The 93,786-nt window shown below is 60.4% G+C and carries 81 protein-coding genes, 3 tRNA genes and 1 rRNA gene; 49 read left to right on the top strand and 36 right to left on the bottom strand.

What is annotated here, in order from left to right; translation table 11 throughout:
* Positions 1 to 89 (top strand): 5S ribosomal RNA (rrf, locus tag HNR38_RS16660); the annotation flags it as partial.
* 114 nt (positions 90 to 203) lie between these two features.
* Here rrf and HNR38_RS16655 read toward each other — a convergent pair.
* From HNR38_RS16655 to HNR38_RS16620, 8 genes are all read right to left on the bottom strand, one after another.
* A complete protein-coding gene (locus HNR38_RS16655) occupies positions 204 to 881 on the bottom strand; it encodes a sensor histidine kinase (RefSeq protein WP_183706429.1) in 678 nt (225 codons plus the stop codon).
* Positions 878 to 2,521 carry a tetratricopeptide repeat-containing response regulator gene (locus HNR38_RS16650; RefSeq protein ID WP_183706427.1) on the bottom strand — a complete coding sequence of 548 codons (1,644 nt, stop codon included), beginning with the start codon at positions 2,519 to 2,521 and terminating at the stop codon, positions 878 to 880. The genes HNR38_RS16655 and HNR38_RS16650 overlap by 4 nt, the downstream gene beginning before the upstream one ends.
* Positions 2,518 to 6,036 (bottom strand): hybrid sensor histidine kinase/response regulator, encoded by a 3,519-nt coding sequence (locus HNR38_RS16645; protein ID WP_183706425.1) that lies wholly within the window; start codon positions 6,034 to 6,036, stop codon positions 2,518 to 2,520. The genes HNR38_RS16650 and HNR38_RS16645 overlap by 4 nt, the downstream gene beginning before the upstream one ends.
* Positions 6,037 to 6,062: 26 nt before the next feature.
* Positions 6,063 to 6,569: a hypothetical protein gene (locus tag HNR38_RS16640; RefSeq protein ID WP_183706423.1), complete on the bottom strand. Its 507-nt coding sequence runs from the start codon at positions 6,567 to 6,569 to the stop codon at positions 6,063 to 6,065.
* Positions 6,570 to 6,666: 97 nt separating this feature from the next.
* Complete coding sequence (locus HNR38_RS16635; RefSeq protein WP_183706421.1) at positions 6,667 to 8,433, bottom strand: sodium:solute symporter family protein; 1,767 nt, start codon at positions 8,431 to 8,433, stop codon at positions 6,667 to 6,669.
* Positions 8,434 to 8,439: 6 nt separating this feature from the next.
* Positions 8,440 to 8,703 carry a DUF4212 domain-containing protein gene (locus tag HNR38_RS16630; protein WP_183706419.1) on the bottom strand — a complete coding sequence of 88 codons (264 nt, stop codon included), beginning with the start codon at positions 8,701 to 8,703 and terminating at the stop codon, positions 8,440 to 8,442.
* Between the two features lie 209 nt (positions 8,704 to 8,912).
* Positions 8,913 to 9,620 (bottom strand): 3'-5' exonuclease, encoded by a 708-nt coding sequence (locus tag HNR38_RS16625; RefSeq protein WP_183706417.1) that lies wholly within the window; start codon positions 9,618 to 9,620, stop codon positions 8,913 to 8,915.
* A gap of 15 nt (positions 9,621 to 9,635) precedes the next feature.
* Entirely contained in the window at positions 9,636 to 11,552 is a 1,917-nt protein-coding gene (locus HNR38_RS16620) for a putative nucleotidyltransferase substrate binding domain-containing protein (RefSeq protein ID WP_183706441.1), read from the bottom strand.
* A gap of 200 nt (positions 11,553 to 11,752) precedes the next feature.
* On the opposite strand from HNR38_RS16620, the gene smrA reads away from it, so the two are divergent.
* Together smrA and HNR38_RS16610 are read left to right on the top strand one after the other, a co-directional pair.
* Complete coding sequence (smrA, locus tag HNR38_RS16615; RefSeq protein ID WP_183706415.1) at positions 11,753 to 12,334, top strand: DNA endonuclease SmrA; 582 nt, start codon at positions 11,753 to 11,755, stop codon at positions 12,332 to 12,334.
* A 36-nt stretch (positions 12,335 to 12,370) separates the two neighbouring features.
* On the top strand, positions 12,371 to 13,420 hold the full coding sequence (locus HNR38_RS16610) for a DUF3080 domain-containing protein (protein WP_183706413.1): 1,050 nt from the start codon (positions 12,371 to 12,373) through the stop codon (positions 13,418 to 13,420).
* Between the two features lie 3 nt (positions 13,421 to 13,423).
* Here HNR38_RS16610 and HNR38_RS16605 read toward each other — a convergent pair whose 3' ends face one another.
* A complete protein-coding gene (locus HNR38_RS16605) occupies positions 13,424 to 13,783 on the bottom strand; it encodes a DUF2069 domain-containing protein (RefSeq protein WP_183706411.1) in 360 nt (119 codons plus the stop codon).
* Positions 13,784 to 13,820: 37 nt separating this feature from the next.
* Positions 13,821 to 14,174 carry an arsenate reductase (glutaredoxin) gene (arsC, locus tag HNR38_RS16600; protein ID WP_183706409.1) on the bottom strand — a complete coding sequence of 118 codons (354 nt, stop codon included), beginning with the start codon at positions 14,172 to 14,174 and terminating at the stop codon, positions 13,821 to 13,823.
* 117 nt (positions 14,175 to 14,291) lie between these two features.
* Between arsC and HNR38_RS16595 the strand changes: the two genes are divergently transcribed.
* The 17 genes from HNR38_RS16595 (at position 14,292) to HNR38_RS16515 (ending at position 32,884) form a co-directional block, all read left to right on the top strand.
* On the top strand, positions 14,292 to 14,723 hold the full coding sequence (locus HNR38_RS16595; protein ID WP_183706407.1) for a TlpA family protein disulfide reductase: 432 nt from the start codon (positions 14,292 to 14,294) through the stop codon (positions 14,721 to 14,723).
* 26 nt (positions 14,724 to 14,749) lie between these two features.
* Positions 14,750 to 18,232 carry a DNA polymerase III subunit alpha gene (dnaE, locus tag HNR38_RS16590; RefSeq protein ID WP_183706405.1) on the top strand — a complete coding sequence of 1,161 codons (3,483 nt, stop codon included), beginning with the start codon at positions 14,750 to 14,752 and terminating at the stop codon, positions 18,230 to 18,232.
* A gap of 145 nt (positions 18,233 to 18,377) precedes the next feature.
* A complete protein-coding gene (gene accA, locus HNR38_RS16585; RefSeq protein WP_183706403.1) occupies positions 18,378 to 19,331 on the top strand; it encodes an acetyl-CoA carboxylase carboxyl transferase subunit alpha in 954 nt (317 codons plus the stop codon).
* Positions 19,315 to 20,661, top strand: coding sequence for a tRNA lysidine(34) synthetase TilS (gene tilS, locus HNR38_RS16580; protein ID WP_183706401.1), 1,347 nt, complete (start codon positions 19,315 to 19,317; stop codon positions 20,659 to 20,661). Before accA ends, tilS begins: the two co-directional genes overlap by 17 nt.
* Before the next feature lie 88 nt (positions 20,662 to 20,749).
* Complete coding sequence (pyrG, locus tag HNR38_RS16575) at positions 20,750 to 22,378, top strand: CTP synthase (protein ID WP_183706399.1); 1,629 nt, start codon at positions 20,750 to 20,752, stop codon at positions 22,376 to 22,378.
* Positions 22,379 to 22,380: 2 nt separating this feature from the next.
* Positions 22,381 to 23,226, top strand: a complete 846-nt coding sequence (gene kdsA / locus HNR38_RS16570) for a 3-deoxy-8-phosphooctulonate synthase (RefSeq protein ID WP_183706397.1) — start codon at positions 22,381 to 22,383, stop codon at positions 23,224 to 23,226.
* Between the two features lie 199 nt (positions 23,227 to 23,425).
* Positions 23,426 to 24,721, top strand: coding sequence for a phosphopyruvate hydratase (gene eno, locus HNR38_RS16565; protein ID WP_183706395.1), 1,296 nt, complete (start codon positions 23,426 to 23,428; stop codon positions 24,719 to 24,721).
* Positions 24,722 to 24,910: 189 nt separating this feature from the next.
* On the top strand, positions 24,911 to 25,183 hold the full coding sequence (locus HNR38_RS16560; RefSeq protein WP_183706393.1) for a septum formation initiator family protein: 273 nt from the start codon (positions 24,911 to 24,913) through the stop codon (positions 25,181 to 25,183).
* Positions 25,184 to 25,240: 57 nt separating this feature from the next.
* Positions 25,241 to 25,942, top strand: coding sequence for a 2-C-methyl-D-erythritol 4-phosphate cytidylyltransferase (gene ispD, locus HNR38_RS16555; RefSeq protein ID WP_183706391.1), 702 nt, complete (start codon positions 25,241 to 25,243; stop codon positions 25,940 to 25,942).
* Between the two features lie 38 nt (positions 25,943 to 25,980).
* Positions 25,981 to 26,460 carry a 2-C-methyl-D-erythritol 2,4-cyclodiphosphate synthase gene (gene ispF, locus HNR38_RS16550; protein WP_183706389.1) on the top strand — a complete coding sequence of 160 codons (480 nt, stop codon included), beginning with the start codon at positions 25,981 to 25,983 and terminating at the stop codon, positions 26,458 to 26,460.
* Positions 26,457 to 27,506 carry a tRNA pseudouridine(13) synthase TruD gene (gene truD / locus HNR38_RS16545; RefSeq protein ID WP_183706387.1) on the top strand — a complete coding sequence of 350 codons (1,050 nt, stop codon included), beginning with the start codon at positions 26,457 to 26,459 and terminating at the stop codon, positions 27,504 to 27,506. The genes ispF and truD overlap by 4 nt, the downstream gene beginning before the upstream one ends.
* Before the next feature lie 17 nt (positions 27,507 to 27,523).
* Positions 27,524 to 28,294, top strand: a complete 771-nt coding sequence (gene surE, locus HNR38_RS16540) for a 5'/3'-nucleotidase SurE (RefSeq protein ID WP_183706385.1) — start codon at positions 27,524 to 27,526, stop codon at positions 28,292 to 28,294.
* Positions 28,291 to 28,947: a protein-L-isoaspartate(D-aspartate) O-methyltransferase gene (locus tag HNR38_RS16535; protein WP_183706383.1), complete on the top strand. Its 657-nt coding sequence runs from the start codon at positions 28,291 to 28,293 to the stop codon at positions 28,945 to 28,947. The genes surE and HNR38_RS16535 overlap by 4 nt, the downstream gene beginning before the upstream one ends.
* A 59-nt stretch (positions 28,948 to 29,006) precedes the next feature.
* A complete protein-coding gene (locus tag HNR38_RS16530; protein ID WP_246362778.1) occupies positions 29,007 to 29,915 on the top strand; it encodes a DUF368 domain-containing protein in 909 nt (302 codons plus the stop codon).
* A gap of 305 nt (positions 29,916 to 30,220) precedes the next feature.
* Entirely contained in the window at positions 30,221 to 30,967 is a 747-nt protein-coding gene (locus HNR38_RS16525; RefSeq protein ID WP_183706437.1) for a peptidoglycan DD-metalloendopeptidase family protein, read from the top strand.
* Between the two features lie 179 nt (positions 30,968 to 31,146).
* Entirely contained in the window at positions 31,147 to 32,145 is a 999-nt protein-coding gene (gene rpoS / locus HNR38_RS16520) for an RNA polymerase sigma factor RpoS (RefSeq protein WP_183706381.1), read from the top strand.
* 163 nt (positions 32,146 to 32,308) lie between these two features.
* The gene (locus HNR38_RS16515) at positions 32,309 to 32,884 is read left to right on the top strand and encodes a chalcone isomerase family protein (RefSeq protein ID WP_246362773.1); all 576 of its coding nucleotides are present in this window, start codon (positions 32,309 to 32,311) and stop codon (positions 32,882 to 32,884) included.
* A gap of 57 nt (positions 32,885 to 32,941) precedes the next feature.
* Here HNR38_RS16515 and nth read toward each other — a convergent pair whose 3' ends face one another.
* Genes nth through metG form a run of 8 tightly spaced genes read right to left on the bottom strand, consistent with a single transcriptional unit; the run spans position 32,942 to position 41,136 of the window.
* Positions 32,942 to 33,580, bottom strand: coding sequence for an endonuclease III (nth, locus tag HNR38_RS16510; RefSeq protein WP_183706379.1), 639 nt, complete (start codon positions 33,578 to 33,580; stop codon positions 32,942 to 32,944).
* A 17-nt stretch (positions 33,581 to 33,597) separates the two neighbouring features.
* Complete coding sequence (locus tag HNR38_RS16505) at positions 33,598 to 34,314, bottom strand: electron transport complex subunit E (protein ID WP_183706377.1); 717 nt, start codon at positions 34,312 to 34,314, stop codon at positions 33,598 to 33,600.
* A gap of 2 nt (positions 34,315 to 34,316) precedes the next feature.
* Positions 34,317 to 34,985 carry an electron transport complex subunit RsxG gene (rsxG, locus tag HNR38_RS16500; protein WP_183706375.1) on the bottom strand — a complete coding sequence of 223 codons (669 nt, stop codon included), beginning with the start codon at positions 34,983 to 34,985 and terminating at the stop codon, positions 34,317 to 34,319.
* Between the two features lie 3 nt (positions 34,986 to 34,988).
* Entirely contained in the window at positions 34,989 to 36,044 is a 1,056-nt protein-coding gene (gene rsxD, locus HNR38_RS16495; protein WP_183706373.1) for an electron transport complex subunit RsxD, read from the bottom strand.
* Positions 36,045 to 36,066: 22 nt separating this feature from the next.
* The gene (gene rsxC, locus HNR38_RS16490; protein WP_183706371.1) at positions 36,067 to 37,896 is read right to left on the bottom strand and encodes an electron transport complex subunit RsxC; all 1,830 of its coding nucleotides are present in this window, start codon (positions 37,894 to 37,896) and stop codon (positions 36,067 to 36,069) included.
* The gene (gene rsxB, locus HNR38_RS16485) at positions 37,896 to 38,474 is read right to left on the bottom strand and encodes an electron transport complex subunit RsxB (protein ID WP_183706369.1); all 579 of its coding nucleotides are present in this window, start codon (positions 38,472 to 38,474) and stop codon (positions 37,896 to 37,898) included. Before rsxB ends, rsxC begins: the two co-directional genes overlap by 1 nt.
* 16 nt (positions 38,475 to 38,490) lie before the next feature.
* Complete coding sequence (rsxA, locus tag HNR38_RS16480) at positions 38,491 to 39,072, bottom strand: electron transport complex subunit RsxA (protein WP_183706367.1); 582 nt, start codon at positions 39,070 to 39,072, stop codon at positions 38,491 to 38,493.
* Positions 39,073 to 39,096: 24 nt separating this feature from the next.
* The gene (gene metG / locus HNR38_RS16475) at positions 39,097 to 41,136 is read right to left on the bottom strand and encodes a methionine--tRNA ligase (protein WP_183706365.1); all 2,040 of its coding nucleotides are present in this window, start codon (positions 41,134 to 41,136) and stop codon (positions 39,097 to 39,099) included.
* 182 nt (positions 41,137 to 41,318) lie between these two features.
* On the opposite strand from metG, the gene apbC reads away from it, so the two are divergent.
* The 4 genes from apbC to HNR38_RS16455 all read left to right on the top strand — a co-directional run bounded on the left by apbC (position 41,319) and on the right by HNR38_RS16455 (position 44,984).
* A complete protein-coding gene (apbC, locus tag HNR38_RS16470) occupies positions 41,319 to 42,419 on the top strand; it encodes an iron-sulfur cluster carrier protein ApbC (protein WP_183706363.1) in 1,101 nt (366 codons plus the stop codon).
* A 53-nt stretch (positions 42,420 to 42,472) separates the two neighbouring features.
* Positions 42,473 to 43,039, top strand: a complete 567-nt coding sequence (gene dcd / locus HNR38_RS16465) for a dCTP deaminase (protein ID WP_183706361.1) — start codon at positions 42,473 to 42,475, stop codon at positions 43,037 to 43,039.
* Entirely contained in the window at positions 43,036 to 43,635 is a 600-nt protein-coding gene (locus HNR38_RS16460) for a YjaG family protein (protein WP_183706359.1), read from the top strand. Before dcd ends, HNR38_RS16460 begins: the two co-directional genes overlap by 4 nt.
* Before the next feature lie 71 nt (positions 43,636 to 43,706).
* Positions 43,707 to 44,984: a valine--pyruvate transaminase gene (locus tag HNR38_RS16455; RefSeq protein WP_183706357.1), complete on the top strand. Its 1,278-nt coding sequence runs from the start codon at positions 43,707 to 43,709 to the stop codon at positions 44,982 to 44,984.
* On the opposite strand, the gene HNR38_RS16450 is transcribed toward HNR38_RS16455, so the two are convergent.
* The 3 genes from HNR38_RS16450 to purM all read right to left on the bottom strand — a co-directional run bounded on the left by HNR38_RS16450 (position 44,975) and on the right by purM (position 47,527).
* Positions 44,975 to 45,700 (bottom strand): DUF3108 domain-containing protein, encoded by a 726-nt coding sequence (locus tag HNR38_RS16450; RefSeq protein ID WP_246362771.1) that lies wholly within the window; start codon positions 45,698 to 45,700, stop codon positions 44,975 to 44,977. The genes HNR38_RS16455 and HNR38_RS16450 overlap by 10 nt on opposite strands.
* A gap of 103 nt (positions 45,701 to 45,803) precedes the next feature.
* A complete protein-coding gene (gene purN / locus HNR38_RS16445; RefSeq protein WP_183706355.1) occupies positions 45,804 to 46,466 on the bottom strand; it encodes a phosphoribosylglycinamide formyltransferase in 663 nt (220 codons plus the stop codon).
* Positions 46,463 to 47,527: a phosphoribosylformylglycinamidine cyclo-ligase gene (gene purM / locus HNR38_RS16440; protein ID WP_183706353.1), complete on the bottom strand. Its 1,065-nt coding sequence runs from the start codon at positions 47,525 to 47,527 to the stop codon at positions 46,463 to 46,465. Before purM ends, purN begins: the two co-directional genes overlap by 4 nt.
* Positions 47,528 to 47,651: 124 nt before the next feature.
* Here purM and HNR38_RS16435 point away from each other — a divergent pair, with 124 nt between their 5' ends.
* Genes HNR38_RS16435 through HNR38_RS16420 form a run of 4 tightly spaced genes read left to right on the top strand, consistent with a single transcriptional unit; the run spans position 47,652 to position 50,597 of the window.
* Positions 47,652 to 48,956 (top strand): DUF2066 domain-containing protein, encoded by a 1,305-nt coding sequence (locus tag HNR38_RS16435; RefSeq protein ID WP_183706351.1) that lies wholly within the window; start codon positions 47,652 to 47,654, stop codon positions 48,954 to 48,956.
* Between the two features lie 23 nt (positions 48,957 to 48,979).
* Positions 48,980 to 49,540 (top strand): CDP-alcohol phosphatidyltransferase family protein, encoded by a 561-nt coding sequence (locus tag HNR38_RS16430; protein ID WP_183706348.1) that lies wholly within the window; start codon positions 48,980 to 48,982, stop codon positions 49,538 to 49,540.
* Positions 49,537 to 50,235 (top strand): DnaA regulatory inactivator Hda, encoded by a 699-nt coding sequence (hda, locus tag HNR38_RS16425; protein ID WP_183706346.1) that lies wholly within the window; start codon positions 49,537 to 49,539, stop codon positions 50,233 to 50,235. The genes HNR38_RS16430 and hda overlap by 4 nt, the downstream gene beginning before the upstream one ends.
* Before the next feature lie 26 nt (positions 50,236 to 50,261).
* Positions 50,262 to 50,597 (top strand): YqcC family protein, encoded by a 336-nt coding sequence (locus tag HNR38_RS16420; protein ID WP_183706344.1) that lies wholly within the window; start codon positions 50,262 to 50,264, stop codon positions 50,595 to 50,597.
* Between the two features lie 12 nt (positions 50,598 to 50,609).
* Here the strand turns inward: HNR38_RS16420 and nadC are convergent, their stop codons facing one another.
* Positions 50,610 to 51,449 carry a carboxylating nicotinate-nucleotide diphosphorylase gene (gene nadC / locus HNR38_RS16415; protein WP_183706342.1) on the bottom strand — a complete coding sequence of 280 codons (840 nt, stop codon included), beginning with the start codon at positions 51,447 to 51,449 and terminating at the stop codon, positions 50,610 to 50,612.
* A gap of 219 nt (positions 51,450 to 51,668) precedes the next feature.
* On the opposite strand from nadC, the gene HNR38_RS16410 reads away from it, so the two are divergent.
* The 4 genes from HNR38_RS16410 (at position 51,669) to HNR38_RS16395 (ending at position 57,740) form a co-directional block, all read left to right on the top strand.
* Positions 51,669 to 53,978 (top strand): DUF1631 domain-containing protein, encoded by a 2,310-nt coding sequence (locus HNR38_RS16410; RefSeq protein ID WP_183706339.1) that lies wholly within the window; start codon positions 51,669 to 51,671, stop codon positions 53,976 to 53,978.
* Positions 53,979 to 54,102: 124 nt separating this feature from the next.
* A complete protein-coding gene (gene ampD, locus HNR38_RS16405) occupies positions 54,103 to 54,678 on the top strand; it encodes a 1,6-anhydro-N-acetylmuramyl-L-alanine amidase AmpD (RefSeq protein WP_183706431.1) in 576 nt (191 codons plus the stop codon).
* Positions 54,679 to 55,566 (top strand): regulatory signaling modulator protein AmpE, encoded by an 888-nt coding sequence (gene ampE, locus HNR38_RS16400; RefSeq protein WP_183706337.1) that lies wholly within the window; start codon positions 54,679 to 54,681, stop codon positions 55,564 to 55,566.
* Between the two features lie 143 nt (positions 55,567 to 55,709).
* A complete protein-coding gene (locus tag HNR38_RS16395) occupies positions 55,710 to 57,740 on the top strand; it encodes a methyl-accepting chemotaxis protein (RefSeq protein WP_183706335.1) in 2,031 nt (676 codons plus the stop codon).
* Positions 57,741 to 57,767: 27 nt separating this feature from the next.
* Here HNR38_RS16395 and HNR38_RS16390 read toward each other — a convergent pair whose 3' ends face one another.
* From HNR38_RS16390 to HNR38_RS16370, 5 genes are all read right to left on the bottom strand, one after another.
* The gene (locus tag HNR38_RS16390; RefSeq protein ID WP_183706333.1) at positions 57,768 to 58,325 is read right to left on the bottom strand and encodes a cob(I)yrinic acid a,c-diamide adenosyltransferase; all 558 of its coding nucleotides are present in this window, start codon (positions 58,323 to 58,325) and stop codon (positions 57,768 to 57,770) included.
* A 2-nt stretch (positions 58,326 to 58,327) separates the two neighbouring features.
* Positions 58,328 to 59,233 (bottom strand): ketopantoate reductase family protein, encoded by a 906-nt coding sequence (locus tag HNR38_RS16385; protein ID WP_343068348.1) that lies wholly within the window; start codon positions 59,231 to 59,233, stop codon positions 58,328 to 58,330.
* Positions 59,234 to 59,241: 8 nt separating this feature from the next.
* Positions 59,242 to 62,094: a valine--tRNA ligase gene (locus HNR38_RS16380; protein WP_183706329.1), complete on the bottom strand. Its 2,853-nt coding sequence runs from the start codon at positions 62,092 to 62,094 to the stop codon at positions 59,242 to 59,244.
* A gap of 391 nt (positions 62,095 to 62,485) precedes the next feature.
* Positions 62,486 to 63,001, bottom strand: a complete 516-nt coding sequence (locus HNR38_RS16375) for a DNA polymerase III subunit chi (protein ID WP_183706326.1) — start codon at positions 62,999 to 63,001, stop codon at positions 62,486 to 62,488.
* Positions 62,991 to 64,481 (bottom strand): leucyl aminopeptidase, encoded by a 1,491-nt coding sequence (locus HNR38_RS16370; RefSeq protein WP_183706324.1) that lies wholly within the window; start codon positions 64,479 to 64,481, stop codon positions 62,991 to 62,993. The genes HNR38_RS16375 and HNR38_RS16370 overlap by 11 nt, the downstream gene beginning before the upstream one ends.
* Positions 64,482 to 64,696: 215 nt before the next feature.
* Here HNR38_RS16370 and lptF point away from each other — a divergent pair, with 215 nt between their 5' ends.
* Positions 64,697 to 65,800: an LPS export ABC transporter permease LptF gene (gene lptF, locus HNR38_RS16365; protein WP_183706322.1), complete on the top strand. Its 1,104-nt coding sequence runs from the start codon at positions 64,697 to 64,699 to the stop codon at positions 65,798 to 65,800.
* Complete coding sequence (gene lptG / locus HNR38_RS16360) at positions 65,793 to 66,854, top strand: LPS export ABC transporter permease LptG (protein ID WP_183706320.1); 1,062 nt, start codon at positions 65,793 to 65,795, stop codon at positions 66,852 to 66,854. Before lptF ends, lptG begins: the two co-directional genes overlap by 8 nt.
* A gap of 17 nt (positions 66,855 to 66,871) precedes the next feature.
* Here the strand turns inward: lptG and HNR38_RS16355 are convergent, their stop codons facing one another.
* Positions 66,872 to 67,411, bottom strand: coding sequence for an RDD family protein (locus HNR38_RS16355; RefSeq protein WP_183706318.1), 540 nt, complete (start codon positions 67,409 to 67,411; stop codon positions 66,872 to 66,874).
* Between the two features lie 141 nt (positions 67,412 to 67,552).
* On the opposite strand from HNR38_RS16355, the gene alaS reads away from it, so the two are divergent.
* The 6 genes from alaS (at position 67,553) to HNR38_RS16325 (ending at position 72,508) form a co-directional block, all read left to right on the top strand.
* Positions 67,553 to 70,183 (top strand): alanine--tRNA ligase, encoded by a 2,631-nt coding sequence (alaS, locus tag HNR38_RS16350; protein WP_183706316.1) that lies wholly within the window; start codon positions 67,553 to 67,555, stop codon positions 70,181 to 70,183.
* A 102-nt stretch (positions 70,184 to 70,285) separates the two neighbouring features.
* Positions 70,286 to 71,530 carry an aspartate kinase gene (locus HNR38_RS16345; RefSeq protein ID WP_183706314.1) on the top strand — a complete coding sequence of 415 codons (1,245 nt, stop codon included), beginning with the start codon at positions 70,286 to 70,288 and terminating at the stop codon, positions 71,528 to 71,530.
* A gap of 155 nt (positions 71,531 to 71,685) precedes the next feature.
* The gene (gene csrA / locus HNR38_RS16340) at positions 71,686 to 71,883 is read left to right on the top strand and encodes a carbon storage regulator CsrA (protein WP_183706312.1); all 198 of its coding nucleotides are present in this window, start codon (positions 71,686 to 71,688) and stop codon (positions 71,881 to 71,883) included.
* A gap of 127 nt (positions 71,884 to 72,010) precedes the next feature.
* A tRNA-Ser gene (locus tag HNR38_RS16335) sits at positions 72,011 to 72,100 on the top strand.
* Positions 72,101 to 72,140: 40 nt separating this feature from the next.
* Positions 72,141 to 72,217: transfer RNA gene (locus HNR38_RS16330), tRNA-Arg, on the top strand.
* A gap of 214 nt (positions 72,218 to 72,431) precedes the next feature.
* Positions 72,432 to 72,508, top strand: a tRNA-Arg gene (locus HNR38_RS16325).
* A 331-nt stretch (positions 72,509 to 72,839) separates the two neighbouring features.
* Here the strand turns inward: HNR38_RS16325 and HNR38_RS16320 are convergent.
* Entirely contained in the window at positions 72,840 to 73,379 is a 540-nt protein-coding gene (locus tag HNR38_RS16320; protein WP_183706310.1) for a DUF2058 domain-containing protein, read from the bottom strand.
* A gap of 106 nt (positions 73,380 to 73,485) precedes the next feature.
* On the opposite strand from HNR38_RS16320, the gene dbpA reads away from it, so the two are divergent.
* From dbpA to HNR38_RS16300, 4 genes are all read left to right on the top strand, one after another.
* Positions 73,486 to 74,856, top strand: a complete 1,371-nt coding sequence (gene dbpA / locus HNR38_RS16315; RefSeq protein WP_183706308.1) for an ATP-dependent RNA helicase DbpA — start codon at positions 73,486 to 73,488, stop codon at positions 74,854 to 74,856.
* Between the two features lie 214 nt (positions 74,857 to 75,070).
* Positions 75,071 to 75,322 (top strand): OadG family protein, encoded by a 252-nt coding sequence (locus tag HNR38_RS16310; RefSeq protein WP_183706306.1) that lies wholly within the window; start codon positions 75,071 to 75,073, stop codon positions 75,320 to 75,322.
* 43 nt (positions 75,323 to 75,365) lie between these two features.
* The gene (gene oadA / locus HNR38_RS16305; RefSeq protein ID WP_183706304.1) at positions 75,366 to 77,147 is read left to right on the top strand and encodes a sodium-extruding oxaloacetate decarboxylase subunit alpha; all 1,782 of its coding nucleotides are present in this window, start codon (positions 75,366 to 75,368) and stop codon (positions 77,145 to 77,147) included.
* 13 nt (positions 77,148 to 77,160) lie between these two features.
* Positions 77,161 to 78,483, top strand: a complete 1,323-nt coding sequence (locus tag HNR38_RS16300; protein ID WP_246362769.1) for a sodium ion-translocating decarboxylase subunit beta — start codon at positions 77,161 to 77,163, stop codon at positions 78,481 to 78,483.
* A 49-nt stretch (positions 78,484 to 78,532) separates the two neighbouring features.
* On the opposite strand, the gene HNR38_RS17590 is transcribed toward HNR38_RS16300, so the two are convergent.
* Positions 78,533 to 79,522, bottom strand: coding sequence for a helix-turn-helix domain-containing protein (locus HNR38_RS17590; protein ID WP_183706299.1), 990 nt, complete (start codon positions 79,520 to 79,522; stop codon positions 78,533 to 78,535).
* A gap of 192 nt (positions 79,523 to 79,714) precedes the next feature.
* On the opposite strand from HNR38_RS17590, the gene HNR38_RS16290 reads away from it, so the two are divergent.
* Entirely contained in the window at positions 79,715 to 81,889 is a 2,175-nt protein-coding gene (locus HNR38_RS16290) for a TonB-dependent siderophore receptor (RefSeq protein WP_183706297.1), read from the top strand.
* Positions 81,879 to 82,793 (top strand): alpha/beta hydrolase, encoded by a 915-nt coding sequence (locus tag HNR38_RS16285; protein ID WP_183706295.1) that lies wholly within the window; start codon positions 81,879 to 81,881, stop codon positions 82,791 to 82,793. The genes HNR38_RS16290 and HNR38_RS16285 overlap by 11 nt, the downstream gene beginning before the upstream one ends.
* 52 nt (positions 82,794 to 82,845) lie before the next feature.
* Here the strand turns inward: HNR38_RS16285 and HNR38_RS16280 are convergent, their stop codons facing one another.
* Together HNR38_RS16280 and cynS are read right to left on the bottom strand one after the other, a co-directional pair.
* Positions 82,846 to 83,658 carry a formate/nitrite transporter family protein gene (locus tag HNR38_RS16280; RefSeq protein WP_183706293.1) on the bottom strand — a complete coding sequence of 271 codons (813 nt, stop codon included), beginning with the start codon at positions 83,656 to 83,658 and terminating at the stop codon, positions 82,846 to 82,848.
* A gap of 12 nt (positions 83,659 to 83,670) precedes the next feature.
* Positions 83,671 to 84,111 (bottom strand): cyanase, encoded by a 441-nt coding sequence (gene cynS, locus HNR38_RS16275; protein ID WP_379919296.1) that lies wholly within the window; start codon positions 84,109 to 84,111, stop codon positions 83,671 to 83,673.
* A gap of 325 nt (positions 84,112 to 84,436) precedes the next feature.
* Between cynS and HNR38_RS16270 the strand changes: the two genes are divergently transcribed.
* The gene (locus HNR38_RS16270; protein WP_379919294.1) at positions 84,437 to 86,407 is read left to right on the top strand and encodes a sigma 54-interacting transcriptional regulator; all 1,971 of its coding nucleotides are present in this window, start codon (positions 84,437 to 84,439) and stop codon (positions 86,405 to 86,407) included.
* Here the strand turns inward: HNR38_RS16270 and HNR38_RS16265 are convergent.
* The 3 genes from HNR38_RS16265 to imuA are packed head-to-tail and all read right to left on the bottom strand — an operon-like array spanning position 86,401 to position 91,631.
* Complete coding sequence (locus HNR38_RS16265; RefSeq protein ID WP_183706287.1) at positions 86,401 to 89,511, bottom strand: error-prone DNA polymerase; 3,111 nt, start codon at positions 89,509 to 89,511, stop codon at positions 86,401 to 86,403. The genes HNR38_RS16270 and HNR38_RS16265 overlap by 7 nt on opposite strands.
* Positions 89,512 to 89,514: 3 nt before the next feature.
* Entirely contained in the window at positions 89,515 to 90,933 is a 1,419-nt protein-coding gene (locus HNR38_RS16260) for a Y-family DNA polymerase (protein WP_183706285.1), read from the bottom strand.
* 5 nt (positions 90,934 to 90,938) lie between these two features.
* Positions 90,939 to 91,631: a translesion DNA synthesis-associated protein ImuA gene (gene imuA / locus HNR38_RS16255; RefSeq protein ID WP_183706283.1), complete on the bottom strand. Its 693-nt coding sequence runs from the start codon at positions 91,629 to 91,631 to the stop codon at positions 90,939 to 90,941.
* Between the two features lie 122 nt (positions 91,632 to 91,753).
* Here imuA and HNR38_RS16250 point away from each other — a divergent pair, with 122 nt between their 5' ends.
* A complete protein-coding gene (locus tag HNR38_RS16250) occupies positions 91,754 to 92,101 on the top strand; it encodes a 4a-hydroxytetrahydrobiopterin dehydratase (RefSeq protein WP_183706281.1) in 348 nt (115 codons plus the stop codon).
* Positions 92,102 to 92,148: 47 nt separating this feature from the next.
* Positions 92,149 to 92,424 carry a YrhK family protein gene (locus HNR38_RS16245; protein ID WP_183706279.1) on the top strand — a complete coding sequence of 92 codons (276 nt, stop codon included), beginning with the start codon at positions 92,149 to 92,151 and terminating at the stop codon, positions 92,422 to 92,424.
* Here the strand turns inward: HNR38_RS16245 and HNR38_RS16240 are convergent.
* Positions 92,421 to 93,356, bottom strand: coding sequence for an integron integrase (locus HNR38_RS16240; RefSeq protein WP_183706277.1), 936 nt, complete (start codon positions 93,354 to 93,356; stop codon positions 92,421 to 92,423). The genes HNR38_RS16245 and HNR38_RS16240 overlap by 4 nt on opposite strands.
* Positions 93,357 to 93,786 lie beyond the last annotated feature (430 nt).

The raw sequence follows: 93,786 nt of genomic DNA, 5'->3' as shown, positions 1-93,786 counted from the left end.
ACCTGATCCCATCCCGAACTCAGAAGTGAAACAGATCTGCGCCGATGGTAGTGTGGCATGGCCCATGCGAGAGTAGGTCATCGTCAGGCTCCTAAACCAAAAACCCCAGCGACTTGTCGTTGGGGTTTTTTATTTTGGATACACAAAAAAAGCCCCGACAGTCAGCCTGCCGGGGCTTTTAGATTTCAGGCCTGAAAAAGGGTCTATGGCAACCAGATCTCAAACACGCCACCGCCGTATTCCCCGCCATTGTGCAGGCGAATGTACCCGCTGCGGTCTCCGTCGGTGTGCATCTGTGCCACTGACGAGGTGAAGAACAGTCCGAGGCTGGTGCTGCCACCCTTGAAATCCAGCGAATGGAAGGAGAGGGTGCCGGTGTGCTGCATGCTCTCGGGGTAACCCTGGCCGTCGTCTTCGACAGCAATCACCAGATAGCCATTTTCCTCTCTGGCCGTCAGCCGGATACGGCTCTTGGTGTAACGGATAGCATTATTGATGGTGTTGTTGAGCACACCGGTCAGCAGATGCTCGTCGAAGAAACCATTAATATCGTCGGTTTCCACGGTGCACTCGATGCTCAGGCCATCCAGCAATGGCAGGTGACGGGCCAACTGCTCCGAGAGGAAGTCCGGCACAAAGTGCTCGTCCACGTCCACCGACAGGTTATCCTGTCCCATGCGGTAGATCCCCAGCAACTGGATGAGATCGTTATGCATGCGTTCGGCTTCGTACTGAAGCATATTGAACTTGTGGTCCGCGGAGAGGGCCTGGCCGTGCTCTGAGCGGAGTTCGTCAATGCTGTTGATGAGCATGCCCAGGGAGTTCTTCATGTCGTGCACAGCGGACGCCAGCACGGTCGAGAAGTCGATGTTGTCGGTCATGTCATCAGTCCTTTCAGTTTCCGGCTCAGAGCCTGATACCTGCGGTATTGACGGTGCTGCTCCGGCAGGGATTCCAGGCGTGCCAGGCGCTTCTGGCAGGTATCGAGCAGCGAGCGGTTCTCCGGTTGCTGCTCATACTGTTTGAGCAATACCTGGACAAGGTTGAGGTTCAGGGCCGCGTGGTCCGGGACAATGTTCAGGGCCTGGTTAAAGGCAGTAACCGCTGCGTGCAGGTCGCCGGCTTCGAAAGCCTTGATGCCTTCCTGGTTGAATCCACGGGCTTCGATTTTCTGGCGGAAGCCGACGGGTTCATCAAGAAGCCCCTCAATTTTCTGCAGGATGCTGTTGTCATCCTCATACTGGGATGCCAACTGGCCGAGCAGTTCCTTGGCCTGTTGGTCCCGCCCCATCCGGAACAGGGTCTTGGCATAATCAAGGCCGAGATCGGCACCCAGTTCCGGCAGTTCGTCTATCTCGGAGGAGAGCTCATTCAAAAGCTTTTCGGCTTTTGCCTGATGGCCCTGGCCGGCATGAAGACGGCATTGAACAATCCGGCTTTTCAACGGCAGCTGCTCATCGTCGGGAAAGCGTTTTTCCATTTTTGAGAGAATGTTGAACGCTTCGTTCGCTTTGCTGGCGCCTTGATCGCCGGTATCGCCCTCACTGAGGTCTGAAAGGCTTTGAGCCAGTGCCAGATAGTGATCCTGGTGGTCGTGGACTGAATAACTGCCCAGGGAGACCGTCTGCCGCCAGGCTTCCGAGGCGGTGTCGATATCCTGATTGGCGTCGGCCAGCTCGGCCAGATGCTTATGGCGAAGCAGGGCATTCGGTGAATGTCGTGAGGCACGCTCCAGCACCTGCTGGGCTGGCTGGGTTTTGCCCTGTGTTTCCATTACCTGAGCCAGGAGATCGTAGGCCTCCATGTAATCAGGGTGCTTTTCGATCAGTGTTTTCAGCTCTGCGATCGCCTGGTCTTCTTTCTGATTGGCTGCCAGTACCCGGCAGCGACCGAGACGTGCCCAGGAAAGCTCCCGCTGGCCAAGAACTTCATCGTACACCTTCTGGGCATGAGCCATGTCTCCGACCTGATAATAGAGCTCACCGAGGGTCTTCATCAGCCAGGTTTTGTAACGTGGCTGCTTCGGAAGCATATCCAGGCAAAGGGAAATGGCCTCGGGGTAGTTTTCCCGGTCGATTTCCCGGGTGATTGGAAGCAGGGCGTTACGCTGGCGAATCAGGGCGCCCAGGCGCTTTTCCAGAACGGCCCTGTTGATGGGCTTGGTCAGGTAGGCGTCCGGTTGATACTCGCGGGCGCCCATAACCATTTCCTTGGAAGTTTCCGCGGTGACCATCAGGAACAGCGAGGAGTGTTTCAACAGCTTCCGGTAACGGAGTTCTTCGAGAATATTCTGTCCGTTTTTGCCTTCTCCCAGATTGTAGTCGCAGAGAACAACGTCAACATGGTTGTAGGCGCAGTACTGGATGGCCGGCGTTGCGTGGGCGACCAGTTCAATTTTGTCGGCACCACAGCTCCTGAGCATCTGGCGCATGGACAGACGGAAGTTCTCGAAGTCGTCCACTACCAGAAAGTTGAGCTTTCGGAACGGATTGGCCAGTTCTTTCTGATCGGATTGATTCATGAGCGCGTCTGTTTCAGTTGTTTATTGACCAGAGCCCGCAGAGCGGCGGGTTTTACCGGTTTATAGAGTATCTGGTAGCCACGGTCGATGGCGTCTTCCCGGACTTCCGGTGCCATATACCCGGTAATGAGTATGCCGGGAATCCCGGTACCCAGAGTGTTGCGGATACTGTCCATGGCGTCCAGTCCGTTGCGGTTATCATCCAGTTGATAGTCTGCCAGGATGATGTCCGGTGGTTCCCCATCGAGCTTTTCCAGGGCATCCTCCAGGCTTTCCGCTGCGGTGACGTCGCACTTCCAGTTGCCCAGAAGCGCCACCATGCCCTGCAGTATCGCTGCATCGTTATCGATGCACAGTACCTTCAAACCGCCAAGGCTGGAAACCCGCCGGGATGCTGCGGTCGTCTGCGACGAGGCGGACGGGATTTTGCTGGCCTGGGCAATGGGGACGGTGATGCCGAACGTGCTGCCTTTGCCCTGGGCGGAGTGGACGCTGACCGGGTGGTTGAGCATGCCGCTGATCCGTTCAACGATGGCAAGGCCAAGGCCCAGGCCTTTGTTGTCCTTGCCGTGCTGGAATCGCCGGAACTCTTCAAAGATATGCGCCAGTTGGTCTTCTGACATGCCTGGCCCGGTATCCCAGACCTCAATGCGGATATACCCCTTCAGGCGGCGGCATCCCATCAGAATCCGGCCACTTTCGGTATACCGGATGGCGTTGGACAGAAAGTTCTGGATGACCCGGCGGAGCAGCTTGGCGTCGGAGCTGACCCAGGCCGAGCAGGGCACCACATGGAGCTCAAGGTTCTGGTCCTTGGCAATTGCCGAGAATTCTGTGGCCAGGTGCCGGAGCAGGTCGTTGATGGCGAAGGCGCTGATGTCCGCCTCCAGAGCCCCTGCGTCCAGTTTCGATATATCCAGCAGGGTGCTGATGATTTCCTCGGCGGCGCCCAGGGAGCTATCGATGTGTTCAACCAGTTCCCGGGTTTCGCCTTCTGCGACCTTGCCGGTCAGGGCGGAAGTAAACAGTCGTGCCGCGTTCAACGGTTGCAGCAGGTCATGGCTGGCTGAGGCGAGAAAGCGGGTCTTGCTCTGGTTCGCCTGTTCAGCCACGGACTTGGCCTTGAGCATCTGCTCGTTGATGACCTGTAACTCCTGGGTCCGCTCCCTGACTCGCTGCTCCAGGTAGGTGTTGGTCTCCTTCAGCGCCTGCTCGGTCCGTCGCATGGCGGTGATGTCCTGATAGGTGGTGACATAGCCGCCTCCGGGGATCGGGCTGCCGTCCACCCGCACAACGGTGCCGTCCGGCCGTTGGCGCTCGTAGGACATGGGCTCACCCTGGCGCATTTTGTCGCAGCGGTCCTGGATGATTTCATCAATTCTCCGGGCCGCCACGTTGGCGCTGGTGAGGTTGTAGCGCATCAGGTCCTGAACGGGCCGTCCAACCCGGACGTAGCCCTTCGGGTAATTGAACAGTTCCAGATACCGGTGGTTCCAGACCACCAGCTGCTGTTGCGGGTTCACCACGGAGACGCCGAGGCTGATGTTTTCAATGGCGGACTGCAGTAACTCCCGGCTGAAGGTCATGGCCTGGGAGGCTTCGTCAACGATGCTGACGACGTCCTCGATCTGCATGTCCCGGCCGGTGAGTGTGGACTCCAGAACCACCCGTGCTGTGGAGGCGCCGATCACCGAAGCCAGTTGGCGTTCCACATACTTCATCAGATGGGTGGAAGCTGGCCGATGTGGATAGACCCGGGTGGCATTGCGTCGTTCGTAGTTTCGAAACACACTCTTGGACCGCTCGTCGCCCATGAAGCGGTCCGTCAGAGCCTGCAGGTCAGACGTCAGGACCTGGCCCTGCCATCCCTGGTGCTGGGTGTTGTCTCCCCTGGGATGAGTGTCGTGGAAAAACGCCGCGACCTGGATCTTTTCGCGAATCCGCTGACGTGTCACCAGGGAGAGAAGAATATAGGCGGCGGTGTTCACGCCGAGGCTCCAGAGAATGCCATGGCTGACCTGATCCAGCTCGGAGCCGAACAGCGCTGTGGGGCGGGTCCATGTCCAGCCAAACAGTCCCTGTTCGATCAGGGTGTCCGGAATCCACCCGGTTGAGACCAGTGCCGGCAGTAACAGGGTGTAGCACCACATCAGGAAGCCGAGGCCCAGCCCCCAGACGGCGCCCATGAAGTTGCCGTCGCGCCAGAGGATGCCACCGACCAGAGCCGGGCCGAACTGGGCTGCCGCAGCAAAGGACAACAGGCCGAAGGCGGTCAGGCTGTAGTCGGCGCCTGCCATCCGATAAAAGCCATAGGCGGTCAGCAGCACCACGAAGATGGCGCCCCGGCGGATGGTTAGCAGCAGGAAGCTCAGGTTGCCCCGCCGGTTCATGCCGGGGCGGAAAAAGCGCAGCAGGCCAGGCATGATGATTTCGTTACTGATCATTGTGGCAATGGCCACGGCGCAGACAATCACCATCGCGGCAGCGGCTGAGCCGCCACCCAGGAAGGCCAGGACCGCAAGCCACTGTTCGCCGGCCTGTATCGGCAACTGAAGGATGATGATGTCCGGATCCGTGTCCGCCAGTTCCGGCGTCAACAGGCCGGCGGCAGCGATAGGGATAACGAAGGCACTGGCAATGACCAGGTAGATGGGCATGGCCCAGCGGGCCACCTGGAAATCCCGGTGGTCGCTGTTCTCGACCACCATAACGTGGAACTGTCGTGGCAGGCAGACAATGGCGAGCATGGCGATCAGTGTCTGTGTAATGAATGCCGGCGCCTCCAGGGAACCGGTCGTCAGTGTGCCCAGAAGGTCCGCTTCAACCGCACGGGAAAACAGGTCGCCAAAGCCGTTGAACAGGCCGTAGCCGACAAACAGGCCAACGGCGACAAAGGCGATCAGTTTGATCAGTGATTCAAAGGCGACGGCCTGGATCATGCCCCGGTGATGTTCGGTGGACTCCAGGTGGCGGGTGCCAAAAAGCACCGTGAACGCCGCCAGGGCGAGGGTGATATACCAGGCGGAATCGTTCCAGGCCGCGCTGCTCAGTTCCTGATAGCTGTCGCCGGTACTGGAGAGCACGTTGAAGCCCAGCGCGATGGCCTTCAACTGAAGCGCGATGTAGGGGACGCTGCCGATAAGGGCGAAAACCGCCACCATGGCCGCCAGCAACTGGGATTTGCCATAGCGCGAGGCAATGAAATCCGCGATGGATGTGCTGTTGTTGCGCTTGCTGATGTAAATGATTCGCCGGAGCAGGGGCGCGAAAAACAGAAACGCCAGTAGCGGGCCGAGATAGATCGGCAGAAAGGCAAAACCCTCCTGGGAGGCCCGCCCGACGGCGCCATAAAAGGTCCAGGAGGTGAAGTAGACGGCCAGTGACAGGCCGTAGATGTGAGTTCGGGCGATTCTTCGGCGGTAGAGCCCGGGGTGGCGATCGCCCGCCCAAGCTATGAAGAACAACAGTGAAATGTAGGTGATCGAGATTAATACCAGCAGCCAGGCGCTAATCATGTCTCGCGGTTATCCGTCTCGCCGTTTCAGGATTGGCAGACAGTCTTGAACAGTGGGTCAGCACTGTCCAGCACTTTCATGTTGTCGACGCGCGGTGTGCCTTCGGAATCCAGGGGCACAAGCTGTCGCTTCGGGCAATTGATGATGTGCACCCGATGTGAGACCGAATCGGTCACCGTCTGTTCAAAGCGATAGAGCGTGAAGCGGGCGACATCCGGGTTGTCCGGGTTCCAGTTGACGCTGTTGACGTCCACAGCCGAGAAAGCCGTTACGTATGGGAAGACGAAGGTCCAAGGGCGGAAAAAGATCTTTTCCTGCTCGGTGCTGACAATGACCGCTTCCTCGGGCAGTAGCGACTGCTTGTGTTCAAACCAGGTGTATTCGCCATACACCAGATAGCCCAGCATGCCAGCGCCGGCGAAGACTGGAATGATCCATCTCGGGGCCTTTTTGGCAGTGGCGGTGCGGATGCCCAGTGCGATTCCGGCGGCACCCAGGCCGCAGAAAACAGTGGCAACAAAAGTCCAGAACATACAGCGGTTTCCTTAAAAAAGAACGGGCTCCCTCGAGGAGGAAGCCCGTCCGGTTCAACCTTTCATTGCTGAGCAATGAATCAGGCGTTCTCTCAGGTTAATGGTCGGACGCAGATCCGGCACCGCGCGGGTAACGGACGCTTTCAACCAGCTCCTGGATTTCTGCGGGCGGCTCTGCAGTCGACTTGGACACTGCAAAGGCTACCGCAAAGTTCACGACAGCACCAACGGCACCGATGGACAGCGGGGAAATACCCAGTACCCAGTTTTCCGGGGTGTCCGCCAGGTTGTTGGTACCCGGGATGAACAGCCAGCCCTTGTACACGAAAATGTACACCAGGGTGAAGGTCAGACCGGCCAGCATGCCGCTGATGGCGCCCACATTATTAACCCGCTTCGAGAAGATACCCATCATCAGAACCGGGAACAGGGACGCGGCAGCGATACCGAAGGCCAGTGCCACCACCTGGGCTGCGAAACCTGGAGGGTTGGCGCCCAGATAGGTCGCGACCACGATGGCAACCGCCATGGAGATCCGGGCAGCCAGCAGCTCGCCCTTATCCGAGATGTTGGGGTTGATGCGCCCCTTGATAAGGTCGTGACTGACCGCCGAGGAGATCGCCAGCAACAGACCCGCTGCAGTCGACAGGGCTGCAGCCAGACCACCCGCGGCGATCAGACCGATAACCCAGCCGGGCAGGTTGGCGATTTCCGGGTTGGCCAGCACCAGGATGTCCCGGTTAACAACCAGCTCGTTGCCTTCCCAGCCGCGCGCCTGAGCTTCAGACTGGAACGCCTCGGAGTCGTTGTACAGCTGGATGCGACCATCGCTGTTTTTGTCCTCATACTGGATAAGGCCAGTGATTTCCCATTCCTTGACCCAGTTCGGACGATCTTCATAGAGGATCGGCGCTGCGTCGGTACCGTCCGGGTAGATGGTGGTCATCAGGTTCAGACGGGCCATGGAAGCAACAGCCGGAGCGGTCAGGTACAGCAGGGCGATGAAGACCAGAGCCCAGCCGCCGGACCAGCGTGCGTCAGCCACCTTGGGAACGGTGAAGAAGCGGATGATTACGTGCGGCAGGCCTGCCGTACCGATCATCAGGGACAGGGTAAACAGAACCATGTTCAGTTTATTGTCCACGTCCGCGGTGTACTCGTTAAAGCCGAGATCGGTGATGACCTGGTTCAGCTTGGTCAGCAGCGGCATGCCGGACTCGGTGTGAGTGGAGAACATGCCCAGGCCCGGGATCGGGTTGCCGGTCAGTTGCAGGGAGATGAACACCGCCGGAATGGTGTAGGCAACGATCAGTACGCAGTACTGGGCCACCTGGGTGTAGGTGATGCCCTTCATGCCCCCGAGAACGGCGTACAGGAATACCACAACTGCAGCGATCATCAGGCCCATGGTGGAATCCACTTCCAGGAAGCGGGAGAAGGCAACACCGGCACCAGCCATCTGGCCGATAACGTAGGTGACAGAGGCCACAATCAGGCAGATAACCGCCACCAGCCGGGCGTTGTCACTGTAGTAGCGGTCCCCGATGAACTCGGGCACCGTGAACTTGCCGAACTTCCGCAGATACGGAGCCAGCAGCATGGCCAGCAGTACGTAACCGCCTGTCCACCCCATGAGGAAGGTAGAGTTGGAATAGCCACCGGCGGCAATCAGACCCGCCATGGAGATAAACGACGCCGCTGACATCCAGTCGGCACCGATAGCCGCGCCGTTGGTGATCGGGTGAACACCACCGCCGGCCACGTAGAAATCGCTGGTGCTACCGGCTTTCGCCCAGATAGCAATCACGATATAGAGGAGGAACGAGCCCCCTACAAATAGGATGTTAATCGCAAATTGGCTCATCGGTTCTTACTCCTCGTGCACGCCGAATTTTTCGTCGATCTTGTTCATGCGCCACGCGTAGTGGAAGATCAGAACAATGAACGTCAGGATGGAGCCTTGCTGGGCAAACCAGAAGCCCAGATCAGTGCCACCAACCGGAATTCCCGCGAGCATGGGGCGGAGCAGAATCGCAAAGCCATAGGAAACCAGGGCCCATACGATCAGGCTACCGAAGATAAGGCGTAGATTCGCCTTCCAGTAGTTTTCAGCGTCGTAGCTATGACCTGACATACAATCACTCCTGTGTTGTTGTTGTGGAGGTTGGGTGAATTTTGGGTGAGGTACTGCGGATAGAGAATTTATTATTCATGTAGTTCTTCTCCGACTAGTTGTCTCCTCTGACTTTACTGGTGGGTGAATTTATAGATATTGGCAAATGGTCTAAGTGTCAGTCACTTGCCGCCGAAAATATCAATAAGAGGTAACCGAGACAAACATGCTCAGTATCGGTGCATGCTTTGTAAGCGGCGCTGGTAATGCAGCTTTTCGGTAAGTTCCCGGAGAGTGTTGACGCCGGTTTTCCTGGCCTTGTTCAGGGCGATCAGCGTCAGTTCTGCGGTGACCAGGGCGTCGGCGGCGGCGTGGTGGCGCTCGCTCACTTCCAGTGCGAAGTAATCCGCCCAGTGGTCCAGGCTCTTGCCCTTGGTGTTGGCATCCGGGAAAAACGCCGGCATCAGCTCGGCCACATCCATCCACAGATGGCCGGTGGTGTAACCCAACTGGGTTTTCAGCGCTTTTTCCAGAAATTTCTGGTCGAACGCCGAGTGATAGGCCAGTACCGGGTCCCCGTTCATCCAGTCCAGCAGGTGCAGTAGGGCATCCTCGGTTTCGTGACCCTGGGTCAGGGCCTCGGGGCCGATGCCATGGATCAGTACCGTTTCCCGGATGTCCAGGTCGGGCCGGCGCAGGATAAGGTCGAACTGGTCGTCCAGATGAATCACCCCGGACTCAATGGCCACAGCGCCGATGGCAATGACCTGATCCTTGGCCGGATTGAGTCCGGTGGTTTCAAGGTCAAGAACAATCAGGCGGGAGCTGGATAGCAACTGGTCGCCGGCCGTCTTGGGTGTCGGCAGGTTCGAGGTGTCGTGATCGCCAACGGCTGTTCCTTTGCGCTCTGCAAGCCACTGTTTAATAGAGTCGAACATGGTGCGTTAGTCAGCCTAGAGTTGGTAAGTCACTTCGAGCTTTTGCTGAAGTCGCTGCGCCTGGCGGAAAGATTCCCGGAGAATTCGCTTGTCCAGGGGGTTCAGGTCGTCGGGGTCAATGTAATTGGTCAGTTCCTCGCCCCGGTTAAGCATCTCCTGGTGGGCCCGCATGCGAATTGCCTGGATCAGGCTGTAGGCTTCTTTCCAGGCGTTGGCATCTTTGGCATCGAACACGCCTTTCCGGGCCAGCGCGTCCATCCGCTCCAGCGTATTGGCCTGTTCCACGCCATTGGCCAGCGCAAACACCCGCACTGACTCGACAAAGGGGGCAAGCCCCTGGCGTTTGAGGTCCAGTGCGTGCTTCTTCTCGTCGTTGAGATAGCGGAAACCGTTGAACATGGTCAGTGGCGGTTTGCGCTGAAACGCGTTGCCCGCCAGCATCTTCTGGAAGAGCGCGTTTTTCCGGATTCGCTCCAGCACATGCTCGAGCAAACGGTGCAAGGGTTCGGTGGGGCCGAACACCGCGCGCATATCCAGGAAAATCGAAGAGTACACGAGATTCTGGGGGGTCGACGCGTCGATAAAGCGCACGAACCAGTCGTCCCATTCGCGTACGCTCAGGCAGAGTTTGGGGTTGCTGGCCATGATATTGCCCTTGCACAGGGTAAACCCGCATTCGGCAAGGTCGTCATTGACCTTGCGGGCAAAGGGCAGGAGTTTTTCCCGGACCTGTTCCTCGGTCATGCCTTCGGGCGTTTCAAACAGGATGCCGTTGTCCTGGTCGGTCAACAGTGTCTGTTCCTGACGGCCTTCGCTGCCAAACGTCAGCCAGGTAAAGGGAATGCCCGGGTCGTTTTTCCTGAGGTTGAGTTCCAGTACCCGGCGGACGGTGACATCGTTCAGGGTGGTGATGATCTTGACCACCTGGCCGGAGTCGGCACCGTGGGCGAGCATGGTGTCCACCAGCCGGGATACGTTGGTCCGCAGGCTGACCAGGGTGCGAAGATGTGTGGCGGTACCGATGGTGCGTGCCAGGTTGACCAGGTCCACCCGCTGCAGGGAGAACAGGTCGCTCTCCGAGATCACCCCGATCAGTTTGTCATCGTCATCCACCACGCAGATGTGGGCGAAGTGGTGTTCCGCCATGAGCATGGCTGCCTCGAAGGCATCCGCAGTGGCAGGTAGGCGCATCGGGTCTGGGGTCATGATCTGCCGGATTGGTGTGTCCAGGGGGCCTTTGCCCTCGGCAATCATGGTGCGCAGGTCCCGCAGGGTGAAAATGCCGGTGGGGCGGCGATTGTCATCGGTGATAATCATGCTGCCCACGTCGTTCTCGTGCATGCGGGCCACGGCCTTGCGCACCGGCAGGTCCGGGGAGCAGACGATGGGATTGCGCAGAGCATATCGTTCCAGCGGCGTGTCCAGTCGGTTGTTGGAGCCGATGGACGCCATGGCATTGGACTGGATGCGCTGGTTGACCTGATCCAGCAGGCTGCTGACCCCGCGCAGGCAGAAATCCCGGAAGGTGTCGCTTTCGGAAAACAGGGTAACAAAAGCCTCATGCTCGATACTCAGGCAGAAGGTGTCTCCAGAGGCCCTGTGCAGGGTCCGGGTGGGGCGTTCGCTGATCAGTGCGGCCAGGGGGAAGCACTCACCCTGGGTGATCGAGAACGTGGTCTCGGCCCGGTCTTCTTTTTCGTTATGGCGCTCGCCCTTGATCCGTCCCTGTTTGACCACGTAAAACCGTTTGACGGGCCCGTCGTCGGGTTTCAGTACCTCATCGCCATCGGCGTAAAAACGCAGCGTTGCATGCTCGGCAAAGTGAGCAAGGTGATTGTCATCCATGTTGGAGAAGGGCGCGTGCTCGCGCAGGAATGACATGATGGCACGGGTATTCTGCGGGCGGGTGCTGTCCTGGGATGCTGCGGCCATAACGAAGTCCATGCTGTCGGGGGAGCGGGGCGGTACTTGCCGGCGCTCTTTCATTATTGTTATCCGGTCGGAGTTTAGTCCACCGGACGCGAGCTTGGCCCTACGATTTTGGTCGCAGGGCCGGGCGGTTGCCCGCCTTTATGGTAATCTCGGGCGGTGTTAGAGTTCTGATACCTGTCAATCCGGAATCAATTTGTGTCATGACCAGTAAAGACGAGCGCCTGGCGTTTCTGGAAGAGATGAAGGACGTCCGGCGCATCCGCAAAGCCAATCGGGCCGAAACCACGACGCCAAAAGAACTGACACCTGGTCACCTGGAGCGTCAGCGGGCGGCTGTTGATATGCCGGTTCGTGACAATAACCCGCTGACCTCCAGCATGGTTGAGCCGCTGACCGCCCGGGACGTCCTGAGCTGGCAGCGGCCGGGCGTGCAGCACGGTGTCTTCAAGAAGCTGCGCTTGGGGCATTATGCCATCGAGGCCCGTCTGGACCTGCACCGGATGACGGTCGAGGAGGCCCGGCGGGAGGTCTTCAGTTTCATCAATGACTGTGTGCGTTATGGCCTGCGGTCCGTCATTATTCTGCATGGCAAGGGCGAACGGAACCCCGATGGCATCGCCCAGATCAAAAGCCATCTTGCCAAGTGGCTGCCGGAACTGGACAGCGTGCTGGCCTTTCATTCCGCCCAGAAGCACCACGGTGGAACCGGCGCGGTGTACGTCATGGTGCGCAAAGGGGATCGTGACAAGCAGCGTAACCGGGAGATCCACGGCGGTCACTAGTGTCTGGCCCGATAGCGACGGCAGCGAGGTGAAGCCATGATCGGTCGGTTGCTGTTGGTGGTTTGTGTGCTGGTACTTCCTGCCGGGTGCGAACCCTTTGCCAGCACCGATTCCCTGTCCGATGAGTATCTTGAGCGTCTGGCCCGGGTGCTGGAAGTCGACAGCCCCGACAGGGTGGCGCCGCCGTCTGCCTCGGCTTTGCCTCGTCGACGGGAGCGGGTTCTGGCGATGCCCGAACTGCAGATGGGCATGCTCGATTTCCTGTCCCTTTATGGTTGTGAGCTTCAGTACGTGGTTGGCGAAAAAGCGTCGATCATGGGCCGGGTGATGCAGCCGATCAACCGGCTCAGGTATGAGGTCCGCTTCATCCAGGCTGGCGAGGACTGCCTGCCGGAAATAGAGGATGAGGAGCTGTCGGAAACGCTCCGGGCCGCCATTGACAGCAAGCGGCAGAGCCTGCCTCTTGCGGTGTGGAATGCCACCTGGGGGACCGAAGAGGTGGAAACCCTGCTGACGCTTTCCAAGGGCGATTACCCGGTGGGCGCCGGGCCGGCGGCTGTCTCCGATCTGTCCCTGGATCTGGATCAGTTGAACCGTATTACCGCACAACTCAATCAACAGAGACTGGATGTTCCTCTGCAGTCGCTGGGCAAGATCCAGCAGCGCTGGCAGGCGGAGTTCCGGGGCGGACAGTTGATCAACAGCGCCCGATTGCTCATCGCCACACTGCGGTCAGGCACGGCGATCATTGAAACCCGTCTGGACGACCGGCCGCTGTGCCTGAACGGGCAGCGTAACAATCAGTCCGACATCGTTCACAGCTTCTTTCTCAAGGTCTACATCGGCCAGATCCAGCCTTACATGAGTGATGTCAGCCGTGCCCGGCAGATGCTGATTGAGCCGCTTGCGGAGCTGGCCGCACAGCAGTCCGGGGTGATGCCAGAGACCTTTCTGAGTTGGTATCAGCGACACCTGGCAAGCAGAGGGGAAAACAGTCTCTGGCAACAACTGGATGAAGCCATGGCCCGGCATACCCGGGCCTGGCAGCAACTTCTGGGGCAGTGCGGGCTGCGCCCGGGCGCCTGAGGCTCAGGCCGCGGGCGCGCGGTTCACCTTCAGGTGAGCCATGGCGAAGGTAAACAGCAGGAAGGTGAAAATGGTCAGCAACACCGGGCCGGTGGCGCCCTGGCTCAGCCAGGCCGACACCACCGCCTGAGTGAAGTAGAAAATCACCACAAAGGCCAGCCAGATGTAGCCCTTGTTGTTACCCCGGAAGACCGGCAGGGCGAAGGCCAGCAGCGGTATCAGTTTGACGCTCAGCATGAGGGGGATGGAAACGCCCTCAATCGGCGCAGGCAGAAAGGTGGTGGCCACCAGGGTGACCACCACCGCCAGGTAAGCGGCAATGGTCAGTCGGGCGGTCATCCGGGCTTTGTCGTTGCGTAGCATTGGGGATCTGTCCTGTTGTTATCGGCTGGCGTGGGCTTCAGAGGATGGCCAGTACGTTTTCCGGTGGCCGGCCCACGGCGGCTCTGCCATTGTTGACGACAATCGGACGCTCGATCAGCTTGGGTGTGGCCACCATGGCCCGGATCAGTTCCTCGCGGCCCAACTCGGGGTTGTCGAGCCCCTGCTCCCGGTATTCTTTTTCCTTTATGCGCATCAGTTCCCGGGGCTGGCAACCAAGCATCTCCAGAATTTCACTGAGCTGCTGCTCTGTCGGTGGGGTTTCCAGGTAGCGTATAATCTCCGGATCAATTCCCCGGTCGGTCAGCAGTTCCAGGGTCTGGCGGGATTTTGAGCAGCGCGGGTTGTGGTAAATGCGAGTGGCTTCCGTCATCGTTGGGTCTGTTAGCCTCTGTTGTGTGGCTCGGTTTTAAAAGACGGTAGTCTAACAGGAGGTGGCATTGTGCAGTACCCTGTCTCCCCGGGTCGAATAGCCGGCCGGAGTGTCATCATGGCGGTACTTGCCGGCCTGCTTTCCGCCTGCGAGCCCCAGACGTTTGAACGTGCTGGCGGGCAGGAACTGGAATGGCAGAGCCTGCGCGGGCAGTGGGTGCTGGTCAACTACTGGGCCGAATGGTGTAAGCCCTGCCTGGAAGAGATTCCCGAGCTTAATCGTGTGGATCAGGCAAGTGATATTACGGTCCTTGGCGTCAATTTTGACGGCATCTCCGATGAGGCCCTTGCGCAGTTGGGGGACCGGATGGGCATTGAGTTTGATCTGTTAGCCCAGGATCCGGCGGGGGAACTGGGTTGGCAATCGCCGGACGGGCTGCCCACCACCTATGTTGTGACCCCGGAGGGTGAGTTGCAGGAGGTCCGTCTCGGGCCGCAAACCGAAGAAGGTATCCGGACACTGATTCGCGGATCGGATAGCAAGAACTGAAGACAAACAGGAATCAGCCTCGACTTATGGCGCAAACCTTCGTACATCTACGCGTGCACTCCGAGTATTCCATGGTGGATGGGCTGGTCAGGGTGAAGCCCCTGATCGGTCGCGTTGCCGAGCTGGGCATGCCCGCTGTTGGCCTGACCGAGCAATCCAATATGTGCTCGTTGGTCCGTTTCTATAAGGCGGCGCTGGGTGCCGGCGTCAAACCCATTATTGGTGCCGATATCTGGCTGGAAAATCCGGACGAACCGGATAATCCGTTCCGGCTGACGCTGCTGGCCCGCAACAACGATGGTTATCTGAACCTCACGGAAATCATCTCGTTGGGTTACACCGACGGCCAGGAGCACGGCCTGCCCATTATCCAGCGTTCGTGGCTGGAATCCCGCGCCCAGGGGCTGGTGGTGCTGTCGGGTGCCAAGCAGGGCGATGTCGGCAAGGCGTTGCTGGCGGGCAAGACAGAGCTGGCTCGGGAACGGGCGGAGTACTGGCGGTCGCTCTATCCCGACAGCTTTTATCTGGAACTCCAGCGTACGGGGCGGCCCGGAGACGAAGACTGTCTGCATCTGAGTGTGGAGCTGGCTGGCGAGCTTGGGCTGCCGGTCGTTGCCACCAACGATGTCCACTTCCTGGAGGCGGAGGATTTTGAGGCCCATGAGGCCCGGGTCTGTATCGGCGAAAGCCGGACCCTGGACGATCCCCGTCGTGAGCGCCGGTTCAGTGACCAGCAATACCTGCGCAGCCCAGAGGAGATGATCGAACTCTTCTCCGACATCCCGGAAGCGGTCGAGAACACCGTCGAGATCGCGCGTCGTTGTTCGGTCAAGGTGCGCATGGGCGAGTACTTCCTGCCCAATTACCCGATTCCCGAAGGCATGACCATGGATGAATACTTCCGTCATGCCTCGGAGGAAGGGCTCGAAGAGCGCCTGAAAAAGATACTGAGCAAGGACGATCCAGAGTACGAGGAGAAGCGGGCGGCCTATTACAAACGGCTCAACTTCGAGCTGGATATCATCATCCAGATGGGGTTCCCCGGTTACTTCCTGATCGTGATGGACTTCATCAAGTGGGCCAAGAACAACGGCGTCCCGGTGGGGCCGGGCCGGGGGTCCGGTGCCGGGTCCCTGGTAGCCTACGCACTGCTGATTACCGATCTGGACCCGCTCGGCTATGACCTGCTGTTCGAGCGCTTCCTGAACCCGGAGCGGGTATCCATGCCCGACTTCGACGTGGACTTCTGCATGGAAGGCCGGGACCGGGTCATTGAATACACGGCCGAGAAGTATGGCCGGGCTGCGGTGTCCCAGATCATTACCTTCGGCACCATGGCCGCCAAGGCGGTGGTGCGGGATGTAGCCCGGGTGCAGGGCAAGTCCTACGGGCTGGCGGACAAGCTGTCCAAGCTAATCCCGTTTGAACCGGGCATGACCCTGGACAAAGCCATCGAACAGGAGCCCCAGCTCAAGGACTTTCTGGACCAGGACGAGGAAGCCCAGGAAATCTGGGAAATGGCGCTCAAGCTGGAAGGTGTCTGCCGGAACGCCGGCAAGCACGCCGGGGGTGTGGTAATAGCCCCCACCAAGATCACCGACTTCTCGCCGCTGTACTGCGACGACGAAGGCGGCAGCCTGGTGACCCAGTTCGACAAGGGTGATGTGGAAGACGCTGGCCTGGTGAAGTTCGACTTTCTGGGCCTGCGGACCCTGACCATCATCAAGTGGGCCCTGAACATGATCAATCCCCGCCGACAGAAACGCGGGGAAGACGAACTGGACATCAACACCATCCCGCTGGATGACAAGCCGTCCTTCGACATGCTCAAGAAAGCGGAAACCACCGCCGTATTCCAGCTTGAATCCCGGGGCATGAAAGACCTGATTCGCCGCCTGCAGCCGGACTCCCTGGAAGACATGATCGCTCTGGTGGCCCTGTTCCGTCCCGGTCCGCTGCAGTCGGGCATGGTGGACGACTTCATTGACCGGAAACATGGCCGGCAACCCATGTCGTTCCCGCACCCGGATTATCAGTACGAAGGCCTGAAGCCGGTTCTGGAGCCCACCTACGGGGTTATCCTTTACCAGGAGCAGGTCATGCAGATCGCCCAGGTGATGGCCGGTTATACCCTCGGTGGTGCGGACATGCTGCGCCGGGCCATGGGTAAGAAAAAACCGGAGGAAATGGCCAAGCAGAAAGCCATCTTCCTGGACGGTTGTGAGAACAACGGCATCGACAAAACGCTGGCGGAAAACATCTTCGACCTGGTGGAGAAATTCGCCGGTTACGGCTTCAACAAATCCCACTCGGCGGCCTATGCCCTGGTGTCCTACCAGACCCTCTGGCTGAAGGCCCATTACCCGGCGGAGTTCATGGCCGCGGTGCTGACCGCCGATATGCAGAACACCGACAAGGTGGTCACCCTGGTGGAAGAGTGCCGGAGCATGGGGCTGGAGTTGCTGGTACCGGACGTCAGCCGTTCCGATTACACCTTTACCGTCAACGACGAAGGCCAGATCGTCTATGGCCTCGGGGCCATCAAGGGCCTTGGGGAAGGTCCCATTGACAGTGTGGTGGCCGCCGCGAAGGACGGCCCCTTCGAGGATATCTTCGATTTCTGCCGTCGGGTGGACCTGAAGAAAGTCAACAAGCGGGCGATGGAAGCCCTGATACGGTCCGGCGCCCTGGACAAGCTTGGTGCCGGTCGGGCCCAACTGATGGCCAGCATAGACAAGGCCATTCAGCAGGCGGACCAGCAGTCCCGGAACGACGCCGCCGGCATGGTGGACATGTTCGGGGAAATGCTCGCCGGTGGTGGCGAGGGTGAAGACCCCTACGCGGATGTGGCCAATGTCCGGGAGTGGCCCGAGAAAATGCGCCTGAAAGGGGAGAAGGACACCCTGGGTCTGTACCTCACCGGCCATCCTTTCGACGAGTACGAAAAGGAAGTGCGCCGCTTCGTGCGCTCCTCCATCGCGGACCTCAAACCATCCCGGTCGCCCCAGCGGGTTGCCGGGCTGGTGGTGGCCCAGCGCACGATGAAAACCCGGACCGGCTCCACCATGTGTTTTATTACACTGGACGACCGAAGTGCCCGTATTGAGGCGACCCTGTTCTCGGAGACGTTTTTCGAAAACCGTGAACTGCTGCAGTCCGATCAGGTCATTGTGGTGGAAGGGCAGGTCAGTCATGACGACTACTCGGGCCAGATGAAAATGCGGGTGAATTCGGTAATGGATGTGGCGACAGCACGCCAGCAGTTCAGCCGCGGTATCCGGCTGGCGCTTCAGAGTGACCAGTTGCAGAACGGCCTGCTGGACAAGTTGGGCGACACCCTGCAGCCGTTCCGTTGCGAGGGCAGCCCGGTCTGGATCGACTACCGAAGCGCCGATGCCAGTACAAGGATCGAACTGGGGCCGTCATGGCGTGTGCAGCCGGATGACAGTCTGCTGTTTGAGCTTCGTCATCTGGTAGGCGACCAGTCCGTGGAACTGGTCTATGATTAGGTGGCTTGTGAGCCATTTCAGGATGGATGGGCGGAAAACTTATACCATTGTCCGCTTTAGCTGCGGTGGCAGCGCTGTTATCTTTGATTCAAATTCTGTATGTGGTGGGCTATGTGCCTGCCTTGCAATGAAATGATGGAACATCATGAACCCTAATTACCTGGATTTCGAACAGCCGATCGCTGACCTGGAAGCCAAGATTGAAGAGCTTCGCATGGTTGGCAATGACACCGACATCAACATCACAGATGAAATCAGTCGCCTGAAGAAAAAGAGCGTCAGCCTGACCGAAAGCATCTTCTCGGATCTCAAGCCATGGGATGTGGCGCGGCTGGCCCGGCACCCCCGGCGCCCCTATACTCGGGATTACATCGAGATGATGTTCGAGGACTTTGACGAACTTCATGGTGACCGCCACTACTCTGATGATCTGGCCATCATCGGCGGCACGGCCCGTCTCAACAATAAGCCGGTGATGGTGATTGGCCATCAGAAAGGGCGTGAGGTCAAGGACAAGGTCCGCCGCAATTTCGGCATGCCGCGGCCGGAAGGCTACCGCAAGGCCCTGCGCCTGATGGAAATGGCCGAGCGTTTCAATATGCCCATCTTCACGTTCATCGATACGCCGGGTGCCTACCCGGGTATCGGCGCGGAAGAGCGCGGCCAGAGTGAAGCCATCGCCTTCAACCTGGCGGTCATGTCCCGCCTGAAGACTCCTATCATCTGCAATGTCATCGGTGAGGGCGGTTCCGGTGGGGCGCTGGCCATTGGTGTCGGCGACCGGCTGAACATGCTCCAGTATTCCACCTATGCGGTGATCTCGCCGGAAGGCTGCGCCTCCATTCTCTGGAAAAGCGCCGATTACGCAGCCCAGGCCGCGGAGGCGATGGGTGTGACCGCCGGCCGCCTGAAAGAATTGGGTGTTGCCGATACTGTGGTTGATGAACCTCTGGGTGGCGCTCACCGTGACCCGGACCAGATGGCGGAACGCCTGAAACAAACCCTGGTGAAGGGGCTCGAGGAACTCGAGCAACTGTCCGGGGATGAGCTGCTTGCCCGCCGGTATGAGCGCCTGACCCGGTATGAAGGAGGGCGATAAGCCCTCGCCGGGTTCCGACTGGCCGACGGATCTGTCGGGCCCGGTAACCGCACTGCCCGACCATTCCCGGGTCTGGATCGCCTTTAGCGGTGGTCTGGACTCGACCCTGCTTTTGCGGGTAGCCGCTGCCTGTCACGGCAGTGTCACTGCACTCCATATCAATCACCAGTTGCAGCCGGACCACGAACAGACCGAGCAGTTCTGTCGTGCCGTCTGTCAGGCTCTGGGCGTTCGTCTTGTTATCGAGCGGGTGGATGTGCCGGTTGGCTGTTCTGCCTCTGGTGGGCTGGAGCAGGCTGCCCGTGACGCCCGTTATCGAGTGTTCCGTTCTCACCTGCAGGCCGGTGATCTGCTGCTGATGGCCCACCATGCCGATGATCAGGCGGAAACCGTGCTGTTCCGGTTGCTGCGTGGCTCCGGTGTTGATGGCCTCTCCGGCATGCCGGCTTATCGGCCTCTGGGAGAAGGATCGCTGTTCCGTCCCTGGCTGGATATCAGTCGGGAGCGACTGGAGCAGGTTGCTGCAGACATCGGGCTGGACTGGATCGAGGACGCCAGCAACCGCAGTGAGGTTCACGACCGCAATTATCTGCGCCATTCGGTCATGCCGGGCCTGAAGCAGCGCTGGCCGGAGCTTCTGAAACGCATGTCCCGCAGTGCCGGGGCCTGTGCGGATAGCGCGCGCCTTAATCGTCGGCTGGCGGAACTGCGCTGGCAGGAATGCGGTGATGGTCAGGGCCGCATCCGGCTCGATCGGTTCCGGCAGTTGGACGAAATGGAGCAGCGCAACCTGATCCGATGGTGGATTGAAAACAATGGCTGGCCAGTGCCCTCTATGGCTTCCTGGAGGCAGGTGCTGGCAGAATTGCTGGATGCTGCCGATGACCGTGCACCGGAACTCCGCGGGGAGGGCTTTACCCTGCGACGATATCGTGGGCGGCTGTATCTGGTGCCCGAAGTCACCGTGCCCGGCAGGCCGGCAGAGCTGAGGCCTGGACAACCATTGCGATGGGGGGCGTGGACTCTGCGGCTTGAGCCGATGGAAGACGGTGCTAGCCCGGAAACCCCGGTTTTGCCAATAAGGGTATCTACGAGGCAGGGCGGTGAGCGGGTGAAACCGTCCCCGGGGAGACCTTCCAGAGCGCTTAAAACCTGGCTGCAGGAACAGGGCGTGCCACCGTGGGAGAGGGCACGGTTGCCGCTGGTTTACGAGGGGGCGCCCGGTGCCGGAGAGCTGGTCGCCATTGGTAATTTATGGTGTTCTGAACGATACTCGGGGAGCGCTCCGGCTGCCGGGTGGCGGCTGGTTGTTGAGAGGGAATTTGATTGAGTGGCACCCACCCTTCTGGTAATCTGGTGTCCCATCTTGAGATGAACAATCTCCCTCCTTCACCGAACCAGACAATCACGGAATCTGCATGACGCGTTATATTTTCGTCACCGGCGGTGTCGTGTCCTCTTTGGGTAAAGGTATAGCGTCCGCATCGCTGGCCGCTATCCTGGAGGCGCGCGGCCTGAAGGTCACCATCCTCAAATTGGACCCCTACATCAACGTCGATCCGGGCACCATGAGCCCGTTCCAGCATGGTGAGGTTTTCGTCACCGAAGATGGCGCCGAGACCGACCTGGACCTTGGCCATTATGAGCGTTTCATCCGCACCCGGATGAGCCGCCGCAACAACTTCACCACCGGCCGTGTATACGAAGAAGTGATCCGCAAGGAGCGCCGGGGTGATTACCTGGGCGGTACCGTGCAGGTCATTCCTCACATCACCGACGAGATCAAACGTCGCGTCGTCGAAGGCGCCGCAGGCGTCGATGTCGCCCTGGTGGAAGTCGGTGGTACTGTGGGGGATATTGAATCCCTGCCGTTCCTCGAAGCCTGCCGCCAGCTCAAGGTGGAGGTTGGCCCCCAGCGTGCGCTGTTCATGCACCTCACCCTGGTTCCCTACATCGCCACGGCCGGTGAGATCAAAACCAAGCCGACCCAGCATTCTGTGAAGGAAATGCGCTCCATCGGCCTGCAGCCGGATATCCTGCTGTGCCGTTCCGAGCATGAGGTGGATGCCAGCTCCCGTCGCAAGATCGCTCTGTTTACCAACGTTGAAGAGCGTGCGGTCATTCCGCTGCAGGACGCCAAGTCCATCTATGCCATTCCGCGCATGCTGCACGAGCACGGTCTGGATCAACTGGTGATCGAGCGCTTCAGCCTGGATGCCAATCCGGCGGACCTGAGCGAGTGGGACGACGTGGTCGAAGCGCTGATGAACCCGGGCGACGAAGTCACCATCGCCATGGTCGGCAAATACATGGAGCTGCTCGACGCCTACAAGTCGCTGATCGAGTCGCTGCTGCACGCCGGTATCAAGACCCGTACCAAGGTCAAGATCAATTACATCGATTCCGAAGACATCGAACAGGATGGCGTTGGTGCTCTGGCATCGGCAGACGCCATTCTGGTGCCCGGTGGCTTTGGCGAGCGGGGTGTCGAGGGCAAGATCCGCACCGTTCAGTACGCCCGGGAAAACAACGTGCCTTACTTGGGCATCTGCTTGGGCATGCAGGTGGCGGTTATCGAGTATGCCCGCAACGTGGCGGGTCTGACCGGAGCCCACAGCACCGAGTTCCGTGAACACACGCCGGCGCCGGTTGTGGGGCTGATCACCGAGTGGCTGGATGCCAGCGGTGAGCGTGAGGAGCGTACGGAAGAGTCCGATCTGGGCGGCACCATGCGCCTAGGGGCTCAGGACTGTGTCCTGACGGAAGGCTCCACCATCGCCAACTGCTACGGCCGCAAGACCATTCGCGAGCGTCATCGCCACCGCTACGAAGTGAACAACCATTTCCTGCCGAACCTGAAAGACGCTGGCCTGCAGATTGCGGGTCGTTCTTCGGACGGCAAGCTGGTGGAAGTCGTGGAAGCGCCGGATCATCCCTGGTTCGTTGCCTGTCAGTTCCACCCGGAATTCACCTCGACGCCCCGGGACGGTCATCCGCTGTTCAAGGGATTCGTTGAAGCCGCCCTGGCCAAGAAGAAGGGAGCCTGATCATGGCGCGCAACAAGCTGAACGTGTCCGGTATTGATATCGCCAACGACAGCCCGTTTGTGCTCTTTGGCGGCATGAACGTGCTGGAATCCCGGGATATGGCCTTCGAGGTGGCGGAAAAATACGTGGAGGTCTGTAACCGGCTGGGCATTCCCTACGTGTTCAAGGCTTCCTTCGACAAGGCCAACCGTTCATCGGTTCATTCTTTTCGCGGGCCGGGCCTGGAAAAAGGCCTTCAGATCCTGGCGGACATCAAGAGCCAGTTTGATGTGCCGATCATCTCCGACGTGCACGAGCCGGAACAGGCGGCGCCCGCTGCGGAGGTGTGTGACATCATCCAGTTGCCGGCGTTCCTGAGCCGGCAGACCGATCTGGTGGTCGCCATGGCTCAGACCGGTGCGGTGATCAACATCAAGAAGGCCCAGTTCCTGGCACCCCAGGAAATGAAACACATCATCAAGAAGTGCGAGGAAGCCGGCAATGACAAGGTGATCCTCTGCGAGCGTGGCAGCAGCTTCGGTTACAATAATCTCGTGGTCGACATGCTCGGCTTCGGGATCATGAAGCAGATGGACGTGCCGGTGTTCTTTGATGTGACCCATTCCCTGCAGATGCCGGGCGGCCGGGCGGACTCTGCCGGTGGTCGCCGTGCCCAGGTGACGGACCTGGCCCTGGCGGGTATGTCCCAGGGCCTGGCCGGTCTGTTCCTCGAGGCCCACCCGGACCCGGATCAGGCTAAATGTGACGGACCGTGCGCCCTGCGCCTGAACCAGCTCGAGCCCTTCCTGGAACGGGTGAAGGCCGTGGACGACCTGGTGAAAAGTTTTAAACCCATCGACACCGCCTGATTGGCGGTGTCTGTTTTTGGTTGGGAGTACGAGCAGGTAGGAGAGGGCTTTGCGAAACACGCTCCTGGCGGCACATCCCTGTGACGCCTGGGCTCCACCATCCCTGGCTCTGCACAGTTTCGCAAAGCCCTCTCCTACCTGCTCTATAATCCGCAAAATTAGAAACGATTAGACATCGAACATCTGGAGAATTATTCGCATGACCAAGATTGCCAACATTAAAGGCCGTGAGGTTCTGGATTCCCGCGGTAACCCCACGGTAGAAGCCGACGTTGTCCTGGACGACGGCACCCTCGGCCGGGCCTGTGCCCCGTCCGGCGCCTCCACCGGCTCCCGGGAAGCGCTGGAGCTGCGTGACGGTGACAAATCCCGCTATCTGGGCAAAGGTGTTCGCAAGGCGGTTGATGCGATTAACGGCCAGATCCGTGATGCCCTGCTGGGTAAGGATGCGGCCGATCAGCGCGGCCTGGACCAGCTCATGCTGGAACTGGACGGCACCGACAACAAGGCCAACCTGGGCGCCAACGCCATCCTGGCGGTATCCCTGGCGGCGGCCAAAGCTGCAGCCACGGCGGCGGGCAAGCCACTTTATGAGCACATTGCGGATCTCAATGGCACGTCCGGCCAGTTCTCCATGCCGGTACCGATGATGAACATCCTCAACGGTGGCGAGCACGCTGACAATAACGTTGATATCCAGGAATTCATGGTGCAGCCGGTGGCAACCAGCAGCTTTGCCGAAGCGCTGCGTGTGGGTGCCGAGATTTTCCACAGCCTGAAAAAGGTGCTGAAGGCGCAGGGGCTGAACACCGCCGTGGGTGACGAAGGTGGCTTCGCGCCTAACCTGCCGTCCAACGAAGCGGCGCTTGCGGCCATTCAGGAAGCCGTCGAGCAGGCCGGTTACAAGCTCGGCCAGGACGTGACCCTGGCCCTGGACTGCGCCTCCTCCGAATTCTACAAAGATGGTCAGTACCAGCTGTCCGGCGAAGGTAAGAGCTATGACTCCGAGGGCTTCGCCGATTACCTGGCCGGTCTGTGCGAGCGTTTCCCGATTGTCTCGATCGAAGACGGTATGGATGAAAGTGACTGGGACGGCTGGAAAGTGCTGACCGACAAGCTGGGCAGCAAGGTCCAGCTGGTCGGCGATGACCTGTTCGTGACCAACACCCGCATCCTCAAGGAAGGCATCGAGAAGGGCGTGGGCAACTCCATCCTGATCAAGTTCAACCAGATCGGCAGCCTGACCGAAACCCTGGACGCCATCAAGATGGCCCAGGACGCCGGCTACACGGCGGTTATCTCACACCGTTCCGGTGAAACCGAAGACACCACCATTGCCGACCTGGCGGTTGCTACCTGTGCCGGTCAGATCAAGACCGGTTCCCTGTGCCGCTCTGACCGCGTTGCCAAGTACAACCAGTTGCTGCGTATCGAAGAAGCGCTGGATGGCAAGGCCCTGTATCGCGGTCTGAAGGAGATCAAGGGACAGGGCTGACCCTATACGTCCTGCGGATTTTCATCCCGGAGTGTCCGTGTGAACGTCAAAGGCCATCGCCTCCAACCCTGAATTGGAGGCGATGGCCTTTTTAGACAGTCACTTACACGGTTCTGTTGTTATTCCACATTAACGACTATACTTACCCATCCACGAACCCGTTTATTCGCCAGTGCGCATGGATATGGCATGAAGACGCTTTGGGCCACACTTATTGTATTGATCGTTCTGCTCCAGGTTCGCCTGTGGGTGGGCGAGGGCAGTTTTGCCCAGGCCTGGTCTCTGGAAGAGGCTGTGGCGGAGCAGCGAGCGGAGAACGCCGACCTGGCGGTTCGCAACCAGCGCCTGTATGCGGAGGTGCGCAACCTTCGCAACGAACAGGGCGCCGTGGAGGAGCGTGCCCGGATGAACCTCGGTCTGATTCGCGAGGATGAGACGTTTTTCCTGGTTGTTGATAACTGACTTGGATGCATAGAGAGATAGGGGCATTCGTTCCTTAAGCCTTTTGTAGAGCCCGCTATGGTAAAACCACGTTTCTGGCTAGTCGTTCCCGCTGCCGGTATCGGCCAGCGCATGGGCTCGGAGTGTCCCAAGCAGTACCTGAAAATCCAAAACCGCTATATTCTCGACATCACTCTTTCCCGTCTACTTGATAACGGCCCCTTTGAGGCTTGCATGGTGCCGTTGAATGCCCGCGATCACTGGTGGCCGGGCTGTGAGTCAGCGCAGGATGATCGGGTTCAGACCTGCACCGGTGGCACCGAACGGGCGGATTCGGTGCTGGCGGCGCTGGAGGCCCTGGCGGAACAGGCGACGGACACGGATTGGGTTCTGGTCCATGACGCCGCGCGCCCCTGCCTGCATGCTCACGATCTTTCCAACCTTATTGATTCCTTGTCCGACCACCCGGTCGGTGGTCTGCTGGCGGCCCCCGTGGCCGACACCCTCAAGCAGGCCAGTGGGGACCAGCCCCCGGCCGTGGAAGCCACCATCGACCGTCGCCAACTCTGGCGGGCTCTGACACCGCAGATGTTCCGCTTTGGTGCGTTGCGGTCGGCCCTGAGCCAGTGTCTTGAGAATGACCAGCCGGTCACGGATGAGTCCTCTGCCATGGAGTTTTCCGGTAACATGCCGGTTCTGGTGGAGGGGCGGCCGGACAACCTGAAGATTACAGTGCCCTCGGATCTCGGCCTGGCTGAATTCATTCTTGGCCGTCAGTAGCCGCCGCCACCCAAAGTTATCTCTGTTCGGAGGCGTCCATGCGTATTGGTCAGGGCTTTGATGTCCATGCTTTCTGTGAAGGGGACACCGTGATGCTGGGCGGCGTTCCCATTCCGTACACCCAGGGCCTGAAAGCCCACTCGGATGGCGATGTGCTGCTGCACGCGCTGGCGGATGCCATGCTCGGGGCTGTGGCGCTCGGGGACATTGGTCACCTGTTCCCGGACACCAGCGAAGAGTGGGCCGGAGCCGACAGCCGGGTGATGCTGCGCCATGTGATGCAACGGGTGTTTGAAGAAGGGTATTCCGTTGCCAATGTGGACACCACCATCATCGCCCAGGCCCCGAAGATGGCTCCTCATGTTGAAGGCATGCGCCTGAACATCGCCGAGGATCTGGGCATCCCGGTCAATCACATCAGCATCAAGGCCACAACCACGGAGAAACTCGGATTCACTGGTCGTGGTGAGGGCATCGCCTGTCAGGCGGTCTGCTTGCTCGAGCCGGTGAAGGCATGATAGCGCCTTCTTCCAACTGGCGTCTGCAATGGCCGGTATCCGGCGGTCGTCGGGTGGCATCTGCGGCCCTCAAATCTGACGCGGCGGATTTTCGGGTCACTGAATCTCTCTGGCCGGACCTCGAACATCAGGGCGGGCAGGTGCAGCATCCCGATGGCGGTGGGGAGCACCTCTGCGTCCGTCTGGAGAAAACCGGCGACAACACCGAATTCGTGGCCCGGGAACTGGCTGTCATGGCTGGATGCCGGCAGCACGAAGTCGGTTTCTGCGGACTCAAGGACCGCCACGCCGTGACGGTCCAGTGGTTCAGTCTCTATCTGCCCGGCCGGGAAGCGCAGGACCCGGAATTACTGGCGGCGATTGCTGCCCGCTGGCCAATCCTCGCCAACTGCCGTTACCCCAGAAAGCTTCGTCGTGGTGATCACCTGAACAATCGCTTTGATCTTGTCCTGCGCCAGGTCGAGGGCGACCGGAATGAGCTTGATCAGGCCCTGGATCGCCTTCGGCGGGTGGGGGCACCCAACTACTTCGGGCCACAACGGTTTGGCCATGGTGGTGGCAACCTGGATCAGGCGGTGCGTATGGATCCGGCGTCACTGAACAGAAAACGCGGCCGTGGTGGCAGAAATAACCGGAAAAACGTATTGTTCTTTTCGGCGGCACGTTCGTGGCTTTTCAATGAGGTGCTGGCCGCCAGGGTGTCTGACGGAAACTGGGATACGGTTATGGACGGTGAGCCAGTGCCGCAGGCGGGGGCTCCCACCGGGCCTCTCTGGGGCGATGGCGGGACCACGGCAACCGGAGCCCAGGAAATCCTTGAGCGGGCTGTAGTGGCTGCCACGCCGGAGCTGGCAAGACTGTTTGATGCCACCCGCATGGCGCCGGAACGGCGATCACTGGTGGTACGCCCGGACGACCTGGACTGGCAATGGCTCGATGAACAGACCCTGCGCCTGGCTTTCGTGCTGGCCCCCGGCCAGTACGCCACGACGGTCCTGAGCGATGTGCTGGAACTGGAAGACCTCAGCCTGAAGAATAAGCAGTAAGGGAAGTGGAGAGCATAGTGCGAATTCTGTTGTCCAATGATGATGGCGTGCATTCACCAGGCCTGAGGGCCCTGTATGAGGAACTCGAAGGACTGGGGGAGCTGGATGTTGTCGCCCCGGACCGGGATCACAGCGGCGCGAGCAATGCGTTGACCCTGAACCGGCCGCTGACCGTGGAAAATCACAGCAACGGATTCCGTTCTGTGGATGGCACCCCGACCGACTGTGTCCACCTGGCTGTGAATGGCCTGTTCGATCATCCTTTTGACCGGGTGGTTTCCGGGATCAATACCCATGCCAATCTCGGCGATGACATCATCTATTCAGGCACCGTGGCCGCAGCCCTCGAAGGCCGGCATCTGGGCCTCCCGGCGATTGCGGTCTCACTGGTGAACGAGGGCCATTTTCATTACCAGACGGCTGGGCGTGTGGTGCGGATGCTGCTGGAATGCACAACCCCGCTGGCCCTGGGCCCCCGTTCGATTCTCAATGTGAATGTTCCCGATGTGCCCTGGGAAGACCTGGCCGGGTTCCGGGTCACCCGGCTCGGTCACCGTGAACGCGCCGAAGGCGCCGTGCCGGTGACCTGCCCCCGGGGCAAACAGCGCTACTGGATCGGCGCCGCCGGCAAGGGCGGCGATGCCGGCCCTGGCACTGACTTTCATGCCGTCCGTGAGGGCTTTGTATCCATCACTCCGGTTCATACCGACATGACCCGCCATGAGGCGTTACCGGATCTGGAGACCTGGGTTGATGGCCTGGCCGAGGACGGAGGCCCCCGGCAATGAGCAAGGTGATTGAAGGTATTGGCATGACGTCACGGCGAACCCGCATGCGGCTGGTCAGCCGTCTGCAGGAGGCCGGCATTGAATCCGCCCGGGTGCTGGAGGTTATTGGTCAGGTGCCAAGGCACATTTTTCTGGATGAGGCGCTGTCGCACCGGGCCTATGAAGATACTTCCCTGCCTATCGGGCATGGCCAGACTCTGTCCCAACCCTACATTGTTGCCCGGATGACGGAACTGCTGCTGGCTCACGAACCTGAGCATGTGCTGGAGCTGGGCACCGGGTCGGGTTATCAGACCGCTGTGCTGTCGCGCCTTTTTCCAAAGATCTACAGCGTCGAACGGATCCGGCCATTGCAGGAACGGGCCCGGGAGCGGCTCAGAAAGCTGGACATCCGCAATGTCATGCTCAAGCACGCCGATGGTGGCATGGGCTGGCCTGACCGGGGGCCTTTTGACGGCATCATTGTGACGGCGGCACCGTCCGACGTGCCGGGCGAGTTGCTTGATCAACTGGCGGACGGCGGAGTGCTCATCGCACCGGTCGGCGAAGAAAAACAGGTACTGGTTGAGGTTATCCGGCGCGGTGACAGCTTTGAGCGTCGGGAACTCGAACCGGTCAACTTTGTGCCGTTACTGGCCGGGGTGATCCGTTGACCGGAGATGAGCGGAGCGTGGAACCGAAGCACCATCCGGTTGCGGTATTCCTGCGTGGTATGGCCATGGGAGCGGCGGATGTGGTGCCCGGCGTTTCCGGCGGCACCATCGCGTTTATAACCGGGATCTACTTCCGGCTGCTTGAGGCGATCAATGCGGCCGTCCCGGCGTTTTTCAAACATCTGCTCCGCGGGGATGTCTCCGGATTCTGGCGTGCCATTGATGGCACTTTTCTGATCGCTCTGCTGGCAGGCATCCTGACCAGTATCGCCACCCTGGCATCCGCCATTACCTGGGTTCTGGCAACCCATCCCATTCTGATCTGGAGTTTCTTTTTCGGGCTGATTGTGGCGTCGGTCTGGCATGTGGGGCTGCAGATCCGACGGTTTGTGCCTTCACTGTTGCTGCCACTGGCCGCGGGTATAGCGATCGCCTGGTGGCTGACCCACCTGCCCGCGTCGGAGTTGACCGCATCCAATCTTGCCTTTCTGGGGGCCGGGGCACTGGCCATCTGCGCGATGATTCTGCCCGGTATCTCCGGCAGCTTCCTGTTACTGGTTATCGGCATGTATGCGCCGGTGCTGTCAGCGATCAAATCATTTGAGGTTGGCCACCTTGGCCTGTTTCTGGCAGGTTGTGTCATCAGTCTGTTGTCGGTTGCCCGTCTGATCACGCTGGCGTTCCGGCACGCCCATGACCTTGTGCTGGCGCTCCTGACCGGCTTCATGGTGGGCGCGCTGGGCATGGTCTGGCCCTGGCAGAAGACCCTGAGCTGGCGCACCAACAGTGCCGGTGAGCAGGTGCCGTTGAGTCAGACACCGGTCACTCCGGACACCTGGCAGTCGCTGCAGGGGCAGGATCCCCAGCTCCTGCTGGCGATTCTGATGGCTGTGATTGGCTTCGCTCTGGTGCTTGGGCTGGATTACGCAGGCAACTGGAACCAGCGCCGGAAAGCCTCAGGAAGGTAGGTGGCTAACCAGAAAGTCATCGGGATCAGAGTGTTACCCTGATCGCTGATGGACTGTTTCTGAAAGTAACAGGGCGACCTGCCAGTAACTTGGAATCGTCTATTATTTGTGCAATATATTAGTAAGTTAGTCCTGAAACATGAGAAATTGCATCGAGTCGGGTCGATTTCTTAGATAGATTTAGCATAGTCAGGCAATTTTTATACGTGACTCATTCAAGCGGCCGTAAAATATTTTTGACTCATGGGACCCCATCGGTTTCCGGAGCCGGTTCGCATCGTCACTCGTCCAGGGTACGCACCAGCCTGGCGCTTTTCTGGCCCCTTCTCCTTATTCTGGTGCTTCCAGGCTGTAATACCAGCGCCATATTCAACGACCATCTTTATAACCCACCGGTGCATTGGGGAACGCATGTTGTCAAAAAAGGCGAAACCCTTTACCGCATTGCCTGGCGCTATGGCCGGGATTATCGGGAGCTGGGCCGGGCCAATGGCCTCAGTCCGCCCTGGACCATCAAGCCAGGCCAGGTGATACGGCTTGACCGGCGGGGCTCGGTGCCCACTCAGACCCGTACTGCCTCCCGGAGCCAGAGCTCGGACAGCGTCAGCCGCAGTCGCTCGACCCAGCCGTCCCGGGCCCGTTCCAGTTCCCGGTCGAGCCAGGGTAGCCAGACGGTCGCCAATGTGAACTGGCATTGGCCCCACGGTGGCACCGTAATTGCAGGTTATTCAACATCCGGAAAAGTCAATAAGGGTATTGATATAGCCGGGAGCCCCGGCGACGCTGTCAAGGCAGCCGCCGACGGCAGTGTGGTTTATGCCGGGAACGGGTTGTTGGGTTACGGCAACCTCATTATCGTGAACCACAATGAGCACTATCTCAGTGCTTACGCACATAACCGAAAAATTCTGGTGCAGGAAGGGGAGGACGTAAAAGCCGGACAGGTAATCGCAGAACTCGGGAGTACAGGGACAGACAGACCGGTGTTGCATTTCGAGATCCGTAAAAACGGTAATCCGGTGGATCCATCCCGATATCTTCCGGGGCGATAGAGCACAGGGAAGCCAATGCTTTAACTGATTGCCTGCAGGCTGACTGAAAATCCGCAGAAAGAATAAAAAAGGCTGTATGACAACAGCCGGAAAAACTGTGTCCTGAGACAAAACCGGAACACGCCCGGTCGAATCGAAACCAGCCGGGCGATGCAGGATTATTAGAGGCGGGGTGTACAATGTCAGCAGAGCAAGAAGACCTCATCGTTGATCGCGTTGCAGATCTGGACGACGCAGACGATCAACTGCTAGCGGAGGAACGTACGGAGAAGGCCGCGGCGGACACCGCCCAGGCTGAAACGGAAGACGGCTTTTCCGCCAAGGGAAAATACTACGCCAGCCAGAAACAGCTGGATGCCACTCAGCTTTACCTCAACGAAATCGGGTTCTCCCCACTACTGACGCCGGAAGAGGAAGTCTATTTCGCGCGCCTGGCCCGCAAGGGCGATGATGCCGGTCGCAAGCGGATGATCGAAAGCAACCTCCGGCTGGTTGTCAAAATCGCACGGCGTTACGTTAATCGCGGTCTGACCCTCCTTGACCTGATTGAAGAAGGTAATCTGGGCCTGATCCGTGCGGTCGAGAAGTTTGACCCTGAGCGGGGATTCCGCTTCTCCACCTATGCCACCTGGTGGATCCGTCAGACCATTGAGCGGGCCATCATGAATCAGACGCGCACCATTCGTCTGCCGATTCATGTGGTCAAGGAACTCAATCTCTACCTGCGCGCAGCCCGGGAGCTGACCCAGAAACTGGACCATGAACCCAGCGCCGAGGAAATCGCGCGCATGGTGGACAAGCCGGTTGATGACGTAAAGCGGATGCTGGGGCTGAATGAACGCGTGGCCTCCATGGATACGCCCATCGGCACGGGTGGCGACAAGTCCCTGCTGGATACGGTGGCAGACGAAGGTGCCGCTGATCCGGCGGACCTGCTGCAGGACAATAATATGTCCTCGTGTCTTGCCAAATGGATTGACCAGCTCAGTGAGAAACAGCGGGAGGTTCTGTCGCGCCGCTTTGGTCTTCGGGGCTATCCTGTCAGTACCCTGGAAGAGGTCGGGCAGGAAATCGGTCTGACCCGCGAAAGGGTCCGCCAGATCCAGGTGGAAGCCCTGCGCAGGCTTCGGGAGATCCTCGAAAAGGAGGGGCTTTCGGGTAACCTGCTGTTCAAGTAAGCAGGGGACCCGTTCCGATCCGGAAACCGGCCACGAGGCCGGTTTTTTTGTGTCTGTATGTTGGGAAGCAGGCGGAGGCCTACGACTTTGGTAGAGTTTCGGCGTCGGTTGTTATAGGGTGTCGGACCTCGGCGTTCAATGAATAGGTGGAGGAAAACCAACAATGATGAAACATGCTCTGTCTGCAGGCCTGGCAACGCTGCTGCTGACCACGGTGCTGTCAGCGCCCGCTGCCGCTATGACCGTTGAAGGTGTGGATGTGCCTGAAAGCTACCAGGCGGACACGACGGGTCTGGAACTCAGTGGGGCCGGCACCCGATCCAAGTTTTTCATGGACCTCTATGTGGGCAGCCTGTACCTGACCCCGGAGGGCGCCTCTGGAGAGAGCGTTCTGGCGGCCGATGAACCCCAGGCGATCACCCTGCATATTGTCTCCGGCATGATCACCAGTGAGCGTATGACCGATGCCACACTGGAGGGCTTCGAAGCCTCCACGGATGGCAACGTGGAGCCGGTTCAGGATGAGATTGATCGTTTCATGGCGGTTTTCCAGGATGAGATCACCGAAGGCGATGTGTTCGATCTGGTTTACCTGCCTGGAGAGGGGGTCCGGGTTCTCAAGAACGGTGAACTGAAGGACACCATCGGAGACCTGCAGTTCAAAAAGGCTCTGTTTGGTATCTGGTTGTCTGATGATCCCGCCCAGGATGACCTGAAAGAGGACATGCTCGGGCTGTAATGGCCGTCTTCGACCGTTGATGGCGCCGGCAGGGTGAATGCCCGCCGGCGCTGCAGGTTACTGATAGTCCCGCTTCTGCTTGAACTCGCAGAGATCTTCGATGATACAGGCACCGCACTTCGGCTTGCGGGCCGTGCAGGTGTAGCGGCCATGGAGGATCAGCCAGTGATGGGCGTCCATCAGAAACTCCCTGGGTACCAGCCGCATCAGGCGCTGCTCGACCTCAACCACATTTTTGCCCGGGGCAATCCCTGTCCGGTTTGAGACCCGGAAAATATGCGTATCCACCGCCATGGCGGGCTGGCGGAATGCCGTATTGAGTACCACGTTTGCCGTTTTTCGTCCGACACCGGGCAGGGCTTCCAGGTCCTTGCGATTGTCGGGAACCTCTCCGCCGTGCTTCTCGATCAGCATGCGGCACGTCTTTATCACGTTTTCCGCCTTGCTGTTAAACAGGCCAATGGTCTTGATGTATTCCTTGAGGCCATCGACGCCCAGCGCCAGGACGGCCTCCGGTGTATTGGCCACCGGGAACAGCTTGGCCGTGGCCTTGTTGACGCCTACATCTGTTGCCTGGGCCGAAAGGATCACCGCGATCAGCAGTTCAAACGGCGAGCTGTAGTTAAGCTCGGTGGTGGGCTCCGGATTGGCGTCCCGCAGCCGTGTGAAAATCTCGGTTCGTTTCTGTTTGTTCATGCCGGTCCGTGCGGATGTCAGGAAATGTTGCCGGTGACCCGGACGCGCTTGCTGCCGGTCGCCGCGGGCGCCTGCTCGGCGGATTTCCTGCGCTCTTCCAGCCGGGTATCAATACTGTTCTTCAGGGCGATCAACAGCCCCAGACCGATGAAGGCCCCGGGTGGCAGAACCATGAACAGGACGTTGGGGTAGGCCTCGAAAGGCCGGACGGTCCAGTCCGCTGCCATGGGCCCAAACAGCAGGTGCATGTCGGAAAACAGGGTGCCCTGTCCGATCAGTTCCCGCAGACCGCCCAGGGTGATCAGTACCGCCAGGAAACCGAGCCCCATCATGGCGCCGTCCAGCACCGCGGGAAGTGGGGGATTTTTTGAGGCGAAGGCATCGGCACGCCCGAGAATGGCGCAGTTGGTAACGATCAGCGGGATGAAAATGCCCAGAATCTGGTACAACTCATAGGTGAAGGCCTGCATCAGGAGTTCGGCGCAGGTTACAAACGAGGCGATGATCATCACGAACGCCGGCAGGCGCACCGACTCCCCGACAAAATTACGGATCAGCGAGACTGAAAGGTTAGAACCCACCAGCACCAGCAGGGTTGCCAGGCCCAGCCCGATGGCGTTGACCACCGTACTGGTGACGGCCAGCAGGGGGCACAGGCCCAGCACCTGCACCAGGGCCGGGTTGTTGTTCCACAGACCGTCCTTGATGATTTCGCTGGAGGTTTTGGTCGCCATGATCAGGAGCGCTCCGTCGAGTTGGATGTCTCAGGTCCGGAAGACTGCAGCAGGCGCTGTCGGATTGCCTCCCGGTTGTGACGAAAATAGATCAGGGTTGTCTTCACCGCTTTCACAATTGCCCTTGGCGTGATGGTGGCGCCGGTAAACTGGTCAAAGACACCGCCGTTTTTCTTGACGTTCCACTGCTTGGGCGGTGTGTTGCTCAGTGACCGGTTTTCGAAACCTTCGACCCAGTTCGATTTGCGGGTTTCCACCCGGTCACCCAGTCCCGGTGTTTCCTTGTGCTGGGTCACCCGGACACCGAGTACCGTACCCTGAAGATCCAGGCCAACGAGCAGGCGGATATTGCCCGAGTAACCGTCAGGGGCTACGGTCGGCAGGATCATGCCCACCGGCTGGCCGTTCTTCCGGGCCACCCAGGCCTTCACCGGCCCTGAGGAGGGTAGCCTCTGGCTTGCCGGCAAGGTGACCACGTCCTTCAGCAGGTCGTTGTCATGCATGCTTTGTGGAATGATCTCGAACAGGGCGCTGGCTTCGGCCCGGGCCGCCTGCTCCTGTATCCGGTCCTTGGTTAACGCCTGGGTGACGGCGATGGTACCACCGGTGATGACGGCAAACAGACCCAGGCCGATGGCATTACGACGGATGGAGGTGATCAGTGCGCTCATGGTTCAGCCTCCATTCCTGCCGGGAAGGCCCCGACGGGCCTTGTGATGGCCATAACTTCTGGGGGGCGTGTAGTAGTCGATAAACGGGACAGCGAAGTTCATCAGCAGTACGCTGAAGGCAACCGCGTCCGGGTAATTACCCCAGGTACGGATCAGGTAAATCAGGATGCCGACCCCGGCCCCGTAGATCAGTTTGCCCTGATGGCTGGTCGCTGCCGATACCGGATCGGTGGCAATAAAGAAGGCGCCGAGCATGGTGCCACCGGCCAGCAGGTGCAACTGGAGGGGCGCGTACAGATCAGCATTGCTGCCGAACATCAGGCTCATGGCGGCAATGGCAGCCAGGAAGGCGGCCGGGATGTGCCAGGTGATGATACGCAGCCAGACCAGCAGCAGGCCGCCGGCCAGGAAGCCCAGGTTAACCCATTCCCAGCCCCGGGCTACCAGGTCCCCGAAGGTGGGATGAACCAGCACCTCGCTGGCGGTGTGACTGGCGATCTTGTGCTTGTATTCATCAAGCGGTGTTGCCATGGTCCAGCCATCGACGGCGGTGGCCTGGGCATTGGAAAAGATGCGGGCGAGGGTCTCCCCGAATCCCGGTGTGCCAGTGCCGAGGCCAGCGGCTTCCGCCCAGTTGGTGGTCATGGCCACCGGGAAGGAAATCAGCACCAGGGCATAGCCGACCATCGCCGGGTTGAACGGGTTGGAGCCCAGCCCGCCATAGAGCTGTTTGGCGACGACAATGGCTGAAATCACTGCAATGCCCGAGACCCACCAGGGGGCGAACTGGGGCAGGGAAAGCCCCAGAAGCAGGCCGGTTACCGCCGCGGTGTTGTCCCGGAGAAAAAAGCCGACGGGCTTGCCACGCAGCCGGAGAATGGCGGCTTCCGACGCCAGCGCGAGGCCGATGCACCAGATCACGTTGATCAGGTTGCCCCAGCCAAAGAACAGGGTCTGGGCCAGCAGCCCGGGCAGGGTGGCCAGCATCACCCACAGCATGACCTTCGAGGTCGGCCGCGCGTTATGGGCATGGGGCGATGATTGCTGAATAAGTGCCATGTACATCAAGCCTGCAATAGGGTTACTCGGAGGACTGGGGCTCGGACTGGGCCTGCGCCTTATCCTGGGCCTCTTTCAGGGCACGCCGGGCGCGCTCGACCCGGTCGTGGTTCTTGGCCACGGCCCGTTCGAGTTTTTCCACGTTGTCGGCCTGCTGGGCCTTGGCGTCATCCAGCATGCCCTGCATCGTGTTCAGCTTGGCCTCAGCCTGGGTGAGCTGTTTTTCCAGCGTGGCGATGTCCGTTGGTTCGCCGGGAGCATCGGAAGCCGTCGCCTCGGGCTTCGGCGTCTGGCCGGCGTTCGCTTTCTTGCGGTCCAGGGCCTGCTGAACCAGGGCCGCCTTGGCCGCACGCTCGTCGACCGCTTCACCGTCTGCGGCGGCCTTCTCCGCTTCGGCCTTTTTCTTGGCCTGGGCATCTGCGGCAGCTTTCGCACGCTGCTTGCGGCGCAGCTCTTTCTCTTCCTGTTCCCGTTCAAGACGGGCCTGACGGGCTTCAAAGCGTTCCCGGGCTCGGTCCGCCTTGAGTTTCTCTGCCCGCTGGGTGCGGATTTCTCCCTTGGCAAAGCGATAGTACTGAACCAGCGGGATGGAACTGGGGCAGACATAGGAGCAGGCACCGCACTCGATGCAGTCGAACAGGTTCAGGTGTTCGGCCTTTTCAAATTCCGCCGATTTGGAGTACCAGAACAGTTGCTGCGGCAGCAGTTCCATCGGGCAGGCTTCCGCGCACTGGCCGCAGCGGATGCACGGTTGCTCGGGCGGCGGTAATGGCAGCTCTTGCCCGGTCGCCGCTATCAGGCAGTTGGCGGTTTTGATCACCGGCACCGAATCCGAAGCCAGGGTGTAGCCCATCATCGGGCCACCCAGAACCAGGCGATCCAGGACGCTCTGATCAACCCCGGCCTGGCGCAGCAGGTCCCGGAAGGGTGTGCCAATCAGGGCGACAAAGTTGCCCGGCTCGGCAACCGCGTCGCCGGTAATGGTCACCACCCGGGAGATCAGGGGCCGGCCATCGAAGACGGCCCCGGCAACCGCAACCGCTGTGCCGATGTTCTGGCACATAACGCCAATATCCGCCGGGATGCCGCCGCTGGGGACCTCCAGGCCAGTAATTACCCGGATCAGCTGTTTTTCGCCACCGGAAGGGTATTTTGTGGGGATGACGGCAATTTCGATCTGAGTAGCATTCACCGCTTCGCGCAGCGCCGCGATGGCCTCGGGCTTGTTGTCTTCCACCGCGATCACGCAGCGTTCCGGGCGCAGGATCCAGGCCATCACCTGCAGGCCAGCCACCACGTCAGACGACCGCTCCCGCATGGTCATGTCATCGGCGGTGATGTATGGCTCGCATTCCGCGCCATTGAGGATGAGCGTGTCCACCTTGCGGTCGCGGGGAGGGTGCAGTTTGATGTCGGTCGGAAATCCGGCACCACCCATGCCGGAAATGCCGGCGTTGCGGATGGCCTGAAGGACCAGCTCACGCCCGGACTGCTTGTAATCACCGACAGGGTGAAGCTCGCACCATTCGTCCTGGCCGTCAGGGCGCAGCACAATACACTGATCCGGCATTCCCGAGGGATGGGGAACGGGACGCTGCTCAATGGCCTCGATGGTCCCGGACGTCGGAGCGTGTACCGGCACGCCCATGCCCGTGGTGACATCGGCAATTTTCTGGCCTTTGAGAACCCGGTCACCGACCGCCACCACCGGGGTGGCCGGCTCACCGATATGCTGCTGTACCGGCAGCACCAGTTGCTCCGGCAGAGTGGCGGTCCGGATGGGCACTGAGGTGGATTGATGCTTGTTCTCGGGAGGGTGAATGCCGCCGGAGAAATCCCACAGTTGTGTCATCAGGCGCTGGCTCCCTGGCGATCGGTGGTGATGATGCTGGGCTTCGGTGGCGTCCAGGTCCAGGTGCGGATATCGGGTTCCACGGTGATCATATCAATGCAGTCCACCGGGCAGGGTTCGACGCAGAGGTCACAGCCGGTGCATTCGCTCTCTATGACTGTGTGCATGTGCTTGGCGGCTCCGAGGATGGCGTCCACCGGGCAGGCCTGGATGCACTTGGTACAGCCGATACACTCGTCTTCCCGGATAACGGCCACCCGCTTGACCTGTTCCACGCCATGCTCGGCGTCCAGGGGCTGGGGTTCAACGTCGAGGAGGTCCGCCAGGGACTTGATAGTGGCTTCACCACCGGGCGGGCACTTGTTGATGGCTTCGCCACTTGCAATCGCCTCGGCGTAGGGGCGGCAGCCCGGGAAGCCGCACTGGCCGCATTGGGTCTGGGGCAGCAGGGCATCGATCTGGTCAACCAGCGGGTTGCCTTCCACTTTGAAGCGCTCGGCGGCAAATCCCAGCAGACCGCCAAAGACCATGGCCAGTGCCAGCAATGCCAAAACTGCGATGAGGATACCTGTCCACATAACAACAACCGCTCCGTCAGACTGCAACCAGGCCGGTAAAGCCCAGGAACGCCAAAGCCATGAGTCCGGCCGTCACCATACCGATGGCGGCACCCCGGAAAGCAACGGGCACATCGGCCACTGCGATGCGCTCACGCATGGCGGCGAAGAGCACCAGAACCAGCGAAAAACCCACCGCAGCCCCGAAGCCGTAGAGCACGGATTCGACAAAGTTGTTGTTCTTGTTCAGGTTCAGTAGGGCGACACCGAGCACCGCGCAGTTGGTGGTGATCAGTGGCAGGAAAATCCCCAGAACCCGGTACAGCAGCGGGCTGGTCTTGTGGACCACCATTTCCGTGAACTGGACCACTACCGCAATCACCAGAATGAAGGTGATGGTTTTCAGGAAGGCCAGGTCCAGTGGTGCCAGCAGGTAGGTATAGGCCAGGTAGCTGCAGACCGAGGACAGGGTCAGTACGAAGGTGGTGGCCAGCGACATCCCCATGGCGGTTTCCAGCTTGCCGGAAACCCCCATGAAAGGGCACAGGCCCAGGAACTGGACCAGAACAAAGTTGTTCACCAGGATGGTGCTGACCAGAATCAGCAAATACTCTGCCATCGGAGCTGCACTGCCTCGCTGTGTTTACATGACCCGCATGCCGGGAGTGGCGCCGGAATCCGGCGACAGGATGAAGATCTCCTTGCCGCCCGGGCCCGCTGCCAGGACCATGCCTTCCGACATGCCGAACTTCATCTTGCGGGGCTTCAGGTTGGCGACCATCACGGTCAGGCGCCCCTCAAGATCTTCCGGTTTGTAGGCTGACTTGATACCAGCAAACACGTTGCGTTCGCCATGCCCCACGTCAAGAGTCAGGCGAAGAAGCTTGTCGGCGCCTTCCACATGCTCCGCTTTGAGGATTTTGACCACCCTCAGATCCACTTTGGCGAAATCGGGAAACTCGATTTCCCCGGCGATGGGGTCAAGGTCTGTGTTGTCGCTCTGGCCGGACTGTTCGCCGGTGGCGGCCGGCAGCTCTTCCTTGGAGGCGTCCAGCATTTTCTCGATCTGGGCCATATCCACCCGGTTCATCAGCGCCTTGAACTTGCTGATGGCGTGATCTTCCAGCAGTTCGGCGCGATGGTTCCAGTCCAGACGGCTGTTCAGGAAGGCTTCCGACGCTTCAGCCATCTTCGGCAGAACCGGAGCCAGATAGGTGATCAGCAGGCGGAACATGTTGATGGCGTTGGTGCAGATGGCCTGGAGGTTGTCATCCTGGCCTTCCTGCTTGGCGATGACCCATGGCTGTTCGTCATTGACGTACTGGTTGGCAATGTCCGCCAGTTCCATGATCCGGCGCATGGCGCGGCCGAATTCCCGGGCTTCGTAGTATTCCTCAATGTCCTTGCCGGCATCGATGAAGGCCTTCAGCTTGGCGGTTTCGGTGACCTGTCCGAGCTTGCCGTCGAACCGCTTGGTGATGAACCCGGCGCTGCGGCTGGCGATATTGACCACCTTGCCGATCAGGTCCGAATTGACCCGGGCCGCGAAGTCCTCAAGGTTGAGGTCCATGTCGTCGACACCGCCGGTCAGCTTGGCGGCGAAGTAATAGCGCAAATATTCCGGGTTCAGGTGATCGAGATAGGTGCGCGCCATGATGAAGGTGCCACGGGACTTGGACATCTTCTTGCCGTTAACGGTGACAAAGCCATGGGCCCAGACCGCCGTTGGCGTGCGGAACCCGGCGTCATGCAGCATGGACGGCCAGAACAGGGCGTGGAAGTTGATGATGTCCTTGCCGATGAAGTGATAGACCTCGGCGTCGGAATCGGCCTTCCAGAAGTGCTCGAAATTGATGTCTTCCCGGTTGCACAGGTTCTTGAAGCTGGCCAGGTAGCCGATTGGCGCGTCCAGCCAGACATAGAAGTACTTGCCCGGTGCGTCCGGGATCTCGAACCCGAAGTAGGGGGCATCGCGGCTGATGTCCCACTCCTGCAGCCCGGCTTCGAGCCATTCGGCCAGCTTGTTGGCCACCTGGGGCTGAAGCGCGCCACTGCGGGTCCACTGGCTCAGGAAGTCCTGGAAATCCGGCAGGGTGAAGAAGTAGTGCTCGGACTGTTTTTCCACCGGTGTGGCACCGGAGACAGCAGACCGGGGATTGATCAGTTCAGCCGGGGTATAGGTGGCGCCACAGGCTTCGCAGTTGTCGCCGTACTGGTCTTCCGCCTTGCATTTCGGGCAGGTGCCCTTGATGAAGCGGTCCGCCAGGAACATTTCCTTTTCCGGATCGAAGAACTGGGTGATGTTGCGGGTCGCGATGTGGCCGTTTTCCTGCAACTGGCGATAGATATACTCGGAGAAGAACTGGTTCTCCTCGGAGTGAGTCGAGTAGTAGTTGTCAAAGCGGATGTGGAAACCGGCAAAATCCTGCTGGTGTTCCTCGCTGATGCGGGCGATCAGCTGCTCCGGCGTGATGCCTTCGCGCTCGGCCCGGAGCATGATCGCGGTGCCGTGGGCATCGTCGGCGCAAACGTAGTAGCAGTTGTGACCACGCATTTTCTGGTAGCGCGTCCAGATGTCGGTCTGAATGTACTCCAGCAGATGCCCCAGGTGAATTGGCCCGTTGGCGTAGGGCAGGGCGCTGGTAACCAGAATGTCGCGCTGTTGCTTGCTCGCTTGCGTCATGGTGATGTCCGAACCTTCTGTCAGTAAGGGTTGGAATGTCTAAAAAACGGGGTGCGGGGTACAACCGGCATTGATTGCCCCGGGTAAAGACCCCATATGGTCAGAAACGGGCACAGATGATACCTTCCACAGCGCGATTTTTCACCTGCATCCGTGTTTATGAGCATATTCCGGAGAACCCCATGAGCGAGATTTCCAGACAGGCCCTTGAAGCAGCCATTCGAGACTACCGCGACCCCTATCTGGGCAAGGATCTGTACCAGCTCAATGCGGTCAAGTCGCTGGAGGCGGACAAAAACGGCCGGGTCACCCTGCTGGTTGAGCTGCCTTATCCGTCCGAGGGCATCGCCGGCGGGCTCCGGCAGATAGTCGCCAACGCGCTGGAAGGCGTGGAGGGTGTGTCCGGTGCCGATGTCCATGTTGGTCAGAAGATTCACGCCTGCAAGATTGAGAAAGACATCTCTCCGGTTCCCGGAGTCAAGAACATCATTGCTGTTGCCTCGGGCAAGGGTGGCGTTGGCAAGTCCACCACCGCCGTTAATCTGGCTCTGGCCCTGCATGCCGAGGGTGCCCGCGTGGGCATTCTCGATGCCGATATCTACGGTCCGTCCATCGGCATGATGCTTGGGGTGCCCGAGGGCAAACGCCCGGACGTTCGGGAAAACAAGTACTTTGTCCCGATGCAGGCCCACGGCCTGCAGGCCAATTCCATGGCCTTCGTCACCACCGACAAGACGCCCATGGCCTGGCGCGGGCCGATGGTTAGCGGCGCGGTCATGCAACTGCTGCAACAGACCCTGTGGGACGAACTGGATTACCTGATTGTGGACATGCCCCCGGGCACCGGTGATATCCAGCTGACCCTGGCCCAGAAGGTCCCGGTGACCGGTGCCGTGATTGTCACTACGCCACAGGACATCGCGTTGCTCGATGGCAAGAAAGGCATCGAGCTGTTCCGCAAGGTAGACATTCCGGTACTGGGCGTGATCGAGAACATGAGTGTTCACATCTGCAGCAACTGTGGCCACGAGGAGCCTCTGTTTGGTGAGGGCGGTGGCGAACGCATCGCCGAGGACTACGACACCACGCTGCTGGGCCAGTTGCCCCTGCACATGACCATCCGTGAGCAGACTGACAGCGGCATGCCGTCGGTGATCGCCGAGCCGGATTCGGAGGTGGCCCGTCGCTACCGGGATATCGCCCGCCGGGTCGGGGCGGAACTGTCCACCCGCGAACGGAACCTGGGCGGCACGATTTCCAGTGTGTCCGTGACTGAGCATTGATTGCTGAGGTAAACTACGCCCCACTTTTCCCAGCTGGAAACGAGAATCCATCGATGAGCATCAAATCCGACAAGTGGATCCGGCGGATGGCCGCCGAGCAGGGCATGATCGAGCCCTTCGAAGCCGGACAGGTTCGTGAATCCGAAAAGGGCCGCATCATCTCCTACGGCACCTCAAGCTACGGCTATGACGTCCGCTGCAGTGACGAATTCAAGATTTTCACCAATGTCCACAGCGCCACCGTCGACCCCAAGAACTTTGACGAAAACAGCTTCGTCAATTATACCGGCGACACCTGCATCATCCCGCCGAACAGCTTCGCGCTGGCGCGCACTGTCGAGTATTTCCGCATCCCGCGTAACGTGCTGACCATCTGTCTGGGCAAAAGCACCTATGCCCGCTGCGGTATCATCGTCAACGTCACCCCGCTGGAGCCGGAGTGGGAAGGCCAGGTGACCCTGGAATTCTCCAACACCACCAACCTTCCGGCGAAAATTTACGCCAACGAAGGCGTGGCGCAGATGCTCTTCCTCGAGTCTGACGAGCAGTGTGAAACCAGCTACAAGGACCGGGGCGGTAAATACCTGGGGCAAACAGGCGTGACCCTGCCAAGGACATGAACGCCAATCAGTTCCTCAAGGCCGTGGCACAATTGCAGGGCTGGCGCGAATGCGCCTTCCTGCTGGCCCTGGCTGAACGTTCCTTTCCCAATTACGCCCTGTTCGCAGACGCCGTTGGCCTGAAAACCGGCGCCAAGATGCGCCAGGTTCTGGACCTCGGTTGGGACCTGCTGCAGAAGGACGTCTCGGAATCCTCCATCCCCCAGCTTCTGGGCAAGCTGGAAAGCCTGTCTCCCAATGTGGATGACTACGACGCCTACGGTGTTTACCCGGCGTTCGACTTCTGTCAGTTGCTGGAGCAGGCGCTGCTCAACCGGCTGAACCCGGACCGGCACCGGGCCACCGAAGCCTCTCAGCTGGCCACGCGAACCGTGATGGATTTTGTTGAGCTGTCCGAAGGCGAAGGTCTGGACGAGAACGAGCTGGTCACCCTGTTCGAGCATCATCCGCTGCTCAAGGAAGACAAGCTGTTCCAGCGGGACCTTGTGCTCGCCCTCAAACGCCAGCGGGTTCCCCGCGAAGACTTCATCGCCGAGCTGCGCGAGCAGGCAGCCAACGGCGGCGTCAGTAACCTGGGCATCGGCCTGGACAACTGATGACTCAACCCGCGCTGCCCGCGCAGGCTACAATGGAATAGAACCGAAACACGCATTGACTGGATAGTGTCATGAAACTCTCTGCCTTTGGTCGCAAGTTCACTGCCGATGCCGGCATCACCTCCCTGATGGATGATCTGGGAAATGCCATGGCGTCGGGCGAAGACATGATCATGATGGGCGGGGGAAACCCGGGGCACATTCCCGAAATCCAGCAGCGGGTGCAGCAGATCCTGGCGGAAATGAGTCAGAACGAGGGTGACGTTCGCCGTCTGGTGGGGATTTACGATCCGCCCCAGGGTGAGAAGCAGTTTATTGCGTCGCTGGCAGACATGCTCAACCGGGAGTATGACTGGGGGCTGAAACCTGAAAATATCGCGCTGACCAACGGCAGTCAGGCGGCGTTTTTCATGCTCTTCAACATGTTCGGCGGCGACTATGGTGACGGCCAGCGCAAGCACATCCTGCTGCCGCTGGCACCGGAATACATCGGTTATGCCGATGCCGGTATCGAGCCGGACCTGTTCCACGCAGTGCGTCCGGATATTTCCTTTACCGACGCCCACGAGTTCAAGTACCGGGTGGATTTCGACGCGGTGGAAGTGACCGGTGAAACCGGCGCCATCTGCGTCTCGCGGCCCACCAACCCCACCGGCAATGTGGTCACGGACGAGGAACTGGTGCGCCTGGAAGCCCTGGCCCGTCAGCACGATGTGCCTCTGATCGTCGATGGAGCCTACGGCACACCGTTTCCGAGCCTGCTGTTCACCGACGCCAATCCGACCTGGAACGACCAGATCATCCTGTGCCTGAGCCTCTCCAAGCTGGGCCTGCCCGCCGCGCGGACCGGTATCGTGATTGCCGAGGAATCAATCATCAAGGCGCTGTCCGGCATTAACGCCATCATGAATCTGGCCACTGGCAGCTTTGGTGCCATGCTGGCCGAGCCGCTGGTGCGTTCGGGAGAAATCCTCAGTCTCAGCCGCGATGTGGTCTGTCCGTTCTACAAGGCCAAGATGGAGCGGGCGGTGGCCACCTTCCATGACGCCATGGGCGAGGACGGTTGTCGGTGGTACATCCACAAGCCGGAAGGGGCGATGTTTCTCTGGCTCTGGTTCCCGGACCTGCCGATCTCCAGCCTGGAGCTATACCAGCGCCTGAAGGCGAGGGGCGTGCTGGTGGTGTCCGGGCACTATTTCTTCCCGGGTCTGCCCGAGGATGGCTGGCGCCACCGGCATGAATGCCTGCGGGTGACCTACTCCCAGGACGACGACCGGGTGGCCGAGGGGCTGCGGATCATCGCCGATGAGGTGAAAGCGGTATGGGCAGAGGTCGGCACTCAGTCCTGAAGCCGGGCCTCTTTGAGTTTCAGCTCGTATTCGCTGCCATCCGGCTCCACCTGACGTAACCGGACCAGCAGGTAGTCCTGGTCGGGGTCCAGCCATAGCAACGTCTGGCGTTTTGAATCCGCATCCCGGACTTTCTCCACCTTCAGCGGCTGGCCTTCCGGCTGGTCGACAACCGCGAACCGGTCCTCGTCATAGTCACCCTTGTCGATGACCGGGTAGGTAACCTCCCGCTTTCCGGACTTCAGATCCTGCCGCAGTTGTAACTGGTAGCCCAGTGGGTCCAGCGTGCCGGCTTTCAGTGTCAGGGTGAAGGGATCCCCTTCGTGGTCGCCGGTCGCGGTGCCGGCCTGCCAGTCAAAATCGATGGACTCGCTGCGGTCACGGATCATCAGTCCGGACAGTTCGTAGCGGTACCTGAGCGGAATAACCCGGCCGTTGTCCCAGCGAAACACCAGAGACTCATCGATGTCGGCAATGAAGGAGTCCACCCGGGTGCGGTACAGCCAGGTGTTGTCCTCCTGGCGTCGGAGGGAGCGTCGGCCTGCACCGCTGAGGCTGATGCCTTTGGACATGGAGGCCGAATAGGTTGCTGAAAAGGGCGTCAGAGTGTCCGGGCCTGCGGCGTCCTGGCCGTGGGCTGTTACGGAGGCCAGCGTCATCAGCAGCGCGGTCAGGCCGCAGCCCAGATGCCTGAAAACAAGGGAGGGGCGTTTCATCCGGAGACCTCGTGTGACCGTCAAATCCGTCGGGTGCCAGCATAAGAACGCTGGCACCCGGCCAGTGTAGCGATTCCGGGAAAGTAGCAGGATGACAATACGTTCAGTTGGCCGCCAGCTTCATGGGTTCGGCCAGGGCGGCACCGTCAAACAGCACGTCCTGTGCGCCAAGGCGGATACGGCCCTCGCAGAACCAGCGCACCACAATCGGGTATAGCAGATGTTCCTGCTGCTGGACACGTTCGGCAAGGGTGTCCGGCGTATCGTCCGCTAGCACCGGAACTTCGGCCTGAGCGATAACCGGGCCGCCGTCCAGTTCTTCGGTCACGAAGTGAATGGACACGCCGTGCAGGCTGTCGCCGGCATCAAGTACACGTTGGTGGGTGTTCAAGCCGGTGTAAGCCGGCAACAGGGACGGGTGTACGTTCAGCAACTTGCCGCGGAAGGCGCGGACGAAATCCTCGGTCAGGATGCGCATAAAGCCGGCCAGCACGATCAGGTCCGGGTCCAGGCGGCGCAGTTCGGCCATCAGGTGGGCGTCGAACTCCTCCCGGGACCCGTGCTGGGTGTGGTCGACCACGAACGTCTTGATGTGTGCCTGGGCTGCCCGCTCGAGGGCAAAGGCCTTGGGGCGATTGCTGCCGACGGCGATGATCTCGCCCGGAAAATCCCGTTCACGGCTGGCATCAATCAGGGCCTGCAGGTTGCTGCCGGTGCCTGAGGCCAGAACAACGATGGTTGGAAGCGGCGCTGGATCTGCCTTCATGACGACAGCATCCCCGGTGCGTAACGCACGGCCGGTTTGCTGTCGGCGCTGTCAGCGGCTTCCAGAACGCCAATCTGCCAGACGGTCTCGCCCATGGCGTTCAGCGTGTCCATGGCCAGCTGTTTCTGTTCCTCGGGCACGCAGACAATCATACCTGCACCGCAGTTGAAGGTGCGGTACATCTCTTCCGAAGCCACGCCGCCGGCCTCCTGCAGCCACTGGAACACCGGTGGCAGTTGCCAGCTTTCGGTATCAATGGTGGCCACGGTGCCATCCGGGAGAACCCGGGGAATGTTTTCCGGCAAGCCGCCACCGGTAATGTGCGACATGGCCCGGACGTCGACCTCGCGCATCAGTTGCAGCAGGTTTTTCACGTAGATGCGGGTCGGCGCCATCAGGGCGTTGGCCAGGGTGGTGTCGCCCATGGGCTGTTCCAGATCCGCCTCGCTCACCTCAATGATCTTGCGGATCAGTGAGTAACCGTTGGAGTGCGGGCCGGAGGAGCCGAGGGCCAGCAGGGCATCGCCGGGCCGGGCGCGGCTGCCATCAATGACCTCACTGCGTTCAACAACGCCGACGCAGAACCCGGCCAGGTCATAGTCGTCACCCTCGTACATGCCCGGCATCTCGGCGGTTTCGCCACCGACCAGGGCGCAGCCCGCCTGTGAGCAACCCTCGCCAATGCCCTCCACGACCTGGGCGGCCACGTCGACATTGAGTTTGCCGGTGGCGTAGTAGTCCAGGAAGAACAGCGGCTCCGCGCCGCCAACGACCAGGTCATTCACGCACATGGCGACCAGGTCGATACCAATGCTGTCGTGTTTCTGCAGTTGCATGGCCAGACGCAGCTTTGTCCCTACGCCATCGGTGCCGGATACCAGCACCGGTTCCCGGTAGCCTGCGGGAATCGATACCATCGCGCCGAAGCCACCGAGCCCGCCCAGTACTTCCGGGCGCCGGGTACGGACCGCAGTGTTCTTGATGCGATCAACCAGCTCATTGCCGGCGTCAATATCAACGCCAGCATCGCGATAGGTAAGGGAGGGTTTCTGTTCGCTCATGGGATAGTAACCGTTGGCCAATGGGTCAGGCGGCGGATTTTAACAGTGCGCACCCCCGCTTGCTACTCTGGCAGGGAGTGATGGTGTATCCTGTGCGCGATTCTCGACAACCGCAGGGTGATACATGACTGGACCAGGACGCAGCATTCTCCGATGCCTGATTGGCGCCACACTGTTTGCGATCATGACAGTGGTCGCACCGGCCCAGGCTGTCACGGTTTCCGGCCTTTACGATGCCAGTGTGGCCATCGGCGGAACCGCGGGTGACGACCTGCAGGCCGGCTATGAGGAAGGTCTGCGCCGGGTCATGGTCAGGGTCTCGGGTACGGCAGAGGTCCTTGGAATGGACGGCATCGAGGGCGTTCTGGACGAGGCCGAGTCGCTGTTGCTCTCCTACCAGGTTCGCAGCGCCAACGGCGGTAACCGCCTGGAGATGAGTTTCGGCGCGGTCGGCGTCAACCGCGCGCTGGCCTCCATTGAGGCGCCCGTGTGGGGCGCCAACCGGCCGCTTACCCTGGCCTGGGTGGCGGTCCAGGAGCGGGGTGGGCGCTACCTGCTAACTGAAGCGGGCGCCAGTGAGCGTGCCAGCCAGTGGCAGCGTGCGTTCAAATGGGCAGCGGCCTCGCGAGGCCTGCCGGTTGCTTTCCCGCCGGAACAGGTTGCGTCTGATCGGGGGCTGCTATCTGATCTCTGGGGGCAGTTCACGGGCCGCATTCGGGATGCCTCGGAAACCATCTCCTACGGTGCGCTGGCCATGGTGCGGGTTCGCCGTTCCGGTGATCAGTGGCGGGCCGACTGGACTCATGACGGCATGGGTGAGGCCCGGGCTGACGATTCAGTCACTGCCTCCAGCCCGGCAGAGTTGGCCGATGCGGTGATTTCCCGCTGGGCTGAAGGTTATGCCAGTCGCTACGCCGTGTCCGCCGGTGATGTCGGGGAATCCCCGAAAGTGGACATTGTTCTGGACGGTGTGTCGTCACTGGCCGATTACGGCAAGGTCGGTGATGCGCTGGAGAATCTGACGCCGGTGGAGTCGGTGCATCCGTTGCGGGTGCGCGGGAGCCGGTTGACCGTGCAGGTGACATTCTCCGGTGAACTGGGTCAGCTCAAGGAATACATTGCGCTGGATCCCCGGTTCGTGGTCATGGAAGCACCAGTGACGGAAGCCGCCAAGACACCGGATAACGGTCCGGCTCAGCAGGTCGGCGCGCAGGGTAATGACGCGCCAGCGGCCCCGGAACCAGCGGAGTCGCAATCCGGCGGAACCGATGCTGGCAGTGAGCCCGCCAGCGAGAGTCCGGTGGCGTATGAGCCGATTGTGGAAGGGGATGAGGCAGACGCCGAGCAGGCGTTCGAGTCGCTCTACCAGGTCTTGCACTATCGCTGGCAGCCATCCGGACGGGTGGTTGACGATAACGCAGAGGGCTAACTCTCTGCGATGGAGGCAGCCAGGTGAAATCCGAACAGCTGCGATGGCTTCCCAATGCGCTGACGTTTCTGAGAATTGCGTTGGTTGTTCCCTTCGCCGGCGCACTTCTGCAGGGCAGCTACCGGTTGTCTCTGCTGATTTTCCTCGTGGCTGCCGTCACTGACGCACTGGATGGTTTTCTGGCCCGTTTCTTCAACTGGCGCTCACGTCTGGGCGCCATCGCGGATCCTCTCGCGGATAAATCCCTGCTGATCGTTGCCTACCTCATGCTGACGATCACCGGCGTTATCCCGGTCTGGCTGTTTGCGCTGGTGCTGGGGCGGGACCTGGTCATAGTTGCCGGCGCCCTGGCTTATCATTATGGTGTGGGCCGCTATGAGATGGCGCCCAGTCCGGTGGGCAAGCTCAATACGCTGATCCAGGTGGTGATTGTGCTGGCCATGATGGTATTCCTGGCGGGCTGGCCCATGCCGGCCTGGGTCATGACCGGCGGTGTCTGGCTGGTGGCTGCGTCTGCTCTGGTCAGCGGTGGTCACTATGTGTTTGTTTGGAGTGTCAGGGCCTGGAGGGCAAAACGGTTATGACGGCTGCGCAAATGGCCCTGGGAGTCAAACTCCGGGACGATGCCCGCTTCGATAATTTCCATGGCAACCGCAATCAGGACGCGGCCGAGCGGCTGGCCAGTGTCTGCGCCGAACCCGGAGGTCTGCCGGTCGTGGTGGTCTGCGGCGATGCCGATACCGGCAAGAGCCATCTGCTGCAGGCTGTCTGCCACAAGGGCGACCAGCTGGGGCGCTCGGTGGTGTGTATCAGTATTGAGGAATTGCTGCCCTTCGGTCCGGAGGCGTTGTCCGGACTGGATACCCATGACATTGTCTGCCTGGATGATCTGGACCGTATCGCCGGCCAGCCCCAGTGGGAAGAGGCGGTGTTCCACCTTTACAACCGCATTCTCGACCGAGGCGGCCTTCTGGTCGTTTCCCTCTCGGATGTGCCGGCCGCGTTTCCCTTCGGCCTTGCCGACCTGGGCTCCCGCCTGGCGCACGGTCTGGTTATTCAGCTCCGTGTCTATCGGGACGAGGACCGCACCCGGATACTGATGGCCCGGGCGGAGCAGCGGGGCATGGTGATGACCGATGAGGTCGCCGGTTTTATCATGCGGCGGGCGCCACGCCGGCTGGGTGACCTGCTGGCAATGCTGGATACCCTCGATGAAAATTCCCTGCAGGCCCAGCGTCGCCTGACCATTCCTTTTGTCAAAACCGTGATGGGCTGGTAAGGCCCGTGCGGAGATCAGGTGTTGTTATGAAATCCCAGGACAATGAACAACTGGACCAGGTTACGGATGTTCTGCTGACCATTGAGGTGGAGTTGCGTGAACTCGGTCTGTGGCAAGGGACGCCGCCGCCCGATGAGGCTTTCCAGAGCGACAAACCGTTCTGCATTGATACCATGGAGTTCCCGCAGTGGCTGCAGTTTGTCTTTCTCTTCCGGATGAAAATACTGGTCGAGAATGGTCACCCGCTACCCACCGTGTCTGGAATGGCTCCAATGGCCGAAGAGCATTTCCGGGGCCGTGAAGAATCCGGCGATGCCCTGGTCAGTGCCCTGGAGCAGATGGACCGGCTGCTTTCGAACTGAGTTGCGCGCCGCTCAGAGCAGGCGCATGGACAGGTCAACGGCGGTGACGTCTTTGGTCAGTGCGCCGATGGAAATGTAATCCACTCCCGTTTCCGCGACCGGTACCAGTGTCTCCTCGTTGATCCCTCCAGAGGCTTCCAGTTTTGCCCGGCCGCCAAGATCGCGCACCGCCGCGGCCATATCCTCCAGCGGGAATTCGTCCAGCATGATCACGTCTGCGCCGGCCTCCAGTGCCTGCTGCAGCTCTGCCATGGTTTCGGTTTCCACTTCCACGGGTTTGCCCGGTGCGATCCGTCGGGCTTCGGCCACGGCGTTGGCAATGGAGCCGCAGGCGAGGATGTGGTTTTCCTTGATCAGGAACGCGTCCCAGAGGCCTACCCGGTGGTTGTGGCAGCCGCCGCAGGTGACCGCATATTTCTCTGCCAGACGCAGGCCCGGCAGGGTTTTACGGGTGTCCAGAAGGCGCACGCCGGTATGGGCGACCCGGGCGGCGTAGCCGGCACAGCGGGTGGCCACGCCGGACAGGGTCTGCAACCAGTTCAGGGCGCTACGCTCGGCCGTCAGCAGGGAGCGGGCGGGCCCCTGCATGGTAAAGATGACCGAATCCGCCGGCATGTCCTGGCCATCTTCAAAGGCCCATTCCAGGGTGACGGCCGGGTCTATCTGACGGAAGACTTCTTCCACCCACGCACGGCCGGCCAGCCGGGCCGGCTCGCGGGTGATCACCTGGCCGCGGGCGCTCCGATCCGCCGGGATCAGTCGGGCGGTGATGTCGCCGTCGCCAATGTCCTCGCGCAGGCTGTGGGCAACGGTCTCAACTCGGGACTGGCGAAGCAGTTCGGGACTCATCATGGCGGTTTAACAGACACCTCTGGCATGGGATAGCGTGGAAAGACGGCAATTCTACCCCCGCGCCCGGCTTTCGCAAAACCGGATCCCGGGTAGTGGTAGACTGTGACGCAGTTCCCGCTTACACAAAAGGTGACAAACGTTGACACAAGGTGACGTGATACGACCGTATGATGTATCAGTACCGAAATCTCTTGGCTGATTTCATTCCGGAGCTATCCCATGGCACACGACAGTAAGGTTGTTCAGTTTTCAGGCCAGGGAGTGCCGCAACGATTTTCGCTTCCATCCGAGCTGGTTCGTCTTCGCGACACCTCGGGGCAGTTGCTGAAAACCGTTCTGGGCGAGTTTTTCGACCAGGCCGACGACACCCTGTTTTCGCTGGCAGATCGGGCCGCGTCCAATCAGGATCAGACGGCCTATTTCGATGCCATGCGCGAGCTCCGACTGCGCCGCAAGTCCATGACCGTGTCCGTGCTCCAGTATGTCAGCCAGGCATTCAACGAACTGGGTCGCTTCCGCCCCTCCGGGTCGGCCGGGTCGCTTGAGGAGGTTGACCAGGATTCCCTGGGGCTGGTGGACAACGCCGACCTGGAGCAGCAGGTAGCCATCGACAACCTCACCAACCGCCTGCGCAATCAATATCAGGAATCGGTGCGGATGCTGGCAGCCCGGGTGCGCCATCTGGCTCCGGATCTGGATCTGGCCGATGAGCAGATGCCGCTCAGCCCGGAAGTGATCTGTGGTGGGCTGGCCGAAGCCAGCTCTGATCTGGACATTGATATCCGCTCCAAGCTGGTGGTTCTCAAACTGTTTGAGCGCCTGCTGGTGGACAAGCTGGACCGACTCTACCGGGACTGCAACAAGCTGCTGGTATCGGCCGGTGTCCTGCCGGATATGAAACGGCCGCCCGTGGCTGGTGCGCCGCCTGTGTCTGCCCGTCCCCGTCCGTCACGTCCAGCTGCCGCCCGGCCAGCGGAAAGCAGTGATGACGAGGAAGGCGGCCAATCGCTTACATTTAACGAACTCAGTGCGCTTCTGCATCAACAGGGTGGTCCAGTGGTTGAAAGCAACGCCCGTGGTAAAGCACTGGCCACAAGTGATCTGCTGAGCCAGCTCGACGAGCTTCAGGTAGCAGCAAGCAATACCGAAACCGCCGGGGCTGTTCCTCTGCGGGAGCAACTCCAGCCGTTGCTTGGTGCTGCCTCCAGCGGTGATGTGTCGGTCGGCCAGGCTGACAGTGATGTCATTAATCTGGTGGCCATGCTGTTCGACTTCATTCTCGAAGACCGGCAACTGCACCCGGTCATGAAATCCCTGATTGGCCGGCTTCAGATTCCGGTCCTCAAAGTCGCTCTCAAGGATGCCAACTTCTTTAACCGGGGCGGCCATCCGGTACGCAAGCTGCTGAACGAGCTGGCGCTGGCCGCGATTGGCTGGTCGGAGAAGCGGGCCGGTGCCCGGGACCCCCTGCGTGAGAAAATCGAGCAGGTGGTCGATCGTATCCTGAACGAGTTTACCGAAGGGACCGAGCTGTTCCAGGAACTGCTTGAAGACTTTACCCATTTCATGGACCTCGATCGCCGTCGCCGGGAACTGGTGGAGCAGCGCCTGAAAGACGCCGAAGAGGGCCGGGCCAAGCAGGAACGGGCGAGCCAGGCGGCAGCAGAGGTGATCACTGACCACATCGCCGGCCGGGATGTGCCGGAGACCGTCCAGCAGATACTGAACGAACCCTGGACCCGCTATCTCCAGTGGGTGGCGCTGCGCTGGGGTGAGGGCACCGAGCAATGGCAGGAAGCCTGTGCAAAAACCGGCCGGCTGGTCTGGAGTGTTGATCCGTCACCGGTGTCTGATGAAACCCGGCAGCAGTTGCTGCGCTCCATTCCGGAGATCGTCGAGGAGTTTCGCGCAGCGCTACAGGAAATTTCCTGGGATCCGTTCGCCACGGATGCCGCCGTTCGGGATCTTGAACTGGCCCATGTGGACGTGTTCCAGAAACTGGTGACCGCCCCGGTTGAGCCGGCACCCGTTGAGCCAGTGGTGGCACCGGAAGCCGAGACCGAAGCTGAAGCACTGGCCCCGTTGGAGGAGCCCGTTACGGCCCCGGCCGACGAGGAGCCCGACCTGGATGTGCCGCAACTGGATGCCGCTCCGGCGGAGTTGCCGGAGGCACCGGAACCGGCCAAGGTCGTGGCAGAGGCTCCGACAGCCAAGATGGCCGAACCGGAAGAGGCGGCACCGGCGATCGACGAGAAGTGGCTGAATCAGGCTGACCGTCTGCGGGTTGGCTCCTGGGTGGAACTGCTCCGTGACGACCAGCGTTCGCGCTGCAAACTGGCGGCTTTCATCAAGGCTACCGGCAAGTACATTTTCGTCAATCGCAGTGGCGCGAAAGTGGCGGAATACCACCGCGAGGATCTGGCCCAGGCCCTGGCGGAAGGCGACATCACCCTCCTGGATGATGGTCTGATCTTTGACCGGGCGCTGGAATCCATTATCGATAACCTGCGCCACAACCGCCGGGACTGACCGCCCGGCCTGGACATGGCATCCCCGGGCACTTTGTGATTCAATCAGGCCATTGAATTTCCGTGCCCGTGGAGCCAATTTGACCACTGCTGACCTCCCTCCCTCCGATAGCCGGGCCCGGCCCCTGGCCGCTGACGCGGACGCACTGCGCCGGACCGGTCGCTTTCCCGACGCTCGCTGGTCACCTTCACCCAACTTTGGTGCCCGGCCGGACAACGCGGATATCTCCCTGCTGGTTGTGCATAACATCAGCCTGCCGCCCGGCCAGTTTGGTGGCCCCTATATTGAAGATTTTTTCCGCAACCGCCTCCAGCCGGATGTTCATCCCTATTTTGAAACCATTGCCGGGGTACAGGTCTCCGCCCACGCGCTGATCCGCCGGGATGGTGAGGTGGTCCAGTTTGTCAGTTGCCTGGACCGGGCCTGGCACGCCGGGCGGTCCTGCTTCCAGGGACAGGAAGAGTGCAACGATTTTGGTATTGGTATTGAACTGGAAGGTGCCGATGAGGTGCCCTACACCGATACACAGTACCGAACCCTGGCCCGGCTGGCGGAACTGATCATGGCGGCCTGGCCGGAGATCACGCCGGACCGGATCACCGGCCACAGTGATATTGCTCCGGGCAGGAAAACCGATCCGGGCCCGGCATTTGACTGGTCCCGTTTCCGGGCCTGTCTGTCGACACGGGAGATTGCCTGAATGAAGCTGGTCATCCTTTTGCTGGCCTACATGCTGCGCCGCCGCCTGGATAATCACGACCGCTGGAATGGCGATGCGGCCTGGCGCCGCTGGTTTGGCCGGGGTGTGTCGGTTGAGGCAGGGCGTGAAGACGCCATCGGACGGGGGCTGATGGCAATACTGGTGCCGGTACTGCTGTTGATACTCATCGCCTGGCTCGTCCGGGGAGCAGGGCTGGGGATTCTTCTGGCGCCTTTGGATCTTGTGGTGCTGGTCGCCCTGATGGGCGCGCCGGGCTGGCGCAGGGTACTGAATGATTACGCAGACGCCTGGGCCCGTGGCGACACCCAGGCTGCCTGGCACCACATTCAGGAGCGGCTGCCCGCCAGTGAGCGGGGGGCCGCACTCTCGCCGGAAGCCATGCATCTGGCCCTGTCGCGGGCGCTGATGACATCGGTGTTCAACCGTTATTTCCTCGTGGTCTTCTGGTACCTCATCGGTGGTCTGCCAGTGGCCCTGTTGGCTCGTGGGCTGGTGGCGCTGGCAGATCATTGGCCGGCAGCTCCTGCCCGGGAACGCTACCGCCGCGCGGCCCAATGGCTGGCCTGGATACCGGCTCGGCTGCTGTCCTGTACCTTTGGCGTGGCGGGGGATTTCGCCGGCTGGTCACGGGATATCCGCCGGGTCCTGCCCGGCTTCGGGCGCAGCACCGATGAGGTGCTGATCACAGCGGCCAACGGTTCGCTGACTGGCTATGCCCTGGACCCTGCTCGGTTTTCCGAAGTGCATCCGGAGCAGTGGCCGGATTTCGGTGGCCGCAGCCTTGCGGCGGTCCGGGATCTGCTTAACCGGAGTATGCTGGTCTGGATCTGTGTGATCGCGCTTCTGGTGATTGCCGGCGTCGCCTGATCCCTGAAAAAACACCGAGAATAACACTTAGTAGTGATTCAGCTTTCGCGACTTTGGACGATAATCCTAAAGAAGCCCGGGATTCCGGATGAATCCGGGGACTTCATAATAATAATCAGGATTTGGGTCAGCGCGAGGGCACTGTGAACTATCTGATCAAACCCGCTGTTACTCTGATGAACCGGCTCCCGCTGGTTTACAAGTTCAGTCTTATCAGCATTCTTTTTCTGGGGCCGATTCTTGTCCTGGCCTGGCTGGTAATCTCCGGGCTGAACCAGTCTGTCCAGACGCTGGATCGCGGCATGGATGGCCTGGAAGAGCTCCGGACGGTTGAGAACCTGCTGGCCGCGAGCCTGAGGTACCGCGACTACCAGGCGCCCGGCATCGTCAATGATGAGCCCGCCCTGTTGAGCCAGGCCGAAGAGGCCGCCAACGAGGTCAGTAACCTGCTGGCGGCGCTGGCGGAACCCCGGCGCTCGTTTGATACCTCCGGTTCCTGGCAGCAGCAGGTGCAGGATCTCCAGGGCGAATGGCAGACCCTGAGCGGCGCCGACAACTACCAGGGCAGCATTGATCCCCAGTTCCGGCTTTATCAGGAATTTGTCCAGAAAGTCCTGGCGTTGATACCCGCGACTATCGAAATCTCCGGGCTGACCCAGAGCGCTTCCGGTGAAAACCGCGCATTGCTCGGGCTGATCCGGACAAGCCTGCCGCAGGCCCGTTCTGATCTGGGCCGGGCCCGGTCCTATGGTATCCATGCCCTGGTGGGGGGGCAGGTGGGCTACAATCTGAGCGAGATTCTCAATGGGCTCTATGACGGTCTTACCAACCGGAGCTCGTTGCTGTCTCCGGCCCTGACGGTTGCCGGAGAAGCCTCGCCGGCACTGGCTCGGCGGTCTGGTTCAGTCATGGCCGCTGTGGATACCAGCCTGATTGAAGTACGGGATTCGCTGGATACCAACATCATCATGCCGATGCGCCTGGAAATGCCCTGGCAGGAGTTTGATGCCCTGGTGTCGGAACGCATGGCAGGCTTCGACACGCTGGCGACGGACATCTTCGATGTGGTCGGCTCCAACCTGAAAACCCGTCTGGATGACGAAACCGCCCAGCGAACCCTGCTGATTGCCTCCCTGGTGGCGGTGATGCTGGTGGTGGTCTATCTCTACATCGGTTTTTTCATGTCCATGCGAGGTGCCATCAATCGCTTCTCCAAAGCCGCCCGTAACGTGGCGGCCGGTGACATGACCACCCATATCCATCTGGACAATCGCGACGAGCTGGGCGAGCTGACCTCCGAGTTCAACAACATGACCGACCGGATCGCCGAGCTGATCCGGTCGGTGCGCGATACCGCGACGGATGTGGACCATCAGGCCAGCCAGGTCAACGATACGGCTGCCATCAACAGCGACGCGGTGGCCCGTCAGAAAGAGGAAAACGACCAGATCCGCGAAGCCATGGGACAGATGGTGTCTGCGGTGGATGAGGTGACCGAAAGCGCTCATCGGGTCGCGGAAAGTGCCGGCAGCGCCGAGCAGAACACCGAGACCGGTCGCCAGGTGGTGGCCGAAACCGTGGATACCATTCACCGGCTGGCCACCGAAATTGCCGGGGCTGTGGATGTGATTAACCGGGTCAGCACCGACAGCGACAACATCAGCCAGGTACTGGTTGAAATCAAGGCCATTGCCGAACAGACCAACCTGCTGGCATTGAATGCTGCTATTGAGGCTGCCCGGGCGGGTGAACAGGGGCGTGGTTTTGCCGTGGTCGCTGATGAAGTCCGCTCACTGTCACAGCGAACGCATAAATCCACCGAAGAGATCGAGGGCATGATTTCCCGACTTCAGGGTGGTGTGAAAGAGGCGGTGCAGGCGATGACCAGCAGTCACGACAGTACCGAACGCACGGTGACCAAATCCAGCGAGGTAACCGAGGCTCTGGACCGGATTGCCGAGGGCATTTCCGGCATCGTGGATATGAGTCACCAGATCGCTCAGGCGGCGGAGGAGCAGTCGGCGGTATCGAAAAACGTGGACGAGAACGTTGAGCGGATTGGCCAGCTGGGCCAGGAAACCGCCGACAATGCCAATGAAGCCCTGGAGTCCTCCAAGCGCATGTCGTCCCTGACGGCGTCACTCCAGAGGCTGGTGGAGGCCTTCAAGGTCTGAACCGCCCCCGGTAACCTGATCCGGCCCTCAGAGGCCGGATTTTTTTTGCTCCCAGAGAATTTCTCCGGAACCCTCGCGGCGGGCCAGAACCCGGGCGACCACAAACAGCAGGTCGGACAGCCGGTTCAGGTAGTGCCGGGAGGCGGTATTGATAGAATCCTCGTGGCCGAGTGCCACCACCACCCGTTCTGCACGGCGACAGACTGCCCGGGCCAGATGGCACTGGGCGGCAGCGGGAGAGCCGCCGGGCAGGATGAAGTTCTTAAGCGGTGGCAGGCCCTCGTTGTATTCGTCCAGTGTCTGTTCGAGCCAGTCGGTATGTGCTTCGCCGATCACCTGGCTGCCGGGGATGGCAAATTCCCCACCCAGATCAAACAGGTGGTGCTGAACCCGTCGCAGGGCCTCGACCAGCGGATCCGTGTCGTCCAGGGTCTCAATCAGCAGGCCAATGTGGCAGTTGAGCTCATCGGCGGTGCCCATGGCTTCCACTCGCTGGGCATTCTTGGCAATGCGGTTGCCATCGGCGAGGCCGGTGGAGCCGTCATCGCCGGTGCGGGTATAGATCTTTGACAGGCGGTTGCCCATGGTTAACTCCCGTTGGTCAGTGATCCGTCCAGTTGTTTTACCTGTTCGGTGAGCATTTGGTTCACCGGTGTGGCGATACCCAATTGCTGCCCCAGTGCGGTCAGGTAGCCATTGATGTAGTCGATCTCGGTTGGGCGTCCGGCCAGAACGTCTGCGCGCATGGACGAAGTGTTGCCGGCAGTGGCCCGGGCAACCTGCTCGATACTCTGGCGCAGCGATTCCGGCGACGGTGTCGACTGGCCCGCAGCCGCCATCAGGGTGGCGGTTTCCCGGCACAGTGGACCAATCCATTGCAGGAACATGGGCTGGCGGAGCAGGTCGCCATTGGGGCAGTCGAGCAGGGCCGTGAAGGGATTGATTCCGGCGTTGATCACCAGCTTGCGCCACAGGCGCGCCAGAATATCCGTTTCCGCGTGCACCGTCAGGCCGCTGCCTTGCAACTGTGCCACCACCTCGGCCAGCGCCTCGCCGCCTCTGCGGGTCAGCGCGCCAACGTGGGTTTCACCGGTGCCGGCGTGGATGGTCAGGTCGGGTTCCGGACGGTTGGCGCCTTCGGTGGTGGTGGCGGCCAGAATGGGGCGTTCGGGCCAGGTATCCGCTACCTGTTGCTGGCTGCCCAGGCCGTTCTGGAACAGGACCACCGGGGTGGTTTCCGGCAGTTGGGGAAGCGCGGCGGTCAGGGCCGGCAGGGTGTCGCCGGCCTTGGTGGTGACCAGAAGCAGGTCCGGGGTTTCGTTCGCGGCAAGCCAGGGAATGCGGACCGTGAAGGCTTCGCCCTGAAACGGCTGGAAGCGGTAACTCAGAGGGTGGTCCGGACGCCGGCCCGGGCGGGGCAGGAACACGACTGACCGCCCGGCCAGTCGTGCTGCCCACAGCCGACCCATAGAGCCGGCTCCGAGAATGGCCATCATCGGTGTTACATGGCCTCGATTTCGGCCCGCTGGCTGCTCAGGCGTTCCAGACTGCCCTGGGCATCGCGCAGCTTGTCACGCTCTTTCTCGACCACGTCCGCCGGGGCCTTGGCGGTGAACTTCTCGTTGTTCAGTTTGCCTTCGACACGGGCGATTTCCTTGTTCAGGCGCTCCAGTTCCTTGTCCAGGCGCTTGAGTTCGGCGTCCTTGTCGATCAGGCCGGCCATGGGCACCAGCACTTCCATCTCGCCCACCAGCTGGGTGGCGCTCATGGGGGCCTTGCCGCCCTCGAACCACTCCAGTTTCTCCAGCTTGGCCAGGGAGATCAGGAACTGACGGTTGTCGTCCAGGCGGCGCTGGTCCTCGGCGCTGCCGCCCTTGAGCAGTACCGGAATCTGTTTGGCCGGCGAGATGTTCATTTCGCCGCGGATGTTCCGTACCGCCATGATCACGCCCTTGAGCCATTCGATGTCGGCGGTCAGTGCCGCATCCTGCTTGCTCTCGTCCGGCTGCGGGAACGGCTGCAGCATGATGCTGTCGCCTTCCTTGCCGGCCAGGGGCGCGATGCGCTGCCAGATTTCCTCGGTAATGAACGGCATGATCGGGTGTGCCAGGCGCAGCACCGCCTCCAGTACCCGGACCAGGGTGCGGCGGGTGCCGCGCTTGGCTTCGGCACTGGCGCTGTCGTCGTTCAGTGCCGGCTTGGACAGCTCCAGGTACCAGTCGCAGTATTCGTTCCAGATGAACTCATACAGGGCGTAGGCGGCGAGGTCGAAGCGGTACTGGTCCAGGTGATGAATGACCTGCTGTTCGCAGTGCTGCAGTTCACTGATGATCCAGCGGTCCGCCAGGGACAGGGTGACCGGCTCGTCGTTGACGCCGCAGTCTTCCCCTTCGGTGTTCATCAGCACATAGCGGGCCGCGTTCCAGAGTTTGTTGCAGAAATTGCGGTAGCCTTCCAGGCGCTTCATGTCCCAGTTGATGTCACGGCCTGTGGTGGCCATGGCCGCCAGGGTGAAGCGCAGTGCATCGGTGCCGTGGGCGGTGATGCCTTCCGGGAATTCCTTCCTGGTGCGCTTGCCGATCTTTTCAGCCAGCTTGGGCTGCATCAGGTTGCCGGTGCGTTTTTCCAGGAGGTCGTCCAGGCTGATGCCATCAATCATGTCCAGCGGGTCAATCACGTTGCCCTTGGACTTGGACATCTTGTCGCCGTGCTCGTCCCGGATCAGACCGGTCACATAGACGGTGTGGAAAGGCACCTGAGGCTTGCCGTCCTCGTCCTTCATGAAATGCATGGTCATCATGATCATCCGGGCGACCCAGAAGAAGATGATGTCAAAACCGGTGACCAGCACATCGGTGGGATGGAAGGTTTTCAGGCGCTCGGTGATTTCCGGCCAGCCCAGGGTACCGAAGGTCCACAGGGCAGAGCTGAACCAGGTGTCCAGTACGTCTTCGTCCTGGCTCAGTTCGATGTCGGCGGCCAGGTTGTGCTTCTGGCGGACTTCATCTTCGCTGCGACCCACGTAGATGTTGCCCTCGGCGTCGTACCAGGCCGGAATGCGATGGCCCCACCACAGCTGACGGGAGATGCACCAGTCCTGGATGTCGCGCATCCAGGCGAAGTACATATTGTCGTACTGCTTGGGCACGAACTGGATGCGGCCGTCTTCCACGGCTTCGATGGCCGGCTTGGCCAGGGTCTTGGCGTCGGCGAACCACTGGTCGGTGAGCATGGGCTCGATGATCAGCCCGGAGCGGTCGCCACGGGGCACAGACAGTACGTGGTCTTCGATCTGCTCCACCAGGCCTTCGGCGTCCATGTCGGCGACGATCTGTTTGCGCGCGTCCTCGCGGGTCAGGCCGGCGTAGGTGGCGGGCATGGTGCCGTCAATCTCGGTGTTTTCGGTGCCGTCGGCATTGAACACTTCGGCCACGGCCCGGATATTGGCATCCTGGGTCATCACGTTGATCATTGGCAGGTTGTTGCGCTTGCCTACGGCGTAGTCGTTGAAATCGTGGGCCGGGGTGATCTTCACGCAGCCGGAGCCTTTTTCTGGGTCGGCGTGGTGGTCGGCAATCACGGGGATGCGGCGGTTCACCAGTGGCAGCAGTACGTGCTTGCCAATCAGGTGTTGATAGCGCTCGTCGTCCGGGTGTACGGCCACGGCGGTATCGCCCAGCATGGTTTCCGGGCGGGTGGTGGCGACGATGACATGGTCTTTGCCATCCCGGGTTTTCTCGCCGTCGGCCAGCGGGTAGCGCAGGTGCCAGAAAAAGCCCTTCTCTTCCTTGTTTTCCACTTCCAGGTCGGAAATGGCGGTGTGCAGTTTCGGGTCCCAGTTCACCAGACGCTTGCCGCGGTAGACCAGGTCTTCCTCATACAGGCGGATGAAGACTTCCTGCACGGCTTTGTAAAAGCCTTCGTCCATGGTGAAGCGTTCGTTGTCCCAGTCCACGGAGTTGCCGAGCCGGCGCATCTGGCGGGTGATGGTGCCGCCGGAATGTTCCTTCCACTCGTAGATGCGTTTAATGAATTCTTCCCGGCCGAGGTCGTGACGGGTTTTGCCTTCCTCGGCGGCCAGTTTGCGCTCGACGACCATCTGGGTGGCGATGCCGGCGTGGTCGGTGCCCACGGTCCACAATGCGTTACGGCCCTGCATGCGCTTGAAGCGGGTGAGGGTGTCCATGATGGTGTGCTGGAAGGCGTGGCCCATGTGGAGGCTGCCGGTCACGTTGGGTGGCGGGATGGCGATGCTGTAGGAATCGCCTTCTCCGCTGGGGCGGAAATAGCCTTTGGATTCCCAGTTTTCGTACCACTGGCGCTCGATGTTTTCTGGCTGGTAGGTTTTTTCCATGGGTTTCTGCAGTGACCGTTGTTGATGCTCTGGACGAAATTTTGAAAAGGCCGATTATACATGGTCGCTGCTGGTGCAGCTAACTGTGGGGTTGCTCTTGATATCAGGACTGGGAGTGTGGGGATAGCGGGTTTGGAGATGGCTTTCCAAAAACCGCTACGAGCCCCCGCAAGCGGGTCCGGCCAGCAATCATAGATTGCTGTCGTTCGGCTGCGCATGAAGCTTCGCTTCATAAACACTTGCCTCACCCATGTGCGCTTCTCTCAGGCCATCCCTGGCCTTCGAAATTTTTGGAAAGCCATCTCCAAACCCGCAGGTCTGATAGGAGTGCTATTCGCTTTGATCGCTACTCTTGGGACAGTCTTCGTAACTGGTGGGCAGGACCGCCAACTCACCGCCGCCGCATGTCGTGAACCTGCGCTTCAATTCCCATGGCCCGCAGTTGCTTGTAGTGTCCCCGGGCCTGGTTCAGCACGTTCGGGTCGTTGTGGGCGATCAGGGCCAGGCGGCGGTACTGGTGGGCGTCTTCCGGGAGGGTGGCAGACAGTACGATGACGGTGTCCCAGTCATCGCTGACCGGCGCGTGGGTGAGAACGCCGACCGGGTCCGGGCCGGGTGTGGCCGGGGCGGTGGATACGGTATGGGGGATGAAGGCTTCCGGGGTGAAGTTCCACAGCAGGTCATCCAGTTCCCGGGCGTGTTCTTCGGAATCACAGACGATGCAGACACGATCACCCTGTCGCCAGGCCTTGTCCACGAGTTTTGCGGCGTGGAGGTTCCTGGCGGCGGGGGTGTTCTGGGCCAGAATGTGGAACCAGTAACGCTGGTTCCGGGACTGCTGGCCCTGGCCGGAGGAGCCGGCAGCGGGGCTGCCGGATTCCGGTGAGGAGGGCTGGTTACCCTGCATGGGACATCAGGTAGTCGACCAGCAGCGGTACCGGGCGTCCGGTGGCGCCTTTGGCCTTGCCGGAGTTCCAGGCGGTGCCGGCGATGTCCAGGTGAGCCCAGCGGTAGTCTTTGGCAAACCGGCTGAGGAAGCAGGCAGCAGTGATGGTGCCTGCCGGGCGGCCGCCAATGTTCTGCATGTCGGCGAAGTTGCTGTCCAGTTGGCTCTGGTATTCGTCCCAGAGCGGCAGACGCCAGGCCCGGTCGCCGGTGCGTTCGCCCGCGGCCAGCAGTTCGTTGGCCAGGTCGTCGTTGTTGGACAGCAGGCCGGTGGCGTGGTTGCCCAGGGCAATGATGCAGGCGCCGGTGAGGGTGGCCATGTCCACCACGGCTGCCGGGTCGAATTTCTTCACGTAGGTGAGGGCATCACACAGCACCAGGCGCCCTTCGGCGTCGGTGTTGAGGATTTCGACGGTCATGCCGCTGAGGGTTTCCACGATGTCGCCCGGGCGAGTGGCTGCGCCGTCCGGCATGTTTTCGGCAGCCGCGACAACGGCGACCACGTTGATCTTCGGTTTGGTTTCCGCCAGTACCTGCATGGTGCCGAACACGGAGGCGGAGCCACCCATGTCGTACTTCATTTCATCCATGGCTTCGCCCGGCTTGAGGCTGATACCGCCACTGTCAAAGGTGATGCCTTTGCCAACCAGCACGTAGGGCTTGTCTTTGGCCTTGCCGCCCCGGTATTCCATCACGATCAGGCGTGGCGGCTGCTTGCTGCCCTTGCCGACGGCGAGAATGGTGTTCATGCCCATTTTTTCCATCTGCTTTTCATCAAGCACTTCGGTCTTGATGCAGTCGTGATCCTTGGCCAGCTTTTTGGCCTGATCGGCCAGCCAGGACGGATGGCAGACGTTGGGCGGGGTGTTGCCCAGGTCACGGGTGTAGTTCATGCCGCGGCCGGTGGCAACGCCCAGCTTGAGCGCGTCTTTGAGCGCCTTGCCCGCGCCGGAGGCCTGTACCGACACTTTTTTGAGTTTTGCGGACTCGGGCTTGTCACTCTTGAAGTCGGTAAAGGTGTAGAACTGCTCTTCCAGAATCCGGCCGATCACGTTCAGGCGTGCGGTTTCGGACGTCACCGCTTCGTCACCGGAGAAGGTGGTATCGGTGAGTGCAAGCAGGGCATTGCGGGACGGCCCGGTTTTCAGGGCACCGGCCGCAGCGGTGACCGCTTTACGGTAGTGGGCGGCGGTGCGCTCGTCATTCTTGCCGGTACCGACGATCAGCAGGCGGTGCCAGGGCTGATCGGTCAGTGGCAGTTGCCGCACGGTCGCGTTCTTGCCGGAGACGTCGCCCGCTTTTTCGAGTTGCTTTATCAGCCCTCCAAGAGCCTCATCCGCCTGGCGGGTGGATTCGGGCCAGTCGCCTTTCTCAGGCAGGCCGATAACCAGACAGTCGGCCTTTGTGGCGCTGATGTCTTTGCTGGTCAGAGTGACGTTCATGGCAACTCCTTTTCTCGAATAGGGGTTCGCGCTCTGGCGATGGTGCTGTCTAGGATTGGGGCTAGGGCCGGAATAATCAAGCCTCGGCTGCCTATGGTTACCATCGCTTTACGGTATTGCGCGGGTGGCTGTCATTCAGGGGCAAGGTTACATAGAATACGCGCAGTTTTCCGCAATCCTTCATGTTTCGTTGGCGTACCGCCGGAGAAGCTGACTTGACTATCGTTTTCCGTTATCTAATCCGCCAGATCATGGTCAGCATGCTCGCTGTCTCCGGCATTCTGCTGCTGGTGTTCATGAGCGGACGCTTCATCAAGTACCTGGGCCAGGCCGCCGAGGGCGACATCGCCGCCGGTGTCCTGTTCTCGATCATGGCCTATCGTTTTCCCGGGTTTCTGGAGCTGATCCTGCCGCTGGGGCTGTTTATTGGCATCCTGCTGGCCTATGGGCGCATGTACCTGGAAAGCGAGATGACGGTGCTGTTTGCCTGCGGTGTGAGTGACCGCCAGCTGGTGACCAAAACCCTGGCCGGGTCCCTGGTGGTCATGGTGGTGGTCGGTGCCATGAGTCTGGTGGTGTCGCCCTGGGGCATGAAGCAGGTGGAGCGGATCTTCAACGAGCAGAGCCAGGCCACCGAGTTCGAGATGCTGGCGCCCGGGCGTTTCCAGGATCTGACATCGGGCCAGCGGGTGACCTACACCGAATCCCTCAGCGACGACAAACGTCAGCTTCAGGGCGTGTTCATTGCCGAGTACGCCAAAAACGAGGAAGGGGTGACCCTGATTACCGCGGAGTCCGGCTCCCAGCTGGTAGACGAGAAAACCGGCAGCCGGTTTCTGGTGCTGGAAGAGGGTGGCCGTTTCCAGGTCAAGCCGGGGCAACTGGAATACAGCGAAACCCGTTTTGATGCCTATGGCCTGAAGATTCGTGGCGGCGAAGGCGAGGACGACGAGCTGGAGGAGGGCGTCAGCACCCTGGATCTGTGGCATTCCGACGACCCCGAGGATCGTGCGCTGTTGCACTGGCGGATTTCCCTGCCGCTGATTGTCCCCATCGTGACCCTGCTGGCAGTGCGCCTGAGCCGGGTGAACCCGCGCCAGGGACGGTTCTTCCATCTGTTGCCGGCGATGCTGGTGTACATCACCTATCTGGGGCTGCTGATTGTTGCCCGGGACCTTCTGGCTGACGGCAAGGTGCCCGAGTGGATCGGCATGCTCTGGGTGCACGCCCTGTTCCTGGCGCTGGCGCTTTGGCTTCAGTTCGGGCCGCCCTGGCTGCGCCGGCGGCGCCTGGAAAAAGAGGGGGCCGCCCATGCATAAGATTGATGGTTACATCATGCGCACCGTCGGCGGCGCCATGCTGCTGGTCATGCTGGTGGTGCTGTCGCTGGATGTGATCTTTGCGTTTATTGGCGAACTGGAAGACACCGAGCGCGGTTACCAGACCCTGCAGGCGCTCTGGTATGTGGCGCTGACGCTGCCGAGGCGAATCTATGATTACCTGCCGCTGGGCGCCTTCATGGGCTGTCTGGTGGGGCTGGGCACCATGGCCAGCTCCTCCGAACTGACGGTGATCCGGGCCGCCGGGGTGTCGCTCCGGCGCATTGTCTGGTCAGCCATGAAGCCGGCACTGATTGTGGTCCTGCTGGGCGTCGGTATCGGGGAATATGTGGCACCGGTCACCGAGCGCATTGCCCAGAGTGAAAAGGCCGTGGCCCTGGGGGCCGGGCGCAATGTGGCGTCTGCCCAGGGTGTCTGGCACCGGGAGGGCAATACCTTCATGCACCTGAACGCGGTGCAGCCCAACGGTGTCCTGCACGGGATTTCTCTGTTCCGGTTTGATGACGAGCGCCAGTTGCAGTCCGCGAGTTTCGCCCGCCGGGCTATTTACCAGGGCGATTACTGGCTGCTGCAGAATGTCACCACCACCCGTATCGGCGAGGAACGCACGGAGCGTGAGACCAGCAGTCAGCTCCGTTGGGAAACCGGGCTGTCGCCGGACGTGCTGAGTGTGCTGATTGTGAAACCGGAAAACCTGTCGATGTCCGGGCTGTATACGTACGCGACGTACCTGGGTGAACAGGGCCTCAGTGCCTCCCGCTACTGGCTGGCGTTCTGGAAGAAGGCACTGATGCCGCTGGGTACGGCGGTGATGGTGCTGGTGGCGATTTCGTTCGTGTTCGGCCCGCTGCGATCCGTCACCATGGGATTCCGGGTGTTTACCGGCCTGCTGGTGGGGCTGCTGTTCAAATACATGCAGGATCTGCTCGGGCCGATGAGTATGGTCTACGGCTTCAATCCGGTACTGGCGGTGCTGGCGCCGATCGTGATCAACGGTCTGGTGGGTGCTGCGCTGATGCGCCGGGCCGGTTAGCCGGCCCGGAGTTGCTGTCAGGCTTTCTTCGGTGCCTTTGGAAGCTGCACGACCACGCTGTTTGAGGCCCGGTCGGTCAGGGACAGGCCATTGATCGGGTAGAACAGGGCGATGATGGCGGGGATCGTAAGCAGCAGTGTCACGGCGCCCAGGTAGTGCGCGCCGAGCATGGTCAGGAAAACCACCAGGGCCGCAGTGCCATAGCGGAACAGGGACTGGGTCCAGCTCACTGAACTGCCATCCAGATTTTCGATGCGGATCTTCCATACCTGCATGCCCAGAGTCTGGCCGATGCGCGTCCAGAAGTAGGCGAAGAACAGGTAAAGCACCAGAAACAGCACGAAGGTCAGGCCCGGGTCCCCGGAGATCTGACCGGCTTCGGCCATCTGTTCGTATTTGTCCCAGCCCGTCATCCAGCCGGCAATCATGGTGTAGATCCAGGTGCAGACCAGCAGCACGGCAATGCTGATCAGACCGTCGTAGATAATGGCCAACGCGCGCTTGAGAGCAGTGGCTGGCGGAAGCAGTTCCTCGGCGTCATGAAAGCGTCGGGGCATTGGTTCTCCTGTGGGGTTTCACGTTTTTCCCGTTCTCGGCGTGTGCTAGAGTAGCGGATTTGCACACGCATGTAAGTAATCATGTTCAATCGCGGACCGGGCGGCGTCTCCGCCGGGTTTCTGAGAGGGTATCAAAGGGCTATGAAGACCGCTGAGTTGCGACAGGCTTTTCTCAAATATTTCGAACAGCAGGGCCATGCCATTGTGCCCAGCAGTTCACTGGTGCCGGCAGACGATCCCACGCTGCTGTTCACCAACGCAGGTATGAACCAGTTCAAGGACGTGTTCCTGGGCAGGGAAAAGCGCGACTACACGCGGGCAACCACTTCCCAGAAGTGCGTGCGCGCCGGCGGCAAGCACAACGACCTCGAAAACGTCGGTTATACCGCCCGCCATCACACCTTCTTTGAAATGCTGGGCAACTTCAGCTTTGGCGACTACTTCAAGCGCGAAGCCATCAACTTTGCCTGGACCTTCCTCACCGGTGAGCGGTGGCTGAACCTGCCCCAGGAAAAACTCTGGGTGACCGTGTACGCCGAAGACGATGAGGCGTTCGATATCTGGAACCAGGAGATCGGCGTTCCGGCGGACCGTATCGTGCGCATTGGTGATAACAAAGGCGCCCGTTTTGCCTCGGATAACTTCTGGCAGATGGGCGACACCGGCCCCTGTGGACCCTGCACCGAGATTTTCTACGATCACGGCCCGGATGTTGCCGGTGGCCCTCCCGGCAGCCCCGAGGAAGACGGCGACCGTTACATCGAGATCTGGAACGTGGTCTTCATGCAGTACAACCGCACGGCCGACGGCGAGATGATGAATCTGCCCAAGCCGTCCGTGGACACCGGCATGGGGCTGGAGCGGATCACCGCCGTGCTGCAGGGCGTGCACAGCAACTACGAGATTGACCTGTTCCAGGACCTGCTGAAAGCGGCCTCCGATCTGCTTGGCGGTGTGCCAACCAACGAAGCGTCCCTGCGGGTTGTGGCTGATCACATCCGTTCCTGTGCCTTCCTGATCGCCGACGGCGTGATGCCCTCCAACGAGGGCCGGGGCTTTGTGCTGCGCCGGATCATTCGCCGGGCAGCCCGGCATGGCAACAAGCTGGGCGCCAAAGACACCTTCTTCTACAAGCTGACCGCCGCGCTGGTTGATCTGATGGGCGAGGCCTATCCGCAACTGGTGGCCAGCCAGAAACAGATTGAAAAGGTGCTGCTGCAGGAAGAAGAGCAGTTTGCCAAGACCCTGGACAAGGGCCTGCGCCTGCTGGAGCAGGATATTGCCGAACTCAAGGGCACCGAAATCCCCGGCGAAACCGTGTTCACGCTGTATGACACCTACGGCTTCCCGGTGGACCTGACCAACGACATCGCCCGTGAGCGCGGCCTGACCCTGGATTACGAAGGCTATGAAAAGGCGATGGAAGCCCAGCGGGAGCGGGCCAGGGCGGCCAGCAAGTTCGGTATCGACTACAACGCCGCCGGTATCACTATCGAGGGCAAGACCGAGTTCACCGGCTACGATCACATCGATGGCCATGAGCGCATCCGCACCGTGCTCGTCGGTGGCGAGGAGCGCACAGCGGAAGCCGGCGACGAGTGTGTCGTCGTGCTTGAGCGGACCCCGTTCTATGCCGAGTCCGGTGGTCAGGTTGGCGATACCGGCCTGCTGACCTGGAGTGGTGGCCGCTTCCAGGTGACCGATACCCGCAAGGAAGGTGACAACCACCTGCACGTGGGCACCCTGGTCGAAGGCGAGATTTTCCCGGGGCTGGAAGTTGACGCCCGCATCGATCACGCCCGCCGCGAGCGGACCAAGCGCAACCACTCGGCGACGCACCTGCTGCACGCTGCATTGCGTAAGGTGCTGGGTGAGCATGTTTCCCAGAAAGGTTCCCTGGTGGATCCTGACAAGCTGCGTTTCGACTTCTCCCACTTCGAGGCCCTGACTCCCGAGGAACTCAAGGAAATCGAGCACCAGGTGAACGAGCAGATTCTTGAGAATACCCCGGTCGAGATCGACATCACCGACATGGAAAACGCCAAGGAAAAAGGCGCCATGGCGCTCTTTGGCGAGAAGTACGGTGATGAAGTGCGGGTACTGAGCATGGGTACCGAAAACTACTCGGTGGAACTGTGCGGCGGCACCCATGTCAGCCGGACCGGTGACATCGGCCTGTTCCGCATTACCTCGGAAAGCGGCATTTCCTCCGGCGTTCGCCGTATTGAAGCGGTGACCGGCTTCGGTGCCCTGGAATGGCTGGATGAAACCGAGAATACCCTGCGCGAAACTGCGCGGCTGGTGCGCGGAACCCGCGAATCTGTGGTCGAGAAGGTTCAGCAGGCCCTGGATCGCAACCGTCAGCTCGAGAAAGAAGTGGATGCTCTCAAGGCCAAACTGGCGAGCTCCGCCGGTACTGACCTGGCCAGCTCGGCCGTGGATGTTGGCGGCCTGAAAGTGGTCGCCGCTGAACTGGACGGCGCCGACCGCAAAGCTCTGATGGAAACTGCCGATCAGCTCAAGAACAAGCTGGGCGAAGGCGTTGTGGTACTGGCTACCGTGAGCGACGGCAAGGTGGTACTGATCGCCGGTGTCACCAAGTCTGCGACCGATCGCATCAAGGCCGGTGACCTGATGAAGCACCTGGCGGCTCAGGTGGATGGTAAGGGCGGCGGACGCCCCGACATGGCCCAGGGCGGTGGCAATGATCCCGGAAAGCTGGCGGATGCCCTGGCCGGGGTTCCGGGATGGGTTGAACAGAACCTGTCATAAAAGCTGTTTTCGGGACTGGGCGGCAGTTTATAATGCCGCCCGTTTTTTTGGATGGCGGGCGAAGACGCCTGCTGTGAATACCCGTTTCGGAGTTAGGGAAACATGGCTCTGCTGGTTCAGAAATTTGGTGGTACGTCCGTCGGCACAACCGAACGGATTGAAGCGGTGGCCGAGAAAGTGTGCCGGTTCCGCAAGGAAGGGCACGATGTGGTGGTGGTGGTCTCCGCCATGAGTGGCGAAACCAACCGCCTGATCGGGCTGGCCAATGAGATCATGCCCCAGCCCACGCCCCGTGAAATGGACGTGCTGGTGTCCACCGGTGAGCAGGTCACCATCGCGCTCTTGTCGATGGCGCTGCAGAAGCGCGGCTGCGATGCCCGTTCCTATACCGGTGGCCAGGTTCGGATCCTGACCGACAGCAGCCACACCAAGGCCCGGATCAAGCAGATCGACGAGCAGCGCATGCGCGAGGATCTCGACGGTGGCCGGGTGGTTGTGGTGGCCGGATTCCAGGGCATCGACGAACTGGGGAATATCACCACGCTCGGTCGTGGCGGCTCCGATACCACGGCGGTGGCGCTGGCCGCCGCCCTGAAAGCCGATGAGTGCCAGATCTATACCGACGTGGATGGCGTGTACACCACCGATCCGCGGGTAGTGGATGGGGCCCGCCGCCTGGAAAGAATCACCTTCGAGGAAATGCTGGAAATGGCCAGCCTCGGGTCCAAGGTGCTGCAGATTCGCGCGGTCGAGTTTGCGGGTAAATACAATGTTCCGTTACGGGTGCTGTCTTCCTTTGAGGAAGGCGAGGGAACCCTGATTACTTTTGAGGATGATAACGCCATGGAACAACCGGTTGTCTCCGGCATTGCTTTCAACCGTGATGAAGCGAAGCTCACCATTTCCGGAGTTCCTGACACTCCGGGCAGTGCACTGCGCATTCTCAAGCCGGTCAGTGATGCCAATATTGAAGTGGACATGATCGTCCAGAACGTGGGCCAGGATAACAAGACCGCGTTTACGTTTACCGTGCATCGCAACGACTTCAACCGGGCGCAGGAAGTGCTGGAGAAGATCGCCGCTGGCATCGGCGCCGGTGAAGTGGCTGGCGATACCCGTATTGCCAAAGTGAGCATTGTGGGTGTGGGCATGCGTTCCCACGCCGGTGTTGCCACCCGGATGTTTGAAGCCCTGTCTGACGAAGGCATTAACATCCAGATGATCTCCACCTCGGAGATCAAAGTGTCCGTAGTGATCGATGAAAAGTATCTGGAGCTGGCCGTTCGTGCGCTGCACGCTGCGTTTGAGCTGGATAAGCCGCCGGTACAGGAAAGTGCCTGGGGCTGAACGCCGCCCCATGACACCCATTGAAGAAATCTATGGAAAAACTTTCTTATATAAGTATTATTGCGGCTTCAACGTGACCGGTGATCCCATTATAAAAACAACCGGTACATAATAATGTTGTCGGAACAGGTAGCTTTGGATAGGGAGTAAGGGATATGTTGATTTTGACCCGCCGAGTCGGCGAGACCCTGATGATCGGTGACGAGATTACCGTCACTGTTCTGGGGGTGAAGGGCAACCAGGTACGCATCGGTGTGAACGCACCCAAAGACGTAGCGGTGCACCGTGAAGAAATCTATCAGCGGATTCAGACCGAAAAAGACGGCGACGAGCCGGAACCGGGTAATAGCTGATCAGCTGACAAGGCCGTGCGGGGCGACCCGGACGGCTTTTTTGTTTTCAGAGGAAAATCGATTCGAAAAATCTCGTGTCAACCCTATGAAAACAGAAAAATTATGGTAGTATACGCGCCGTTGTCACGGAGAGGTGGGTGAGTGGCTGAAACCAGTTCCCTGCTAAGGAACCGTACGAGCAATCGTACCGAGGGTTCGAATCCCTCCCTCTCCGCCATTTTTCCTTTTATGGAAAAAGACAGCGGGCAATAAGATGCGCGGCTGTAGCTCAGCTGGATAGAGTACCTGGCTACGAACCAGGCGGTCGGAGGTTCGAATCCTCCCAGCCGCGCCACTATTTTGGAACGCTCTTTCGTAACCCGCTGACATTGAGACTTTCTCTAAAGTCAGATGGGATTTGAACCGAAAGAGGTTCGACCGAAGCACGCGAAGAGTGCTGAGGAACGCCGGAGCGAAGCGAAGGCGACCCCGAAGGGGTGAGGGCCGAAGGCCCGAATAATCCTCCCAAAAGGCTAACTGCCAAATTGGAAAGGATGAAAAAGTTTCAAGCGGCTGTAGCTCAGCTGGATAGAGTACCTGGCTACGAACCAGGCGGTCGGAGGTTCGAATCCTCCCAGCCGCGCCATAATTGAAGTCGAAGCGCCTCAGTTTGTGTTCCCCACAGGCTGAGGCGTTTTGCTTTGTATGGCTGGGAGGATTTGAACCGAAAGAGGTTCGACCGTAGCGCACGAAGTGTGCGTAGGAACGCCGGCGCGATGCGACGGCGGCCCCGAAGGGGGAAGGGCCGTAGGCCCGCCTAATCCTCCCAGCCGCGCCATATTAAATAAAAAGCCCCGCCTTGTGCGGGGCTTTTTATTTACAGATCTCGCATTCTGACAGGGTTCGAACCGATAAAAGGTTCGACCTCAGCCCGCAAAGCGGGCTGAGGAACGCCGAAGCAACGCGGAGGCGGCCGATCACCACATCAAATCGTCCGGAATCTCGTACCCTGCATAAGGGTCGTCCTCGCCGGCGTCGTCCTGCTGACGATCATGCAGCACCACGATGGCGGCTTCGTCCCGCTCCATGATCTTGCGGGCCACCTTGTCCGGAACCACCTCGTAGTTCTCATCGCCCAGGCAGACAATGGCCAGCCGGCCGCGGGAGAGCTGATCCACCATGGTGTCGTCCACCAGGATTTTCTTGATCTTCCTGCCGTCCACGAACTGATACGAGGTTTCACCCCGGCTCCGGTCCAGGCGGTTGGTCTCGACAAGCTGGCGGATCTGGGCCTGGATGGCTTTCTTTTCCGCCTCCTGCTGGCGCTGGAGGTTCAGTTGCCGGTCCCGCTCGGCTTTATCCTCGCGGGCCTTGCGCGCCTGGATTTCAGCGTCGCTGACTTCGACCGCGCCTTTGGGCTGCTGCTTGCGCTTTTTGCGTTTTTCGCTGCGAATGGCCTTGGCCTTTTTTTCATCGGCCAGTCCGGCCTTCAATAACTGATCCTGCAGGGATGCCATCAATCACTCCGTTCATAAATGCCAACATATGAATTCGCTTGGTGTAGTATACGCCGGAACTCACACCTTCTATAACCGTCTGCCACGGTTGCCGGGAATTTCCTTTATGTCGTTCAAGCCGTTCGGGCTCTCGCCCTCCATGCTCCATAACCTCAGCCAGCTGGGATTCAGCCAGCCCACCGATATCCAGGCCGCAGCCTTGCCTCCCTGCCTTGCCGGGCAGGACGTCATTGCCATGGCGCGGACCGGCAGCGGCAAGACAGCGGCTTTCGGTATTGGCCTGATTGAGGCTCTGAAGCCGCGACTGTTTGCCGTTCAGGCGGTGGTGCTGTGTCCCACCCGGGAGCTGGCCGACCAGGTGACCAAGTCCCTGCGGGAGCTGGCGCGTGCCCGTGACAACATCAAAGTGCTGACGCTGTGTGGCGGTGTTCCCATCGGACCACAGATTGGCTCCCTGAGTCATGGAGCCCACATCGTGGTGGGCACGCCGGGGCGGGTGCAGGACCATCTGCGCAAAGGCACGCTGACCCTGGAAAAGATAACCACGGTGGTCCTGGATGAGGCGGACCGCATGCTGGACATGGGCTTTCAGGAGGCGGTCGAGGATATCCTCAGCCACACGCCGGACGGCCGGCAGACCCTGATGTTTTCCGCCACCTGGCCCCAGCCGATCCGGGAGCTCAGCGGCCGGTACCAGAAAGATCCGGTGGATGTCCGGGTGGCTGCGGGTGATGATCGTCCGGATATTGAGGAGCTGTTCTACGAGATTCCGGCCAGCGATACCGACCGGGGCATCATGGCCGCTCTGTCCCGGTGGCAGCCGGCGTCCTGCATCGTGTTCTGCAGTACCAAACAGCAGTGTGATGACACCGTGGAAACCCTGCGCGCCCATGGTTTTTCCGCATTGGCCCTGCATGGTGATCTGGAACAACGTGAGCGGGACAGCGTGCTGGTACGGTTTGGTAACCAGAGTTGTGCAGTGCTGGTGGCGACAGACGTGGCCGCCCGCGGGCTGGACATCAAAGCGCTGCCGCTGGTGATCAACGCCGAGCCGGCCCGCGACCCGGAAGTCCATACCCACCGGGTGGGGCGAACCGGCCGGGCAGGAGAGCCGGGCCGGGCGATTACCTTCTGCACGCCGGCGAAGGGGCACAAGATCACTCAACTGGAAAAAGCCCGGGGTGAAACGGTCACCTGGGGTGACAGTGATGAACTGATGGCCACGCCGGAGCAGCCGGTAGTACCCGCCATGCAGACGCTGTGCATTGCCGGCGGGCGCAAGGACAAGGTGCGCCCCGGTGATATTCTGGGCGCCCTGACCGGAGACGCGGGCCTGCCGGGCGATGCCGTTGGCAAGATCGACCGGTTTGAGTTCCAGAGCTTTGTTGCGGTGGAACGGTCCCAGGCCGGTAAAGCGCTCAAGCGTCTGGAAAAAGGAAAAATCAAAGGGCGGCGGATACCGGTCCGGTTTGCCTGAAACCCGCACGGCAGGCTGCCAGGCGGGCGCTCTGACGGCTGTGTTCAGCCTCGGAAAACCCGTATGGAAAACTGCCTTTTGGTTGCCGGGGCATGACTAAAACGGTAAATTATGCGGGATTTTGCCACCCGGTTTGCCTGCGTATGCCATAGGACTTTGGTCTTACGCAGTAAATTGGGTAAATAACATCCAACAATACAGGTAGCTGTTCGCTATGACAGATCTGATGTCACAAGCCGTCGACCTGATGATTGCGGGCATGGGGTTCGTGTTTGCGTTCCTCGTTGTTCTGGTCTTCGCAACGGGCCTGATGTCCAAGATTATTCTGCGGTTTGCCCCGCCAGAGCCGGCGACCCCGGCCTCAAGGCCACGTGCCAAGCCCAAGGCGCCGACGTCGGTTAACCCCGATACCGCCGAGGCCATAAAGAAGGCGATTGCACAATATCGGGCACGCCACAAGAAGTGACCCGAAACAAGAGAATAGAACCTTTTAACAGAAGGCTGACACGATGACTGACACCAAGAAACCGCTGGGGATTACGGACGTAATTCTGCGTGACGCCCACCAATCCCTGCTTGCCACCCGGATGCGGCTTGATGACATGCTGCCCATCGCCGAGAAGCTCGACAAGGTCGGCTTCTGGTCGCTTGAATCCTGGGGCGGTGCCACGTTTGATTCCTGCATCCGCTACCTGGGCGAAGACCCCTGGGAGCGTATCCGCGAACTCAAGAAAGCCATGCCCAACACGCCCCAGCAGATGCTGCTGCGTGGCCAGAACCTGCTGGGCTATCGCCATTACGCGGATGACGTGGTTGAGCGGTTTGTTGATCGTGCCGCTGAAAACGGCGTGGATGTGTTCCGTATTTTCGACGCGATGAACGATCCCCGTAACCTGGACACCGCCATCAAGGCCGTGCGCAAGACCGGCAAACACGCCCAGGGCACCATTTCCTACACCACCAGCCCGGTGCACACCATCGACATGTGGGTGGACCTGGCCAAGGAAATCGAGTCCATGGGTGCTGAGTCCATCGCCATCAAGGACATGGCCGGTCTGCTTAAACCGTATGTGGCCTACGAACTGGTCACCCGGCTGAAAAAAGAACTGAGTGTGCCCGTGCACATGCAGTGCCACGCGACCACCGGCATGTCCACCGCAACAGCACTGAAAGCGGCGGAAGCGGGCATCGACAACGTCGATACCGCCATTTCCTCCATGAGCATGACCTACGGCCACTCACCGACAGAATCTGTTGTGGCCATTCTGGAAGGCACTGACCGGGACACCGGTCTGGACTTGCACCTGCTTGAGGAAATCGCTGCCTACTTCCGCGAAGTGCGCAAGAAGTACGCGAAATTTGAAGGCAGTCTGCGGGGCGTGGATTCACGCATCCTGCTGGCTCAGGTGCCGGGTGGCATGCTGACCAACATGGAAAGCCAGCTCAAAGAGCAGAACGCCGCCGACAAATTTGACGACGTGCTGGCTGAAATTCCGAAAGTCCGCGAAGACCTGGGCTACATCCCGCTGGTCACGCCGACCTCCCAGATCGTAGGTACCCAGGCGGTACTGAACGTTCTGACCGGCGAGCGTTACAAGTCCATCTCCAAGGAAACCTCTGCCATCCTGAAAGGCGAATACGGCTCCGCGCCGGCGCCGTTCAACAAGGAACTGCAGGAGCGGGTACTGGATGGTGCCGAGCCGATCACCTGTCGTCCGGCGGACCTGCTTGAGCCGGAAATGGACAAGCTGACCGACGAACTGCAGAAGCTGGCCGACGAAAAAGGCTTCAAACTCGCCGAGAACTCCGTGGACGACGTGCTGACCTACGCGCTGTTCCCGCAGATCGGCCTGAAGTACCTGGAAAACCGGGACAACCCGGATGCCTTCGAGCCGGTACCGAGCGCCGACGACGTCGCTCCGGCGAAGAAAGCCGGTGGTCCGGAAACCTACACCGTCGAAGTGAACGGCCAGAAGTATGTGGTGGCTGTTTCCGAGGGAGGGGAGATTTCCCAGATCCAGGGTGAAGGTAGCGCGGATGCTTCCGCTGCACCGGCTGCGGCACCCGCTGCCGGCGAAGGTGAACCTCTGGTGGCGCCGCTGGGCGGCAACATCTTCAAGGTCCTGGTTTCCCCGGGTGACGCCGTGGAAGAGGGCGATGTTCTGATCATCCTCGAAGCCATGAAGATGGAAACCGAGGTTCGTGCACCCAAAGCCGGTACCATCGGCGAAGTCTTCATCAAGGTTGGTGACGCCGTCTCTCCCGACGATGAAATGCTGACAATCGCATAAGGGCCAGCATTCCATGGATAAATTAATGACGCTCTGGACAGGCAGTGGCCTGTTCAACATAGAAATCGGCCAGGTGATCATGATCGCCATTGGCCTTCTGCTGCTGTTCCTTGCGATTCGCAAGGGCTTTGAGCCACTGCTGCTGGTCCCGATCGGGTTCGGCGGTATCCTGGCGAATATCCCGGAGGCAGGGCTGGCCCTGTCTGCGGCGGAAAATGCCATCCATATGGCCAAACCGGAAGTGCTGGCCGCTCTGGCCGGCACCCTCGACGTGGGCTACCAGGCAACCCAGGCGGTGACGCCGGAGGTGATGGACACCTTCAAGCACGCCTACAAGGAAGCCAGCTCGGCCCAGGTGGCCATGGCCAACGGCCTGGCGTCGGACTATGGCTACGGCCACGGCATGCTTTACAACTTCTACCAGGTGGTTATCGGCAGTACCGTCGGCCCGCTGCTGATCTTCATGGGTGTGGGCGCGATGACCGACTTCGGTCCGCTGCTGGCCAACCCGAAGACGCTGCTGCTCGGTGCGGCCGCCCAGTTCGGCATCTTTGGCACCGTGCTTGGCGCGGCCCTGCTGGACTGGACCGGGGTACTGGACTTCAACATCATGGAAGCGGCTGCCATCGGCATCATCGGTGGTGCTGACGGCCCAACCTCCATCTACGTGTCCAGTGTTCTGGCGCCGCACCTGTTGGGTGCCATTGCGGTATCGGCCTACGCCTACATGGCCATGGTGCCGATGATCCAGCCGCCGATCATGAAAGCGCTGACCTCCGAGAAAGAGCGCCAGATCAAGATGAACCAGCTGCGCCCGGTGAGCAAGCGCGAGAAAATCGCCTTCCCGCTGGTGGTGCTGATCGCCGTGGTTCTGTTCCTGCCGGATGCGGCACCGCTGCTGGGCATGTTCTGCTTCGGTAACCTGATGCGTGAGTGTGGCGTGGTCGAGCGTCTGAGCGATACTGCCCAGAACGCCCTGATCAACATTGTCACCATCTTCCTGGGGCTGTCGGTGGGTTCCAAGCTGATGGCGGACAAGTTCCTGGATGCCCAGACCCTGGGTATCCTGGCGCTGGGTATCGTCGCGTTCGGTATCGGTACCGCCTGTGGCCTGCTGATGGCGAAGTTGATGAACAGGTTCACCAAGGAGCAGATCAACCCGCTGATTGGCTCTGCCGGTGTCTCTGCGGTGCCGATGGCGGCGCGGGTCTCCAACAAGGTGGGCCTGGAAGCCAACCCGCAGAACTTCCTGCTGATGCACGCCATGGGCCCGAACGTGGCCGGCGTTATCGGTTCTGCCGTGGCGGCCGGTGTGATGATCAAGCTTCTGGGCTGATCCGCACACTGCCGGAAAAACCCCGTCGGCTTCGGCCGGGCGGGGTTTTTTATTGTCTGGGCTCCGGGCCCCGGCAGTCGCTGGGGGTGATGCCGAATTCCCGACGGAAGGCGGTGGCGAAATTGGGGGCGCTGGTGTAGCCGGCCAGATCGGCGGCGGTTTCGACGCTGACCCGGTCACGCATCAGGGCCTCCCGGGCAACCCCCAGATAATGGCGGCGCAGATAATGCCCCAGGGCCTCGCCGTACTGTGCCCGGAAACGACGCTGCAGGTTGCTCAGGCTCATGCCCAGATGGCTGGCCAGATCGGCCTGGGTGGCATGCCGGGCGCGGCCACTGTCAATCAGGTTCATCAGCCGGACCAGCCTGCGATCGTGCAGGTTGCCGGCATCCGGCAGAGGCTCAAAGGCGGGCTGGGACCGGCTATGGACATGACTCAGGGCTTCACTGGCCAGGGAAAGAGCAAACCCGTTCAACTGCATCTGGTACAGCGGATTGCTGTACTCGGGAGGTTGATTGAACAGCTTCCAGGCGTTGAATAGCAACTGAGTGGACGGTGTCCAGTGGCATAAATGCGGCTTGGTACCATCGGTGGGCTCCAGTAAACGGCCGAGGCCGTGACGGACCAGCCACTGGGGCGTCAGTGACAGGGTCAGGGTTCGTTCGAAGCTTTCCGGCCGGCCCTGGCGCTCGAAGTGGTCAGCTCTGGGCATCACAACCACCAGCCCGGTACTGCCCGCGGACGGGCCGAGCTCGGTTTCCTGCTGGCCATAGCGCACCCGCGCTGCGCCATCCACCACCAGGGCAATCTTGACCCCGGCGGGCAGTTCCGCACGGCTGGTCAGTCCGAAGTGGTCCTGCACATCCGCCAGGCGAAGGCGCATGCCGGGTTCCAGTTCCGTCACCTTCATGTAGCCGGTCAGCAGGGGCGTTGCCTGTTGCGCCGGTGGTATCTCCAGTTGCTGATGATTCACCAGCGGTGCGGATAGTTTGCGCAGTTCACTGGCATCAATCCCGTGTGTGGATACCGATACTGTCACTGACCCCTCCTGGTGTGGGTTCCGGGCAAAGCGTGTTGGTTTGCATCTGGTGCTTTGGCAAAGCGATTCGCCGTATTCGCAAAGGCAGGGAAGACGGCGGGCTGGCATAATCTGCCGCCACAGTCGATATTGTAACGCATTATCATTCGCAATAAATGTCGGCGTCTGATGTATTGAACAAGGGAGCGCAAGATGGCGAATTCACGCAACGTATTCACTCAGACCCAGGGCAGACGGTTTTCCCGGGTGGCTGCAGGCAGTGCGCTGCTCATGCTGGGCCTCGGTCAGAATGCCCTGGCACAGTCCGATGAACCGGTCACCCGGCTGGATGCCATTACCGTGGAAGGTAACCGCTTTTACGAGATGGATGCCTCGGAAGCGACGGGTGGTTATGGCATCGAGTCGGCTACGGTAGGTACCAAAACCCCGGCGACCCTGCGTGACATTCCCCAGTCGGTCAGTGTGGTTACCCGCGAGGCAATTGAAGACCAGAACCTGAACACCCTGGACGAACTCGGCCGGAAAACACCGGGTATGCGGGTGCTGAGCAACGATAACGGGCGCTCGTCTATTTACGCCCGGGGTTACGAATACGACGAATACAACATCGATGGCCTGCCGGCGCCTATGGCGAGCATCAATGGCTCGGTACCATCGCTGTCAGCCATTGACCGGGTGGAGATCATGCGTGGCCCCTCCGGGCTGTTCAACAGCACCAGCGAGATGGGCGGTATCGTGAACCTGGTACGCAAGCGCCCGACCGATGAGTTTCAGGCGCACATCCAGGGCACGGCTGGTACCGAAGACCAGTACGGCGCCCAGATGGATGTGGCCGGCCCGCTCAATGAGAGCGGCAGTGTACGTGGCCGGGTGGTCGCGGACCGCACCGACCACGCCAGCTACGTGGATTACAACGACAACAAACAGAGCGATCTCTACGCAGCCGTGGATATTGATCTGACCGACAACACCACGCTGGGCCTGGGTGTGCTGCGCAACACCAAGGACATCGTGGTGGATAACGGCCGGCCCCTGGACAGCAATGGCGACCTGTTTTACAGCTCCCAGTCTGATTTCTACGGCGCCAAGTGGAATAACTTTGAAAGCGAGACCAACGACTGGTTTGCCGAGCTGACTCACAGCTTCGCTGGTGGCGGTTTCGGCCGCGTGGCGGCCCGTTATTCCGACCGCCATGCGAACTACAACTACGCCTTCGGTGGCAGCGCCCTGGATGCCAATCAGACACTGGGTGTCGCCGGTATCGGTGCTGAAGTGGACCAGGAAGCGCTGGCTGTGGACGCCAGTTACAGCAAGCCGTTTGAGGCATTTGGCAACGTCAGCGAATTCGTGGTGGGCACCGACTTCAAGAAGTACGACACCGACAATGCCTCCACCCGTACCCGCGGGCTGGCCAGTGGCGTTACCCGTAAAGAGCTGAACAACCTGGCGTATGTGGACATTCTGCAGGCAGGCCGGGACGGCACCGGCGGGTTCCGTTTCAGTGACTCCACCTCCCGGCTGCGGGAAACCGGGCTGTACGCCAAACTGACCCTGCGCCCGGTTGAAAGCCTGGCACTGATTGCCGGCGGCCGGGTCAGCCGTTACAAGGTGGAAGAAATTGATAACACCTCCGGCGACGGCCAGGATCGCAGCGATTCCGAAGTCACGCCCTATGCCGGCCTGGTGTTCGACCTGGATCGCCAGCACTCGCTGTACGCCAGCTATTCGCAGGTGTTCAAGCCGCAGACCAGCGTGGATGTTGATGGCGACCTGCTGGACCCGCGTGAAGGCGACCAGTATGAAGTGGGTGTGAAAGGCAGCTACTTCGGCGGCGACCTGAACGCCCGTGTGAGCGCTTTCCGCCTGTACGACGAAAATCGGGCGGCGCCGGTAACCGGCGAGAGCTACTCGGAAGCGGTGGGTGAAATGCGCATCGAGGGTGGCGAAGTGGAAATCAGCGGCAGCCTGACCGAGCAATGGGACCTGATCGCCGGCTACACCTACATGGATACTGACGTTCAGGAAGCGTCCAGTGCCCGTAATGACGGCGTGTTCCTGCTGATGCCCCAGAACCAGGTGAAACTGTGGACCCAGTACGGCTTCAACGGTGGCCAGCTCCATGGCCTGCGTATCGGCGGTGGTGTAACGGCCATGAGCCACTTTGAAGCCAGTGCCGGTATCGATGCCCCGGGATACGCCGTTGTGGATGCCATGATCGGTTACGACTTCAGCGAGAACCTGAGCGCCCAGTTGAACCTGAACAACCTGCTCGACCGAGAGTACTACAACCGGGTAGGTGGTGAGGGCACCTTCAACATGATGGGCGCCCCGGCCAATGCAGTTGCCACCGTGCGCTATGACTTCTAAACGCGCCTTTCAGACCCCGGCCTGGATGGCCGGGGTTCTGTGCCTGCTCATTATGTTTCCCGCCTTTTCTTTCAGCGCCACAGCCGGCGAGGTTGCCCTGCCGGGTACCCGGAGCTACGACCTGGCGTCGCCGGAGACGGGCCGCGATTACCGGATCGAGGTTGCCGAACCGGAAGGCCCGCCACCGGCACAGGGGTATCCGGTGCTTTACCTGCTGGACGGCAATGCCTATCTGCCATTGCTCCAGGTGGCCCGTGACACCCTGATGCGTTCCGGCCCCCGCGAAGGTAGCCCACTGCTGATTGTGGCCATCGGCTACCCCGACGCCGACCGCTTTGATTTCCAGCGCCGTGCGGCGGACTACACGCCACCGGACGCCGCACACAACCAGCCGGAACAGGGGCACGGCGGAGCGGATCGCTTTCTGGCTTTCATCAACCAGACCCTCAAGCCCGACATCGCCAGCCGGTACCCGATTGATCGAAGCCGGGAGGCGCTTCTGGGGCACTCCCTGGGCGGCTTGTTTACCCTGCATGTTCTGCTGACCGAGCCGGACAGCTTCGAGCGCTACATCGCCATCAGCCCATCGCTGTGGTGGTATGGCGACGACCCGTTGCAGCGGGTGTCAGCGTTACCGGAGCCAACCACCCGCGATGGCCGGGCGCCGAGCCTGTTGCTGGCTGTGGGTGGCCAGGAACAGACGCCCGATGCCGCCGAGCAGGGCACCCCCAAAGCGGACAAGATTCGCGCCCGGGCCATGGTGGATAACGTGGAGGAACTGTCTGGCTGGTTGCGTAGGCAACGCCCCCAATGGTCGATGGAAACGGCAATTTTTCCGGGGGAAGGGCACGGCAGTGTGATGTGGCCGGCTGCCCGCCGGGCCATGACGTTTATTCATCGGTAAGTGAAGGAATGCCCCGGGAGCAGGAGTTCTCGGGGCATTTTGGTTGAGGGGATTAAGCGAACTGCTTCTTGGGCTGAGTGCGGATGTGAGTGGTGTAAAGCACCAGACCCACCAGGGTCAGACCGCCAACCAGATTACCAAGGACCGTCGGAATCTCGTTCCACATGATGTACTGGTAGAGGGTGAAGTCCGCGCCCATCATCAGGCCAATCGGGAACAGGAACATGTTCACCACCGAGTGCTCAAAGCCGAGATAGAAGAACACGATGATCGGCATCCACATGGCCATGATCTTGCCTGACACACTGGTGGAGATCGTCGCACCGACCACGCCCATGGAAACCATCCAGTTACAGAACATGCCGCGCAGGAACAGCACGATCCAACCCGCCAGTCCCGCTTCCTGATAACCGACCGTACGGCTTTCGCCGACCGCCATGATCTTTTGCCCCACGTCATTGATGGCTTCGGACCCCGCCATGCTGAAGTTGAGATAGCCAAAGACGGCGATGAACAGGGCGCCCCCCAGGTTGCCAAGCGCGACCAGACCCCAGGTCTTGAGCATGCGGCCGAAAGTGACGCCAGGGCGTTTATCCAGCAAAGCCATTGGTACAAGAGTGAACACACCAGTGAGCAGGTCATAGCCCATCAGGTAGAGCATTGAAAAGCCGACCGGGAAAAGCAGCGCACCGAGCAGGAATGAGCCGGTCTGAACGGCGATGGTGATAGCGAAGATGACCGCGAGTGCCAGCGTGGCACCCGCCATGAAGGCGCGAATCAGGGTGTCGCGCGTACCCATGTATACTTTGGCTTCCCCGGCGTCCACCAGTTTGGTAACGAACTCTTTGGGTGCAATGTAAGACATGATATTTACCTCTTACCAGCGCTTGTAGGGAAGGAATTTGCCATCCATCGTGATCACGACACGGTCACCCTTCGGGTCTTCCACGCGATCCACGAACATCTTGTAGTCGATGGCACTCATGATGCCGTCGCCAAACTTTTCATGGATGACGTCCTTGACGCTCTGGCCGTAGATCATCATTGCTTCGTACAGACGGTAGATGAGCGGATCGGTTGGTACAGCAGGCCCCCATTGTTTGTGGGGACTGGTCTGCAACAGCTTTTCTACATCGTCACTCAGGTCGAGCAGGCGACAGAGGGTGCCTGCCTGTTCCTCGAGCATGGTGTTCATGCCATAGCAGCAGGAGGCGGTCCAGACGGGGGACATCCCGATTTCCTCTGCCAGTGTCTCCCAGGAATAGCCTTTGTCATTTTTGGCGTTCAGGATGGCGGCGGTCATGGTTTCGTGATTCATCATTGCCTCATTCCTCAGTCAGTCGGGTGAGTCATCCGTGTGCGTTATCGGTTCAGTTATCTGTTTTGGTGCGCCGCACCGATTGACGTTGGTATCCGTTGTGCGGCGACCTGTCCTGGTTACAGCAGGGGGCGTGCCAGATTGGGCATGTTTTTTAAATCCTTTATGTTCAATGATTTAAAGGTGGATGGCCTAAGAAGGATGATTGCGATATTTCGTAAAAAACGAGTTCTCGTGAATGCGAGGCACGAGTTCTCGTAAACTGGCATGAAGGTTGAAACCCGGGAAGGCTGTAGCCGGACAAGAGGAGACTGCTTTGACTGCCCTGGGATTTCCTTCAACAAACCGGGACTGGATTGAAACGTTGCCCGATCCCGCCCTGGTGGCGGATCCGAAGAGCGACTTGATCGAGACTGCCAACCAGCGCCTGCTGAAATTGCTGAGCGAGGCCGGGGATGATGCTACCGGCGCGTGCCTTTCAAGCCTGTTCAAGGGACAAATGCCACAACTGGTCAGCATCACTGACGAGGCGCTGGAACGGGGTACGGCCTGGAGCCGTGATTTGAGTCTGGTGACCGGCGATGAGCGGTCCATCGCCGTGGAACTGTCGCTGTCCGTGTTCATGGTTGCCGGTGAGCCCCGCCTGTTGATGCTGCTAAGGGATCTGGATGAGCTGAAAGCGCGGCGTGAACGGTATGAAATCAATACCTATCACCGGGACGGGCTGCTGCACTGGAAACGAATCGAAACCCTGTTCCAGGAGATCGAGCGAAAGAACCATCTGATTCTGGAAGCCGTTGGCGAAGGCATCTATGGCGTGGACGCTGAAGGTCGTGCCACTTTCCTGAATTCCGCCGCCGAGCGAATGCTGGGATGGAAGCGGGACGACCTCCTGGGGCTGAGCATGCACAAGGCGGTTCACCATAGCCACCGCGATGGCAGCCCTCACCACCGGGAATGCTGCCCGATCTACCGAGCCTTCCACGATGGCGCTATCCATCGCGTCAGTGATGATTACTTCTGGCGCCGCGATGGCACCTGCTTTCCGGTGGAGTACACGAGCACCCCGATTCTCGATAATGGCCAGTTGATCGGTGCGGTGGTGGTGTTCAGGGACATGACAGAACGTCGCCGTGCCGAAGACGAGTTGAAGCAGGCCATCGAAGAAGTCGAAAGCCTCAAACATCGCCTCGAAATGGAAAATGCCTACCTGCAGGAGGAAATCAGCGCCGGGCACAACTCGCACGAAATCGTTGGCTGCAGTTCGGCGATTTCGGCCATGACCGAGCGGATCGAGTTGGTGGCGCCGACCGATGCCAACGTACTGATCAGCGGCGAGTCGGGCACCGGCAAGGAGCTGGTTGCACGGGCCATTCATAATGCCAGTGGTCGGTCCGGCCGCCCCATGATCCGAGTGAACTGTGCTGCCATTCCTGCTGATCTGTTTGAAAGCGAGTTTTTCGGCCACATCAAAGGCGCGTTTACGGGCGCCGTCAGTGATCGGGTGGGCCGATTCGAACTGGCTGACGGCGGTACGCTGTTTCTGGACGAAGTCGGTGAAATTCCGCTCTCCCTTCAAAGCAAACTGCTGAGGGTTCTGCAGGAGCAGACGTTTGAGCGCCTTGGTGAAACCACGACGCGAAATGTGGATGTGCGGCTTATTGCGGCCACAAACCGCGACCTGCAGTCGGAAGTCAGCGCTGGTCGGTTCCGGGAGGACCTCTATTTCCGCCTGAATGTCTTTCCCATCGAATCCGCACCGCTGCGTAAACGGCCCGAAGACATTCCGCCTCTCGCCCAGCTTTTTCTGCGTAATGCCTGTCGAAAATTCAACCGCGAGCCCCTGGAGCTGAGCCGTGCCAACGTAGAGGCACTCAAACAGTACAGCTGGCCGGGCAATGTTCGGGAGCTGGAAAACGTGATCGAGAGGCAGGTGATTGTGACTCGTGGCCACAAGCTCAGTTTCGACCTGCCCAGAGACAACGCTCCCGAGGGCGTCACCATGGCCGCGGGAGACACCCCCTACCGCCCGGTGAATCGCCCCCTCACGGAGGACGAACGCCAAAGCAGTGAACGGCAGAACATGGTCAATGCGCTCTTGAGAACCAATGGCAAGATTTCGGGGGCTGGCGGGGCTGCCGAGCTACTCGGCATCAAACCGACCACATTGGCCTCCAGGCTGAAACGCCATGGCATTTGGGCCAGAGACTATCGTGATCAGTGCGATTGGGTTGGTTCAAGCGCTGCCAATCAGCAGCAGGGCAGACAAGCCCGAGAGCTGACAGCCAGTCAGTGAAAATCCCGGGAACTGACGGGCAGGGTGTGGATCAGGTGGCTGAGATCCGACAGCTTGCCCGCCATCACATGGACAATATCGCCTTCCCGTTCCAGTACGCCTTTGACGTGTAACAGCCGGGCGGTCAGCAGGGGTTTGCGCTGGCGCCGGGCGGTTTCCAGCCAGACCACCACATTCACGTTGCCGGTTTCGTCCTCCAGGGTCACAAAGGTGACCCCGGCGGCGGACCCGGGTCGCTGGCGGCCGGTCACCAGCCCGGCCACCTGAACCGGCAGGCCAGGTTTCAGGTTTTTGAGCTGTTCGGCGCTGTGACAGTGCTTCAGATGGCCCTGTTCCCGCAGCAGCGCCAGAGGGTGACGCCGAAGGCTCAGCCCCTGGCTACTGTAATCGGCCAGTATGTTCTGCCCTTCGGTGGGCTCGGGCAGGAAAGGCGCGGGTTCGGACTGGTAGTCGCCGGCGCTGTCTCCTGCGAACAGGGCCGCGGGTTCTTCGTGTTCCAGTAACTGCCAGTAGGCCTGGTGGCGGTTATCGGTGAATGCCGGCATGGCATTGGCCCCGGCCAGTAACTCCATATCCCTTTGATCCAGCAGAGCCAGGCGGCGCAATTCGGCAGCCGACCGGTAGCCACCGGCCGGCCGGTTCCGCTCAATGCCCTGCGCGCCCGGTGACGACAGACCCTGAATCAGCCGCAAACCCAGGCGCAGGCGGTTGTCGGCGCCTTCCAGGCTGTGCTCCCACTGGCTGTGGTTGACGTCTGGCGGCAGCACGATGACCTGATGGCGCCGGGCGTCCTGCACCAGTTGGGAGGGGGAATAGAAGCCCATGGGCTGGCTGTTGAGCAGGGCACAGTAGAAGGCTGCCGGATAATGGCGTTTGAGCCAGGCGGAGACATACACCAGCAGGGCAAAGCTGGCAGCGTGGGATTCCGGAAAACCGTAGCCACCGAAACCGCAGATCTGCTTGTACAGCCGTTCGGCAAAGTCTTCGCTGTGCCCGCGCTCTCTCATGCCCCGGATCAGCTTGTCCCGGAATGGGGAAAGATCGCCGTGGGATTTCCAGGCTGCCATGGCCCGGCGTAACTGGTCGGCCTCGCCAGCGCTGAAACCGGCGGCCACCATCGCCAGTTTGATGGCCTGTTCCTGGAAAATGGGCACACCGAGTGTGCGTTCCAGCACCTGTCGGATGGCATCGTTGGGGTAGTCCACAGGCTCCAGACCGTGCTTGCGCTGCAGGTAGGGATGCACCATGTCGCCCTGGATGGGGCCGGGCCGTACGATGGCCACTTCAATCACCAGGTCGTAATACGTCTCCGGTTTCAGCCGGGGCAGCATGTTGATCTGGGCACGGGATTCCACCTGAAACACGCCAATGCTATCGCCCTGTTGCAGCATGGCGTAGGTGGCGGGATCTTCCTGGGGAATATCCTGAATCTCGAAGGGCTCGCCCTTCAGTTCATTGACCAGTGCCAGCGCCTTGCGAATGGCGGTGAGCATGCCCAGCGCCAACACATCCACTTTCATAAGCCCCAGGCTTTCCAGGTCGTCCTTGTCCCACTGGATCACGGTGCGCCCTTCCATGGCGGCGTTTTCCACGGGCACCAGTTTCGCCAGTGGTCCGGCGCTGATGACAAAGCCGCCCACATGCTGGGAAAGATGGCGGGGAAAGCCCAAGAGGGTGTTCACCAGGGTGAAGAACTGGTCAGCCACTTTCGGGTTGCGGGTCAGGCCCTTGTCCAGAATCTGCTGGCGCCAGTTGGTGGCCCGGTCGCGCCAGTCGATGCCATCCAGCAGTTGTTCCACCAGGGCGGCATCAAAGCCCAGAGCCTTGCCCACATCGCGGATGGCGCTGCGGGGCCGGTAGCGGATCACCGTGGCGGCCAGGGCCGCGCGCTCCCGGCCGTAACGCTGGTAGATGTACTGGATGACTTCCTCGCGGCGCTGGTGTTCAAAGTCCACGTCGATGTCTGGCGGCTCGCCCCGGTCTTTGGAAATGAAACGCTCGAACAGCAGCTCCACGTTCGCCGGGTTCACCTCGGTAATGCCCAGGCAGTAACACACCGCCGAGTTGGCCGCCGAACCCCGGCCCTGGCACAGGATGCCCCGGCTGCGGGCAAAGGCGACGATGTCCTGGATGGTGAGGAAATAGTGCTCGTAGCGCATCTCGGAGATCAGCGCCAGCTCCTTGCGGATCAGTGCCTGAACCTTCATGGGTGTGCCGTCCGGGTAACGGCGGCGTTCGCCCTCGCGGGTCAGACGCTGCAGGAAGGCGGCCGGAGTTTCATGTTCTGGCACCAGATCGGGCGGGTATTCGTAGCGCAGGCTACCGGGCTCGAAGGTGCAGTCATCGGCAATGCTGAGGGTTTCCTTTAGCCAGGGCTCGGGGAACAGACGCTGTAACACCGGCATAGGCCGCAGGTAACGCTCGCCATTCTGGAACAGGTAGTGACCGGCAGTTTCCAGCGTACGGTGATGGCGCAGGGCGGTGAGCACATCCTGCAGTGGCTGGCGTTCCCGGCTGTGCATATGGACCTGCCCGTTGGCGACGACAGCACAACGCAGATGGTCGGCCAGCCAGCGAACCCGTGCCAGTTGCTGGTCTTCACCAGCCTCCAGCGTCCGGCTGGCGGTTATGCGCAGGCGGTGCTCAAACAGGCGCAGCAGCCATTCCCCGCAGGCCAGAGCCTGGTCTGCGTCAGCATCGAGGGGCGCCGGTGGTTGCCACAGGCACAGGCAGTCGCCCAGATCGTGGGTTTCCAGATCCTGAACGAACAGGCGGTACTGGCCCTTCTCGGCCCGCCGACGGCCGGTGGTGATCAACTGGCATAACTGGCCATAGCCCTTCCGGGTACGGGCCAGCAACACAAATTCCGGGGGCACGGCACCTGCCGGGGCATCGGCCAGGGCAAACCAGCTACCGGTGATCAGTTTGACCGGGCTGTCTTTCAGGGCTGCCCAGGCGCGCGGAATGCCCGCTACCGAACAGGCATCGGTAATGGCCAGCGCCCGGTAACCCAGTTCGGCCGCGCGCTCGGCCAGTTCCTGGGGGTGGGAAGCGCCGGTCAGGAAGGTGAAATTGCTGAAGCAGCAGAGTTCCGCGTAAGTCATGGATTAGCCAAACCAGCCATGGATAAACCAGGCATCCCGGATATCCCGGTAGACCCAGGCCACCTGCCCGCCTGGTAGCTGGGCAATGTAGTAATCCCGGTGTACCCGCTGGCCGTCCCACCAGCCGGCACTGATGCGTTCAGGCCCGGAGAACCAGGCAACCGGTTGTTGTTCCAGTGGGCAGGGGCCGGGCAACAGCCACAGGGGGCGCCGTGGCAGTGCCTGCCAGTTGCCGGCTGCTGAATGCGTGCGTTGCCGGACATCACTCGCGCACCAGGCAAATTCCGGCCGGTGGTCCGCCTGGGGTGACAGGCGGGTGAGGGCTTGTTCCCCAAGGCGCGCCTGCAGGCGGCTGATCAGAGTGTGCCAGGCTTCGTTCAGATCCTGGGATTCCCCCAGCAGGTCCTGTCCGCCGGGCGTTTCTCGGCCGGTAAACCGCCGCACGGCCAGCACCAGACTGGTGACCGGTGCGCGCAGTGGTTGCTGGTCCAGCTTCAGGCGGATCAGTTTTAAAAAGGTCTCCGCCCGGTGCTCCGGGCCGGTGGTGCGCAGGCGCAGGCGCGTGGGCTCCAGGTGCCGGTGCTTCAGTATCAGCAGAAGGGTGTCGGTGTCCTGCTGGCGCCAGCAGAGATCCTCTTCCAGCTCCGCCAGAATGCGTTGCAGGGCAAACAGCAGTCCCTGGGTGTGCTCCACCTCCTGAATGAAGTCCGCCTGCTGGCGAAACCGGTGGGGCGGTTGCCAGGGAGCGCGGGGATCCGGCCGGGTGCCCTGGATTTTCTGTGCATGCACCAGCAGCTCCGGCGACAACCGGCGAGCCAGTTCCTTTTGGGGCAGGGCAAACACTTCCCCCAGAGTGTTCAGGCCGAGACGGTTCAACCGCGTGCAGGCCGACGGCTCAAACTCTGCCGCCTGCAAGGGCAGTTGATTCAGGGCATGGCTGATGTGGCCCTTGTCAGCCGTGCATTCCCCTTTACCGGCCCGGGCCAGAAGACGGGCCGCCAGGGGCGTGTGGCCCAGGGCAGGCCAGGCGGTCAACTGGTGCTCGGCCAGCGCCTGCTCCACCGTTTGCCAGATGGCCGCCAGGCCGCCGTAAAGCCTCTGCAGACTGCTGACTTCCGCCCAGAGGCCGTCTGGCGATGCCAGGGTAATATGGGCCACATACCGGTACAGCCAGCGGGCCTGATCTTCCAGCAATCGGGTTTCCTGGGCCTGGTCTGCCTGCAACAGGCTCAGTTCCGGTGCCAGTCCCAGCGCGGTTTTCAGGCGAATACCGGGCTGAATGCCCAGATCCCGCGCCTGAGCGCAGGCCTGCAGGATGACCTGCCCGGAACCATCGGCAATCACCAGAGGCTTGTCGGTGGGCTGGTTGCGGCGGACGTGGTCCAGCATCAGGTGAGGGAAGTGCAGATAAAGCCAGAGCATGACGACTACCGTGACGTGCCGGGCCAGGGGCCAGAAACCACCCGCGGCGATTCCTGGACGCCGATGTCAGCCCGGTGGGCCATGGCCAGGGTGCAGCGCTGGCCGGGCCAACTGCCACGGCGCTTGAGGATATTGATCCTCAGTCCCTGTTGATCTGCCGGCATCAGCTCCAGGCGCAGAGCGGCCGGTGAGTTCTGTTCGGCGTGGTGTCTCTCACGGAACAGCACACAGACGTTATGCCCGGCTTCCGATGCCAGTTGCAGGCGCCGTACATCACGGCTGGCCAGTTTGCCTGGCCAGGCCAGAACCAGCCCGGTGACCGGTGAGCGCAGGCAGTTTTCCAGGGTCCACAGAAAGTCAGCAGCATCGCTGGTATGGATGACCACCACGTTGTCCAGCTCGACACCTTCCCGCGCCAGTGCCGGCGCGTAGGGGGTACTGGGCGGGTTCAGCCAGAAGACCGTCCGGCCGGAACCGGCCATGCGTTTCATCAGGGGCAGCACCAGTTGCAACTCTCCGATGCCGCAGACATCCAGCAGGCATTCGCTCAGTGCGCCCCTGGGCCAGCCAAGGCCGCCCAACTGGTTATCCAGCGCCTGGTAGCCTGTGGCTTCTGCCGGCTGAGTGATGGTGGTGTGTTGCCGGTGGCCCTGCCAGACGCGGGCATCCTGCAACAGGGTGGTCAGCAACTCGCTCATGAAAACCTCCGATACTGTTTAAATATACAGTATTCTGTGAGGGCCTGGATTGCAAGAACGGGTTGATAAAACCGCCGGTCGGTCCCACCTTGGTAAGTACACGGAACAATGGGAGGTAAAACATGAGTGATCTCAGCCAACAGGCCTGCTCGGCCTGCAGTGCAGACGCCCCCACAGTCACCGAATCTGAAAAGCAGGAGCTGCATCAGTCCGTGCCGGACTGGGACCTTGTCACTCTGGATGGCGAAGAACAGTTACAGCGTGTGTTCAAGTTCAAGAACTTTGCACAGGCTCAGGCATTCACCAACAAAGTGGCCGACCTGGCAGAAGCCGAGGGGCATCACCCCGCCATCCTGCTGGAATATGGTAAAACCACCGTACGCTGGTGGACCCATAAAATCGGAGGCCTTCACAAAAACGATTTCGTGATGGCCGCCCGTACAGACATTGCCTATCAGGAGATGCAGTAAGGCCCGGGCGGGCCTTACTGCCCCGCACCCCCGCAACAGGACACCCCATGGTAGAAAACCAGACCGATAACCCGCTGACGGTCAAACTGGGCAAGGAAGAACTGGTCATCCGCCGGCGCTATGAACTTGTCAGTATCGTGAATGACTTCTTCATCGCCGTCTGGTTTCTGATTGGCAGTATCCTGTTCCTCTTCCCCGAATACGAAACCGCCGCCGTCTGGCTGTTTATCATCGGCAGTTTCCAGTTCCTGATCCGACCCACCATCCGGCTGGTCAGCCATATCCACATACAGCGCATTCCGTCGAGTAACTGGGAATCCTAGAAGCCATCGTCTACGGGGCTACGGACGCCAAAGCCGCCTTTGCGAACCACGTGAGTATAGATCTCCGTGGTGCGTACGTCGGAGTGGCCGAGTAGTTTCTGGATGGTTCTGATGTCGTAGCCTGCTTCAAGCAGTCTAGTGGCAAAGCTGTGCCGGAATGTATGGCTACCTGCAGGTTTATGGATACTTGCCTTTTGTCTTTTAATGCCTGAGCGCGGATCAACAGACAAGTCGGAAGCAGGGAATACATATTGCCAGTCTGGCTCCTGGCAGGCACTGGGGTATTTCCGTGCTAGCCCTGCAGGCATATAGACTGAACCAAAGCCGTGAGCCAAATCGGCCTTGTGCAGGTGAAGGGCGGAATCGATTTGTTGCCACAATGGCTCCACCAGACGATCAGGCAATAAGGTGACTCGGTCTTTACCGCCTTTGCCATCCCGGACGATGATCTGTTGCATGCCAAAGTCCACATCCTTCACGCGTAGCCGGAGGGCTTCATTAATTCGTAAGCCCGAGCCGTACATCAGCATGGCAATCAGTTTGTGCTCGTCCTCCAGGTTGGTAATCACGCTGGCGGCTTCCTCCGGGCTGAATACCACCGGCAGCTTTTTGGGTTTCCTAGCCTTTTCATAATGGAGATCCTCAAGGGGAGTAGCTAGAAATTCACGGTATAGAAAGATCAGAGCGTTGAGTGCCACCCGTTGGGTGCCAACGCTGACATTGGCTTGTAGAACCAGATCAGACAGAAAAGCTTCTACTTCCGAAGTGCCCATGGTTTCCGGATGCCGACGCCCGTGAAAACGGATGAACCGCTTAATCCAGAAGATATAAGTCTTTTCAGTTTTGTAGGCCAGCCCGCGCAGACGAATGAAATTGCGAAGGCGATCCAGGAAACGGTTAGACTGCGAAGGAATGGGGGTACGGATATCCATATCCGGAGCCTCTGTTTTTGCTGTACTAATATACAGTATCTGGCTTGGTGGGATTGTCAAGTTTGGTGTTCCTGCCGGAGTTATACGAATGCATTCGTAAAACTCCCGGGAAATCGCGCTAACCTTCTGATAGTGTTAGAAAGGGAAAGGAATCGGGCGGAATTATACGCCCCAGAACGTTAGCAGGGGGGGCTCAACAAAGGGCGTATAACTCCTGCGGTAGCCGTGGAGTGGGGGAGTTAGGTATCTGTTTTCTGGAGAGAACTCTTCTCTTGCCCCTTCGTGGAATTATGGATTTATACGAATGCGTGATATACGAACGGGTTCGTATAACAAGCTGTTGAACTAAACCGCTTCGCGGTAGCGGTGAGACTGAGAATTTCCGCAGAGTGAGGGTAGTTGGCGGATACTTTTGAATGGCCCAGGTGGG

The organism is Marinobacter oulmenensis (assembly GCF_014201735.1).
Classification (GTDB): Bacteria; Pseudomonadota; Gammaproteobacteria; order Pseudomonadales; family Oleiphilaceae; genus Marinobacter; species Marinobacter oulmenensis.
The sequence above is the reverse complement of the archived record's forward strand: the minus strand, read 5'-3'. Positions and strand labels throughout refer to the sequence as shown.

Excerpts from the sequence above, each read along its gene's own strand:
- HNR38_RS16240 (WP_183706277.1), bottom strand. The coding sequence starts at position 93,356 with ATGGATATCCGTACCCCCATTCCTTCGCAGTCTAACCGTTTCCTGGAT.
- HNR38_RS16250 (WP_183706281.1), top strand. The coding sequence starts at position 91,754 with ATGAGTGATCTCAGCCAACAGGCCTGCTCGGCCTGCAGTGCAGACGCC.
- pyrG (WP_183706399.1), top strand. The coding sequence starts at position 20,750 with ATGACGCGTTATATTTTCGTCACCGGCGGTGTCGTGTCCTCTTTGGGT.
- HNR38_RS16535 (WP_183706383.1), top strand. The coding sequence starts at position 28,291 with ATGAGCAAGGTGATTGAAGGTATTGGCATGACGTCACGGCGAACCCGC.
- HNR38_RS16650 (WP_183706427.1), bottom strand. The coding sequence starts at position 2,521 with ATGAATCAATCCGATCAGAAAGAACTGGCCAATCCGTTCCGAAAGCTC.
- HNR38_RS16605 (WP_183706411.1), bottom strand. The coding sequence starts at position 13,783 with ATGCTACGCAACGACAAAGCCCGGATGACCGCCCGACTGACCATTGCC.
- rsxA (WP_183706367.1), bottom strand. The coding sequence starts at position 39,072 with ATGGCAGAGTATTTGCTGATTCTGGTCAGCACCATCCTGGTGAACAAC.
- rsxD (WP_183706373.1), bottom strand. The coding sequence starts at position 36,044 with ATGGCACTTATTCAGCAATCATCGCCCCATGCCCATAACGCGCGGCCG.
- hda (WP_183706346.1), top strand. The coding sequence starts at position 49,537 with ATGACGGCTGCGCAAATGGCCCTGGGAGTCAAACTCCGGGACGATGCC.
- HNR38_RS16320 (WP_183706310.1), bottom strand. The coding sequence starts at position 73,379 with ATGGCATCCCTGCAGGATCAGTTATTGAAGGCCGGACTGGCCGATGAA.
- HNR38_RS16645 (WP_183706425.1), bottom strand. The coding sequence starts at position 6,036 with ATGATTAGCGCCTGGCTGCTGGTATTAATCTCGATCACCTACATTTCA.
- purM (WP_183706353.1), bottom strand. The coding sequence starts at position 47,527 with ATGAGCGAACAGAAACCCTCCCTTACCTATCGCGATGCTGGCGTTGAT.
- cynS (WP_379919296.1), bottom strand. The coding sequence starts at position 84,111 with ATGAATCACGAAACCATGACCGCCGCCATCCTGAACGCCAAAAATGAC.
- HNR38_RS16300 (WP_246362769.1), top strand. The coding sequence starts at position 77,161 with ATGGATAAATTAATGACGCTCTGGACAGGCAGTGGCCTGTTCAACATA.
- HNR38_RS16420 (WP_183706344.1), top strand. The coding sequence starts at position 50,262 with ATGAAATCCCAGGACAATGAACAACTGGACCAGGTTACGGATGTTCTG.
- HNR38_RS16455 (WP_183706357.1), top strand. The coding sequence starts at position 43,707 with ATGAAACTCTCTGCCTTTGGTCGCAAGTTCACTGCCGATGCCGGCATC.
- HNR38_RS16310 (WP_183706306.1), top strand. The coding sequence starts at position 75,071 with ATGACAGATCTGATGTCACAAGCCGTCGACCTGATGATTGCGGGCATG.
- rsxG (WP_183706375.1), bottom strand. The coding sequence starts at position 34,985 with ATGAGCGCACTGATCACCTCCATCCGTCGTAATGCCATCGGCCTGGGT.
- HNR38_RS16460 (WP_183706359.1), top strand. The coding sequence starts at position 43,036 with ATGAACGCCAATCAGTTCCTCAAGGCCGTGGCACAATTGCAGGGCTGG.
- HNR38_RS16280 (WP_183706293.1), bottom strand. The coding sequence starts at position 83,658 with ATGTCTTACATTGCACCCAAAGAGTTCGTTACCAAACTGGTGGACGCC.
- lptG (WP_183706320.1), top strand. The coding sequence starts at position 65,793 with ATGCATAAGATTGATGGTTACATCATGCGCACCGTCGGCGGCGCCATG.
- rsxC (WP_183706371.1), bottom strand. The coding sequence starts at position 37,896 with ATGACACAACTGTGGGATTTCTCCGGCGGCATTCACCCTCCCGAGAAC.
- HNR38_RS16635 (WP_183706421.1), bottom strand. The coding sequence starts at position 8,433 with ATGAGCCAATTTGCGATTAACATCCTATTTGTAGGGGGCTCGTTCCTC.
- HNR38_RS16655 (WP_183706429.1), bottom strand. The coding sequence starts at position 881 with ATGACCGACAACATCGACTTCTCGACCGTGCTGGCGTCCGCTGTGCAC.
- HNR38_RS16370 (WP_183706324.1), bottom strand. The coding sequence starts at position 64,481 with ATGAACGTCACTCTGACCAGCAAAGACATCAGCGCCACAAAGGCCGAC.
- HNR38_RS16640 (WP_183706423.1), bottom strand. The coding sequence starts at position 6,569 with ATGTTCTGGACTTTTGTTGCCACTGTTTTCTGCGGCCTGGGTGCCGCC.
- HNR38_RS16410 (WP_183706339.1), top strand. The coding sequence starts at position 51,669 with ATGGCACACGACAGTAAGGTTGTTCAGTTTTCAGGCCAGGGAGTGCCG.
- truD (WP_183706387.1), top strand. The coding sequence starts at position 26,457 with ATGATAGCGCCTTCTTCCAACTGGCGTCTGCAATGGCCGGTATCCGGC.
- HNR38_RS16450 (WP_246362771.1), bottom strand. The coding sequence starts at position 45,700 with ATGAAACGCCCCTCCCTTGTTTTCAGGCATCTGGGCTGCGGCCTGACC.
- dbpA (WP_183706308.1), top strand. The coding sequence starts at position 73,486 with ATGTCGTTCAAGCCGTTCGGGCTCTCGCCCTCCATGCTCCATAACCTC.
- HNR38_RS16375 (WP_183706326.1), bottom strand. The coding sequence starts at position 63,001 with ATGCAGGGTAACCAGCCCTCCTCACCGGAATCCGGCAGCCCCGCTGCC.
- purN (WP_183706355.1), bottom strand. The coding sequence starts at position 46,466 with ATGAAGGCAGATCCAGCGCCGCTTCCAACCATCGTTGTTCTGGCCTCA.
- metG (WP_183706365.1), bottom strand. The coding sequence starts at position 41,136 with ATGACGCAAGCGAGCAAGCAACAGCGCGACATTCTGGTTACCAGCGCC.
- dnaE (WP_183706405.1), top strand. The coding sequence starts at position 14,750 with ATGGCGCAAACCTTCGTACATCTACGCGTGCACTCCGAGTATTCCATG.
- accA (WP_183706403.1), top strand. The coding sequence starts at position 18,378 with ATGAACCCTAATTACCTGGATTTCGAACAGCCGATCGCTGACCTGGAA.
- HNR38_RS16620 (WP_183706441.1), bottom strand. The coding sequence starts at position 11,552 with ATGGCCGCAGCATCCCAGGACAGCACCCGCCCGCAGAATACCCGTGCC.
- HNR38_RS16610 (WP_183706413.1), top strand. The coding sequence starts at position 12,371 with ATGATCGGTCGGTTGCTGTTGGTGGTTTGTGTGCTGGTACTTCCTGCC.
- HNR38_RS16355 (WP_183706318.1), bottom strand. The coding sequence starts at position 67,411 with ATGCCCCGACGCTTTCATGACGCCGAGGAACTGCTTCCGCCAGCCACT.
- eno (WP_183706395.1), top strand. The coding sequence starts at position 23,426 with ATGACCAAGATTGCCAACATTAAAGGCCGTGAGGTTCTGGATTCCCGC.
- imuA (WP_183706283.1), bottom strand. The coding sequence starts at position 91,631 with ATGAGCGAGTTGCTGACCACCCTGTTGCAGGATGCCCGCGTCTGGCAG.
- HNR38_RS16245 (WP_183706279.1), top strand. The coding sequence starts at position 92,149 with ATGGTAGAAAACCAGACCGATAACCCGCTGACGGTCAAACTGGGCAAG.
- oadA (WP_183706304.1), top strand. The coding sequence starts at position 75,366 with ATGACTGACACCAAGAAACCGCTGGGGATTACGGACGTAATTCTGCGT.
- tilS (WP_183706401.1), top strand. The coding sequence starts at position 19,315 with ATGAAGGAGGGCGATAAGCCCTCGCCGGGTTCCGACTGGCCGACGGAT.
- HNR38_RS16630 (WP_183706419.1), bottom strand. The coding sequence starts at position 8,703 with ATGTCAGGTCATAGCTACGACGCTGAAAACTACTGGAAGGCGAATCTA.
- HNR38_RS16265 (WP_183706287.1), bottom strand. The coding sequence starts at position 89,511 with ATGACTTACGCGGAACTCTGCTGCTTCAGCAATTTCACCTTCCTGACC.
- arsC (WP_183706409.1), bottom strand. The coding sequence starts at position 14,174 with ATGACGGAAGCCACTCGCATTTACCACAACCCGCGCTGCTCAAAATCC.
- rpoS (WP_183706381.1), top strand. The coding sequence starts at position 31,147 with ATGTCAGCAGAGCAAGAAGACCTCATCGTTGATCGCGTTGCAGATCTG.
- HNR38_RS16260 (WP_183706285.1), bottom strand. The coding sequence starts at position 90,933 with ATGCTCTGGCTTTATCTGCACTTCCCTCACCTGATGCTGGACCACGTC.
- HNR38_RS16385 (WP_343068348.1), bottom strand. The coding sequence starts at position 59,233 with ATGGCCATTCTCGGAGCCGGCTCTATGGGTCGGCTGTGGGCAGCACGA.
- csrA (WP_183706312.1), top strand. The coding sequence starts at position 71,686 with ATGTTGATTTTGACCCGCCGAGTCGGCGAGACCCTGATGATCGGTGAC.
- apbC (WP_183706363.1), top strand. The coding sequence starts at position 41,319 with ATGAGCGAGATTTCCAGACAGGCCCTTGAAGCAGCCATTCGAGACTAC.
- ispD (WP_183706391.1), top strand. The coding sequence starts at position 25,241 with ATGGTAAAACCACGTTTCTGGCTAGTCGTTCCCGCTGCCGGTATCGGC.
- HNR38_RS16390 (WP_183706333.1), bottom strand. The coding sequence starts at position 58,325 with ATGGGCAACCGCCTGTCAAAGATCTATACCCGCACCGGCGATGACGGC.
- ispF (WP_183706389.1), top strand. The coding sequence starts at position 25,981 with ATGCGTATTGGTCAGGGCTTTGATGTCCATGCTTTCTGTGAAGGGGAC.
- HNR38_RS16505 (WP_183706377.1), bottom strand. The coding sequence starts at position 34,314 with ATGGCGACCAAAACCTCCAGCGAAATCATCAAGGACGGTCTGTGGAAC.
- smrA (WP_183706415.1), top strand. The coding sequence starts at position 11,753 with ATGACCAGTAAAGACGAGCGCCTGGCGTTTCTGGAAGAGATGAAGGAC.
- HNR38_RS16530 (WP_246362778.1), top strand. The coding sequence starts at position 29,007 with ATGGCCATGGGAGCGGCGGATGTGGTGCCCGGCGTTTCCGGCGGCACC.
- alaS (WP_183706316.1), top strand. The coding sequence starts at position 67,553 with ATGAAGACCGCTGAGTTGCGACAGGCTTTTCTCAAATATTTCGAACAG.
- HNR38_RS16560 (WP_183706393.1), top strand. The coding sequence starts at position 24,911 with ATGAAGACGCTTTGGGCCACACTTATTGTATTGATCGTTCTGCTCCAG.
- rsxB (WP_183706369.1), bottom strand. The coding sequence starts at position 38,474 with ATGTGGACAGGTATCCTCATCGCAGTTTTGGCATTGCTGGCACTGGCC.
- nadC (WP_183706342.1), bottom strand. The coding sequence starts at position 51,449 with ATGATGAGTCCCGAACTGCTTCGCCAGTCCCGAGTTGAGACCGTTGCC.
- HNR38_RS16290 (WP_183706297.1), top strand. The coding sequence starts at position 79,715 with ATGGCGAATTCACGCAACGTATTCACTCAGACCCAGGGCAGACGGTTT.
- HNR38_RS16380 (WP_183706329.1), bottom strand. The coding sequence starts at position 62,094 with ATGGAAAAAACCTACCAGCCAGAAAACATCGAGCGCCAGTGGTACGAA.
- kdsA (WP_183706397.1), top strand. The coding sequence starts at position 22,381 with ATGGCGCGCAACAAGCTGAACGTGTCCGGTATTGATATCGCCAACGAC.
- nth (WP_183706379.1), bottom strand. The coding sequence starts at position 33,580 with ATGAACAAACAGAAACGAACCGAGATTTTCACACGGCTGCGGGACGCC.
- HNR38_RS16515 (WP_246362773.1), top strand. The coding sequence starts at position 32,309 with ATGATGAAACATGCTCTGTCTGCAGGCCTGGCAACGCTGCTGCTGACC.
- dcd (WP_183706361.1), top strand. The coding sequence starts at position 42,473 with ATGAGCATCAAATCCGACAAGTGGATCCGGCGGATGGCCGCCGAGCAG.
- HNR38_RS16435 (WP_183706351.1), top strand. The coding sequence starts at position 47,652 with ATGACTGGACCAGGACGCAGCATTCTCCGATGCCTGATTGGCGCCACA.
- HNR38_RS16345 (WP_183706314.1), top strand. The coding sequence starts at position 70,286 with ATGGCTCTGCTGGTTCAGAAATTTGGTGGTACGTCCGTCGGCACAACC.
- HNR38_RS16595 (WP_183706407.1), top strand. The coding sequence starts at position 14,292 with ATGGCGGTACTTGCCGGCCTGCTTTCCGCCTGCGAGCCCCAGACGTTT.
- HNR38_RS16285 (WP_183706295.1), top strand. The coding sequence starts at position 81,879 with ATGACTTCTAAACGCGCCTTTCAGACCCCGGCCTGGATGGCCGGGGTT.
- ampE (WP_183706337.1), top strand. The coding sequence starts at position 54,679 with ATGAAGCTGGTCATCCTTTTGCTGGCCTACATGCTGCGCCGCCGCCTG.
- HNR38_RS16625 (WP_183706417.1), bottom strand. The coding sequence starts at position 9,620 with ATGTTCGACTCTATTAAACAGTGGCTTGCAGAGCGCAAAGGAACAGCC.